This window comes from Ensifer sp. LC11 (assembly GCF_001695835.1).
In the GTDB taxonomy this organism is placed as follows: Bacteria; Pseudomonadota; Alphaproteobacteria; order Rhizobiales; family Rhizobiaceae; genus Ensifer.
In genome coordinates, this window is record NZ_MBSO01000073.1 from 1 (window position 1) to 112,789 (window position 112,789).

The 112,789-nt window shown below is 62.6% G+C and carries 100 protein-coding genes, 1 tRNA gene, 1 other RNA gene and 3 pseudogenes (1 of these 105 cut by a window edge); 50 read left to right on the forward strand and 55 right to left on the reverse strand.

Features of this window, described 5'->3' with window-relative positions:
* Positions 1 to 275: 275 nt before the first annotated feature.
* The 9 genes from glmM to tolQ form a co-directional block, all read right to left on the reverse strand.
* On the reverse strand, positions 276 to 1,628 hold the full coding sequence (gene glmM / locus BBX50_RS28210; protein WP_065778605.1) for a phosphoglucosamine mutase: 1,353 nt from the start codon (positions 1,626 to 1,628) through the stop codon (positions 276 to 278).
* Between the two features lie 314 nt (positions 1,629 to 1,942).
* The gene (gene ftsH, locus BBX50_RS28215) at positions 1,943 to 3,886 is read right to left on the reverse strand and encodes an ATP-dependent zinc metalloprotease FtsH (RefSeq protein WP_065778606.1); all 1,944 of its coding nucleotides are present in this window, start codon (positions 3,884 to 3,886) and stop codon (positions 1,943 to 1,945) included.
* 100 nt (positions 3,887 to 3,986) lie between these two features.
* A complete protein-coding gene (gene tilS / locus BBX50_RS28220; RefSeq protein ID WP_065778607.1) occupies positions 3,987 to 5,303 on the reverse strand; it encodes a tRNA lysidine(34) synthetase TilS in 1,317 nt (438 codons plus the stop codon).
* Positions 5,304 to 5,316: 13 nt separating this feature from the next.
* Positions 5,317 to 6,348, reverse strand: a complete 1,032-nt coding sequence (ybgF, locus tag BBX50_RS28225) for a tol-pal system protein YbgF (RefSeq protein WP_065778608.1) — start codon at positions 6,346 to 6,348, stop codon at positions 5,317 to 5,319.
* A gap of 257 nt (positions 6,349 to 6,605) precedes the next feature.
* Positions 6,606 to 7,139 carry a peptidoglycan-associated lipoprotein Pal gene (gene pal, locus BBX50_RS28230; protein ID WP_065778609.1) on the reverse strand — a complete coding sequence of 178 codons (534 nt, stop codon included), beginning with the start codon at positions 7,137 to 7,139 and terminating at the stop codon, positions 6,606 to 6,608.
* A 244-nt stretch (positions 7,140 to 7,383) separates the two neighbouring features.
* Positions 7,384 to 8,694, reverse strand: coding sequence for a Tol-Pal system beta propeller repeat protein TolB (gene tolB, locus BBX50_RS28235; protein ID WP_065778610.1), 1,311 nt, complete (start codon positions 8,692 to 8,694; stop codon positions 7,384 to 7,386).
* 81 nt (positions 8,695 to 8,775) lie between these two features.
* On the reverse strand, positions 8,776 to 9,855 hold the full coding sequence (locus BBX50_RS28240; protein WP_065778611.1) for a hypothetical protein: 1,080 nt from the start codon (positions 9,853 to 9,855) through the stop codon (positions 8,776 to 8,778).
* Between the two features lie 9 nt (positions 9,856 to 9,864).
* The gene (gene tolR, locus BBX50_RS28245) at positions 9,865 to 10,317 is read right to left on the reverse strand and encodes a protein TolR (protein ID WP_065778612.1); all 453 of its coding nucleotides are present in this window, start codon (positions 10,315 to 10,317) and stop codon (positions 9,865 to 9,867) included.
* Positions 10,318 to 10,344: 27 nt separating this feature from the next.
* Entirely contained in the window at positions 10,345 to 11,067 is a 723-nt protein-coding gene (gene tolQ, locus BBX50_RS28250; RefSeq protein ID WP_065778613.1) for a protein TolQ, read from the reverse strand.
* Between the two features lie 546 nt (positions 11,068 to 11,613).
* On the opposite strand from tolQ, the pseudogene ligD reads away from it, so the two are divergent.
* Positions 11,614 to 12,507, forward strand: a pseudogene (ligD, locus tag BBX50_RS28255) (non-homologous end-joining DNA ligase); the annotation flags it as partial.
* On the opposite strand, the gene BBX50_RS28260 reads toward ligD, so the two are convergent.
* From BBX50_RS28260 to ybgC, 3 genes are all read right to left on the reverse strand, one after another.
* Positions 12,504 to 13,397, reverse strand: coding sequence for a haloalkane dehalogenase (locus tag BBX50_RS28260; protein ID WP_065778766.1), 894 nt, complete (start codon positions 13,395 to 13,397; stop codon positions 12,504 to 12,506). The pseudogene ligD and the gene BBX50_RS28260 sit on opposite strands and share 4 nt — an antisense overlap.
* On the reverse strand, positions 13,390 to 13,986 hold the full coding sequence (locus BBX50_RS28265; protein WP_065778614.1) for a TetR/AcrR family transcriptional regulator: 597 nt from the start codon (positions 13,984 to 13,986) through the stop codon (positions 13,390 to 13,392). The genes BBX50_RS28260 and BBX50_RS28265 overlap by 8 nt, the downstream gene beginning before the upstream one ends.
* A 130-nt stretch (positions 13,987 to 14,116) precedes the next feature.
* Positions 14,117 to 14,572 (reverse strand): tol-pal system-associated acyl-CoA thioesterase, encoded by a 456-nt coding sequence (gene ybgC, locus BBX50_RS28270; protein WP_065778767.1) that lies wholly within the window; start codon positions 14,570 to 14,572, stop codon positions 14,117 to 14,119.
* 126 nt (positions 14,573 to 14,698) lie between these two features.
* Here ybgC and BBX50_RS28275 point away from each other — a divergent pair, with 126 nt between their 5' ends.
* Genes BBX50_RS28275 through BBX50_RS28285 form a run of 3 tightly spaced genes read left to right on the forward strand, consistent with a single transcriptional unit; the run spans position 14,699 to position 17,675 of the window.
* On the forward strand, positions 14,699 to 15,919 hold the full coding sequence (locus BBX50_RS28275) for an NAD-dependent epimerase/dehydratase family protein (protein ID WP_065778615.1): 1,221 nt from the start codon (positions 14,699 to 14,701) through the stop codon (positions 15,917 to 15,919).
* On the forward strand, positions 15,916 to 16,776 hold the full coding sequence (locus BBX50_RS28280; RefSeq protein ID WP_065778616.1) for a glycosyltransferase: 861 nt from the start codon (positions 15,916 to 15,918) through the stop codon (positions 16,774 to 16,776). Before BBX50_RS28275 ends, BBX50_RS28280 begins: the two co-directional genes overlap by 4 nt.
* Positions 16,773 to 17,675 carry an NAD(P)-dependent oxidoreductase gene (locus BBX50_RS28285; protein WP_065778617.1) on the forward strand — a complete coding sequence of 301 codons (903 nt, stop codon included), beginning with the start codon at positions 16,773 to 16,775 and terminating at the stop codon, positions 17,673 to 17,675. The genes BBX50_RS28280 and BBX50_RS28285 overlap by 4 nt, the downstream gene beginning before the upstream one ends.
* A gap of 56 nt (positions 17,676 to 17,731) precedes the next feature.
* Here BBX50_RS28285 and BBX50_RS28290 read toward each other — a convergent pair whose 3' ends face one another.
* From BBX50_RS28290 to ruvC, 5 genes are all read right to left on the reverse strand, one after another.
* Entirely contained in the window at positions 17,732 to 18,091 is a 360-nt protein-coding gene (locus tag BBX50_RS28290) for a cupin domain-containing protein (RefSeq protein WP_065778618.1), read from the reverse strand.
* Between the two features lie 11 nt (positions 18,092 to 18,102).
* The gene (locus BBX50_RS28295; protein WP_065778619.1) at positions 18,103 to 19,005 is read right to left on the reverse strand and encodes a metallophosphoesterase; all 903 of its coding nucleotides are present in this window, start codon (positions 19,003 to 19,005) and stop codon (positions 18,103 to 18,105) included.
* The gene (gene ruvB / locus BBX50_RS28300; protein WP_065778620.1) at positions 19,006 to 20,046 is read right to left on the reverse strand and encodes a Holliday junction branch migration DNA helicase RuvB; all 1,041 of its coding nucleotides are present in this window, start codon (positions 20,044 to 20,046) and stop codon (positions 19,006 to 19,008) included.
* A 97-nt stretch (positions 20,047 to 20,143) separates the two neighbouring features.
* Positions 20,144 to 20,761 (reverse strand): Holliday junction branch migration protein RuvA, encoded by a 618-nt coding sequence (gene ruvA, locus BBX50_RS28305; RefSeq protein ID WP_065778621.1) that lies wholly within the window; start codon positions 20,759 to 20,761, stop codon positions 20,144 to 20,146.
* Positions 20,762 to 20,828: 67 nt separating this feature from the next.
* Positions 20,829 to 21,341 carry a crossover junction endodeoxyribonuclease RuvC gene (ruvC, locus tag BBX50_RS28310; RefSeq protein WP_065778622.1) on the reverse strand — a complete coding sequence of 171 codons (513 nt, stop codon included), beginning with the start codon at positions 21,339 to 21,341 and terminating at the stop codon, positions 20,829 to 20,831.
* A gap of 170 nt (positions 21,342 to 21,511) precedes the next feature.
* Between ruvC and BBX50_RS28315 the strand changes: the two genes are divergently transcribed.
* A complete protein-coding gene (locus BBX50_RS28315; protein WP_065778623.1) occupies positions 21,512 to 22,513 on the forward strand; it encodes an LLM class flavin-dependent oxidoreductase in 1,002 nt (333 codons plus the stop codon).
* Positions 22,514 to 22,517: 4 nt separating this feature from the next.
* Here the strand turns inward: BBX50_RS28315 and BBX50_RS28320 are convergent, their stop codons facing one another.
* The 8 genes from BBX50_RS28320 to BBX50_RS28355 form a co-directional block, all read right to left on the reverse strand.
* Complete coding sequence (locus tag BBX50_RS28320; protein WP_065778624.1) at positions 22,518 to 23,153, reverse strand: HAD hydrolase-like protein; 636 nt, start codon at positions 23,151 to 23,153, stop codon at positions 22,518 to 22,520.
* Between the two features lie 75 nt (positions 23,154 to 23,228).
* Positions 23,229 to 23,975 carry a YebC/PmpR family DNA-binding transcriptional regulator gene (locus BBX50_RS28325; RefSeq protein ID WP_065778768.1) on the reverse strand — a complete coding sequence of 249 codons (747 nt, stop codon included), beginning with the start codon at positions 23,973 to 23,975 and terminating at the stop codon, positions 23,229 to 23,231.
* Positions 23,976 to 24,059: 84 nt separating this feature from the next.
* On the reverse strand, positions 24,060 to 24,542 hold the full coding sequence (locus tag BBX50_RS28330) for a hypothetical protein (protein ID WP_065778625.1): 483 nt from the start codon (positions 24,540 to 24,542) through the stop codon (positions 24,060 to 24,062).
* A gap of 16 nt (positions 24,543 to 24,558) precedes the next feature.
* Positions 24,559 to 25,392 (reverse strand): MBL fold metallo-hydrolase, encoded by an 834-nt coding sequence (locus BBX50_RS28335; RefSeq protein WP_065778626.1) that lies wholly within the window; start codon positions 25,390 to 25,392, stop codon positions 24,559 to 24,561.
* A 281-nt stretch (positions 25,393 to 25,673) separates the two neighbouring features.
* The gene (locus tag BBX50_RS28340) at positions 25,674 to 28,853 is read right to left on the reverse strand and encodes a multidrug efflux RND transporter permease subunit (RefSeq protein WP_065778627.1); all 3,180 of its coding nucleotides are present in this window, start codon (positions 28,851 to 28,853) and stop codon (positions 25,674 to 25,676) included.
* Complete coding sequence (locus BBX50_RS28345) at positions 28,850 to 30,004, reverse strand: efflux RND transporter periplasmic adaptor subunit (protein WP_065778628.1); 1,155 nt, start codon at positions 30,002 to 30,004, stop codon at positions 28,850 to 28,852. The genes BBX50_RS28340 and BBX50_RS28345 overlap by 4 nt, the downstream gene beginning before the upstream one ends.
* Positions 30,005 to 30,499: 495 nt before the next feature.
* A complete protein-coding gene (locus BBX50_RS28350) occupies positions 30,500 to 31,324 on the reverse strand; it encodes a YmdB family metallophosphoesterase (RefSeq protein WP_065778629.1) in 825 nt (274 codons plus the stop codon).
* Positions 31,325 to 31,535: 211 nt separating this feature from the next.
* Positions 31,536 to 32,108, reverse strand: coding sequence for a 5-formyltetrahydrofolate cyclo-ligase (locus tag BBX50_RS28355; RefSeq protein WP_065778630.1), 573 nt, complete (start codon positions 32,106 to 32,108; stop codon positions 31,536 to 31,538).
* A gap of 384 nt (positions 32,109 to 32,492) precedes the next feature.
* On the opposite strand from BBX50_RS28355, the gene BBX50_RS28360 reads away from it, so the two are divergent.
* On the forward strand, positions 32,493 to 32,702 hold the full coding sequence (locus BBX50_RS28360; protein ID WP_065778769.1) for a hypothetical protein: 210 nt from the start codon (positions 32,493 to 32,495) through the stop codon (positions 32,700 to 32,702).
* A 24-nt stretch (positions 32,703 to 32,726) separates the two neighbouring features.
* On the opposite strand, the gene BBX50_RS28365 is transcribed toward BBX50_RS28360, so the two are convergent.
* Complete coding sequence (locus BBX50_RS28365) at positions 32,727 to 32,951, reverse strand: hypothetical protein (protein ID WP_065778631.1); 225 nt, start codon at positions 32,949 to 32,951, stop codon at positions 32,727 to 32,729.
* 99 nt (positions 32,952 to 33,050) lie between these two features.
* On the opposite strand from BBX50_RS28365, the gene BBX50_RS28370 reads away from it, so the two are divergent.
* Positions 33,051 to 33,932, forward strand: coding sequence for a LysR family transcriptional regulator (locus BBX50_RS28370; RefSeq protein WP_065778632.1), 882 nt, complete (start codon positions 33,051 to 33,053; stop codon positions 33,930 to 33,932).
* 25 nt (positions 33,933 to 33,957) lie between these two features.
* Here the strand turns inward: BBX50_RS28370 and ssrS are convergent.
* The 3 genes from ssrS to BBX50_RS28385 form a co-directional block, all read right to left on the reverse strand.
* A non-coding RNA gene (gene ssrS / locus BBX50_RS28375) (6S RNA) lies at positions 33,958 to 34,115 on the reverse strand.
* Positions 34,116 to 34,171: 56 nt separating this feature from the next.
* Complete coding sequence (locus tag BBX50_RS28380; protein ID WP_065778633.1) at positions 34,172 to 34,549, reverse strand: cell division protein ZapA; 378 nt, start codon at positions 34,547 to 34,549, stop codon at positions 34,172 to 34,174.
* An 11-nt stretch (positions 34,550 to 34,560) separates the two neighbouring features.
* Positions 34,561 to 34,830: a DUF4164 domain-containing protein gene (locus tag BBX50_RS28385; RefSeq protein ID WP_034806184.1), complete on the reverse strand. Its 270-nt coding sequence runs from the start codon at positions 34,828 to 34,830 to the stop codon at positions 34,561 to 34,563.
* A gap of 349 nt (positions 34,831 to 35,179) precedes the next feature.
* Between BBX50_RS28385 and tkt the strand changes: the two genes are divergently transcribed.
* From tkt to BBX50_RS28415, 6 genes are all read left to right on the forward strand, one after another.
* Positions 35,180 to 37,162: a transketolase gene (gene tkt / locus BBX50_RS28390; protein WP_065778634.1), complete on the forward strand. Its 1,983-nt coding sequence runs from the start codon at positions 35,180 to 35,182 to the stop codon at positions 37,160 to 37,162.
* 75 nt (positions 37,163 to 37,237) lie between these two features.
* Complete coding sequence (gene gap / locus BBX50_RS28395; protein ID WP_065778635.1) at positions 37,238 to 38,248, forward strand: type I glyceraldehyde-3-phosphate dehydrogenase; 1,011 nt, start codon at positions 37,238 to 37,240, stop codon at positions 38,246 to 38,248.
* Between the two features lie 5 nt (positions 38,249 to 38,253).
* Complete coding sequence (locus BBX50_RS28400) at positions 38,254 to 38,844, forward strand: putative glycolipid-binding domain-containing protein (protein WP_065778636.1); 591 nt, start codon at positions 38,254 to 38,256, stop codon at positions 38,842 to 38,844.
* The gene (locus tag BBX50_RS28405; RefSeq protein ID WP_065778637.1) at positions 38,844 to 40,040 is read left to right on the forward strand and encodes a phosphoglycerate kinase; all 1,197 of its coding nucleotides are present in this window, start codon (positions 38,844 to 38,846) and stop codon (positions 40,038 to 40,040) included. The genes BBX50_RS28400 and BBX50_RS28405 overlap by 1 nt, the downstream gene beginning before the upstream one ends.
* A gap of 248 nt (positions 40,041 to 40,288) precedes the next feature.
* Entirely contained in the window at positions 40,289 to 41,314 is a 1,026-nt protein-coding gene (locus BBX50_RS28410; RefSeq protein WP_065778638.1) for a class I fructose-bisphosphate aldolase, read from the forward strand.
* Positions 41,315 to 41,485: 171 nt separating this feature from the next.
* On the forward strand, positions 41,486 to 42,415 hold the full coding sequence (locus tag BBX50_RS28415; protein WP_065778639.1) for a PhzF family phenazine biosynthesis protein: 930 nt from the start codon (positions 41,486 to 41,488) through the stop codon (positions 42,413 to 42,415).
* Between the two features lie 61 nt (positions 42,416 to 42,476).
* Here the strand turns inward: BBX50_RS28415 and BBX50_RS28420 are convergent, their stop codons facing one another.
* Positions 42,477 to 43,031 carry a TetR/AcrR family transcriptional regulator gene (locus BBX50_RS28420; RefSeq protein WP_065778640.1) on the reverse strand — a complete coding sequence of 185 codons (555 nt, stop codon included), beginning with the start codon at positions 43,029 to 43,031 and terminating at the stop codon, positions 42,477 to 42,479.
* 108 nt (positions 43,032 to 43,139) lie between these two features.
* Between BBX50_RS28420 and BBX50_RS28425 the strand changes: the two genes are divergently transcribed.
* On the forward strand, positions 43,140 to 44,654 hold the full coding sequence (locus tag BBX50_RS28425; RefSeq protein WP_065778641.1) for an MFS transporter: 1,515 nt from the start codon (positions 43,140 to 43,142) through the stop codon (positions 44,652 to 44,654).
* A gap of 36 nt (positions 44,655 to 44,690) precedes the next feature.
* Here the strand turns inward: BBX50_RS28425 and BBX50_RS28430 are convergent, their stop codons facing one another.
* Positions 44,691 to 46,628 carry a tetratricopeptide repeat protein gene (locus BBX50_RS28430; RefSeq protein ID WP_139108345.1) on the reverse strand — a complete coding sequence of 646 codons (1,938 nt, stop codon included), beginning with the start codon at positions 46,626 to 46,628 and terminating at the stop codon, positions 44,691 to 44,693.
* Between the two features lie 111 nt (positions 46,629 to 46,739).
* The gene (locus BBX50_RS30640; protein WP_139108346.1) at positions 46,740 to 46,895 is read right to left on the reverse strand and encodes a hypothetical protein; all 156 of its coding nucleotides are present in this window, start codon (positions 46,893 to 46,895) and stop codon (positions 46,740 to 46,742) included.
* A 293-nt stretch (positions 46,896 to 47,188) separates the two neighbouring features.
* Here BBX50_RS30640 and BBX50_RS28435 point away from each other — a divergent pair, with 293 nt between their 5' ends.
* The 3 genes from BBX50_RS28435 (at position 47,189) to BBX50_RS28445 (ending at position 49,539) form a co-directional block, all read left to right on the forward strand.
* Entirely contained in the window at positions 47,189 to 48,490 is a 1,302-nt protein-coding gene (locus BBX50_RS28435; protein ID WP_065778770.1) for an MFS transporter, read from the forward strand.
* Complete coding sequence (locus tag BBX50_RS28440; protein ID WP_065778643.1) at positions 48,477 to 48,665, forward strand: DUF1192 domain-containing protein; 189 nt, start codon at positions 48,477 to 48,479, stop codon at positions 48,663 to 48,665. Before BBX50_RS28435 ends, BBX50_RS28440 begins: the two co-directional genes overlap by 14 nt.
* Before the next feature lie 355 nt (positions 48,666 to 49,020).
* Positions 49,021 to 49,539, forward strand: a complete 519-nt coding sequence (locus BBX50_RS28445) for a DUF1465 family protein (RefSeq protein ID WP_065778644.1) — start codon at positions 49,021 to 49,023, stop codon at positions 49,537 to 49,539.
* A gap of 176 nt (positions 49,540 to 49,715) precedes the next feature.
* Here the strand turns inward: BBX50_RS28445 and rpmE are convergent, their stop codons facing one another.
* Entirely contained in the window at positions 49,716 to 49,937 is a 222-nt protein-coding gene (rpmE, locus tag BBX50_RS28450) for a 50S ribosomal protein L31 (RefSeq protein ID WP_065778645.1), read from the reverse strand.
* A gap of 207 nt (positions 49,938 to 50,144) precedes the next feature.
* On the opposite strand from rpmE, the gene BBX50_RS28455 reads away from it, so the two are divergent.
* Together BBX50_RS28455 and BBX50_RS28460 are read left to right on the forward strand one after the other, a co-directional pair.
* Positions 50,145 to 51,947, forward strand: coding sequence for an ABC transporter transmembrane domain-containing protein (locus tag BBX50_RS28455; protein ID WP_139108347.1), 1,803 nt, complete (start codon positions 50,145 to 50,147; stop codon positions 51,945 to 51,947).
* Between the two features lie 140 nt (positions 51,948 to 52,087).
* Complete coding sequence (locus tag BBX50_RS28460) at positions 52,088 to 53,080, forward strand: tripartite tricarboxylate transporter substrate binding protein (protein ID WP_065778647.1); 993 nt, start codon at positions 52,088 to 52,090, stop codon at positions 53,078 to 53,080.
* Between the two features lie 246 nt (positions 53,081 to 53,326).
* Here the strand turns inward: BBX50_RS28460 and BBX50_RS28465 are convergent, their stop codons facing one another.
* From BBX50_RS28465 to BBX50_RS28490, 6 genes are all read right to left on the reverse strand, one after another.
* Complete coding sequence (locus BBX50_RS28465) at positions 53,327 to 54,973, reverse strand: FAD-binding dehydrogenase (protein WP_065778648.1); 1,647 nt, start codon at positions 54,971 to 54,973, stop codon at positions 53,327 to 53,329.
* Positions 54,974 to 55,136: 163 nt separating this feature from the next.
* Positions 55,137 to 56,168: a peptidoglycan -binding protein gene (locus BBX50_RS28470; protein ID WP_065778649.1), complete on the reverse strand. Its 1,032-nt coding sequence runs from the start codon at positions 56,166 to 56,168 to the stop codon at positions 55,137 to 55,139.
* A gap of 3 nt (positions 56,169 to 56,171) precedes the next feature.
* Positions 56,172 to 57,275 carry a MotA/TolQ/ExbB proton channel family protein gene (locus BBX50_RS28475; RefSeq protein ID WP_065778650.1) on the reverse strand — a complete coding sequence of 368 codons (1,104 nt, stop codon included), beginning with the start codon at positions 57,273 to 57,275 and terminating at the stop codon, positions 56,172 to 56,174.
* A 306-nt stretch (positions 57,276 to 57,581) separates the two neighbouring features.
* Complete coding sequence (locus tag BBX50_RS28480) at positions 57,582 to 58,382, reverse strand: inositol monophosphatase family protein (RefSeq protein WP_065778651.1); 801 nt, start codon at positions 58,380 to 58,382, stop codon at positions 57,582 to 57,584.
* Positions 58,383 to 58,699: 317 nt separating this feature from the next.
* On the reverse strand, positions 58,700 to 59,848 hold the full coding sequence (locus BBX50_RS28485; protein WP_065778652.1) for a tetratricopeptide repeat protein: 1,149 nt from the start codon (positions 59,846 to 59,848) through the stop codon (positions 58,700 to 58,702).
* 9 nt (positions 59,849 to 59,857) lie between these two features.
* On the reverse strand, positions 59,858 to 60,505 hold the full coding sequence (locus BBX50_RS28490) for a thiamine phosphate synthase (RefSeq protein ID WP_065778653.1): 648 nt from the start codon (positions 60,503 to 60,505) through the stop codon (positions 59,858 to 59,860).
* A gap of 106 nt (positions 60,506 to 60,611) precedes the next feature.
* Here BBX50_RS28490 and BBX50_RS28495 point away from each other — a divergent pair, with 106 nt between their 5' ends.
* Together BBX50_RS28495 and BBX50_RS28500 are read left to right on the forward strand one after the other, a co-directional pair.
* Positions 60,612 to 61,391, forward strand: a complete 780-nt coding sequence (locus tag BBX50_RS28495) for a sulfite exporter TauE/SafE family protein (protein ID WP_065778654.1) — start codon at positions 60,612 to 60,614, stop codon at positions 61,389 to 61,391.
* Positions 61,392 to 61,490: 99 nt separating this feature from the next.
* Positions 61,491 to 61,751: a metalloregulator ArsR/SmtB family transcription factor gene (locus BBX50_RS28500; RefSeq protein WP_034806124.1), complete on the forward strand. Its 261-nt coding sequence runs from the start codon at positions 61,491 to 61,493 to the stop codon at positions 61,749 to 61,751.
* A gap of 205 nt (positions 61,752 to 61,956) precedes the next feature.
* On the opposite strand, the gene BBX50_RS28505 is transcribed toward BBX50_RS28500, so the two are convergent.
* On the reverse strand, positions 61,957 to 62,130 hold the full coding sequence (locus tag BBX50_RS28505) for a DUF465 domain-containing protein (RefSeq protein WP_065375242.1): 174 nt from the start codon (positions 62,128 to 62,130) through the stop codon (positions 61,957 to 61,959).
* 213 nt (positions 62,131 to 62,343) lie between these two features.
* On the opposite strand from BBX50_RS28505, the gene BBX50_RS28510 reads away from it, so the two are divergent.
* From BBX50_RS28510 to BBX50_RS28540, 7 genes are all read left to right on the forward strand, one after another.
* The gene (locus BBX50_RS28510; RefSeq protein WP_057254651.1) at positions 62,344 to 62,547 is read left to right on the forward strand and encodes a DUF465 domain-containing protein; all 204 of its coding nucleotides are present in this window, start codon (positions 62,344 to 62,346) and stop codon (positions 62,545 to 62,547) included.
* Between the two features lie 54 nt (positions 62,548 to 62,601).
* A complete protein-coding gene (gene purE, locus BBX50_RS28515) occupies positions 62,602 to 63,066 on the forward strand; it encodes a 5-(carboxyamino)imidazole ribonucleotide mutase (RefSeq protein WP_065778771.1) in 465 nt (154 codons plus the stop codon).
* Positions 63,063 to 64,118, forward strand: a complete 1,056-nt coding sequence (locus tag BBX50_RS28520; RefSeq protein ID WP_065778655.1) for a 5-(carboxyamino)imidazole ribonucleotide synthase — start codon at positions 63,063 to 63,065, stop codon at positions 64,116 to 64,118. The genes purE and BBX50_RS28520 overlap by 4 nt, the downstream gene beginning before the upstream one ends.
* A gap of 172 nt (positions 64,119 to 64,290) precedes the next feature.
* Positions 64,291 to 64,416, forward strand: coding sequence for a type B 50S ribosomal protein L36 (ykgO, locus tag BBX50_RS28525; protein WP_025424787.1), 126 nt, complete (start codon positions 64,291 to 64,293; stop codon positions 64,414 to 64,416).
* A gap of 76 nt (positions 64,417 to 64,492) precedes the next feature.
* Positions 64,493 to 65,107 (forward strand): hypothetical protein, encoded by a 615-nt coding sequence (locus BBX50_RS28530; RefSeq protein WP_065778656.1) that lies wholly within the window; start codon positions 64,493 to 64,495, stop codon positions 65,105 to 65,107.
* Positions 65,108 to 65,138: 31 nt separating this feature from the next.
* A complete protein-coding gene (locus tag BBX50_RS28535; protein WP_065778657.1) occupies positions 65,139 to 66,146 on the forward strand; it encodes an alpha/beta hydrolase in 1,008 nt (335 codons plus the stop codon).
* A 79-nt stretch (positions 66,147 to 66,225) separates the two neighbouring features.
* Positions 66,226 to 66,408 carry a hypothetical protein gene (locus tag BBX50_RS28540; protein WP_065778658.1) on the forward strand — a complete coding sequence of 61 codons (183 nt, stop codon included), beginning with the start codon at positions 66,226 to 66,228 and terminating at the stop codon, positions 66,406 to 66,408.
* Positions 66,409 to 66,479: 71 nt separating this feature from the next.
* On the opposite strand, the gene pyk is transcribed toward BBX50_RS28540, so the two are convergent.
* Together pyk and BBX50_RS28550 are read right to left on the reverse strand one after the other, a co-directional pair.
* Complete coding sequence (gene pyk, locus BBX50_RS28545) at positions 66,480 to 67,919, reverse strand: pyruvate kinase (RefSeq protein WP_065778659.1); 1,440 nt, start codon at positions 67,917 to 67,919, stop codon at positions 66,480 to 66,482.
* Positions 67,919 to 68,290 (reverse strand): annotated as a pseudogene (locus BBX50_RS28550) (DUF1036 domain-containing protein); the annotation flags it as partial. The pseudogene BBX50_RS28550 and the gene pyk, both read right to left, overlap by 1 nt.
* A 297-nt stretch (positions 68,291 to 68,587) precedes the next feature.
* On the opposite strand from BBX50_RS28550, the gene BBX50_RS28555 reads away from it, so the two are divergent.
* The 3 genes from BBX50_RS28555 (at position 68,588) to BBX50_RS28565 (ending at position 70,144) form a co-directional block, all read left to right on the forward strand.
* Positions 68,588 to 69,376 (forward strand): N-formylglutamate amidohydrolase, encoded by a 789-nt coding sequence (locus tag BBX50_RS28555; protein WP_065778661.1) that lies wholly within the window; start codon positions 68,588 to 68,590, stop codon positions 69,374 to 69,376.
* 71 nt (positions 69,377 to 69,447) lie between these two features.
* Entirely contained in the window at positions 69,448 to 69,753 is a 306-nt protein-coding gene (locus BBX50_RS28560) for a DUF1244 domain-containing protein (protein WP_065778662.1), read from the forward strand.
* 127 nt (positions 69,754 to 69,880) lie between these two features.
* Entirely contained in the window at positions 69,881 to 70,144 is a 264-nt protein-coding gene (locus tag BBX50_RS28565; protein ID WP_065778663.1) for a DUF2312 domain-containing protein, read from the forward strand.
* A 173-nt stretch (positions 70,145 to 70,317) separates the two neighbouring features.
* Here BBX50_RS28565 and BBX50_RS28570 read toward each other — a convergent pair whose 3' ends face one another.
* Both BBX50_RS28570 and BBX50_RS28575 read right to left on the reverse strand, forming a co-directional pair.
* Positions 70,318 to 72,183 (reverse strand): DUF882 domain-containing protein, encoded by a 1,866-nt coding sequence (locus tag BBX50_RS28570; RefSeq protein ID WP_065778664.1) that lies wholly within the window; start codon positions 72,181 to 72,183, stop codon positions 70,318 to 70,320.
* A gap of 180 nt (positions 72,184 to 72,363) precedes the next feature.
* The gene (locus BBX50_RS28575) at positions 72,364 to 73,905 is read right to left on the reverse strand and encodes a sigma-54 dependent transcriptional regulator (protein WP_065778665.1); all 1,542 of its coding nucleotides are present in this window, start codon (positions 73,903 to 73,905) and stop codon (positions 72,364 to 72,366) included.
* Positions 73,906 to 74,093: 188 nt separating this feature from the next.
* Here BBX50_RS28575 and BBX50_RS28580 point away from each other — a divergent pair, with 188 nt between their 5' ends.
* The 3 genes and pseudogenes from BBX50_RS28580 (at position 74,094) to BBX50_RS28590 (ending at position 77,904) form a co-directional block, all read left to right on the forward strand.
* Positions 74,094 to 75,953, forward strand: coding sequence for a M3 family oligoendopeptidase (locus tag BBX50_RS28580; RefSeq protein ID WP_065778666.1), 1,860 nt, complete (start codon positions 74,094 to 74,096; stop codon positions 75,951 to 75,953).
* Positions 75,954 to 76,006: 53 nt separating this feature from the next.
* A pseudogene (locus BBX50_RS28585) lies at positions 76,007 to 77,158 on the forward strand (aminodeoxychorismate synthase component I); the annotation flags it as partial.
* A gap of 107 nt (positions 77,159 to 77,265) precedes the next feature.
* On the forward strand, positions 77,266 to 77,904 hold the full coding sequence (locus tag BBX50_RS28590) for an aminotransferase class IV family protein (protein ID WP_065778667.1): 639 nt from the start codon (positions 77,266 to 77,268) through the stop codon (positions 77,902 to 77,904).
* On the opposite strand, the gene BBX50_RS28595 is transcribed toward BBX50_RS28590, so the two are convergent.
* On the reverse strand, positions 77,869 to 78,819 hold the full coding sequence (locus BBX50_RS28595) for a GGDEF domain-containing protein (RefSeq protein WP_065778668.1): 951 nt from the start codon (positions 78,817 to 78,819) through the stop codon (positions 77,869 to 77,871). The genes BBX50_RS28590 and BBX50_RS28595 overlap by 36 nt on opposite strands.
* 148 nt (positions 78,820 to 78,967) lie before the next feature.
* On the opposite strand from BBX50_RS28595, the gene BBX50_RS28600 reads away from it, so the two are divergent.
* The 8 genes from BBX50_RS28600 to BBX50_RS28635 all read left to right on the forward strand — a co-directional run bounded on the left by BBX50_RS28600 (position 78,968) and on the right by BBX50_RS28635 (position 88,637).
* Positions 78,968 to 79,846 (forward strand): DUF3445 domain-containing protein, encoded by an 879-nt coding sequence (locus tag BBX50_RS28600; protein WP_065778772.1) that lies wholly within the window; start codon positions 78,968 to 78,970, stop codon positions 79,844 to 79,846.
* 195 nt (positions 79,847 to 80,041) lie between these two features.
* Complete coding sequence (locus BBX50_RS28605) at positions 80,042 to 81,493, forward strand: homospermidine synthase (RefSeq protein WP_065778669.1); 1,452 nt, start codon at positions 80,042 to 80,044, stop codon at positions 81,491 to 81,493.
* Positions 81,494 to 81,768: 275 nt separating this feature from the next.
* A complete protein-coding gene (gene omp10 / locus BBX50_RS28610; protein ID WP_065778670.1) occupies positions 81,769 to 82,140 on the forward strand; it encodes an outer membrane lipoprotein Omp10 in 372 nt (123 codons plus the stop codon).
* Between the two features lie 229 nt (positions 82,141 to 82,369).
* Positions 82,370 to 84,247: a 5'-nucleotidase C-terminal domain-containing protein gene (locus BBX50_RS28615; RefSeq protein WP_065778671.1), complete on the forward strand. Its 1,878-nt coding sequence runs from the start codon at positions 82,370 to 82,372 to the stop codon at positions 84,245 to 84,247.
* A gap of 128 nt (positions 84,248 to 84,375) precedes the next feature.
* Positions 84,376 to 85,413: a ferrochelatase gene (gene hemH, locus BBX50_RS28620; RefSeq protein WP_065778672.1), complete on the forward strand. Its 1,038-nt coding sequence runs from the start codon at positions 84,376 to 84,378 to the stop codon at positions 85,411 to 85,413.
* A gap of 199 nt (positions 85,414 to 85,612) precedes the next feature.
* On the forward strand, positions 85,613 to 86,611 hold the full coding sequence (locus BBX50_RS28625; RefSeq protein ID WP_139108350.1) for an SPFH domain-containing protein: 999 nt from the start codon (positions 85,613 to 85,615) through the stop codon (positions 86,609 to 86,611).
* A 3-nt stretch (positions 86,612 to 86,614) separates the two neighbouring features.
* Positions 86,615 to 87,073, forward strand: a complete 459-nt coding sequence (locus tag BBX50_RS28630) for an NfeD family protein (RefSeq protein WP_065778674.1) — start codon at positions 86,615 to 86,617, stop codon at positions 87,071 to 87,073.
* A gap of 124 nt (positions 87,074 to 87,197) precedes the next feature.
* Positions 87,198 to 88,637, forward strand: a complete 1,440-nt coding sequence (locus tag BBX50_RS28635; protein WP_065778675.1) for an outer membrane beta-barrel protein — start codon at positions 87,198 to 87,200, stop codon at positions 88,635 to 88,637.
* Between the two features lie 78 nt (positions 88,638 to 88,715).
* Here the strand turns inward: BBX50_RS28635 and galU are convergent, their stop codons facing one another.
* Complete coding sequence (gene galU, locus BBX50_RS28640) at positions 88,716 to 89,603, reverse strand: UTP--glucose-1-phosphate uridylyltransferase GalU (protein ID WP_065778676.1); 888 nt, start codon at positions 89,601 to 89,603, stop codon at positions 88,716 to 88,718.
* A gap of 397 nt (positions 89,604 to 90,000) precedes the next feature.
* Between galU and BBX50_RS28645 the strand changes: the two genes are divergently transcribed.
* Positions 90,001 to 91,221, forward strand: a complete 1,221-nt coding sequence (locus tag BBX50_RS28645) for a lytic murein transglycosylase (RefSeq protein ID WP_065778677.1) — start codon at positions 90,001 to 90,003, stop codon at positions 91,219 to 91,221.
* Between the two features lie 140 nt (positions 91,222 to 91,361).
* Positions 91,362 to 92,612 carry a DUF459 domain-containing protein gene (locus BBX50_RS28650; protein ID WP_083213860.1) on the forward strand — a complete coding sequence of 417 codons (1,251 nt, stop codon included), beginning with the start codon at positions 91,362 to 91,364 and terminating at the stop codon, positions 92,610 to 92,612.
* Between the two features lie 104 nt (positions 92,613 to 92,716).
* Here BBX50_RS28650 and BBX50_RS28655 read toward each other — a convergent pair whose 3' ends face one another.
* Entirely contained in the window at positions 92,717 to 94,174 is a 1,458-nt protein-coding gene (locus BBX50_RS28655) for a glutamate synthase subunit beta (protein ID WP_065778679.1), read from the reverse strand.
* Positions 94,175 to 94,282: 108 nt separating this feature from the next.
* Positions 94,283 to 99,007 carry a glutamate synthase large subunit gene (gltB, locus tag BBX50_RS28660; RefSeq protein WP_065778680.1) on the reverse strand — a complete coding sequence of 1,575 codons (4,725 nt, stop codon included), beginning with the start codon at positions 99,005 to 99,007 and terminating at the stop codon, positions 94,283 to 94,285.
* 554 nt (positions 99,008 to 99,561) lie between these two features.
* Between gltB and BBX50_RS28665 the strand changes: the two genes are divergently transcribed.
* Positions 99,562 to 100,608, forward strand: a complete 1,047-nt coding sequence (locus tag BBX50_RS28665; RefSeq protein WP_065778681.1) for a low specificity L-threonine aldolase — start codon at positions 99,562 to 99,564, stop codon at positions 100,606 to 100,608.
* Positions 100,609 to 100,740: 132 nt separating this feature from the next.
* Here BBX50_RS28665 and BBX50_RS28670 read toward each other — a convergent pair whose 3' ends face one another.
* Positions 100,741 to 101,598: a LysR substrate-binding domain-containing protein gene (locus tag BBX50_RS28670; protein ID WP_065778682.1), complete on the reverse strand. Its 858-nt coding sequence runs from the start codon at positions 101,596 to 101,598 to the stop codon at positions 100,741 to 100,743.
* A gap of 95 nt (positions 101,599 to 101,693) precedes the next feature.
* Here BBX50_RS28670 and BBX50_RS28675 point away from each other — a divergent pair, with 95 nt between their 5' ends.
* A complete protein-coding gene (locus BBX50_RS28675) occupies positions 101,694 to 102,683 on the forward strand; it encodes a bile acid:sodium symporter family protein (RefSeq protein ID WP_065778683.1) in 990 nt (329 codons plus the stop codon).
* Positions 102,684 to 102,766: 83 nt separating this feature from the next.
* On the opposite strand, the gene BBX50_RS28680 is transcribed toward BBX50_RS28675, so the two are convergent.
* A complete protein-coding gene (locus BBX50_RS28680) occupies positions 102,767 to 103,228 on the reverse strand; it encodes an Hsp20 family protein (protein ID WP_065778684.1) in 462 nt (153 codons plus the stop codon).
* Positions 103,229 to 103,617: 389 nt separating this feature from the next.
* Here BBX50_RS28680 and BBX50_RS28685 point away from each other — a divergent pair, with 389 nt between their 5' ends.
* A complete protein-coding gene (locus BBX50_RS28685; protein ID WP_065778773.1) occupies positions 103,618 to 104,583 on the forward strand; it encodes an alpha/beta hydrolase in 966 nt (321 codons plus the stop codon).
* A gap of 74 nt (positions 104,584 to 104,657) precedes the next feature.
* On the opposite strand, the gene hisN is transcribed toward BBX50_RS28685, so the two are convergent.
* Together hisN and BBX50_RS28695 are read right to left on the reverse strand one after the other, a co-directional pair.
* The gene (hisN, locus tag BBX50_RS28690) at positions 104,658 to 105,431 is read right to left on the reverse strand and encodes a histidinol-phosphatase (RefSeq protein WP_065778685.1); all 774 of its coding nucleotides are present in this window, start codon (positions 105,429 to 105,431) and stop codon (positions 104,658 to 104,660) included.
* A gap of 476 nt (positions 105,432 to 105,907) precedes the next feature.
* Entirely contained in the window at positions 105,908 to 106,789 is an 882-nt protein-coding gene (locus BBX50_RS28695) for an N-formylglutamate amidohydrolase (protein WP_065778686.1), read from the reverse strand.
* 200 nt (positions 106,790 to 106,989) lie between these two features.
* Between BBX50_RS28695 and cpdR1 the strand changes: the two genes are divergently transcribed.
* Entirely contained in the window at positions 106,990 to 107,355 is a 366-nt protein-coding gene (cpdR1, locus tag BBX50_RS28700; RefSeq protein ID WP_034786813.1) for a response regulator CpdR1, read from the forward strand.
* A gap of 263 nt (positions 107,356 to 107,618) precedes the next feature.
* Positions 107,619 to 107,693, forward strand: a tRNA-Val gene (locus tag BBX50_RS28705).
* Between the two features lie 420 nt (positions 107,694 to 108,113).
* On the opposite strand, the gene BBX50_RS31010 is transcribed toward BBX50_RS28705, so the two are convergent.
* The gene (locus BBX50_RS31010) at positions 108,114 to 108,242 is read right to left on the reverse strand and encodes a hypothetical protein (RefSeq protein WP_274534045.1); all 129 of its coding nucleotides are present in this window, start codon (positions 108,240 to 108,242) and stop codon (positions 108,114 to 108,116) included.
* A 74-nt stretch (positions 108,243 to 108,316) separates the two neighbouring features.
* On the opposite strand from BBX50_RS31010, the gene BBX50_RS28710 reads away from it, so the two are divergent.
* A complete protein-coding gene (locus BBX50_RS28710; protein WP_065778687.1) occupies positions 108,317 to 109,009 on the forward strand; it encodes an alpha/beta hydrolase in 693 nt (230 codons plus the stop codon).
* A gap of 153 nt (positions 109,010 to 109,162) precedes the next feature.
* Here BBX50_RS28710 and BBX50_RS28715 read toward each other — a convergent pair whose 3' ends face one another.
* Together BBX50_RS28715 and BBX50_RS28720 are read right to left on the reverse strand one after the other, a co-directional pair.
* Positions 109,163 to 109,843, reverse strand: a complete 681-nt coding sequence (locus BBX50_RS28715; RefSeq protein WP_065778688.1) for a peroxiredoxin-like family protein — start codon at positions 109,841 to 109,843, stop codon at positions 109,163 to 109,165.
* Between the two features lie 132 nt (positions 109,844 to 109,975).
* Positions 109,976 to 112,789, reverse strand: the 3' portion of a protein-coding gene (locus tag BBX50_RS28720) for an adenylate/guanylate cyclase domain-containing protein (protein WP_065778689.1). 468 nt of this gene lie beyond the right edge of the window; the window shows 2,814 of its 3,282 coding nt (coding positions 469-3,282); its start codon lies off the right edge, out of view; its stop codon occupies positions 109,976 to 109,978.

The following is a 112,789-nucleotide window of genomic DNA, read 5'->3' on the forward strand; positions in this document are numbered from 1 at the left end:
ATGAAGCACTTCCGACGCTTCGCCACCCGATACGACCGCAGAACAATCCACTTCGAAGGCTTCGTCTATCTCCTCGCCGCAATGATCTGGCTGCGATGAATGTCGATTCGTCCTAGAGCTGCTTCGGCCCGAAAGCACAAAGGCGTCCGGGTCGGATGGCGGCGCATTGAATGCAGGAGAAATCCTCAGCGCATGGCATTCCCGACGCGCCACCAGGATAAAAAAGAGGCCGGTGCGTCACACCGGCCCTGGAGGGAAATCGATCGTTTCAGGCCTCAGGCGGCATTGCGCACGCTGCCGATGACGTTGACCAGCTCATCGACGATACGCTCGACCTGGCCGCGATCATCGCCTTCCGCCATGACGCGGATGAGCGGCTCGGTGCCTGAGGGGCGGATGAGCAGACGGCCGGACTTGGCAAGTTCGGATTCCGCATCGGCAATCGCCTGGCGCACCGTTGCATCTTCGAGCGGCTTGCCGGCGGAAACACGAACGTTCTTCAAGATCTGCGGTACAGGTTCGAAACGGTGGCACACCTCGCTCACCGCCCTGCCCTGACGCTTGACGACCGCAAGGATCTGCAGCGCCGCCACGAGGCCATCGCCTGTCGTACCGAAATCCGAGAGCACGATGTGGCCCGATTGCTCGCCGCCGACATTCAAGCCGTCCTGGCGCATCTGCTCAACCACGTAACGGTCGCCGACCTTGGTGCGACGCAGGTCGATGCCGCGGCCCTTCAGATAGCGTTCGAGGCCGAGATTGGACATGACGGTGGCGGCAACGGCACCGCCGCGCAGCATCCCGTCTTCCGCCCAGCTATCGGCGATAACGGCCATGAGCTGGTCACCGTCGATGACGGTACCGTTCTCGTCGACGATCAGCACACGATCGGCGTCACCATCGAGCGCGATACCGATGTCGGCCCGCACCTCATGGACCTTCTTCGACAGCGCTGCCGGATGAGTAGAGCCGCAATCGAGATTGATATTTTGCCCGTTCGGTTCCGTTCCGATGGTCACGACTTCCGCGCCCAGTTCCCAAAGCGCGGTCGGCGCCACCTTGTAGGCAGCACCGTTCGCGCAATCGATGGCAATCCGGAGGCCCTGAAGGGTAACATCGCGTGGCAGCGTGCGCTTTGCGTGCTCCAGGTAGCGGTAGATGTCGCCATCCACGCGCTTCGCCCGGCCGATGTCTTCGGATTTTGCCAACTGCCCCGAGAGATCCTGGTCGAGCAGCGCCTCGATCTTCTCTTCGATGTCGTCGGAAAGCTTGTAGCCGTCAGGTCCGAAAAGCTTGATGCCGTTGTCCTGGAAGGGGTTGTGCGAGGCCGAGATCATCACGCCGATATCGGCGCGCAGCGACCGGGTGAGCATGGCAACGCCCGGCGTCGGGATCGGCCCGAGCAGGAAGACGTCGAGGCCAGCCGCGGTAAAGCCCGCCACCATGGCATTTTCGAGCATGTAACCGGAAAGACGCGTGTCCTTGCCGATCACCACGCGGTGACGGTGGGCACCGTTACGAAAGATCGTCCCGACGGCGATACCGACGCGCATCGCCAGATCCGGCGTCATCGGAAACATGTTGGACTGGCCGCGGATACCGTCGGTGCCGAAATACTTACGCTTCATAAGAGCTCCATCGTTCTGCCGGGTCAGCGCTGGCTTTGCCAGCTTCGCCTGTCTGCGTGGTGCGCGACTGGGTTTCATTGACCGGACCTCATTTCATGTCGGCGGTTGCCGTTCGCCTTGGACCCTCGGGCCAACCTTTGGCCTGCGATCGCAAACACATTTGTCTTCTTTGACACAAAAGCGCAGCAAACGGCAGCAAGCCTAGCATCAGAAATCATTACATCCCGTTACCAAATGCCAGCCGCCAATTCACCAACGAAAAGCCGCCGCTCCCGTTAAGGAACGGCGGCTCTTACACATCGCCAAAATGTCGCTTATTGCGGCTGCGGCTCGAACCCGCCTTCGGATTCTTCACCCTTGCTGCCGGGTGCGCCTTCCTTCTTGGCGCCGGCCGAAGGAACAGCCGAGCCACGATGCGGAGGCGTGTCGTCACCAAGGTCGCGCGCCGGCTTCTCGCCGCGGATCAGCGCCTTGATTTCTTCGCCGGTCAGCGTCTCATATTCGAGCAGACCTTCGGCAAGCGCCACGAATTCGTGGTTCTTGTCGGTCAGGATCTTGCGCGCGGTCTCGTAGGCCTCATCGATCAGACGACGGATTTCGTTGTCGATCTTCTGAGCGGTCGCTTCCGACACGTTCTTCTGCTGCGCCACCGAGTGGCCGAGGAAGACTTCCTGCTGGTTCTCGCCGTAGGAAACCTGACCGAGCTGATCGGAGAAGCCCCACTGCGTCACCATCGCACGGGCAAGCTTGGTCGCCTGCTCGATGTCGGAGGATGCGCCTGACGTGATGTTCTCCTTGCCGAAGGTCAGCTCTTCGGCAACCCGGCCGCCCATCATGATAGCGAGCCGCGAGACCATCCACTTATAGCTCATCGAATAGCGGTCGCCTTCCGGCAGCTGCATGACCATTCCGAGTGCGCGACCGCGCGGGATGATCGTCGCCTTGTGCAGCGGATCGGCCGAAGGGACGTTCAGCGCCAGGATGGCGTGACCGGCTTCGTGATAGGCGGTCAGCTTCTTCTCGGCCTCGGTCATCGCCGACGAACGACGCTCAGCACCCATCATGATCTTGTCCTTGGCATCCTCGAATTCGAGCATGGTGACAAGACGCTTGTTGCGACGGGCGGCCATCAGGGCAGCTTCGTTGACAAGGTTCATGAGGTCGGCACCGGAGAAGCCGGGCGTGCCGCGTGCGAGCACCTTGAGGTCAACATTCGGCGCCAGCGGCACGTTGCGTACATGCACCTTGAGGATGCGTTCGCGGCCGTTGATATCCGGGTTCGGCACGACGACCTGGCGGTCGAAGCGGCCCGGACGCAGAAGCGCCGGATCGAGAACGTCAGGACGGTTGGTCGCCGCGATCAGGATGATGCCCTCGTTGGCTTCGAAGCCGTCCATCTCGACCAGCAACTGGTTCAACGTCTGTTCGCGCTCGTCGTTGCCGCCGCCGAGACCGGCGCCACGATGGCGGCCGACGGCGTCGATTTCGTCGATGAAGATGATGCAGGGCGCATTTTTCTTGGCCTGCTCGAACATGTCGCGCACGCGGCTGGCGCCGACGCCGACGAACATTTCGACGAAGTCCGAACCGGAAATGGTGAAGAACGGCACATTGGCTTCGCCGGCAACCGAGCGGGCGAGCAGCGTCTTGCCGGTACCCGGAGGACCGACGAGCAGCACGCCGCGCGGAATGCGTCCGCCCAGGCGCTGGAACTTCTGCGGATCGCGCAGGAATTCGACGATTTCTTCCAGGTCCTGCTTGGCTTCGTCGACACCGGCGACGTCGTCAAAGGTCACGCGGCCATGCGCCTCGGTCAGAAGCTTGGCCTTGGACTTGCCGAAACCCATGGCGCCGCGCGAGCCGCCTTGCATCTGGCGCATGAAGAACAGCCAGACGCCGAGGATCAGAAGCATCGGCAGAAGGGTGCCGATATAGCTGAGGAAGCCGGACGAACCGTCGGTTTCCGGGCGAACCGTGACCGTCACGTCCTTGGCTTCGAGGCGCTCTGTCAGCGCCGTATCAACGGATGGCGCGTAGGTCTGGAACGTTGCGCCGCTTTCGGAATAGCTGCCGATCACTTTCGAGCCGGTGATCACGACTTCCTTGACGCGGCTCGCATCCACGTCCTTGAGGAACTGCGAGAACGGAATCTCGCGCGAGCCGGTGCGCTCCGTCGGCTGCTGGAACATGCTGAACAGCGCGATCAGCAGAAGCGCTATGATTGCCCAAAGGGCAAGATTACGAAAATTAGGGTTCATCGAACTCCCCGGAACCTGTCACGACCCGCGCATTTCGCGGGCCGCTGTCTTGCTCCCTAACATAGGGTTCTGGTGGCGTATTGCCAAGGCAAACCGCCGGCTACCGTTCCATTTCTGTCAATAGATCGTGAACCGGCGGCGGAAGATAACGCTGTCGTCCGAACAATCCGGCGATCCCATCGGCCATGATCCTGTCGAAACCCGGCAAAAAGGTGTCGTAGAGCCCGATCCGCGGCTCCATTGTGGCAGATGCGACATTTTTGCCGTCTTCGGACAGGATTTGCGGAGCCGCGAGCGATGCGCGGCCGGCAACGCCCGGTGGAACGCCTGCGGCAATAAGTCTCTGCTGTTGTGGTCCATGGCCGCCCTCCGCACGCACGAACAGAGGGCTGTTCCCGGTGTTGCGCACCAGGAACCGGCCGTCCCATATCCCGCTCTCGTCGGCCGCCAGTGTCAGCTCCGTCAGCCCCCGCGCCTCGCGATAGAGATAGAGCCCGCTCGCGCGGCGGTCGAAGACGGTTCGCCCGGCCGTCAGCCGTCCGGGTATCGTCCCTTCCAGGAAGCGCGCCAGCCGATCCACAGTCTCTGCCGCAGGCAGATGTGCACGGCCGCCGATCACGCTCGCAAGCGCGAGCAGTGCCCGTTGCTCATCGGCGTCCCGGCATCGGTCCGCCATGACAGGCGAGATCTCCGCCACCAGCCCCGCATGCACCCGCACATGACGGTGAAGCAGCGCGGCAGCGGCCGCCGAGGAACGCGCCCGGGAGCGGGCATCCCAGACACCGGTCCTCACCTCCGGCGCCGACGCCAGCCAGGCCCGTGCGCGTACCCGCTCGAAACGAAGGTTGGCATTGCTCGGATCGTCGAACCAAACCATGCCTTGTTCTGTGAGAAAGGTGCGAATGGATGCGCGATCAACCGTCAGGAAGGGACGCAGCACCCAGAAGCGACGGTCATAAAGGGTGGCTGCCGCCATGCCGGCGATACCGGGCCCCGCACCGCGCTGCGAGCGCATCAGCACCGTCTCGCGCTGATCATCGCGCGTGTGGCCGGTGACGATGCAGCAAGCCTTGAACTGCTCCGCAGCATCCGCCAGCAAGCGATACCGCGCCTCGCGTGCCGCCGCCTGAATGCCGGTTTTGGGCTTCGGCCCATCCCATGTCGCGATGATATGCGGTACGCTCAGGCTCTCGCAGAATGCCGCGACACCACGCGCCTCTTCGGCCGATTCCGACCGCAGTGCATGATCAACGGTACAGGCAGTGAGAGAGAATTCGTTTGGCCTGCTTGCCTCGATCGCCTCGTTGAGGGCGAGAAGCAATCCCTTCGAGTCGCTTCCGCCGGAGACGGCGACAAGAATGCGAGCTGGCCTGTCGAAGGATGAAAGAAATCGTTTTGCCGTTTCGACAACGGCCATCGGCGCTTGAGCCTCAGCAGCCAAAGCGGCTCTGCTCGCTCGTCACCTTTGCCTTTACCGCGGGCGAGGCCTTGGGATAGCGCTTGTTGACCTCGCGCAGCGTCGCGCAGGCCGTTTCCTTGTTGTCGAGCGCACCCAGCGACATGCCGAGCTTCAACAGCATTTCCGGTGCCTTCGGTGATTTGCCGTGGGCCTGATGGGCGTTGAGGAAGGTCTTGGCAGCGTCGCTGTACTTGCCCTGCGAATATTGCGCTTCGCCCAGCCAGAAGCTGGCATCTGCCGCCTTGTCGCCCTTCGGGAACGCCGCCAGATAGTCGCCGAATTCCTGCTCGGCGGTGCTGTAGTCGCCCGAGAGAACATGACCGTAGGCCGACTGGTAGAGATCGCCCGGATTGTCGAGCGACGCGGTCTGCTGGCTGCCAGGGTTGCTGTTCAAGCCGCCGTCGTTGGGCGAACCTGCGCCGGTTTCAACGCCCGGAACAGTGGCATTGGCGCCCGGCTGTGCGTCCGTCGTGGCTGCAACCGGATTGCCGTTCTCGTCGAAAACGATCTGGCCGAGCGTCGTCGGCGCTGCAGAGCCGTTGGCGCCCTGGCTCACGCCCGGCGAAACGCCCGTGGACGCCGTGTCGCCACCTGCCGGCGCCATGGTCTGGCTATCCGTCACCCCCGGGGTGACGGACGCCTGGTCGTTGGTTCTCGGCGTCTGCAGAGCGCCACTCTTCTTCGGGGAGGCCTTGCCGCTTTCCAGATCCTGGAAGCGGAACTCGTTGTCCTCCTGGAACTTCCGGATCTGTTCCTGCATCTGCAGGAGCTGGAAGCTCATTTCTTCGATACGCCCGTTGAGCGAGCGGATCTGTTCTTCAAGCTGGCCAATCCGTGCGGTTTCGACCGACTGCACCTTCACCACAGGCAGGTTCTGCTGTGCCCCGGCGTTGGTTTCGGTCGTTCGGGCCAGCAGCCCTGAAAGCGGCATGGCGTTCGCCGTCTGGCCAAGACCCGCAAGGGTCGCAAGACCGATCAGCCCCGCCACGACAAATTTCTTCATTTCATTTGTCCTGTTCGAATACCGGTTGTCCCACCCTTGATCCGGGGCCCGCAATACATCTCGCCGAGTCAACTGGGTGAATGCCGCACAGTTTTCCAATTACCCTGAAAAAGCAACGGAGTTCGGCCAAAGTGTGGTAAAAAAGCAAAGGGCGGCTGAGAGCCGCCCTTATATTTTAGCAGTCTGTGATTTCAGGAACACTATGCGCCCCCTCGGACCACGTCATGCTTCGGGGCCGAGCAGGCTCGGCCGCGAAGTTACATGCCGGCGCCACCGAGAACGGTAACGGCGCGGCGGTTCTGTGACCAGCACGAGATGTCGTCGCAGACGGCGACCGGCTTTTCCTTGCCGTAGGAGATCGTCTTCATACGGTTCGACGGAACGCCCTGGCTGATGAGGTAATCGCGGGTGGAGGCCGCACGGCGGGCGCCGAGCGCCAGGTTGTATTCGCGCGTGCCGCGTTCGTCGGCGTGGCCTTCGATCGTGATCGCGTAGTTCGGATACTTGGCGAGCCACTGAGCCTGACGGGCAAGCGTCTGCTGCGCGTCGGCACGGATCGAGGTGGAGTCGGTGTCGAAGAAGATGCGGTCGCCGACATTGACGGTGAAGTCCTGCTGCGAGCCCGGCGTTGCAGCACCGGCGCCGCCGAGACCGAGCTCGTTGGCATTGTTCGGCAGGTTCTTCTTCGATGCACAGCCAGCGATGGCAAGTGTCATGACCAGGGCGATCATGACCGGGTTGCGAGCGATGGTCTGCATGCGGCCTACGGCCGGGGTGTCAATTCGGCTCATGCGCCGGTCTCCTTGAGAAGTGTCTGAATTCACGGTTGCCAGACTGTAACCGGAAGCGGTTAATCGCTTTTCAACAGTTATGGTTAACAAATCGATAATTTCGTCTCGGCGCCTGCTAGACCAGCACTTTGCGGCGAGAAAGCGGCATCTCCGCCACATTCCCCGCCGCAAATTGGGTCAGGTTAGAGCGGGATGAGGAAAAGTGTATGCGGTTTTCCGCCCGCATCCCGCTCGTCGTCGTCAACTACTCCAGCAGCGGCGACCAGGCCGGGTCGGATGCAAAGCCCTTCGTCGGGATCGGCTGTTCGTTGTAACCGGAGATATCGATCGAATAGAGCTGCGGTCCGCCGGCACCGGCGTTCTGGCGGAAGAACATCAAGACGCGGCCGTTCGGCGCCCAGGTCGGGCCTTCGTTGTGGAAGCCCGTGGTCAGGATGCGTTCAGCCGAACCGTCGGGCTTCATCACGCCGATCGAGAACTTGCCGCCCGACTGCTTGGTGAAGGCGATGAGGTCGCCGCGCGGAGACCAGACGGGCGTCGAATAGCGACCGTCGCCGAAGGAGATGCGGCGCTGACCGGAGCCGTCAGCACCCATGACGTAGATCTGCTGGCCGCCGCCGCGATCGCTTTCAAAGGCGATCTGGCTGCCGTCGGGCGAATAGGACGGCGCCGTGTCGATCGCTGCCGTGTTGGTGAGGCGCGTCGTGGTCCGCGAGCGCAGGTCCATCGTGTAGATGTTGGCGTTGCCATCCTGCTGCAGGCTCATGATCACGCGCTGGCCGTCCGGGGAGAAGCGCGGCGAGAAGGTCATCCCGGGGAAGTTGCCGACGACTTCGCGCTGTCCGGTTTCGAGCTGCAGCAGATAGACGCGCGGCTGCTGGTTTTCGAACGACATGTAGGTGACTTCCTGGCGGTTCGGCGAGAAACGCGGCGTCAGAACGATGTCGTTGGAATTGGTGAGCGCGCGGGCATTGAAGCCGTCCTGGTCCATGATCGCGAGCTCGCGCTTGCGGGCCGTCTTCGGGCCGCTTTCGGCGACATAGACGACACGGGTGTCGAAGTATCCCTTCTCACCGGTAACGCTTTCATAGATCGCGTCGGCGATGATATGGGCGACACGGCGCCAGTTTTCCGGCTGCGTGAAGAACTGCTGCCCGGTGATCTGCTTCGCGCCGAAGGTATCCCAGAGTCGGAACTCGGCCTTCAGCCTGCCGTCGCCTTCCTGTGTCACGCGACCAGTGACGATCGCCTGCGCGTTGATGACCTTCCAGTCCTCGAACCGCGGCGTCGCATCCGGGTTGCTGATCTTCTCGATGAAAGCACCCTTGTTGATCGGTGCGAACAGGCCCGAACGCTTCAGGTCCGCTGCGACCACGTCGGAGATCTTCTGACCGAGCTCACCCTGCAGGAAGTCGGTAACCGCGATCGGCAAGGGCTCGACCTTGCCCTTGTTGAGCTCGATGACGACTTCTGCGTGCGCCGGTGCCACCGCCACGACGGCGGCTAATATGCCCGCGGCCACCATCAGGGCACGGAAAAGGGAGACCTTGATCATAGAGACAAGCCTTTCAGCTTAAATACGAAGGGTTTGTACGGTTGTCGTTGGCTGTCCGGCATGGTTCCAATCCGGGCAGCTCTAGAGTGCGAATTCCGAGGGGTCGAAGTTCAGCACGAGGGTATTCCATCCTTTTTCGCCATCATATTTTTCAGGTGGCAGGTTTTGCAGGGGAACCGAGCGACGGAGCGCGCGCATGGTGCTGCTTTCGACAGCGCGGCGCGTTCCTTCCGGTCCACCGGTTGCGGTGACCTCAGGTTCGCCGACGATGTTGCCGGTCGGATCGAGCTGCACGCGGATCGTGACGCGAACCTCCGCGACGCCAGTCAAACCGGCGGTCAGTGCCCAATTGCTCTGGATCTGGCCCTTGACGCCATCGATCTCGTTGGCGCTGAGGCCGACGCCGACGGTCTTCTTGCCGCCGAGTGCCGCCTCTTGCTTAGAGCTCTTGGCACCACCGGCCGACGGATCCTGCCGGTTGAGCAGCGCGGCAATCTCATCGGCGTTGAACTTGCTTTCCTCGGTGGACGCCGCCTTCTTCTGTTCCTTCGGCGTCTGCTCGTTCTTGCGATCCGGCGTCTTGGCGCTCTGGGCCGGCTTTTCGACCTTGGGCTTTGCAGCCGGCGTCGGCACCTTTTCGGGCAGCGCTTCGGCTTGCGGGTTCTCCGCCGGCTTTTCTTCGGCTGGCGCCGGATCCGGCTTCGTCTCCGGCTTCACTTCCTGCTTCGGTTCCGGCAGGGCCGCGACTTCGGTCGCAGGCTCGGAAGCGGGTTTGGTCTCCTCGACCTTCTTGATCTCCTGCTCGACCGGATCAGGCGTCGGTTCGGGCTTTTCGTTCTTTTCCGGCGATGCCGTGGCTTCGCTCTTCGACGGCTTGGCGTTCGGCGTCGGCGGTGTCTTCAGGTCGGTGTCGTTGTCGCCGACGTTTTCGGCCGGCTGGTTCGTTTCCGGACGCTTGGTCGGGACCGGCGACGAATGCTCCTTCTTCGGTGCCTTCTTGTCGCCCTGCTGTACCTGCGTCATTTCCGAATAGGGAACGATGTCGACAGGCAAAGCCTCGACGTCGGCGACCTGAAAGTCAGCCGGGCTGCCAAGCGACACCAGCGCCCAGGTCAAGACCATGGCGTGGAGGACAGCAGATGTAGCGAGACTGCCCTTCATCGTGGACGATCACTTTTCCTGTTCTTGCAGCGTGACGAGGCCGAGGTTCTTGAAACCGGCGGCCGAGATGCGGGCCATGACCTTCATGACCGTGCCATAGTCGGCGTTGGTGTCGCCGCGCACATAGATGCGCTCGTTGTAGCCGGTCGTGGCGATCGCCTCGAGCTTCGGCACGACCTCATCGATCGCGATCGGCGTTTCCTGCAGGTAGATCTCGCCGGCCGGATTGACCGAGACAGTGATCGGCTGCGTGTCGGAATTCAGCGCCTTTGCCTGCGTTTCCGGCAGGTCGATTGGCACGCCGACCGTCATCATCGGTGCTGCCACCATGAAAATGATCAGGAGCACGAGCATGACGTCGACGAACGGCGTGACGTTGATCTCGCTCATCACGGCTTTCTTGCCGCCGCGGCGACGACGACCGCCGCCCGAACCCTTGGCTCCGCCAACCGACATACCCATCAGCGTGGTCTCCGTATTCTGTGGCGATTATTGCGCGGCCTGGCGCGGGCTCTGGAGCTTCTCGTCGATCTGACGCGACAGGATCGCGGAGAACTCGTCGGCGAAGGCTTCCATGCGCGCCGAGATCTTGCCGGCATCGGCCGAGAACTTGTTGTAGGCGATAACCGCCGGAATAGCGGCGAGAAGGCCGATCGCGGTGGCGAGCAGCGCTTCGGCGATACCCGGTGCCACGACCGCAAGGTTGGTCGACTTCGAACCGGCGATCGCCTGGAACGAGGTCATGATACCGACGACGGTGCCGAAGAGGCCGATGAACGGGGCGGCCGAGCCGATGGTCGCGAGCGAACCGAGGCGGGCCTCCAGCGATTCCGATTCCCGGGCGAGCGTCACGTCCATGGCGCGGTCGATACGCATCTGCAGGCCGATCGGCGAGCGGGCACCACGCTCGAAGCTCTTCTTCCATTCCCGCATGGCGGAAACGAAGATCGCTCCCATACCGGCCGTCTGCCGGTCGGCAAGCGTGCGGTAGAGCTCTTCGAGCGACTGGCCGGACCAGAACACCTGCTCGAAGCTGTCGAGCTGGCGGCGAACGCGGCCATAGTTCAGCGTCTTGTCGACGACGATCGCCCAGGTCCAGACGGAGGCTGCGACCAGCCCCAGCATGACCAGCTTCACGACGAAGCCCGCTTGCATGAATAGCGACCAGAGGCTCACATCGTGCGTCGCCGCGGCCAATCCAACCTGTTCCATCGTCTTCAGTCCCCGAATCCAAACACCCGGCAAGAGCGGTTCATGCTCGTGACCGGGTAGCCCAAACGTCCTGTTTGCAAGAATGCCCGGCACCGCCGCAGATCGCACCATCGCGACCTTTATTAGCTTTAGGTTGCCTTCTTGCCGTCAATTTTGGTCAAAGGATGACGTGCACTGCACAAATCCTGATGCGGTGATTAAGACACCATTATGGTTAAGAGACCGTTACTGCGGTGTGTCTTTGCAGTATCACCTGGCAAGCGGAACTTACCCGAGCCCGACACGTTTCTTTAGCCACGGCCCGATCCACGACCAAACGTTGCGGCAAGGCGTCGTTCTCGCGGTATCGTGCCCTTGAAGCCACGGCCGTGCCGATCTCCGAGCCGACCAGAAGGCCGTGGTTGTGAAAACGCGTTGCGGGTGATTAGGATGACCGAATCCGGAAATGCTTCCACCAACCGTGGCAACGGCAAGCGAGCCGCCAAGACGGCCGAGGCCCCGGGCGCAACACGCGCGAAGACGCGTCCAGCCGCTTCCGAAGAGATCGTTTCCGGCATCAAGATCACACATCCCGAGCGGATCCTGTTCGAGGAACCGGGCATCAGCAAACTGGATCTTGCCCGCTATTATGCGGCGGTCGCCGATCACATGCTGCCCTATGCGGCCGGGCACCTCCTGTCGCTCGTCCGCGCGCCCCAAGGGCTGAAAGGCCCACGTTTCTACCAGAAGCACGCCGGTGATGGCTTTCCCGAGGAGATCCGGGAAGTCCCCGTCAAAGAGGGCTCTGGCGAAACCGAAAACTACATGTACCTGCACGATGCCAAGGGATTGGTCGCCGCGGTGCAGATGGGCGCGCTGGAGTTCCACATCTGGGGTTCGCGGCTCGATGCGCTTGAAACGCCCGACCGGCTCGTCTTTGACCTCGACCCCGACGAGGGGCTTGATTTCGCGATCGTCAAGACGGCGGCGACGGCCTTGAGGGACGCGCTCTCGGCCCTCGGGCTGAAGTCGGTGCCGATGGTCACCGGTGGCAAGGGCGTCCATGTGATCGTGCCGCTCGCTGCCCGTGCGACCTGGCCGCAAGCCAAGACATTCGCAAAAGCCTTTGCGCAGGGTTTCGCCGAACGCGAGCCGGACAGGTTCGTCGCCACCATGGCGAAGGAGAAGCGCAAGGGGCTCATCTTCATCGACTGGCTGAGAAACGAACGCGGCGCCACCGCGATCGCCCCCTACTCGACCCGCGCCCGATCAGGCGGACCAGTCGCCACGCCTGTCAGCTGGGACGAGCTTTCGGACCTTGAAGCCGCAAACAGCTTCCATATACCCGGCATTCTCGAACGCATCGGGCCCGGCGAGGACCCCTGGCAGGATATGGCCGGAACCAGACAATCGCTGACCGCGGCGATGCTGGACAAGCTCGGGGTGAAAGAGGCCGGCTAGGCCGCCTCCACGCGCTGCAGATCCTCGATCCAGGCGCGCACGGAAATCCCGATTGCGTCAGGGTGATCCTCCTGCAGATAGTGCGCTCCGGCTCCGAGTTTCACCAAACGGCAGTGCGTCAGCGCGCCAGCATAGGCTTCCGCTTCGGCCGGCGAGATCAAGGCACCGGGATCGCCAGAAAACAACAGCTTCGGATAGCGTGAGGCACGAAGGACCGCGTGGTCGGCGGTGCTGATCGCATGGAGCCCGCTTGGCGCACCCTCGATCGGCAGCTCGCGCGGCAGGCGGAGCACCGGGCGACGCGAGGGCGGATCTGGAAACGGCGCTCGATAGGCGGCCATTTCCTCATCGGTCAGCCCGCGCAGGATCGCATTCGGCACCACCCGCTCGATGAACACGTTCTCCTCCAGGATCAGCCGCTCGCCAACGCCAGGGGTCCGGAACGCCTTAAACAGTTCGCGCGCCTGCGGTTTTTGGTGGAATCTCTCATAGGTTTCGGCCGGCCGGATGTATTCCATGAAGGCGAGCCCCAGCACCTGCTCCGGGTGCCGTGCTGCAAGGTGGAACGCGAGCGCCGTTCCCCAGTCCTGCGCGACCAGGAAGAGAGGGCCAGGCGCGACCTTTTCGATAAAGGCTTCGAGATAGCGGAACTGGTCGAGGAAGGAATAGTCGATATCGGGCTTGGCCGAATGGCCATAACCGATCAGATCCGGCGCCACACAGCGCCCGACCGAGGCCACATGGGGCAGGATGTTGCGCCAGATATAGGACGACGTCGGATTGCCGTGCAGGAACAGAACCGTCGGGCCCGCGCCTTGATCGACATAGGCCATCGACGATCCGAGCACGTCGACGAATGACTTGCCCGCTGCAAATGCCTCTTCACGCATGCCTTCCTCCATCAAATACGGTTGAAAAAACGATCCTTCTGAATGTCGAAAGCGGCGCCGGACTACGGTCGACCTTCATGCGCAGCATCGCACCCTGCCAGGCGCTGAGCAGGAAATCGGCAAGCTCGGCCGCCGAACCGACTGCCGCGATCTCACCCTTCTCCAGCCCTTCGGCGATGCAAGCCTCGAACGGGCCGCGCCAGATCTCAAACAGCCGCGACAGGTGCGCGCGCAGTCGTTCATTGTCGAACGAGGCTTCGAGGCTGAGATTGCCGATCATGCAGCCGCGGCTGTAGTCGGCCTCGGCAAGCTTGCCGGTGATGAGATCGATATAGCGACGCAGGCGATCGACCGGCCGCACGCTTCTGTCGCCAAGCGCCTCTTCGACGAGACCCGAGACATAGGCGAAATAGCGGTCGAGCACCTCGATGACGAAGTCTTCCTTCGAGGCGAAATGGTTGGTGAAGGACCCCGGCCGAGCGCCCGCAGCCTCAACGATGTCGCGCACGCCGGTGCCGGCGTAGCCTGTGTTCCATACGAGCTGATCGCCCGCCTTGAGAAGATTTTCGCGTATCGATTTTCTGGACATGGCGAAATAATACGTACGTACGTATTATTGTCAATTGACAAACCGACACGCGGGCCGGAAGCGGTCCGGGCAAAGAAAAACGCCCCGCAAAGGGGCGTTCGGGACAGATGACCGCGGTGTGGCGATGCGCCTAGCCGGCGCTTTCTTTCGCATGCTGGAACTTGTAGGCCAACGCCTCCGGCAGCCTGCGCGGCCGGCCCTGGCCGTTGATCACGGCGATGATCACCTTCGCAGCGATCAGCAATTGCTCTCCGCGGCGGATCTCCTGCTGCAGCACCATCTTGGCGCCGCCGGCTTTTTCCGTGACCGTGGTGATCGTCAGGACATCGTCCATGCGCGCCGGCGCCTTGAAGTCGATCTCCATGCGATGCACGACGAAGACGAGGCCTTCGCTGTCCCCTTCGATCGCCAGCGTCGCCTGTTCGACGCCGAGCAGGCGGAGAAAATCGGTTCGGGCACGTTCCATGAAGTGCAGGTAGCGGGCGTGATAGACAACGCCGGAAAAGTCGGTGTCTTCGTAATAGACGCGCTGGATCAGTCGGTGGCCGTTTTCGGTCAGTTCGCCTGCGAGCGAAATCTGGGACATGCTTTTCTCCGCAAGAATATCCCGTTTCCTGTGCAGGAACAAAAAGCCATTTGCAAGCATTGCAGCGTTGTCACAATCCTATCCTATCACGTGACGGACTTCCTTCCCTCGATCAGGAGAACGTGCATGAAGATTGCAATTCTCGGCGGCGACGGTTTCGTCGGCTGGCCCACGGCCCTTCACCTGTCCGATGCCGGCCACGACGTTCACATCCTCGACAATCTCTCCCGCCGGTGGATCGATACGGAGCTCGGCGTGCAATCGCTGACGCCGATGGACTCGATCCAGGAACGCACCCGCATCTGGCATGCCGAAACCGGTCGCCGCATCCATTTCAACCTGATCGATCTTGCCCGCGATTACGAGCTCCTGAAGAACTGGCTGGCGGAGCATCGCCCGGATGCCATCGTGCATTTCGCCGAACAGCGCGCCGCGCCCTATTCGATGAAGAGCGACCGTCACAAGAACTACACGGTCAACAACAACGTCAACGCCACGCACAATCTGTTGAATGCGCTGGTCGAACTCGGGCTCGATGCGCATCTCGTGCATCTCGGCACCATGGGCGTCTACGGCTATTCGACCATCGGCGCCGCGATCCCCGAGGGCTATCTGCCTGTTGGTATCGAGACGATGGACGGCGAAACCGTCAGCCAGGAGATCCTCTATCCGTCCAATCCCGGCTCGATCTACCACATGACCAAGTGCCTGGATCAGCTGCTCTTCCAGTTCTATGCGAAGAACGATGGGCTCCGGATCACCGACCTGCACCAGGGCATAGTCTGGGGCACCCACACCGAGCAGACGCGGCGCCACCCTCAGCTGATCAACCGCTTCGACTATGACGGCGACTATGGCACGGTCTTGAACCGCTTCCTCATCCAGGCGGCGATCGGCTACCCGCTGACCGTGCACGGCACCGGCGGCCAGACGCGCGCCTTCATCCACATCCAGGATTCGGTCCGCTGCATCGAGCTTGCACTCGAGAACCCGCCGGCCCGCGGCAGCCGCGTCGAGATCTTCAACCAGATGACCGAGACCCATCGGGTACGCGACCTCGCCGAGATGATCGCCGCGATTTCCGGCTCGCAGATCGCCTGGCTGCCAAACCCCCGCAAGGAAGCGGCAGAGAACGATCTCGTGGTACACAACGAGAAATTCTTGGGCCTCGGCCTCAACCCGACGCGTCTGCAAGACGGACTGCTGTCGGAAATCGTCGATGTCGCGAAGAAATTCGCCTATCGTGTCGATCGTACGCGCGTGCCTGCGGTCTCCGCCTGGACCAAGGATATCGCGCCGCTCATCAACCACGATCCCGAGGGCAAGCGGCTGAAATCCGTTTCATGACATCGAACGATCCTTCGGAGGGGCTCAGCCCCTCCTCGCCTCCGTCTGCCGACCATGCCTTCGTGACACTCGTCACCAATGCCGACTATGCGCTCGGCGCCCGTGCGCTCGCGCGCTCCGTTCGTCTCACCGGCACCGAGGCCGATATCGTCGTGCTGCATACCGGCGGCGTTTCGCTCGAAGCTCTGGCACCGCTGGCCGAATTCGGCTGCCGCCTGGCCGAGACCGACCTCTTGCCGCTCTCCGATGCCTTCAACGCGCGCCATCAACGCCGGAACGTGCATGAGAAGGCGCCCTTCACCAAGGGCCGCAAGCCGGACTTTCACTCACCGCTCGATAACTTCTGCAAGCTCAGGCTCTGGCAACTGACCGAGTACCGGCGCTGCGTCTTCATCGACGCCGACGCGATCGTGCTCAGGAACATCGACCGGCTGTTTGCCTATCCGGAATTCTCGGCAGCCCCCAACGTTTATGAAAGCCTCGCGGACTTTCACCGGCTGAATTCCGGCGTCTTCGTCGCCCGGCCGTCGTTGGAGACGTTTGGGCGCATGCTCGAGCAGCTCGACGCGCCGGACGCCTTCTGGCCGCGCACCGACCAGACCTTCCTGCAGACCTTCTTCCCCGACTGGCACGGCCTGCCGGTGACCATGAACATGCTGCAATACGTCTGGTTCAACCTGCCCGAGCTCTGGGACTGGCGCGCGATCGGCGTGCTGCACTATCAGTACGAAAAGCCCTGGGAGAAGGATCACCCACGCGCTAGAGCCCTGCGGCCGCTGATCGACCTCTGGTTCGCCTATCTCACCGGAGAGAACATCCCAGACATCGCGTCGCTGGCCAATCCGGTGCGGCCATGAGCCGTGTGCTGGTTGCCGGCGGCGCCGGCTTTGTCGGCCGCTTCATCGTCGAGCATCTGATCGAGCATGGCTACGATGTCATCATCGGCGGCCGCCGCCCTCCTGACCCCGGATTCTTCACAGTCGATCTCCCCTTCGTACCGCTGCTTCTCGATCCGGACCGCGACCAGACCGCCGCATTCGATGGTATTGATCGCTTCGTCCATGCCGCATTCGAGCATGTCGAAGGCAAGTACCGCGGCGGTGAAGGCGACGATCCGGAGGGCTTTAATCGCGCCAACGTCGAAGGATCCATACGCCTGTTCGAAATGGCACGCAGTGCAGGCGTCAGGCGCTGTGTGTTTCTATCGAGCCGCGCCGTCTACGGCAGCCGGCTCTCCGGAAGCATCGACGAGACGTCACCGCCCGATCCCGACACGCTTTACGGTGAGGTGAAGGTCGCGGCCGAAGATCGGCTGCACGCGCTTGCGACCGCAGAATTCGTGACCGCGAGCCTGCGCGTCACCGGCGTTTACGGCGCAGCCGGCCCCGGGAGGCGGCACAAATGGGCCGAGCTTTTTTCGACCTACCTCGATGGAAGACCAATCCAGCCCCGGCTCGGAACGGAGGTCCATGGCGACGATGTTGGCGCCGCCGTACGGCTTATGCTCGAAGCGGATGCGGACACGGTAAGCGGCGCGGACTTCAACGTCTCCGACCTGCTGCTCGATACGAGACAAATCCTGGCGCTCGTACAGGCGCTGACGGGATGTCCGCATCGACTGCCGGAGGTCGCCTCGACGGAGGGCTATCTGGTCATGTCAACTGACAGGCTGCGCGCCCTCGGCTGGCAACCGGGCGGCACGGCACGGCTGAAGACAACGATTCGGGATTTGCTGGCAGACATCGGCCCTGTCTGAAGCGGAGGGTAGTTTGCCGGACCTCAGCGCTCAATGACGCTACCCTCCAGTGCGCTTCATCCGAGGTGACCAATGGCATCCATCACGAGCAACGTGACACGGCCTCGGCAGCGCGCGCGATGCTCCGTGTTCGGGTGCACTGCGATCATGTCCCCTGATTGAAGGGTGTAACGTGTGACGATGCCTTCCGAACCACCCTCGCGAACATCGATTTCGAGTTCGCCGGAAAGGACGATGAAGAACTCGTCGCTTCCGTCATGGACATGCCATCCGGCCTCCGCATCCTGCATGATCCTGTAGCGAACTTTGTTGCCGTTGAATTCCAGGAGATCATGGCTCTGCCATCGCCCCTCTATCGGCTGATCGAACTGAACCGTGCTCGCGTGCGTTACCCACGCCTCATTATCGTGGGGCACTTTTTCTCCATCTAGCCGAGATCAATGACCACGATTTCGGGCGGCACGCCGAAACGAACTGGCGCGAGCGAGCAGCCAAGGCCGCCCGACACGATCAGATTGCAATCGTTCTCGACCATATGGCCATAGGCGTAGCGGTCGCCGAAGCGCGAGGGCACCACCGGCGCATAACCGAGAAACCGCACCTGGCCGCCGTGAGTGTGGCCCGATAACGTCAATGCCACCCGCGACGGAACGCGCGGAAAAACGTCCGGTTCGTGCGCCAGCAGGATCACCGGATCGGTATCGCTGACCTGCGCCAGCGTACCCTCGAGATCGTCGAGACCGCTCATGCGCTTGCGCTGCCACTTCTTGCCGGGCACCAGGGCGAGCTGATCTTCAAGACCGGCAATCCAGAAGCCTTGACCTTCCTTCTCGAGTCGCACCGCCCGGTTGCTGTAGACGTTGATTCCGACGTCCTGGAGCGCCTTATGCCCGAAGGTCGGGCCGCCGCCATTCTTCTGCGCGGTCCTGTCTTCCCACCAGTCGTGATTGCCCATGACCGCATGTACGCCGAGCGGCGCCGTCAGTGTCGCCAGCGCCTGCGACCATTCACTGGAATGCACGTAGCGGGTGACCAGGTTCATGCCGGCCACATAGTCGCCGAGCAGCAGCGTGATGTCACCGCCAAGACTGTTGGCCTGCCGGCAGATCGAAGCGATGCGGCTCGCCGGCATCCAGGGCTCGCAGGCATGGATGTCCGTCAGGACGACGGCACGAAGCTTCAGCCCCGGCGTCCAATTGGGCGGCGTCAGCTTGTAACGGGTCACGTTCAGCCGTGCCAGCGGCTCGACAGCGAAGGCGTAGCCGCCGAGTGCCGCCATGCTGGCGATGCCGCCGCCGATCATCTTCAACAATCCGCGGCGTGTGATCATCTATTCGTCCTCGAGCGTCAGACGGAACTGCGCCGCCTCGACTTCCTTGGGTGGATTGAGACCGATATGTTTCCAGGCATTGGCGGTCAAAATGCGGCCGCGCGGCGTGCGCTGGATGAAGCCCTGCTGGATCAGATAGGGCTCGATGATGTCTTCGATCGCGTCGCGCGGCTCGGAAAGCCCGGCGGCGATGGTCTCGATACCAACCGGTCCACCGCCAAAATTCTGCGCGATCATGAAGAGGTAGCGGCGGTCGAGCTGGTCGAGCCCCATATTGTCGACGAGCAGCCGCGTCAGCGCCTCGTCGGCGATCTCTCGGGTCACGGCTTCGGCGCGTGCCACTTCGGCGAAGTCGCGCACCCGGCGCAGAAGTCGGCCGGCGATGCGCGGCGTCCCGCGGGCGCGGCGCGCAATCTCGCGCGCACCGTCATCGGTCATGCCGAGGCCCATCAGTCGAGCACCACGCCGCACGATCGATTCCAGCTCATCGACCGTGTAGAAATTGAGCCGCACCGGAATGCCGAAGCGGTCGCGAAGTGGTGTCGTCAGCAGGCCGAGACGGGTCGTCGCCGCCACCAGCGTGAACTTGGAGAGATCGATCTTGACCGAACGGGCCGCCGGCCCCTCGCCGATGATCAGGTCGAGCTGGAAATCTTCCATCGCCGGATAGAGGATTTCTTCGACCGCCGGATTGAGCCGGTGGATTTCGTCGATGAAGAGCACGTCGCGCTCTTCGAGATTGGTGAGAAGAGCGGCGAGATCGCCGGCCTTGGCAATGACCGGGCCGGAGGTCGAGCGGAAATTGACGCCGAGTTCCTTGGCCATGATCTGCGCGAGCGTCGTCTTGCCGAGGCCCGGCGGACCGACGAACAGCACGTGGTCGAGCGCCTCGCCGCGGTTCTTGGCCGCTTCGATGAAGATCTTGAGGTTGGCGCGTGCTTCCGCCTGGCCGGTGAAGTCGTCCAGCGTCTGCGGCCGCATGGTCGCGTCGAGGTCTTCACCACGCTTTTCCGGCGCTATCAGGCGTGCGGCGTCAGTCATGCATTCGTTTCCAATCGATCGGGCAGCTGCTCGCTGCAGCCCGTCATCATGCCGGGCACTTTGCGTTCTGCCCTGCAGGCCCGATCAACGCAAGCCGTCATCGCGCCAGTTCCTTCAGGCCAAGTCGAATGAGCTTGGCGCTGTCGCCGCCTTCACCGCCATTCTTCAGCGCAGCCGCAACGGCGTTTGCCGCCTGGTCACGCGAGTAGCCAAGGTTGGTGAGCGCCGAAACCGCATCGGAGACCGGTGCGGAGGCCACACCTTCGCCAAGTTCCTGCTTGAGGCCGATCGTGGCCGACATCTCACCGGCAAAGGACGGCGCCTTGTTCTTCAGTTCGGTGACGATGCGCACCGCCACCTTGGGCCCGACACCCGGGGCGCGCGAGACCGAGGTCTTGTCCTGCAGCGCGATGGCATTTGCGAGTTCGCCCGGTGTCAGGGTCGAAAGCACGCCAAGCGCCACCTTCGAGCCGACCCCTTGCACGCTCTGCAGCAGCCGGAACCATTCCCGTTCCAGTGCCGAGAGAAAGCCAAACAGCTTCAGCTGGTCCTCGCGCACATAGGTCTCGATGAAGAGTATCGCCGCCTCGCCTGCCGAACCGAGCCTGGACAGGGTGCGTGCCGAGCAGAAGGCAACGTAGCCGACGCCATGTACATCAAGCACGACGTGATCCTCGCCAATCTCGTCGATGGTACCCTTCAGTTTGCCGATCATATGGCGTCTCTCGCGGTGGGTTCGGGATGGTCGATCAGACCATCGGAAAAAATGTGGTCGGGCGCAACTACGCCATCAAAGCGGCAAGCCGGCTCGTCACCGATTGCCGGTTGTGGGCATGGCAGATGGCGATCGCCAACGCGTCCGCCGCATCGTTGCCCTTGAACTCGACTTTCGGCATCAGGACCTTCAGCATCATGTGAATCTGCTGCTTCTCGCCATGCCCGACGCCGATCACTGCCTTCTTGACGGCGTTCGGCGCGTATTCGGCAACCCTCAGGCCGGCACGTGCCGGCACCAGCATGGCGATGCCGCGTGCCTGGCCGAGCTTGAGTGTCGCCGTAGCATCCTTGTTGACGAAGGTCTGCTCGACCGCCGCCTCGTGTGGCTGGTAGCTGTGCACGACCTCGGCAAGGCCGTCATGCAGCTGGCAGAGCCGCGAGGCGAGATCCATCTCGCCGTCGGAGGTCACCGTGCCGGAGGCAACGAAGCGCAGTGAATTGCCGAGCGTCTCGATGATGCCCCAACCGGTACGGCGCAGGCCCGGATCGATGCCGATGATGCGAATCGTGTTCTGCATGGATTTCACCCTATGTCTCCAGCCCGGACGCTGCCAGCAAAAAGTGAACAAAACAAAAACATACGCACAGTTCCGAAGACCCTGCAGGAAATCCTCGCCCGGGCCCTTGGATTGAGGAAAATTGAGCTTACATAGCCTTTCATCAATTTCTCTCAATGAAGGCATGTGCCATGGCGACTTTCTCCGTCCTCGATCTCTCGCCGATCACCGAAGGCGGCAGCGTCGCCCAATCGCTCGAAAACTCCCGCCGCCTGGCCCAGGCCGCGGAAGAAAACGGCTACAAGCGGTTCTGGCTTGCCGAACATCATGGCATGAAGGGCATCGCCAGCGCTGCGACCTCGATCGTGATTTCCCATGTGGCGGCAGCGACAAAGACAATCCGCGTCGGCTCCGGCGGCATCATGCTGCCCAACCATTCGCCGCTGGTGATCGCCGAACAGTTCGGCACGCTTGCCGCACTCTATCCGGGCCGGATCGACCTCGGCCTCGGCCGGGCGCCCGGCACCGACATGCGCACCGCCCAGGCGCTTCGCCGCAACATGGAGGCGAGCGGCAACAATTTCCCGAACGACGTCGTCGAACTGCAGGCGCTGCTCGGCCCTGTCGGCGAGGATCAGAAGATCATTGCCGTGCCGGGCGCCGATACCAATGTGCCGATCTGGCTGTTGGGCTCCAGTCATTTCAGCGCCCACCTCGCCGGCATGCTCGGCCTGCCCTTCGCCTTCGCCTCGCATTTCGCGCCGGACATGCTGCTCTCGGCGCTCGAGATCTACCGCGAGCGCTTCACCCCGTCCGAGACCCTCGACAAGCCGCATGCCATGGTCGGTGTCATGGGCGTTGCCGCCGACACCGACGAAGAGGCGAATTATCTCTTCACCTCGATGCAACAGTCTTTCGTGGCCCTTCGCCGCAATGCGCGCGGACGATTCCCGCCGCCCGTGCAATCCATGGACGGGCTCTGGAGCTACGACGAGAAGATCTTCGTCGATCATTCGATGATGTACGCCGTCGTCGGTGGACCGGAGACGATCCGCCGGAAGATCGCGACCTTCCTCGAACAGACGAAAGCCGACGAACTGATCATCTCCATGCCGATTTTCGACATGGAGGCGCGACTGCATTCGCTTCGCCTTTTCGCCGAGGCGCAGCAGGCGCTCGCCAAGGCGGCCTGAGGGGTCAGCCGCCTTCGGCGCCGAAGGCCGACGCGATGTCCTCCATTCGGCCGAAGAACCGGTCCGGCCCGAGCCCTTGCAGGAAGCTCGGGTCGGCATAGCCCCATCCGACTGCGCCAGCCGCCACACCTGCCTTGCGCGCCGCCTCGATATCACGTGCCTCGTCACCGATCGCCAGGACGCGCGTCGGATCAAGCCCTGAATGGCGGATCGCCCGCTTGAAATGCTGCGCCTTGCCGAAAAGCGCCGCGCCGCACGCATAGAGATCGACGGTCGCCGCCACGTCGCCGAGTGCGAGGCGAATGCCCTCCTCCGCATTCGAACTGACAATGGCAATGCCGATGTCTGCCGCCTTCAACCGCAGAAGCAGATCGGCCGCCCCCGGAAAGAGCCGTACCGACGAAACGTCGGCAGCCATGGTGCGGCGCATGAAGGTGGCAATCTGCGGCAGCTTCCACATGGGCACCCCGAGATGCGCGATAATCTCGCGATTGCCCATCGTCCGCAGGGACTGGAACTCGTCGACGGAAAGCTCCCGGAACCCGTAGCGCCGTGCGGCAAGGTTGCACGCCGTCATGAAGCTCACCGCCGTGTCCGCGAGCGTGCCGTCAAAATCGAAGATCGCAAAATCGTAAGTCACCGATCGCACCCAAAGAAAAACCCGTGCCCTTGCGGGCACGGGTGAACCAAATGCTGGTCGTAGCGAGCCGGAAAATCAGGCCGACAGCTTCGCCAGGATCTCGTCCGACACTTCGAAGTTCGAATAGACGTTCTGGACGTCATCATCATCGTCGAGCGTGTCGATGAGCTTCATCAGCGACTGCGCCTTTTCCTCGTCGACCGGCACGGTGTTCTGTGCCTTCCAGATCGCCTTGACGGTTTCGGCTTCGCCGAGCGTGTCTTCGAGCGCCTTGGAGACTTCACCGATCGCTTCGAAGCCGCAGATGATCGTGTGGCCGTCCTCATCGGTGGTCACATCGTCGGCGCCAGCTTCGATCGCCGCTTCCATCACCTTGTCGGCGTCACCGGCGGACAGCTTGTAGGTAATTTCGCCGACGCGGTCGAAGGAGAAGGAAACCGAGCCAGTTTCGCCGAGCGCGCCGCCGGCCTTGGTGAAGGTCGAGCGCACGTTGGAGGCAGTGCGGTTGCGGTTGTCGGTCAGCGCCTCGACGATGACGGCGACGCCGCCCGGGCCATAGCCCTCGTAGCGGACTTCTTCGTAGTTCTCCGCGTCGCCGCCGGCAGCCTTCTTGATCGCCCGTTCGATGTTGTCCTTCGGCATCGACTGTGCCTTGGCGTTCTGGATCGCCAGACGCAGGCGCGGGTTCATCGCCGGATCGGCCATGCCCGCCTTGGCGGCAACCGTGATTTCGCGCGCGAGCTTGGAAAACATTTTCGAGCGCACCGCATCCTGACGGCCCTTGCGGTGCATGATGTTCTTGAACTGTGAATGGCCAGCCATGGCACCCTCTGCATGCATGATTTTATAGGAATGGGGCGCCTTATAGTTTTATTGCCGCTTTCCGTCCAGCCGGGGCGCGGTTTTTCAATCGGCCGACACTTGCGCGCGGCTGAGCACGAAGCCGTGTCCGTCATCCCGACGACAGGAAAGGCCGGTTCTTTCGGAGCGGCAGGAGAACGGTCCCTGCGACCAGGTTTGCCCATAATCAAGCACTTGCCCGGCCGAGCAGCAGCTCGGATCGCCAATGGCGTGGTTGAGCATGGCGGCGCCTGCACGGCCGAGTGTGGCGCGGACATAGCGCGGCGAGACGATATCGCAGGCAAGCTCGGGCCCGCCATCCTGTGGCTGATAGACGGCGGTGCCGCCCGCCGGCGTGTAGACGCAACCGATATTGCCCGAGGGCATGATGAAGCTCTCCTGCTCGCCCGCCGGCCGGACCGGCGTTTCGAAGAGGTTTTGCTGCTGTTGTCCCTCCGGTGCGGGCATGCGCGGCGCCGGCGCCCCGCCGGCGACAGCAAAAGTTGACAGAGAAAGGAAGAACGATACGCCAGCCACAAGCAACTTCATCGGGCGATCCTAATGGTCAGACGCCCTGGAGAATATAAATCAGCGGTTTGCTTGGCAAGGAACGCAACGAGACCTTGATGCTGGCACTGTCGGCGAAGCGTTTGTCGTAGTCGTCGCCAAACATGTCGAGAAAGGCATCAATCGGCGGGCCGCGGCGATGCATCGGCAGGATCAGCGAAGCGCGCAGCCGGCTGACCACCCGGCTCATGCTTTCCGCACACATGGTCAGGCCACCGTCGACGGGCACCATCAGCACGTCGAGCCTGCCGATCTGGCGGTAGTGGCTGTCGTCGAGCTCGTGATGCAGATGGCCGAGATGGCCGATGCAGAGATCCGCCACCTCGAAGATGAAGATCGAGTTGCTGTCGTGCTCCATCGCCCCGCCGGCACGGATATCGGTGGTGACGTTGCGGATATAGGTATCGCCCACAACGAGATCATGGCGCGCGGGTCCGCCGCTGTCGCCCCAGCCGTGCAGCACGTTTCTGATCGCCGGGTCCGGGGTCAGCGTGTAGTGGCTCGAATGCGCCTTGTTCATCGTCACGACCGTCGGCGGGCTCGACGGCGCGAACCAGCCATTGTAGTCGGTCGCGATCGAGACCCCACCAGGCGTCTCGATCAGAAAGGTGGAGTGGCCGAGATAACTGATCGTCACCTCGCCGGCCGCTGCTTGTGACTTGGCGGCGGCAGCGGGCGTAAAGCTGGCGAAGGTCGCCCGAGGCAGGGCCTCGGCGATTGCCTGGCACTGGCTGACGTGACGGGGCTGCTCTTGTGCATGCGCAACCGACGGCCAGAACGCATGGATCAGCCAGATGGCGGCGAAGGTGTAGACAAGGTAGCGGAGCATCAGCCTTCACCTCTCTCGCTTTGCTTGCTTCGCCACGAACCCGAAAGTCGCGCGGCAGGCAGCCGTTGAACAGCAAATGGAAGCCCTTGCCTTCGCTCGGCCGAACCATGGGCGTCACGGGCCGGGAGAGGATTGTTCAACCGCCTGGCCGCGTCCAGTTACAAACGGCCGGATTTGCTCACGTTTGCGTCACCGCCCCTGGAGAGAACAAGGAAACTTGTCCCGTCCAACGGCAACGCCCCGGCATTGCTGCCGGGGCGCCGCATCCTTGCGATTGGTTCCCGCTACTCCGCCGGGTGGGGCGCCGGCTCGGTCATCGTCGCCGGCTTGCGCCGCCGGAACGACCGTAGCGCCACATAAAAGACCGGTGTCAGGAACAGGCCGAGGAAGGTGACCCCCAGCATGCCCGAGAACACGGCCGTGCCCAGCGACTGGCGCATTTCCGCACCCGGTCCGGTCGCGATCATCAGCGGCACGACGCCGAGGATGAAGGCGAAGGCGGTCATCAGGATCGGCCGCAAGCGCAGTTGGCTCGCCTCCACCGCCGCCTCGATCGGCGTCTTGCCCTCGTCCTCGCCTTGGCGTGCGAACTCGACAATCAGGATCGCGTTCTTGGCCGCAAGGCCGATCAGGACGATGAGCCCGATCTGCGTCAGCACGTTGTTGTCGAGACCGCGGATAGACACGCCGACCAGCGCTGAAAGCACACCGAGCGGCACGATCAGGATGATCGCGAGCGGCAGCACCCAGCTTTCATACTGGGCCGAAAGCGCCAGGAACACGAAGATCACCGACAGTGCGAAGATGAACACCGCCGTATTGCCCGTCTGGCGTTCCTGGAAGGCAAGCTCCGTCCACTCGAAGGTCGTGCCCTGCGGCAGGATCTGGGCGGCAAGCGCCTCCATCTTGTCGAGGGCCGTGCCGGTCGAGACGCCGATCGCGGGATTGCCCTGGATCGGCACCGATACATACATGTTGTACCGCTGGACCAGCGTCGGCCCGGCCGTATCGCGGATCTCGACGAGCGTGCCCATCGGCACCAGCGCCCCGGTCGCCGAACGCACCTTCAGAGCCAGGATATTGTCACGCTCGACGCGGTACTGCTGGTCGGCCTGCGCCCGCACCTGATAGACGCGGCCAAAAGCGTTGAAGTCGTTGACATAGGAGGTACCGAGGTTGATCGACAGCGCCTCGAAGATGTTGGGGATCGGCACGTTGAGGGTGCGCGCCTTGTCGCGGTCGATCGCAAGGAAGTATTGCGGGCTGGAGGCCGAGAAGGTGGTGAACACCCCGGTCAGCCCTTCCGTCTGGTTGGCAGCACCCATCATCTGGTAGGTGAGCCCCAGGGCACGGCGCATGTCGGCACTCTGCCGGTCCATGATCTGCATCTTGAAGCCGCCGGAGTTGCCGATACCGCGCACCGACGGCGGCGGCACGGCGATGATGAAGGCTTCCTGGATGCTCTGCAGGCTGCCGTAGAGCTGGCCGATGATCTGGTTGGCCCCCTGCCCGTGCTTCAGCCGCTCTTCAAAACTCTCGAAGGAAGCGAAGACCACGCCCGAGTTGGACGCATTGGTGAAGGTCGCACCGTTGAAGCCGGCAAAGGCAACCGCGCTCTTCACCCCGGGAACGTCCTCGATGATCTTCGAGGCCCGCTTGACCACCGCGTCGGTACGGTCGAGCGAGGCGCCGTCGGGAAGCTGGATCACGACGATCGCATAGCCCTGGTCCATGGTCGGCACGAAGCCGCGCGGCACCACCTGCGCCATGTACCAGGTGGCCCCGAGCAGGCCGACGAAGACCAGCAAGGCCGCAACGATTGCCGTCTTGGTCGAAACCAGCTTGCGCACGATAAAGGCATAGCCTTCCGCCATGCGGTCGAAGCCGTTGTTGAAGCCGTTGGCCAGAGCTTTGCCGAAGCGCGTCAACGGGTTTCGGCTCTCGTGATGACCGTTCTCGTGTGGCTTCAACAAAATCGCGGCGAGCGCCGGCGATAGCGTCAGCGAGTTGAAGGCCGAAATGACGGTCGCCACCGAGATCGTCACCGCAAACTGCAGATAGAACTGGCCGGCGATGCCGGGGATGAAGGCCGTCGGCACGAAGACCGCGGTCAACACCAGCGAGATTGCGATGACCGCCGCCCCCACCTCGTCCATGGTCACATGTGACGCTTCGCGCGGGGTCATGCCACGCGCGAGATTTCGCTCGACGTTTTCCACGACGACGATGGCATCGTCGACGACGATACCGATCGCCAGCACGAGACCGAACAGCGTCAGCATGTTCAGCGAGAAACCAAAGGCATAGAGGAAGGCGAAAGTGCCGACGAGCGACACGGGAATCGCGACGATCGGGATGATCGCCGTGCGCCAGGACTGCAGGAAGACGAGAACGACGATCGCAACGAGCACGGCCGCCTCGGCGATCGTCTTGTAGACCTCGTTGATCGATTCCGAGATGAACTCGGTCGGATTATAGACGATCCGGTATTCGAGCCCTTCGGGGAAATCGCGCGAGACGTCGGTCATCACCTTCTGGATCTGCTCGGCGGCGTCGAGCGCATTGGTACCCGGCCGAGAGAAGATGCCGAGCGCCACTGCCGGGCTGCCGTCGAGATAACTGTTGTTGACGTATTCGCGGGCGCCGAGCTCGACGCGCGCGACGTCCTGCAGCTGCACGAGGCGGCCGGTTTCCGTCGCCTTAACGATGACGTAGCGGAACTGCCGCGCATCACTGAAGCGACCGTCTGTCGTGACGGTATATTGGAACTTACTGTCACCCGGCGCCGGCGGACCGCCGATCGAGCCGCCGGACACCTGCACGTTCTGCTCGCGCAGCGCCTGCACGACGTCTCCCGCGGTCATGCTGTAGGCCGACAGCTTTTCCGGATCGAGCCAGACGCGCAACGCATATTCGCGCTCGCCGAACAGGATGACGTCGCCCACACCGTCGAGCCGGACAAGCAGGTCGCGGATGCGCGTGCGCGCATAGTTCGAGACGTAGAGCTGGTCGTAGCGCTCGCTCGGCGACAGTAGATGCACGACCATCATCAGGTCGGGCGAGCTCTTGGCCGTGGTGATGCCAATGCGCCGGACTTCCTCCGGCAACCGCGGTTCAGCGATCGACACGCGGTTCTGCACCAGAACCTGCGCCTGATCGAGGTCGGTGCCGAGCTTGAAGGTGATCGTCAGCGCCATAGCGCCGTCGGCGGTCGAATAGGAGGACATGTAGAGCATGTTCTCTACGCCGTTGATCTCCTGCTCGAGCGGGGTTGCCACGGTGTTGGCGACGGTTTCGGCGTCAGCACCCGGATAGGCCGCCCGGACGACGATCGTCGGCGGTGCGATTTCCGGGTACTGCGCCACCGGAAGCTGGAAATAGGCGATGCTGCCGACGATCAGAAGCACGATCGAAAGCACCGATGCGAAGATCGGCCGGTCGACGAAAAAGTGTGCGAACCTCATTGCGCCACTCCCGTGACCTGCCCTTCGGGCGGCAACTGGATCGTCTCAGGCTTGACCTTGGTGCCAGGACGCGCCCGCATCAGGCCATTGACGACGATCGTCTCCTCGCCCGTCATGCCTGAGCGGATGACGCGGTAGCCGTGAACCTTCGGGCCGAGCCGCACCGGCTTGGTCACAACGGTTCCGTCGGCGGTCACTTCGTAGACGATGCGCTCGTTCTGGTCGGCGCCGATCGCCTCATCCGGAATGAGCACGGCCTTATAGGTGTTCGAGCCCTCGATCTGCACGCGACCGAAGAGGCCGGGCTGCAGCACCAGGCTCGGGTTCTCGAGGCGCGCGCGCACGCGCATGGTGCCGCTCTGCGGGTCCACGCGATTTTCGGCGAAGTCGAGCTTGCCCTTGAACGGCTCTTCGTTGGAATCGGCAATGGTGACGAGCACCTCGAGCGAACCGCCGCCCTCCTGAAGCGCGCTACCGCGCTCGCGCGCGACCCGTGCATAGGAAAGCAGCCGCCGTTCGTCGACGTCGAAATAGAAGTCGATCGGGTCGAGCGAGACGATCGTCGTCAAGACGGTCTGGTCGGCCTGCACGAGATTGCCCTGCGAGAGAAGGCGCCGGTCCACACGGCCACTGAGCGGTGCGGTGATCGTCGTATAGTCGAGGTCGAGCTTGGCGCGTTCGACCGCCGCTTCCGAACCGCGCACCAGCGCCTGCGCCGAAAGCAGTTCCCGGCGATGGTCGTCCAGCGTCGAGACCGAAAGCGTGCCTGTGCCTGTCAGCGATTGCGTCCGCTTGAATTGGGACTCGGCGAATTCCAGCGTCGAGCGTGCCGATTCCAGCGTCGATTCGGCCTGGGAGAGAGCCGTCCGATAGGGGCGCTGGTCGATGACGAAGAGCTTGTCGCCCTTCTTCACCAGGGCGCCGTCGGTGAAATTGATCTCGTCGAGATAGCCACCGATGCGGGCGCGAACCTGCACCTCGTCGACCGGCTCGAAGCGACCGATGAACTCGTCGCTGTCGATCACGTCGCGCACCACCGGCTTGGCGACGGTCACGGCAGGCAATTGCGCGTCCTGCGCCTTGGCGCCAACGACGGAAAGCAGGGAAAGAGAAGCGCCGACGATGATCGGCAAATGCCACTGAGACAACATGCATGCCCTCCGAATGCACTTTGGATCACGATGAGCAGCCGTCCGGCGGAAGCATCGCAATCGCCTTGAATACTTCGGAGCCGGACATCAGCGGAAAATGCCCGCGTTATCGTCCCGCCCCGCTCAACGCCTCGGATCAAGAGCGATCCAAGAGGCAAAATCACACAACCAATTAAATGATAAGGCGCTTCCGCCCTTTCGGCCGGCGAACGTTGCTGGATCAAAATCGCTGGCGGCGAGCAACTGCGCCCGTTGCCCAGCGACAAAAGCACATGCCCGCAATCCAGGACTGCGGACACTGTTCATACTGCAAAACTCACGAGTGCATCACGCCCCGGCCCGGCGTGACTGGGCGTTAACCTGCCATCATTTGATGGGGTTGTCACCTTGAAAAAAATCAATTCCGAGAAGGCGATACGTGACGGCCGAAGGTGCTCGCCTGTAGCTCCAGCAATAGAGCTTCAGCAATACGACCGGAACCCGTTTGCTTCGCGCCTAGGACCAGAAATCCGGAATTGTCTCGGCCAGTCTCGGTCCGAGACGCAGCGGCGCGATCTTCTCGGCAAGCCCCGTGCGGTCGGAAATCTCGACACCAAGGCCGCAGATGGTCGCCGGGCCCGAAGCCGCCTCGAAGCGTCCTTTCGGCATCTTGGAGATGAAGCGGTTGAGCGGCTCTTCCTTGTCCATGCCGAGCGAGGAATCGTAGTCGCCGCACATGCCGGCGTCGCTCATATAGCCGGTGCCACCGTTGAGGATCTGGTGGTCAGCCGTCGGCACATGGGTGTGTGTACCGACGACAAGGCTAGCCCGTCCGTCGACGAAATGGCCGAAACACTGCTTCTCGCTGGTCGCCTCCGCGTGGAAGTCGAACACGATCGCATCCGCCTGTTCGCCGAGCGGGCAGGCATCGAGGATCGCCTCGGCCGACTTGAAGGGATCGTCGAGTTCCGGATGCATGAAGACGCGGCCCATGACATTGGCAACCAGCACGCGGGCGCCGTTGCGGGCGAAGTAGAGGTTGGACCCGCGGCCCGGCGTGCCGGCGGGATAATTGGCGGGGCGCAGAAACTGGTCGTGCCGCTCGCAGAAGACGACCGCCTCCTTCTGGTCCCAGACGTGATTGCCCGTCGTCACCACGTCGGCGCCGGCATTGATCGTCTCGAGGAAGATGTCTTCGGTAATGCCGAAGCCGCCGGCGGCGTTCTCGCCGTTGACGATCACGAAGTCGAGCTTGAGATCGCCCACCAGTCCCGGAAGACGCTCCCAGACCGCCGTCCGGCCCGTCTTGCCCACCATATCACCCAGAAACAGAAGCCTCATGCTCGCTCAATCCCACCAGGGCAGTTCCGGCGGAAGCGCGTCAGCGGTTTTGGCGTCCGGTACTGCATAATCAAAAGAAGTAGAGCGTCTACACGATCCAGGCTCCGCAGGGAACGCTCAAGCGCAATCCAGAAGGGCCGGTCAGCGAATTCCCGGTCGCGATCGCGGAATCTTAAGGCGTTCGGTCATTTCACCGCCCTCGCAAAACAACCTAGAAATGCCGAAATCCGCTCTCCGTAAGCACAGCGTCCAGCGCCACGTCGTGCGGTTCGGCCGGAACGGACGTCACCTCCTGGCAGTCGAAGGCGATGCCGATCAGCTTCGGCAGGTGGCCCTTGTTGCGCAGCCGGTCGATCGCCCGGTCGTAATAGCCGGCGCCATAGCCGATCCTGTGCCCCGCCGCGTCGAAGGCCGAAAGCGGCACGAGCATGATATCCGGATCGAGCACCGGCGCATCCGGCCCCGGCCCCGTCGTTCCGAAGCCGGTGGAGATAATGTCGATGCCGTCGAGCAGTTCGCGAAAGACGATCGTCTGCTTGTCCATGATGACAGGAAGGCAGAGCCGCGCGCCGCGCTGCTGCAGCCGCGCCATCAGCGGCCGGATGTCGACCTCGGATCGGATCGGCCAGAAGCCGGAAACAATATGCCCCGGATCGAGCGCGATGACGTCGCCGGCATGGTCGGCCATCGTCAGACTTGCCTCGATACGCACCTCCGCCGACATCGCATCGCGCAACGCCAGCCGCTCCTTGCGCAGTGCCGCTTTCAAATCTCTCGGTGACATCTGTCCTCCCCTGCCAGCCCGCCGCTCGCCGCGGTTACATGCCCAGTCGTCTACGACGTCGGCGAAGAAAATTCCCTTCCCGAAATGGCACAGCTCTACGCTTTTTCGCCGATTCCCGCGCCGGCCACCAGACTGTTTACGCGACGGCCCGCTCGCCACGCCCCTCGGCGTCGCCGCTTTTGCAGCAGTTTGCGACAGTTGAGAGGCGTGCCTCCCAGAACGAAACAGCTTTAGCGTTCCGTTCATCATGGGCAAGGGTTCCGCTTTCGCGAGTGACGGACCACGTGCAAATAAAGACGCGATTTCAAATAATTAGCAGGAACTAATGCCCGTGTTCGATGTATGGACGCGCTCCTGCAGGCAGCGGTGGAAAAGCCAACGTCCATGAAGGACCAGATGAACGAACTCGACCCATTGGAATTGCGTTGCCTGACGCTCGCCGCTCGCGGCCGAACGCGCCAGGACATGATGCGCGAAACCGATATACCGCTTGATCGGATCGATCGGGCACTCGAAGACGCCATGCGCAAGCTGCAGGCAGGCAATCTCGCCGAAGCCGTTTTCCGCGCCGCCAGACTCGATCTCATCTCTTAAGGTCGGGCCGGCTGGCGCAAACGGTCACAGCAGCCAATGGGACCGGTAGACCAATTCCAGCATCGATCTTTGCTCGCGCGCCAGTTCGGCCGCCTCCCGCTCAATCCCCGCATCACGCAGGAGCACCGGCCTGTCTGTCGGCACTTCGACGGGCATCTCGGCAAGCAACAGTTCGCCAACCCATCGCGCCGCCCTGCGCCGGGCGGCGATGGATGCTTCGGAAAAGGCGAAGACGGCAAGTACGCTCATGGGAATGGCCCTGCACAGGATGATGTGACCGGCCGATCTTCGTCCGCGCGTTGACATCTGACAAACGAATTGCAAGCATAGCTGCCATCAGAAATTCTGATGGACTATGCCATGTCGCTCCCCCTCGACAGCGATCTGCTTCGAACCTTTCTCGCGGTTGTCGATACCGGCAACGTCACGCGTGCGGCAGACATCGTCGGCCGCACGCAATCCGCCGTCAGCATGCAGATCAGGAAGCTTGAAGACATGCTCGGAGACGCGCTGTTCGAACGCCACTCGCGCGGCGTCGTTCTGACGCCACAGGGGTTGCGGCTTGTCGACAATGCGCGACGCATCGTCACCCTGCTCGACGACACGGCCGCCGCCATGCGCCAGCCCGCTCTCGACGGCGCAGTCCGCATCGGCATACCCGAGGAATACATCAACTCCACCCTGCCGAAGGCGCTCGGCAGTTTTGCCGCCATCCATCCCGGCGTCGAGGTGACCGTGCAGCAGGGCGCATCGATGACCAATGTGGCGGCACTGGAGTCGGGCGAACTCGATCTCGCCGTCGTCTTCGAGCCCGGCGGGCGGACGAAGAACGAAGTACTGATGATGGACCCGACCGTCTGGGCTACCTCGGAACAGCACCGCACCGACGAACGCCGCCCGGTGCCGATTGCCACCTATACCTATCTGGAGGGCGGGTGGTGCGACGACCTCGCCCAGCGCAATCTCAGGAAATGTCGCATCGACAACCGCGTCGCCTATGTCAGCCGCACCAGCGGCGGCCTGATGGCGGCGGTCGTTTCGGGTCTGGCGATTGCACCGCTCGCCCGCAGCAGCATCCCGACCGGATGCCGCGAGCTGACCGCCGATGACGGCTACGAGGTGATCGACCACTCGAACGTGGTCCTGCGCATATCAAAAGCAGGAAACGGCAAGGACCGGATCGTCGAGGCCATGGCCGACGCCATTCGCCGGGCCTTCGCCGGAGATTGAGCGGCCATCTTTAAAGGAAGAGAGAGTGCGATCCACACAACCGATGGAGAGTTTACGATCCCGGGTGCCTACAAAGTAGGTGGGCGCCATGTGTCCAGACCCACAGGCCCGGACAGGGACAGCTCCCTTGAGATCGAGTATGGCCCCGGGGATTGTGGTTCCTGTCGGGAGGCGCAGACCGCATCCGACATATAAAGCGTCTCGGTGCTTTGCGCCAGAGGCCCGCCGCCGAAACCTTGTCAGCTTGACGGTGTTGTGGTGCGGCCGTTCAGCTTGGCGGCAATGCCGTGGATCTGGGCGGTGACTTCGCTGAGCGCCGAAGCCAGTGCCTCTTCGCTCTTCATCTGATCGGACATGGCGGCATCGCGTCCATCAGTCAGGTTGCCCACTTCGGCCTCGAGGTTCTTCAGCCGGCGGTTGACCTCGCTCAACTCGTCCATGACCATGATACCGGCCATGACCGTGAGGCGAAGATCACCGATCTCGCCGAACTGGCTCTTGAGATGCCCGACATATTGATCGAACTTGGTGGCAAGCTCGGTCAGGTGACCTTCCTGCCCCTCTTCGCAGGCCATCCGGTAGGCCTTGCCATCGATCGAAACTGTCACCTGCGCCATGTCGATTAATCCTAGCGGTCGAGCACCGCCCGAATGGTTTCCATCGCCGTCACGAGGCGCCGGGAAACCTCGCGATTGACCTCCTCGAGCCGGTTGGCCCGGAACTGCGACTGATCGAGTTCCTGTGCCAGCCGCGACCGATCGGTGTTGACGCGCCTGACCTCGCCCTCGAACTCACTGAAATCCCGCTCCCTGTCAAACCGACCGTCGATCGCATTCTCCAGGGATTGCACCGCGTTGCGCAGTTCATCGATCGCCGCTTTGACAGTCTTTGCCGGCATGTGTTCCGAATACCTCGCCCATGAGGCCGAATCGCCCGAATCCCGTCCGCCGCTTCGGCTCGATCTTTTTTAAACCTATTACGTAAGTCTCAACAATGCCAAGCATCGCAAACAACAGCGGAAGCTGTGGATGGATTGCGTAGCCGGCTTTCTTCAACGGCGGTGCGAAAGCTTTGTTGCATTGCGGGACATGGCCAAGACATCCCCTTGAACAACCTGCCGTCAAATGGCCGCGGAAGGCCCGTATTTGTTGACTCGCACGGCGCACCTGCTATGTGTCAGCCGCTTCTTGCGCGGTCTTTGGAGGATAGAGACCGTTCCCTGACCACCGAACGCAAACGGAACAGTCATGATCTCTCGCGAAAAACACGACCGGATGGCAAATGCGATCCGTTTCCTCTCCATGGATGCCGTCGAGAAGGCAAATTCCGGCCACCCCGGCCTGCCCATGGGTGCAGCCGACATAGCGACAGTCCTCTTTACGCGCTATCTGAGCTTCGACCCCAAGAACCCCTCCTGGCCGAACCGCGACCGCTTCGTGCTGTCGGCCGGCCATGGCTCGATGCTGCTCTACTCGCTGCTCTATTTGACGGGCTACGACGACATCACCATCGACGAGATCAAGAACTTCCGCCAGCTGGGCGCCCGCACCGCCGGCCACCCGGAATACGGCCATGCCGCCGGCATCGAGACGACCACCGGTCCGCTCGGCCAGGGCATTGCCAACGCCGTCGGCATGGCGATCGCCGAGCGCAAGCTGCGTAACGAATTCGGTTCCGACCTGATGGAGCACTATACCTACGTGCTCGCCGGTGACGGCTGCCTCATGGAAGGCATCAGCCAGGAAGCGATTTCGCTCGCCGGCCACCTGAAGCTCAACAAGCTGATCGTCTTCTGGGACGACAACAACATTTCGATCGACGGCCCGATCTCGATCGCCGACTCGACCGACCAGCACGCCCGCTTCCGCGCCAGCAACTGGAACACCATTGCCGTCGACGGCCATGACCCGGACGCGATCGCCGCCGCGATCGACCAGGCACAGAAGTCCGACAAGCCGACGATGATCGCGGCTAAGACGACCATCGGCTTCGGCGCGCCGAACAAGGCCGGCACCCACAAGGTTCACGGCTCGCCGCTCGGCGCCGAGGAAATTGCCGCCACCCGCGAGGCGCTCGGCTGGGAAGCTGAAGCCTTCGTCGTTCCTTCCGATGTGCTCGACGCCTGGCGTCTGGCCGGCCTGCGCTCGACCAAGTCGCGCAAGGAATGGGAAGAGCGTCTCGAAAAGAGCAATGCCGAGAAGAAGGCTCAGTTCGTTCGCCGCTTCTCCGGCGAGCTCGAAGGCCGTCTTTCGTCCGCGATCGACGATTACAAGAAGAAGCTGGCCGAGACCAAGCCGTCGCCGGCAACCCGCAAGGCTTCCGAAGACGCACTTGAAGTCATCAACGGCGTTCTGGCCGAAACCATCGGCGGCTCGGCTGACCTCACCGGCTCCAACAACACCAAGACCAGCCAGACCAAGTCGATCACCCCTGACGACTTCTCCGGCCGCTATATCCATTGGGGCGTGCGCGAGCACGGCATGGCCGCTGCCATGAACGGCATGGCGCTGCATGGCGGCGTCATCCCCTATTCCGGCGGCTTCCTGATCTTCTCGGACTATTGCCGTCCGTCGATCCGCCTTGCCGCGCTGATGGGGATCCGCGTCATCCACGTGCTGACGCATGATTCCATCGGCCTTGGCGAAGACGGCCCGACGCACCAGCCGGTCGAGCACATGGCTGCGCTCCGCGCCATCCCGAACCTCCTGATGTTCCGCCCGGCCGACGCCACGGAAACGGCCGAGTGCTGGCAGCTGGCGCTCGAGAGCCACAACCGTCCGTCCGGCATCGCGCTGACGCGCCAGAACCTGATGGCGGTTCGCACCGAGTATGAGGAAGAGAACCTCTGCGCCCACGGCGCCTATGACCTGATCTCGGCCGCCGACGCCAAGGTCACGATCTTCGCCACCGGCTCGGAAGTCGAGATCGCCGTCAAGGCCTGCCAGGCGCTGACCGCCAAGGGCATCTCGACCCGCGTCGTCTCCGTTCCCTGCTTCGAGCTCTTCGCCGAACAGAGCGAAGACTACCAGCAGGCGATCATCGGCAACTCGCCGGTCAAGATCGCCGTCGAGGCCGGTATCCGCCAGGGCTGGGATCACTTCATCGGCAGCGACGGCACCTTCATCGGCATGTCGTCCTTCGGTGCCTCCGGTCCCTACAAGGAACTCTACAAGCACTTCGGCATCACGCCCGAGGCGGTGGTCGCCGCTGCGGAAACGAAGCTCGCCTGATCAAGTTGCGGGGCGCGCCGAAGGGCGCGCCCCGCTTTTTTCGTACCACGTCATCCAGACAGGGAGAGACCCGACATGACAGTAAAAGTCGCCATCAACGGTTTTGGCCGCATCGGTCGCAACGTGCTTCGCGCCATCGTCGAATCCGGCCGCACCGACATCGAAGTTGTTGCGATCAACGACCTCGGCCCCGTTGAGACCAACGCTCACCTGCTGCGCTATGACTCGATCCACGGTCGTTTCCCGGCCGAGGTCAAGGTCGAAGGCGACACGATTACCGTTGGCGGCGGCAAGCCGATCAAGGTCACGGCGATCAAGGATCCGGCAACGCTGCCGCACAAGGAACTCGGCGTCGACATCGCGATGGAATGCACCGGCATCTTCACCGCCCGCGACAAGGCTGCAGCCCACCTGACGGCCGGCGCCAAGCGCGTCATCGTCTCGGCTCCGGCCGATGGCGCTGACCTGACGGTCGTCTACGGCGTCAACCACGACCAGCTGACCAAGGACCACCTGGTCATCTCCAACGCATCCTGCACGACGAACTGCCTGGTCCCGGTCGTCAAGGTCCTGAACGATGTCATCGGCATCAACCATGGCTTCATGACCACGATCCACTCCTACACGAACGACCAGCCGTCGCTCGACCAGATGCACAAGGACCTCTACCGCGCCCGCGCTGCCGCTCTGTCGATGATCCCGACCTCGACCGGTGCTGCCAAGGCCGTTGGTCTCGTTCTGCCGGAACTGAAGGGCAAGCTCGACGGCACGTCGATCCGCGTTCCGACCCCGAACGTCTCGGTTGTCGACTTCAAGTTCGTCGCCAAGCGCAACACTTCGGTCGAGGAAATCACCAGCGCCATCAAGGCTGCCGCCAACGGCGCGCTGAAGGGCGTTCTCGGTTACACGGAAGAGCCGCTTGTCTCGCGCGACTTCAACCACGACAGCCACTCCTCGATCTTCGCGATCGACCAGACCAAGGTCGTCGAAGGCAACTTCGTTCGTATCCTCACCTGGTACGACAACGAGTGGGGCTTCTCGAACCGCATGGCCGACACGGCGGTTGCCCTGGCCAAGCTCATCTAAACCAGATGTTTCGCGCCCTTTCTCCAAAGACGGTCCGCTGGCGTCCGCTGGAAGGGGAAGGGCTCGAACATCTGACGTTGACGCAATCCGAAACAACCGACGGCGCGGTCATCCGCGCCGTTGGCGTTCTGATCGGCAGCCGCGGCGGCACGCCCTATGGCGTCCGCTACCGGATCGATTGCGATGGCGGCTGGCTGGTTCGCAAGTTCATGGTCGACACGACCGATGGTCGCAGCCTGCATTTGCGCTGCGATGTTCCCGGCCAATGGCAGACGGCGCGAGGCGCTGTCTTGCCCGAATTCGACGGCTGCATCGACATCGACCTTGCCGGAACGCCCTTCACCAATACGCTGCCAATCCGCCGCCTTGGCCTCACCCGCAGGTCCGGCACCGCCAGGCTGAAGATGCTCTACGTGCCGTTCGACACGTTCGAGCCTGTCGTGGACGGCCAGTACTACACCTGCCTCGATGACTTCAGGCTTTATCGCTACGAGGCCGAGGACCGCAGCTTTGCCGCGGACCTGCCCGTGGACGAGGATGGCCTCGTCATCGACTACCCCACCCTTTTCCAAAGACTATCACCGGAGACTATCTGATGACTTTCAAGACCCTCGACGATCTGACCGACATCGCCGGCAAGCGCGTGCTGGTGCGCGTCGATCTCAACGTGCCGGTCAAGGACGGCGTGGTCACGGATGCGACCCGCATCGAACGCGTCGCTCCGACCATCCGCGAGCTGTCCGAGAAGGGCGCCAAGGTCATCCTGCTCGCCCATTTCGGTCGCCCGAAGGGTGAGCCGGTCGCCGACATGTCGCTGAAGACGATCGCACCCGCGGTCGAAGACGTGCTCGACCAGCGCGTGCACTTCGGCGCCGACTGCATCGGCGACAAGGCCAAGAACGCCATTGCCGAGATGAGCGACGGCGACGTGCTGCTGCTTGAAAACACCCGCTTCCACAAGGGCGAGGAAAAGAACGAAGCCGAGTTCGTCAAGGCGCTTGCCGCCAATGGTGACATCTACGTCAACGACGCCTTCTCCGCCGCCCACCGTGCCCATGCCTCGACCGAAGGCCTTGCCCATCATCTGCCGGCCTTTGCCGGCCGCACGATGCAGGCCGAACTCGAAGCGCTGGAAAAAGGTCTCGGCCAGCCGAAGCGGCCGGTCGTCGCGATCGTCGGTGGCGCCAAGGTCTCGACCAAGATCGACCTCCTGCAGAACCTCGTGACCAAGGTCGACGCGCTCGTCATCGGCGGCGGCATGGCCAACACCTTCATCGCCGCCAAGGGCGTCAATGTCGGCAAGTCGCTCTGCGAGCATGATCTCGCCGACACGGCCAAGGCGATCATTGCCGCTGCCGACAAGGCCGGCTGCGCCATCGTGCTGCCGGAAGACGGCGTCATTGCCCGCGAGTTCAAGGCCGGCGCCGACAACGAAGTGGTGGACATCAACACCATCCCCGCCGATGCCATGGTTCTCGACGTCGGCCCGAAGTCGATCGCAGCCGTCAACGACTGGATCTCCAAGGCCGAAACGCTGGTCTGGAACGGCCCGCTCGGCGCCTTCGAAATCGCCCCCTTCGACAAGGCGACCGTCGCTGTTGCCAAGCATGCGGCTGGCCGCACCCGCCAGGGTTCGCTGGTCTCGGTTGCCGGCGGTGGCGACACGGTTGCTGCGCTGAACCACGCCGAAGTCGCCGACGATTTCAGCTACGTCTCGACTGCCGGCGGCGCGTTCCTGGAGTGGATGGAAGGCAAGCCGCTTCCGGGCGTCGACATCCTCAAGCAGAAGTAAGCCATGCGACTGGCGCGCGGACACAACCGCCGCGCGCCAGTCTTTCAAGAAAAAATCGTTACTGTTCAATCGATTAAAAAATTTTAAATCGTTTCAGTCGCTTTTCTTGCCATTTTCCTGGACAATTTCACCTGTTACTCGCGCCCTCGTTTGGAGCGTGGCGGCAGCCTTGTGCGCCGTCGGTCCGAAACTGCTTGTTTCAGTACTTGCCTGGTCCCCGGTGATCAGCGCTGTCTAGGGAGAAAAACATGAGCGAAAGACTGGAAGACATCGCAATTGCCATGGTCGCCAACGGCCGGGGCCTGCTCGCTGCCGATGAGTCGACGGCGACGATCAAGAAGCGTTTCGATACGATCGGCCTCGAATCCACCGAGACCTCCAGGCGTGATTACCGCGAGATGCTGCTGCGCGCCGACAAGGCGATGCGCAAGTACATCTCCGGCGTCATCCTCTATGAGGAAACCCTGTTCCAGCACGCCGTCGACGGCACGCCGCTCGTCGATATCATCCGGGCGGCCGGCTCGATCCCCGGCATCAAGGTCGACGCCGGCGCCAAGCCGATGACCAACTTCCCGGCCGAAACCATCACCGAGGGCCTCGACGGCCTCGCCCAGCGGTTGGCGAGATATTACGAGGCTGGCGCGCGCTTTGCCAAATGGCGCGGCGTGATCGCCGTCTCCGACACGTTGCCGAGCCCGGGCGCGGTTCGCGCCAACGCCCATGCGCTGGCCCGCTACGCCGCCCTTTGCCAGGAGGCCGGCATCGTGCCGATCGTCGAGCCGGAAGTGCTGATGGATGGAGCGCCGGGCGACCATTCGATCGACCGTTCGGAAGAGGTGACGGAGTGGACGCTGCGTATCACCTTCGAGGAACTGGCGGCCATGCGCGTCAAGCTCGAAGGCATGATCCTGAAACCGAGCATGGTGATCGACGGCAAGAAGGCCCGCAAGGCTTCCGTCACTGAGGTGGCCGAGCGCACGATCAAGGTGCTGAAGCGCACCGTGCCTTCCGCCGTTCCGGGCATCGCTTTCCTCTCGGGTGGCCAATCGACTGAAGAGGCAACCGCCCATCTCTCGGCGATGAACACCCATCACGACCTGCCGTGGAAGCTCACCTTTTCCTATGGCCGCGCCCTGCAGCAGGAAGCTCTCAACGCCTGGCATGGCAAGGCCGACAACATCGGTGCGGGCCAGCGCGCCTTCTCGCATCGCGCCGAGATGTGCAGCCTCGCTGCCAAGGGTACCTGGAAGAAGGATCTCGAAAAAGCCGCGTGATCCACGGGCAACCAAGGCAAAGTGGAGGGGCTGCGTGGCGGCCCCTTTTTGCATCGTGGACTGGAACGCTGCCCGCCTGGAACTTGTCACCGGAACAAGTTGCCGTCTTTGCCGGGCGTAATCGCTGGCTTAAGCCTTGTCACGCAACGAAGCCCAGCGAAAGCCGATGCCATGACAGCAGCCTCGACAACCATCGCCTACGTCACCGTCGACGTCTTCACGTCAGAGCGTTTTGCCGGCAACCAGCTCGCCGTCATCCCCGATGCCCGGGGCTTGAGCGACCGCCAGATGCAGGCAATCGCGACCGAATTCGGCTATTCGGAAGTGACGTTCGTGCTGCCGGCCCGCGACCCCGCCAACACCGCCGAGGTCCGGATTTTCACGCCGACAATGGAAATCCCCTTCGCCGGCCATCCGAATGTCGGCACCGCCTTCGTGCTCGGCCGACGACAGGAGATCTTCGGCCGGGTGCCGGGTGACGTCCTGCGCTTCGAGGAAAAGGCAGGCCTGGTCGAGGCAACGCTGCTGCGCCAGAAGGGCGAGGTCACCGGCGCCCGCATCGTCGTGCCGCGCAGCCTGATCGTCGGCCCAGAAATCGACGCCGAGACCATCGCCGCCTGCGCATCGCTCCCACCGGAGGCCATCAGCACGCGCGTCCACGCGCCCGCCCGCCTTTCAGTTGGCCTGCCCTTCGCGGTCGCAGAGATCAGCGATGTCGCGACGCTTTCGACAGCCCGGCCGAACGTCACCGCCTTTCAGGCGGCCAATGTGCGCTACAAGCCGGAGGAAGACAGCTTCAGTCTGTTCCTTTACAGCCGATCCGCGCAACAGCCCTGGCAGATCCGCGCGCGCATGTTCGCGCCGCTCGACAACGTCAATGAGGATCCCGCCACCGGCAGCGCTTCGGCGGCCCTTTCCGCTCACCTCGTAGCTCTGCTGCCGGATCCGGATATCGATGTCGACATTGCCATCGAGCAGGGCGTGGAGATGGGACGCCGCAGCCTTATCGGCGCCTCTGTCCGCAAGCGGGACGGTGTCGTTCGTCAGGTCAGCCTCTCCGGCGAATGCGTAGACGCCATGCGCGGCGTCATCGACCTCTAGCATGGCCCTTACCGCCAGGCCCGGCGCGCCGCGCCGCCGATCGAATCCCTAGCGCTTTTCGCTACGCTTGGGGTTCCGGTTTCGACTGCAGCCTCAGAATGTCGGCAAACATATCCTGCCACTCGGCGTCATCCATTTCGAGGAAGCCGAAACCGCGCAGCAGGAAGACGCCTTCCGTTGCCAGAAACATCAGCCGCGCCCGGCGCCCCCCTTCCGTCGACAGGTCCAAGCCATCAAGACGGGCGCGATACCAGGCGCGGTTCTTCGCCATATGCTCTTCACGCTGCAACAGGGCCGCCATCATGCCGGACGTACGGGCGTTCTCGGCGGTGTTCATCCGGGCGGTCACCGCCGCATGAGCGCGCATCGCCTTCAGCGGGTCAGCATCGTCACCGCCCTCCGCCGCAACCGCGCCGTCGAATTCGGAAAACCAACGCTCCATCATCGCGTCGATCAGGCCGTCCTTGTTGCCGAAACAGTATTGCACGCCGCCCTTGGTGATACCGGAAGCCTTGGCGACGGCATCGATCGTCAGGCCGGCGGCGCCGACGGTGTTCACGATCGCCTCCGCCGCATCCAGAACCTTGTCACGATCGATTGTTCGTCGCCGTCCCATCTTGACTTCCTATTTCAAATCCATACGTACGTATTCAAATAAACAATGACCCTGACGTAAACAAGGCCCAGCCTCCATTTCCCCGTGGGCGGCCACCTGAGGTGTAACATGCTTCCGCAAAATCGCTGGCTCATTCTGGCCATCGTGTCGAGCGCTCTCTTTCTGATCGTCGTCGATATGACGGTGCTCTATACTGCCCTGCCCCGGCTGACCCACGACCTCGGCGCAACCGCGTCCGAAAAGCTCTGGATCGTCAATGCCTATGCCCTCGTCGTTGCCGGCCTCCTGCCCGGCCTCGGAACGCTTGGCGACAGGCTTGGGCACAAGAAGCCCTTCATCGTCGGCCTCGCCGTCTTCGGCGTCGCCTCTCTGATCGCCGCCTACGCGCCCAATCCGGAAGTCCTCATCGGCGGCCGCGTGCTGCTTGCCGTCGGCGCTGCGCTGATGATGCCGGCAACGCTGTCGATCATCCGGCTGACCTTCACCGACGAGCGCGAGCGGGCGCTGGCGATCGGCGTCTGGGCCGCGATCGCCTCCGGAGGTGCGGCCATCGGCCCGGTACTTGGCGGCTTCCTGCTCGAATATTTCTGGTGGGGCTCGGTCTTCCTGATCAACGTGCCGATCGTCGCAATCGCCCTGCTGCTCGGCCTTGTCGTGCTGCCCAACACAGCAGGCAATCCCAAGCATCCGTGGGACGCGCTCGGCTCGCTGCAGATCATGGTCGGTCTCATTGGCCTTGCCTATGCCGTCAAGGAAACCAGCAAGCGCGAGCCTTCGCTGGAAGCCGGTCTTGCCGCCGCCGTGATCGGCGCGATCGCGCTTGTCCTTTTCGTACGCCGGCAGCGGCGGAGCAGCCATCCGCTGATCGATTTCAGCCTCTTCCGCAACGGAGCCTTTTCCTCTGGCGTCGCGGCGGCATTGGTCGCATCGGCTTCCATCGTCGGTATCGAGCTGGTCCTCAGCCAGCAACTGCAGTTGGTTGAAGGCTTCTCGCCGCTTCAGGCGGGCCTCTTCATCCTGCCGATCCCGCTCGCCGCCTTCGTCGCCGGCCCTCTGACCGGCGTGCTCCTGCCGCGGCTCGGTGCGGAGGTGGTGCTGCGCTCAGGCCTCATCCTTTCGGGCCTGGGCCTTGGTGGATATCTGCTGGTTCACGAAGCCGGCGCCTTTGCCCAGATCGCCAGTCTCGTCGTTCTCGGCCTCGGCATCGGCGCATCGATGACCGCAGCCTCCAGTGCCATCATGTTCAACGCCCCGCCGGAGCGGGCAGGCATGGCGGCCTCCGTCGAAGAAGTCTCGTTCGAGCTTGGCGGCGCGATCGGCATTGCCGTGCTCGGCAGTGTGATGTCGCTCGTCTACACCGCCTTTCTCGTCCTGCCGGAGGGTGCCGCCATCTCGCCGATGGCGCGCGACAGCCTGGACGAGGCCTTGCTGCTTGCCGAGAAACTGCCGGCTGATGTGGCCGGCGAACTCGTGACCCGTGCCCGCTTTGCCTTTGAACAGGCCTTCACCGCAGTGGTGATCGTTGCGACGGCCATGCTGTTCGTCACCGGCCTCGCCATCTGGTGGCTGACGGGTGGCCGCAGCAGCGTCCCGGTCGACGGCCGCCAGGCGAGCCATCATTAAGCACGACCGCCGGACGGAAATCCGCGTCCGGCGGGTTCAGCGCAGGCCCGCCTCGCATTTGGCGATCGCCTCGACCATCGCCTGGAAGCGCACGTGGTGGCGGACCGTATCCAGATCGGAATCCTGCTTGAACCAGAGCAGCTGATAGCAGGAGCTCTGCGGCAGCAAGGTTTCCAGCAGATCGAGTGCTGCGTCGATGTCGCCGAGAATGGAATAGACGCACGCCGTGTTGTATCGGGCAACCACGTCGTCGGGGTCGATCGCCAGCGCACGTGCGGCCCATTCCCGCGCCCGATCGGCCTCGCCCATATGGGCCAGCGCCAGCGCGCCGCGATGCGCGGGACCGGAGTTTTCCGGATTGAGTTCCAGCGCGCGCTCCGCGCGCGATATCCCGACCCTTGCCCATTGCGCACGCTCGGCGTTGCGCCCGAGCGACTTGTACGCGCTCATCAGGTGGATCGGCGACAGATAGTCGTCGGGCCTGATATCGGCAGCACGCTTGAAGAACTGGATCGCGGTCTCAAAGGAGCCTTGCATGAACAGGAAGCGGCCATAGTGGAAGTTCGCTTCGTAAAGCCCGGCATCAAGCGTCAATGCCTGCTCGAACTCGGCAACCGCCTCGTCGCACTGGCCGTCCTGATGCAGGACCAGGCCGCGGGACGCGTGCGCCTCAGCCAGGTTCGGATCGAGCGCCAGGGCTTTGTCGGTGGTGGACAGGATGCTTTGCAGCGGGAACTCGTCTTCGTGCCAGTCGCGCAGGGCCGACTCGCAATCGGCAATGCCGGCATAGGCGCGGGCAAAATCCGGGTCGAGCTCCACCGCCTTCAGAAACATGCGCCGGGCCAGAAGCAGGTAGGATCGGGTCCAGGCGTGGGAGAACTGCCGGCCACGCAGATAGTAGGTATAGGCCTCCACGCTCGTCGTCGGATCGCTTTCGATCGCCCGCTTTTCCGCCGGCAGCAGCTTGATCCTCAGTTGATCGACGATCGCATGGGTGATCTCGTCCTGAATGGCGAAGATGTCCGTCAGCTCCCGGTCGTAGCGGTCGGCCCAGAGATGCGTCCCGGTCAAGGCGTCGATGAGCTGGCCGGTAATGCGCACCCGCGCGCCGGCCTTGCGCACGCTGCCTTCGAGGATGTAGCGGACGCCAAGTTCCTGGGCCACCTGCTTCACCTTCACCGACCGCCCCTTGAAGGTGAACACGGTGTTGCGGGCGACCACATGCAGCTTCGAGATCTTCGAGAGATCGGTGATGATGTCTTCCGTGATGCCGTCCGAGAAATACTCCTGCTCCGGATCGTGGCTCATGTTGGTGAAGGGAAGTACGCCGACGGAGAGCCCGTAGCCATCGTCGAGCACAACAGGACACGAGCCGTTCGGCGCCGAAGCGACTTTTGTCGGCGCACCGAGCGCGATCGAATAGACGTGCACCCCGGCGGCGATGTTCTTCAGCGTATGCTCGCCCTTGTCGATGAAACCGACATCCAGGCGCGAGCCGACATGGTCGCGCACCGAGGCCGAAACGGCAATGCCGGAGGGCTCCGCCAGCCCCTCAATGCGGGCTGCGACATTGACGCCGTCGCCGAAGATGTCCCCATCCTCGACGATGATGTCGCCGAGATGCACGCCGATCCTGAGTTCGATGCGTTTCAGCGGCGGCACGCCTTCGTTGCGGATCAGCATGCCGCGCTGGATGTCGACGGCGCAGGCAACCGCATGCACGACGCTTGCGAACTCGACAAGGATGCCGTCGCCGGTGAGCTTGACGATCCGTCCCTTGTGGCGATTGATTTTCGGATCGACGAGTTCACTCTTGTGGCGCTTCATCGCGGCAAGCGTGCCCGTCTCATCAGCGCCGATCAGGCGGCTGTAGCCCACGACATCGGCAGCGAGAATTGCAGCGAGCCGGCGTTCCAAGAAACCCCCGAAATCATCTCCCGAATGAAGTGCGCACTTTAGCGCTTTCTTTCCCATCTGTCCTGCGCCCTTTTCTGGTTGAAACGTCAGGTTTCTCAACCAAACTAGCGGCAGGCCGGAGGTGATGGAGTTCCAAAGGTAACGGCGAGTTGCGTTACGGGCGACGCACTACGGCCGTATCAGCACGGTCACCATCATCATGACAATGGCAAAGACCGCGATCTTCCAGAAGTCGCGACGATGTCGCAATCCCGGCAGGCCGAGTGGCCACAGCAACTGGATGACCATTGCCAGAAGCAGAATAAGGGCGAGCGCCTTCTGCATGTTGCCCTCATGAACCAAAGGTCACCTAACCGGCAGCGTGTTCGCAGGGCCGGCATCGTTCGTCGCATGGAGCACCGCCTCCTCCCAAGGACTGGCGATACGCTGCGCTTGGCAAAAAGGGCTAGTGTTTCCGGAGCCGATTTGCAATGACCGGCAGCCGCGTGTTGCTTCGATCATCGCCGATTGGGGGACAAAAGCATGCGGCAAACCAAAGTGCTGTAAAGAGAAACCGGCTGGCAATTCGCTAGGCATCGCCCTAACTTGCTGACGGCAGAACGAATTTCGGATGGATGATGAGAAAGAACCTGCTCCCGGTCGCCGCCCTCCTGCTCGGCACGCTGTTTCTCTTTCTGGGCAATGGTCTTCAGGGGCTTCTTCTTCCCGTGCGCGGCACCGCTGAAGGTTATCCGACCACCATCCTCGGCCTGATCGGCACATCCTGGGCGGCGGGCTTCGTTCTCGGCTGCTTCTTTGCCCCCAACGTCGTCAAGCGCATCGGCCATGTGCGGGCCTTCAGCGTTTTCGCTGCGCTCATCGCCATCGTCGCGCTGACGACCGGTATCCTGATCGATTCCACCTGGTGGCTGATCCTGCGGGCGCTGACCGGCTTTGCCACCGCCGGCACCTCGATGATCATCGAAAGCTGGCTGAACGAGCGCGCCACCAATGAAAGCCGCGGGGTGATCTTCTCGCTCTATATCGCCATCACCCTCTTTGGCGTCGTCGGCGGCCAGATGATGATCCCCTTCGGCGATACGTCGACCAGCTTCTTCTTCATGATCTGCGGCATCCTCTATTGTGTCGCGATGCTGCCGACCTTGATGTCGAAGGCCGCCTCGCCGCAGCCGTTGAAGAAGGTCAGTCTCGATTTGCGCGGCCTCTACCGGAACTCGCCGGTTTCCTTCCTCGGCATCCTGCTGGTCGGTATCGCCAACGGCGCCTTCGGCACGCTCGGCGCGGTCTTCGGCCGGCAGGCCGGGCTTTCCGACAGCACCGTTGCGGCAATGATGAGCGTGGCGATCTTCGCCGGCGCGGTCATGCAGCTCCCCGCCGGCCGCCTCTCCGACCGTATCGACCGACGTTACGTACTGGCAGCCCTTGCCGGCATTGGCGCCTTGGCCGGGCTGCTGATCTTCCTCATCGAGCCGAGCCAGGTCTGGATCGTGCTGACGCTGATCGCAATCTACGGCGCTGCCGCCAACGCGCTCTATCCGATCGCCGTTTCGCACGCCAACGACTTCGCGACCGCCGAGGACTTCGTCAAAGTCTCCGGTGGCCTGCTGCTGCTCTACGGCATCGGCACCATTATCGGCCCGACCATCGGCGGCCCGGTCATGACCGCGGCCGGCCCCTACGGTCTGTTCATGATCACCGCCTGCGCCCATATTCTGATCACGGCCTATGCCATCATCCGCAGCCGGGTGCGCGCGCCTGTGCCGGTTTCCGACCGCGATGCCTTCTCGCCCGTCAACGCCGGCACGCCGACGACGCCGGAAAGCCTGCAGCTTTCGCCACGCGCGGCCCCATTTGAAGAGGCCCGCAACGAGCCGGACAAGCGTCCGGAATGGGAGGATCAGTCCGATGAGCCTATTTGACGACGATCGGCCACAGAAGAAGGTGGCCCACGAAATCGGCAGTGACCTCGCGCTCCTGTCAGTCGACGAGTTGACACAACGCATCGCCCTTCTGACGGACGAAATCGCCCGGCTGGAAGCCGAACGGACACGCAAGTCCGCAAGCCGCTCGGCTGCGGAAAACCTGTTTCGCTAAGGCGCCTCAGGCAGCGGTCCGCGCGGAGCAAGACAGGGCGCGCTTAACGGCACATTAAGCATTATCTGCGATTGTCAGGGCATCCGGAGCTTTCCGGGCTCAGACAATTTCTCCGACTGGCGAATGGGTCTGATTTTTCTCCCTGTTTTACCTTGAGAGCCGCTTTTCGCGGCTCTTTTTTTGTTTTGGCATAGGTTTCTCTAAAGAACTGTGGAGATTAACCCTTTCTTAAGAATGCCCTTGCGCGAAATGCGCTATCGGATCATTCTTCAAGCATAGAGACGGCAAGGATTTATTTCCCATAACCGTCCGCTACCTGACTGTCGTGATGCGTTTGAACCAGGGAAAACAGGTCATGTCCGAGAGAGGATTGAATACGGTCAGTTTCGCAGGACACGCAGCGTCCTCGGCACAATTCAAGACACTCTATTCGGAAGGCATGGGTCTGGTCGAGGAAACGGCGACCTATCTCGATGGCGCCGGCCGCGCTGCTTCGAAGGTTCTTCCGCGCATGGCATCTGTTCTTTATGCTGCCGAATCCATGCGGCTCACCACCCGCCTGATGCAGATGGCCTCGTGGCTGCTGCTGCAGCGCGCCGTCAACAACGGCGAGATGAGTCGCGACCAGGTGATGTCGGAAAAGAGCAAGGTGCGCCTCGACAGCTTCAACGTCGACAAGGCCGCTCCCGGCTGGGCCGAGCTGCCGGAATCCTTCCGCGATCTGATCGAGCGCTCACTGCGCCTGCAGAACCGCGTCGCCCTGCTCGACCGCGAAATCTATCGCCCGCACGAAGCCGCCGCGATCGTTCCGGACAACCAGAACGGCGTCAAGGCGCAGATCAAGCTGCTGCAGACGGCCTTCGGGACGAATTGATCGGGCACCTGCCCGCTGACTAAGACAAGAAACCCGGCCATCGCCGGGTTTTTTGTTGTCCGTTTCTTTCATGCTTTTGTCGCAGCCGCCCCCCCCTACCCCGAGACATCCGCGACCGCACGGCAACAAAAAAGCCCGGCAGAGCCGGGCTTCGAGTATTCTGAAGAAGCAGTCGATTAGAGGCCGAGGCCTTCGAAGCGCTTCTTGAACTTGGAGACGCGGCCGCCGCGGTCCATGAGCTGCTGGTTGCCGCCGGTCCAGGCTGGGTGCGACTTGGGGTCGATTTCCAGGTTCATGGTTGCGCCTTCCGAACCCCAGGTCGAGCGGGTTTCGTATTCGGTGCCGTCAGTCATGACCACCTTGATGATGTGGTAGTCGGGATGGATGTCTGCCTTCATAACGATCTTCCTAGAGTTCCAGGGTCCAATTGTCGCAAGGCATTGCGACTTCGAGACCGAACACGTAAATGAAGCCGCGGACCGGCTGAAGGGCCACGGCTTCCCAATTGGATGCCGTGCCTATACATCAAGGTCTGCGGGATAACAAGTGCCGCGCGGAAGACTCATGGGCAAACCCTTTCCTCCGTGGTTGGCGAAAGGGGTCAAGTGTCGACAAGAGAAATCCAGGCGCCAGCGCGCAAGTCCATTCGCCCTCTCGCCACGTTGGTGCCCTATCTCACCCGCTATCGCCATCTGGTGATCGGCGCAGGCGTCTCCCTGGTTATTGCGGCGGTGACCACATTGACGCTGCCGCTGGCCGTCAGGCGGATGGTCGACAATGGCTTCTCCAGTTCCGATAGCGGCTTCATCAACACCTACTTCTCGATGCTGATGCTGCTCGCCATCGTGCTCGCGCTCGCCAGTGCCGCCCGCTATTACTTCGTCATCTCACTCGGGGAGCGCATCGTTGCGGACATCAGGCGCAATGTCTTCGATCGCGTTACCCGCCTCTCGGCTTCCTTCTTCGATGTCAACCAATCCGGCGAGATCGTCTCACGGTTGACGGCTGATACGACCCAGGTCAAATCCGCGGTCGGTGCCACAGCCTCGGTCGCACTGCGCAACCTGATCCTGTGTCTCGGCGCCATCGGCATGATGGTCTATACCAGCCCGAAGCTCTCAAGCCTGGTGCTGATCGCCATCCCGATCATCGTCTTTCCGCTTGTCGGCTTCGGCCGCTCCGTCCGCCGCCGTTCGCGCCAGGCGCAGGACACGCTCGCCACGGCCTCCGCCTATGCCGGCGAAGCGATTGCCGCCTCGCGCACCGTGCAGGCCTTCAACGGCGAGGAACTTGCCAACCGGCACTTCGCAAGCTCGGTGGAAGATGCCTATGCCGCGGCGCGAGCAGCGATCAAGGCGCGCTCCGTGCTCACCGCATTCGCCATCACCATGGTATTCGGCAGTGTCGTCGCGGTGCTGTGGTTCGGAGCCCATGACGTGCTGGCGGGCAACCTTTCGGCCGGCACACTCAGCCAGTTCCTGCTCTATTCGGTCTTTGCGGCCGGCAGCCTTGGCTCGCTCTCCGAGGTCTGGGGCGAGCTTTCGCAAGCCGCCGGCGCTGCCGAGCGGCTCAATGAACTGCTGACGGAGATCCCCGAGATCCAGGCACCTGAAAATCCGGTCGCCATGCCGGTGCCGGCGGCGGGCGCCATAACCTTCGACGACGTGTACTTCGCCTATCCGGCGCGTCCCGACTTCAAGAGCCTGAACGGCCTCGCCTTCGCGATCAGGCCCGGCGAGACCGTCGCCATCGTCGGGCCGTCCGGTGCGGGTAAGAGCACCGTCTTTTCCATGCTGCTTCGCTTCTACGACCCCTCCAAGGGCACGGTTGCCGTCGATGGCGTCGACATTCGCACGGTCGATCCGAAGGACCTGCGCGAGCGGATTGCGATCGTGCCGCAGGATGTCACCATCTTCGCCTCCTCGGTCCATGACAACATCGCCTTCGGCGTGCCCGGCGCCAGCCGCGAGGCGGTGCGCGCCGCCGCCACCGCCGCCCAGGCGGACGAATTCATCAACCGGCTCGACAAGGGTTATGACACCTTCGTCGGCGAACGCGGCGTCACGCTGTCGGGCGGCCAGCGCCAACGCATTGCCATAGCCCGCGCCATTCTCAAGAATGCACCCATCCTGCTTCTCGACGAGGCAACGTCGGCGCTCGACGCCGAGAGCGAAACCTTGGTCCAGAAGGCACTTGACGGCCTGCTCCATGAGCGCACGACGATTGTCATCGCCCATCGGCTCGCAACCGTGCTGAAGGCCGACCGCATTCTGGTCATGGATCATGGCCGTATCGTCGAGGAAGGCACACACGCCTCCCTCATTCGCCACGGCGGGCTCTACGCAAAGCTCGCACGTCTGCAGTTCAACCACGGCGCCGAGGCCCTGTTCGTCGGCACCCAAAGCTGAGCTGCAAGGCCAGACACGTAACACCCTCTTCGATTTTTCATTCAACGGTTGCCGTCGTGAGGCCAGGCCCTATTGTTAAGGAGCCCGGTCGACGACAGGCCGGCATCGCTGTTGGCAGAATTGATCGGGAGGAATATCGCATGGCATTTTCGCAACTGGTTCGGCGCGCAACCCTGACATTGGGCCTGGTGGCGCTATCGGCGCTGCCTTTTGGCTCGACGGCGCTTGCTCAGGGCTTTCCCGACCGGCCGGTTACCCTGGTCGTTCCCTTCGCCGCCGGCGGTTCCACCGATGTGGTTGCGAGAATAGTGGCGCAGAAGATGTCCGAGGACCTTGGCGAACAGGTGATCGTCCAGAACGTCGCCGGCGCCGGCGGCAACCTTGGCGCCGCCAATGTCGCGCGTGCAGACCCGGACGGTTACACGATCCTGATGGGGACCGTCGCCACCCACGCCCTCAATCCACTGATCCTCAAGACCAAGCCCTATGATCCGGAGAAGGACTTCGCGCCGATCTCGCTGCTCGTCGTCGTGCCCAATGTGCTTGTCGTCAATCCGGAGCTCCCCGCAAAGAACGTCGAGGAACTGCTGGCGCTGCTCAAGGCCAAGCCCGACGAATACAGCTACGCTTCGTCCGGCAACGGCACGCCGTTGCATCTCTCCGGCGAGCTGTTCAAGAAGATGGCCGGCGTCAGCATGCAGCATATCCCTTACAAGGGCGCCGGCCCGGCGCTGAACGACGTCATCGGCAATCAGGTGCCGATCATGTTCGACAACCTCCCTTCCTCCTCCGGCCACATCAAGGCAGGGACGCTCCGGGCGCTTGCGGTAACGACCGCGGAACGCGCACCTTCCTTCCCCGACGTGCCGACAGTCGCGGAGTCAGGCATTCCGGGCTACGAGACCTACACCTGGAACGCGCTCTTCGCGCCGGCCACTACGCCACAACCGGTGGTCGCTCGCCTCAATGAGGCTGCAAACAAGGCCCTGAAGGATCCGGCCGTCGTCGAACGCATGAAGGAATTCAGCGCCAAAATCGTTGGCTCAACCCCGGAAGAGCTCGGCGCGCATGTGACGGCGGAACTGGCGAAGTGGACGCCGGTCGTTCGGGACGCCAACGTGCAGATGGATTGATCTCGATCAGCTGGCCTGGCTCGGCGACGTTCGCCCTTGCCTGCCAGCTACCTTCTCCCCGCCAAGCGGGGAGAAGGACACCAGTGGCGCGCTGCGTGCACGCGGTCTCAGCCGACGTGCCGGGAAACAGGAAGCTTCGGTCAGGCTTCGCCGCAACGTCAGCACGCAGCACTTGGGGCGAGAGGAATGTAGCCGAGGGCTCGACCATGCCCCTTTCCGCCTGCGGCGAGAGGGCCAGGGCAGCAATCACGCCCCGGCAGCACCCCGCCCCGCTACCCGGCCGGAAAAGATGCAGCCGCCGAGGAAGGTGCCTTCAAGCGCGTTGTAGCCATGCATGCCGCCGCCACCGAAGCCGGCCACTTCGCCGGCCGCATAGAGACCAGGCACCGGTTCGCCCGATTGCTCCAGCACCTGGCCGGTAAGATTGGTCTGCAGGCCGCCAAGCGTCTTGCGCGTCAGGATGTGCAGCCGAACGGCAATCAGCGGCCCGGCTTTCGGATCGAGCAGCCGATGCGGTTTGGCGGTGCGCAGCAGCCGGTCACCGCGATAGCTGCGAGCGCCGCGGATCGCCGTCACCTGAGCGTCCTTGGAGAAAGGGTTGGTGATCTCACGGTCACGCGCCTCGATCTGCTGGCGCAAGTGCTCGAGCGACAGCCGGTTCTCGCCCGTCAGCACATTCATCGCCGGCACGAGATCTTCGAGGCGGTCGCGAACAATGAAGTCCTCGCCTCTGTCCATGAAGGCCTGTACCGGTCCCGGCGGGTTCTTGCCGAGCCGCTTCAAAAGCAGCGATATGCTCTTGCCGGTCAGATCCGGGTTCTGCTCGGAACCGGAAAGGGCAAACTCCTTCTTGATGATCGCCCTCGTCAGGATGAACCAGCTGTAGTCGTGGCCGGTGTCGCGGATCGCCTGCAATGTGCCGAGCGTGTCGAAGCCCGGCATGGCCGGCGCCGAAAAACGGTTGCCATCCGCGTCACACCAGAACGACGAGGGGCCGGGCAGGATGCGGATGCCGTGGTCCGGCCAGATTGGATCGAAGTTCTTCAGCCCTTCCGTATAATGCCACATACGGTCGGAATTGATCACCGAGCCGCGCGCACGGCTGGCGATCTCCAGCATGCGCCCGTCGACATGGTGCGGGACGCCTGCAACCATCGTCGCCGGCGGCTGGCCGAGCCGCTTGCGCGGCCAGTTGCGACGGACCAGCTCGTGGTTGCCGCCAATCCCGCCCGAGGTGACGAGGACCGCGCCGGCCGAAATCTCGAAGTCGCCGACGATGTCGCGTGAGCTGCGCTGGCCGCGCCCGACCGGATCATCCTTCAAGAGCGCGCCGCGCGCACCCGTCACCCGCCCATCCGCGATTGTTAGCTCATCCACCCGGTGGCGGAACCGGAACCGGACGAGACCGCGGCTTTCGGCTTCCCGCGTCAGGCGGACGAACGGTTCGAGCACCGCCGGCCCCGTGCCCCAGGTGACGTGAAACCGCGGCACCGAATTGCCGTGACCGTGGGCAAGGCCACCACCACGCTCGGCCCAGCCGACGACCGGGAACCAGCGCATGCCGAGCGAATGCAGCCAGCGGCGCTTCTCCCCGGCTGCAAATTCGAGATAGGCCTCTGCCCAGAGTTGTGGCCAATGGTCCTCGGCGCGGTCGAATTGCGATGAGCCCATCCAGTCTTGCCGCGCGAGTTCGCGCGTATCGCGGATACCCATGCGTCGCTGCTCGGGGCTGTCGACGAAGAACAGTCCGCCCAGCGACCAGAACGCCTGTCCGCCGAGGTTTTGTTCCCCCTCCTGGTCGACAACGATGACCTTGCGGCCAAGTGCTGCCGCCTCCGAGGCGGCGACAAGGCCGGCGAGCCCCGCGCCGATAACCAATACGTCGCAATCCATGAAATGCTCTCCCCTCGCATCCCATTCAGCACCAGGTGTTCTCCCGGACGCACAAACGTTGCCGCAGCCACTGGGATGGCTGCAGCAACTGTTACGCGTACGTCAAGGTCAATTCAAGAGTCGGGCTTCGGCCTTAGGCTGCAATGTGCCGAGGATCCGCGGCTCACTTCTCGGTCAGTTTGAGCTCGATGCGGCGGTTCTGCGCCCGGGCTTCCGGGCTCTCGCCTGGCGCGATCGGCTGAAACTCGCCGAAACCTGCCGCGACCAGCCGGTCCGCCGGCACACCCTTCGAGATCAGGAACTTCACCACCGAGGTTGCGCGCGCCGACGACAGCTCCCAGTTATCGGCAAAGCGGCCGCTGCCGGAGAGCTGCACATTGTCGGTGTGACCATCGACACGCAGAACCCAGTTGATCTCCGCCGGGATCTCCTTGGCGAGATCGAGCAGCGCCGCGGCGAGCTTGGCCATCTCGACCTGCCCCTCGGGATTGAGGTCGCTGCCACCGGAGGGGAAAAGCACCTCGGACTGAAAGACGAAGCGGTCGCCGACGATGCGGATGTTTTCGCGGTCGGAAAGGATCTCCCTCAGGCGACCGAAGAAATCGGAACGATAACGGTTGAGCTCCTGCACCCGCTGGGCAAGTGCCACGTTCAGGCGGCGGCCGAGGTCGGCGATCTTGGTCTGCGACGCCTGGTCCTTGGCCTCCGACGCCTGAAGCGCGACCTCAATGGCGGCGATCTGGCTGCGCAGCGCAGCGATCTGCTGGTTCAGCAGTTCGATCTGGCTCATGGCCCGGGCGCTGATCTCGCGCTCGCTCTCAAGTTCGGAGCCGAGACGACCGATCTTCTGGTTGGCGGCGTCGGTGCTGCCGGCGCCCTGATCGAGCAGGGCCTGGAGCCGCGACCGTTCGCCTTCGGACGTGGCAAGCGACGCTTGGAGATTGGCCAGCGAATCCTCAAGATCCTGCTTGCCGCTCTTCTCGAGCGCCAGAAGCTGCGTGAGTTCGTTGATCTGGCTGTTCAGCCGGGTCAGCACCTCGTCCTTGCCGCTGATTTCGCGGCTCAAGAGAAACTGTCCGAGAACGAAGACGGTGAGCAGAAACATGATCGAAAGCAGAAGCGTCGACAGGGCGTCGACGAAGCCCGGCCAGTAGTCGATCGTGCGCTGCGAGCGGCCTTTACGGGCGAGCGCCATGGATCACTCCCCTCCGGTCTCGTCCATGCGGCTCACCTTGGCGGGCACCGGCGACTTGTCGCCGTGCACCGCGAGGCGATCGCCGCTGCCGATGCGCGAGGCCAGTTTGTCCAGGGTCTTGCGCATCGCCTTGGCCTCGTCCTGCTGCGCTTCGATCCAGTCCCGGAGCATCTGCTGCTCACCACGCATGTTCTTGACCAGACCCTGAATGCCTTCGGCGAGTGTTGCCATCGCCGCAGTCGTGCGCTGGTTCGCGCCCCCCTCCTGGTTGAGGCGAACCAGCTGGTCGGTGAGTTTCTTCAGTTCCTCCACCGGGGCGCCTGCCGGCAGGTCGAGTGACGACGACAGCTCGGAACCGACATCGGTGACCGAGGAGAGCCAGTTTTCGAGCTCGGTGTAAAAGCGGTTCTGGGCACGTCCCGCCTGCAGGTCGAGGAAGCCGAGGATCAGCGAACCCGAAAGGCCGAAAAGCGACGTCGAGAAGGCCGTACCCATACCGGTGAGCGGTGCCGACAGTCCGCTCTTCAGCGCTGCCAGAATGTCCTCGGTCGTTCCCGATCCTGCATCCAGCGACTGGATCACCGTGTTGATCGAGCCGATTGTTCCCAGAAGCCCCCAGAAGGTCCCGAGCAGGCCGAGAAACACCAGCAGCCCGGTCATATAGCGCGAGATGTCGCGCGATTCATCAAGCCGGGTCGCAATGGAATCGAGGATCGAACGCAGCGCCGTTGTCGAGATCGCCGTCTGGCGACCGCCGATCAAGGCGCGCATGGGCGCGAGCAGGACCGGGTCGCGACCGACCTTGTCGGCGCTGCCGGCGGCGCGGAACGAGTTGAACCAGCGCACCTCGGGGCGCAGCCCAAGCACATGGTTGAACACGAGCAGGATGCCGATCAGCAGCACCCCGAGGATCAACCCGTTGAGGCCCGGATTGGCGAGAAAAGCATTGTGGGCCTGGCGGAAGAGGATCGCCCCCACGAAACCGACGATGATCAGGAAGACCACCATCGTCCAGAAATAGTGCATGGGGCTCGAGAGCTTGTGCGGGTTGTAGCCGTCTTCCATGCTTTCCCGACCATTCCACCCGGACAGATGCAGTTTCGTCATCGGTGTAAGTATCTCCCGGTTTACTTGACGGAACGGCGCATCGCCGGCCCGGAGCCTACCGCATAATTCCCGAAACCGAAATCGATTCAAGGGCGAAATTATGCATTGAACCAGGACCAAGCAGCAGCCTTGCCCTCCCTGGAGCATCCCGTCCCGAACTGGATTCACCGGACCATAGGATCACGCGGCGTTCTAGATAGGCACGGGCCTGTGGCGCTGTCGTGTTCCATCGCTTAGGTCCGACCCAAAAAAACAAGCCTCCGACACGGGCACGCATCGGAGGCTCTAAGACGAACAGGTTGCCGTTTACTTCGTCGGCACCGGGCGATGAACGACGTCGTTCAGCGCCTTGACGATGTATTCGTTGCCGCAGACGACCGAGCCGTCCTCAACCGGCTTGGCGCCGCCGTTGATATCGTGCGCCCAGCCACCGGCCTCCCGGATGAGAAGCACGCCGGCGGCAATGTCCCAGGCAGCGAGGTCACGTTCCCAGTAGCCGTCGAAACGGCCGGCTGCCACGTAGGCAAGGTCGAGCGAAGCCGAGCCCATGCGGCGGATGCCCGCCACTTCGCCCATCACATGGCGCAGTTCAATCAGGTACTTGCCATGGTTGCCGCGTCCGAGATGCGGGGTGCCGGTGGCAATCACGGCGTCGGAAAGGTGCTTGCGCGAAGCGACGCGAAGGCGGCGATCGTTCAGGAACGCGCCACCACCGCGCTCGGCGGTGTAGAGTTCATCGGTCGCCGGGTTGAAGACGACGGCGCCGACGATTTCGCCCTGGCGTTCCAGTGCGATCGAGACCGCGAAATGCGGGATACCGTGCAGGAAGTTGGTGGTGCCATCGAGCGGGTCGACGATCCAGCGATGCGCACCGTCGGTGCCGATGATCTCCTCGCCTTCCTCACCGAGGAAGCCGTAGGTCGGCCGGGCTTTCAGCAGTTCTTCGCGGATGAGCTTTTCGGCCTTGCGATCAGCCTGCGAGACATAGTCGGCCGGTCCCTTGAGCGAGACCTGCAGGTTCTGGACTTCGCCGAAATCGCGGGCCAACGACTTGCCGGCCTTGAAGGCGGCCTGAACCATGACATTGAGAAGAGCTGAACGGGCCATCTGGCGATCCTTTGAAAACGAAGCCGGTCGAGGATGCTCGATCGGGTGTTGAACCTGCTTGCCGGAATCTTACCGCGATGCCCTCCACGCCAGCGGCGCGCGTCCGGTCAGACGCGCAAAGGTCGCTGTCGCACTTGAATGCAGCATATTCCGACGTCAAAAAACCGAGTGAAATATCACTCCGCACGCGGCCGCCGACAATTGCCAGGCGCCACGAGCAAAACCGCGGCTTGAGAACCACAAATGGCCCGCAAGTTCAAGCGAAATAGCATTCCCATCAACTCAGCCGCAGAGGAATCCGCTGCAATCGGAGCCATTCAGCTCCGGCGATACTTGTTCGCCGCACTGAGCGCCTGCTTCTGCTGCTCTTCGTTGAGGCCGAGATAAAAGTCTTCGAGCGCGTCGTCCTTAAGCCCGGCGCGGCGCGAAAGCACATACCATTTCGCCGCCTCGACCGGATTGGGCCTGGTGCCGATGGCATTGACGTACAGATGCGAAAGCCGGTTCTGCGCAACGACATTGCCACCTTCGGCCGCCCGCCGCATCCAGCCGAAACCGTCCTCAAGATTCCGGTCGCCGGCTATGCCTTCGATCATCCAGATGGCAATGTCGAGTTGTGCGGTGTCAAAACCCGCCCGTGCCGCACGGACGAGCCATTCGCGGGCGCGCACCCGCTTGCTCTCCTCGATGCCATCGACATTGACGAGGATCTGCGACAGCGCATACTGCGCGTCCGCGATGCCCTGCTCGGCCGATTTTTCATAATAGGGCATCGCCAGCTTCAATCCCTTCGGTCCGGGATTGTCGGCGACGAGGGTCTGTCCGTAGTTGAATTGGGCCGATCCGTTGCCGAGATCAGCCGCCCTCTTCATCAACTCTTCGGATTTCTTCCGGTCGCGCTTGACGTAGCGCCCCTCCATCAGGATCAGCGCATATTTGAACATCGCCGCCGGGTCGCCTTTTTCCGCCGCCTGGCCATACCAGAAGGCAGCCTGCTGGGGGTTGCGCACCACGCCCAGCCCCTGCTGCAGGATTTCGGCGATCAGCGTCTGTGCCGCCGCGTCCCCGAGCTGCGCCCGCGGCAGTGCGAGATCCATCGCGGTCAGGTAATAGCCGCGCTGGAAGGCGCCATAGGCATCATCGACCTTGCCAGCGAAGGGCTTCTCGGCCGGCAACGCTGGCAGTTCGGCGCCCATGCGGTCGAAGACGCCGACGCCGCCGGACGGCTCGTTTCCGTCGGCCGGCTTCTTTCCGGGAGACGCGGCCGACTTGTCATCGGCCTTGTTCGGTGCCGTCCCTTCCGGCAGGGCAGCCCCATTGAACGGCGTGATCCGACCGCGCTTTTCGACGCCAGCATCCTCGCCCCCGCCCTGCAGCTCTTGCGCATGCGCCGGCAGCGCCAGCGCGACCGCCACGGCGAAAAGGGAGAGACCTCGGCTCAATCTGGAAGACAGTCGGCTCAACATCGACACGTCTTAATCTTCAAACCGTGGCGCTTTTTCGTCAAGCAGAGCATTGACGGCAGCAACGACGGAAGGTGCCTGTCCCGGCTCGCCGAAGACCGCAAGGCGAAGGGCAACGAACTCGGCACCGGTCTCGGCGACGGCAAGTGCCGACTGCGGATCCGTGCCGCCCATGACGATGCAGGGGATTTCGATCATCGAGGCCCACCATTCGGCGAGTGCCAGGTTTTTCGGATGCGCCTCCGGTTTGATGTCGCCATCGGTCTTGCCGAAGAACACGTAGTCCGGGCGCACTTCGCCGATCTCGAGCGCATGGTGGCGATCGGCCGCATTGCCGCCGCCGACGATGAGCTTCGGCGTATGCTTTTCGACAGCTTCGCCAAGCGCTTCGGCATTGCCGGCAACATGCAGCCCATCGGCCTTGGTCCGTCCCGCCACGCGCGAATCGCCCGCAATCAGAGCTGCGGCACCAGCGTCCTGGATGATGGGCACGAGGCGCTCGGCGTGTTTCTGGAACTCGGTGTCGTCGAGGCCGTATTGCGGCACGATGACGGAAGCGACATCGCCGCCCTTGAGGGCGTCGGCGAGCACCGTGGCGCGTTCCGCCGGATCGGGCATGTCGGGCGCGATCAGCACCAGGCGGCAGCGTTCTGTTGTCATGCTCAGATATCCATTTCCGGCTGTACCCGCCTTAAGGCGAAACCAGCGCTCGATTTCATTTTCGAAAACCGATAGACGGAGACGGCAAAAGGATCAACCGCCACTCATGCTTCCGGATCTCGACTTCTATCTTATCGCCATTCCGGCGGTTCTGCTCGTCGGCCTCAGCAAAGGCGGCATGGGGGAAGCGCTCTCGCTGATGGGCGTGCCGATCCTGTCGATGGCGGTATCCCCAGTCCAGGCGGCCGCCCTCCTTCTCCCGATCCTGATCGCGATGGACATTGTCTCCTTGTGGATGTGGCGCAAGCACGGCGATCGCACCACACTCTTCATGCTGCTGCCCGGCGCCATTGCCGGCATATTGATCGGCTGGGCGACCTCGGCCTACGTGTCGCGCGACCTGCTGCGACTGATCATCGGCCTGATCACCGTGCTCTTCGTGCTCAGATACGTCTACAATGTCTGGCGCGCTCGCAAAGGCATCGCGATCGCGCCGAAGAAACAGCGCGCCGGTCCGGCAGCACTTTGGGGTTCTTTTGCCGGTTACGGCAGCTTCGTCGCCCATGCCGGCGGCCCGCCTTTCCAGATCTATGCGCTGCCGCTGCAGCTGGATCCACGGCAATATACCGGCACGATCGTGCGCTTCTTTGCGATCCTCAACGCCGTCAAGCTCATCCCCTATTTCGCCCTTGGACAACTGGATCTGAGCAACCTGAAAATCTCGGCGACGCTCTTTCCGCTGGCGATCGTTGCGACCATGTGCGGCGCCTTTATCGTTCGGCGGATGAAGCCGCAGATCTTCTACCCCTTCATGTACACAATGGCCTTCATCGCCGGCTCGAAGCTTCTTTGGGATGGCTTTGACAGCTTGCTCGCCACCGGCTGAGCCAGCGTCAAGTATTGCGGAAATATTGCAAAGCAAAATTAGCGTTTCGCACCGCACAAAATTCTTGCTGCCTCGCAAGATTTCGCCTAACGTCCACCCATGACGATCGCGGACCCTTTCGATGCCATCGCAGACCCCAACCGGCGCCATTTGCTGGAGGAGTTGCGGCGCGCGCCAAAGACCGTAAACGAACTGGCGGAAGGCCTGCCGATCAGCCGGCCTGCTGTGTCGCAGCACCTGAAGGCCTTGCTGGATTGCAATCTGGTCTCGGTATCGGCAAGCGGCACGCGCCGGATCTATGCGATCAACCGACCGGGATTTGACCGGCTTAACCTGTGGCTCGACCAGTTCTGGTCTTGAGCCCGGCAGCCGCCTGCAGCGCCGCGCATCCTGTCAGGCGCGCAAAGGTCGCGGCAGCAGGCAGCGCCCTGAGACAAACAGACCGGGCCTCAAGCCCGGTCCAAAATTCCGTATATTCCACTGTGGGGGATTGGTTCTAAACCTTGTTGCGCCTACTCAGAGGGGAGATGGCGCCTCCCGAAGTTCTGGGAAATACCGTTGATAATCAGTGAGTCGAGGAACGAAGCCTTTCGATTTCGTCCTTGATGCGCAGCTTCCTCCGCTTGATGTCAGTGATCAGTTCGTCTTCCACCGACGGCTGATTCAATGCCGCATGGAGCTCCTGCTCCAGGACGCCATGTTTTTTCTCAAGCGTTGCAAGATGAGCCTCAACAGTCATTTGGCAGTCCCTTCCTTTTGCTTGCATCCGGCATGCAAATGCCGGATGTTCCATGGTTGTAACCTTACTACTGTGCCATGCCATTTTTCATTTGTCGAAGGCGAAATGATGACGACGGATAACTTCCCGTTACCGCCCAAGATGTGATAGAGCGGCGCATGAAATTCCGGTTCGAGGAGGACTTCGCAACCGGGCTGATGGGGATCGCTTTGCATGCCGGACCAGGACCAGGCCGAACTCAGACTGACCGCCGCGCGGCTGAGGCAGGAACATGAAGACTACGACGCTGCCATCAACGCCATGATCGAGACCGGCTGTGACGCGCTGAGAATTCAGCGCATGAAGAAGAAAAAGCTGGCGATCAAGGACAAGATCAGCAAGATCGAAGACCAGATCATCCCCGACATCATCGCCTGAACGCGGAACAGGACAAACGTGATCGACACCACGACCCCACCCGTCGCCATTATCATGGGAAGCCAGTCGGACTGGGAAACGATGAAGAACGCCGCCGATACGCTCGACGCGCTCGACATTGCCTATGAGGCACGCATCGTATCGGCGCATCGCACACCCGATCGGCTTGTCAATTTCGCCAAGGGCGCCCGCGACGAGGGCTTCAAGGTGATCATCGCCGGTGCCGGGGGTGCAGCACACCTGCCCGGCATGTGCGCTTCGATGACGCCGCTGCCGGTCTTTGGCGTCCCGGTTCAATCACGGGCACTGTCGGGTCAGGACAGCCTGCTGTCGATCGTCCAGATGCCCGCCGGCATCCCCGTCGGAACGCTCGCGATCGGCCGCGCCGGCGCCGTCAATGCCGCGCTTCTCGCCGCCGCCGTGCTGGCGCTCAGCGACGAGGATCTAGCCGACCGGCTCGACGACTGGCGCGAACAGCAGACGATTTCCGTTGCCGAGTATCCGGTGGACGAGCAATGACCACCATCGGCATTATCGGCGGCGGCCAGCTCGGCCGTATGCTGGCGATGGCAGCAGCCCGACTGAACTTTCGCACCGTCATCCTGGAGCCGCAGATCGACTGTCCGGCCGCCCAGGTCGCCAACGAGCAGATCATTGCTGCCTATGACGACGAAGACGCACTCGGAAGGCTCGCTGACGTCAGCGACATCATCACCTACGAATTCGAGAACGTTCCGGTCGCAGCTGCCGAACGCCTTGCCGCACGACGTCCCGTCTTCCCGCCGCCAAAGGCGCTGGAAGTCGCGCAGGACCGTCTTGTCGAGAAGCGCTTCATCAATGGCTGCGGCATTGCCACGGCTGGCTTTCATGCGATCGACAGCCAGGCTGACCTTGAAACGGCGCTCGCCGATTTCGACGGAGCCGGCGTACTCAAGACCCGCCGCCTCGGTTATGACGGCAAGGGTCAGCGCGTCTTCCGCTCTGCGGCCGACAGTCCGGCCGGCGCTTTTGCAGCGCTCGGCGGCGTGCCCCTGATCCTTGAGAGCTTCGTGCCATTCGAACGGGAAGTCTCGATCATCGCCGCACGCTCGACCGACGGGACGGTCGCCTGTTTCGATCCGGCAGAAAACGTCCATCGCAACGGCATTCTCCATACCTCGACCGTCCCTGCAGCCGTGAGTGCCGCGACGGCCGAGGCAGCGCGCAAGGCCGCCAAGGCAATCCTCGATGCGCTCGGCTATGTCGGCGTCATCGGCGTCGAATTCTTCGTGCTGGCCGACGGCAGCCTGATCGCCAATGAGATGGCGCCCCGCGTGCACAATTCCGGCCACTGGACGGAAGCCGCGTGCGTTGTCTCCCAGTTCGAGCAGCATATCCGTGCCGTCTCGGGATTGCCGCTCGGCAACCCCCGCCGCCATTCGGACTGCGTCATGCGGAACCTGATCGGCAACGACCTCAACGATGTCCCCGCCTTGCTTGCCGAGGACGACGTTCTGGTGCACCTCTACGGCAAGACCGAAGCGCGCCCCGGCCGCAAGATGGGCCACGTCACGCGGCTCGTGCGCAGCTGAAGGCCACAGAAATGCAGGGCAAGGCGCCAAAATGGAGCGTCTTGTGGTTGACACGTCAGGGGTGACACGGTATTTGCCATCCCACCTTAAAAGGAGCGCGCTCAGTGGCGCGCTTTTGATTGTTAGAGATACCGGGCGAATTTTGTTTCCCCGAAACCTGCGGATCAGGAAAATGAAGATCAAGAATTCGCTCAAGTCGCTGAAGACCCGCCACCGCGAAAACCGTCTGGTTCGTCGCAAGGGCCGCATCTACATCATCAACAAGCAGAACCCGCGCTTCAAGGCTCGCCAGGGCTGAGCCCGGCAGGGTGCTGTGGACTGCGCTCCGGCAATGTCCTAGAATTGATTTTGAAGTTGTTCCATGGCGAGCTAACATGCTCGCCATGCGAGTTTTTGTACCCCTGATTTTGGCGTCTTCCGCCTTGCTCGCCACCTCCCTTGGAGCTGGCAGTTTCACTTTCGCGGCGGAAGCATCGAGCCAAACGGAATCAGCCAGCCTCACGACCCCCAAGCAGCGCCTCGACGGGCTGTTCGCCGACCTCAAGAAGGCACGCGATGCGGACAAGGCGCGTGAGCTCGCCAACCAGATCCGCATGGAATGGCAGGATTCCGGCAGCGCCACGGTCAACCTGTTGATGCAGTGGGTCGACAAGGCCATCACCGACAACAAACAGGCCGCAGCCCTCGATATCCTCGACCAGGTCATCACGCTTGCGCCCAACTATGTTGAAGGCTGGAACCGGCGCGCGACGCTGCACTATACGATGGGCAACTACCGGAAATCGATGTCGGACATCAACCGCGTGCTGACGATCGAGCCCCGTCATTTCGGCGCGCTTGCCGGCATGGCGGCAATTCTCGGCGCCTCGGGCAAGGACGAGCTCGCCATGCGGGCCTGGGAGCAGTTCCTGGACATCTATCCGGCCGACCGCAAGGCGCAGGAGCAACTGGGCGAGCTCGCCGAGAAGCTCGCCGGCAGCAAGACCTGATGTTGCTCATGGTTCCCAGTCGATCGAGACCATGCTTAAAATCGCACTCCTCCTTCTCATCCTCCCGACACTTGCCGCGGTCTTCTACAGCCGCTGGCACGCCCGGGCCTTCGCCCGGCGGTTTCCCAATGTCGGCGACCTGATCGACATCGGCGGCTACCGGATGAACAGCGTGCACCTGCCGGCGGCCGAAACGGCCGACCTGCCGCCTGTCGTCTTCATCCATGGTGCGAGCGGCAACCTGCTCGACCAGTTGCATGCCTTCGCACCGGCCCTTGCTGGCCGCGCGGAGATGCTGTTCGTCGACCGGCCGGGTCACGGCTATTCGGAACGCGGCGGACCGGCCAATGACCGACCGGACGGTCAGGCCGACGCGATCGCGAAGCTGATGGACAAACGGGGCATCCACCGCGCAGTCATCGTCGGCCACTCCTTCGGCGGCGCGATTGCCGCGAGTTTCGCCCTTCATCATCCGCAAATGACCGCCGGCCTCATCCTGCTCGCGCCCGCGACGCATCCCTGGCCCGGCGGCATCGATTGGTACTACCGCCTGACGGCGTTGCCCTTCGTCGGCTGGCTCTTTGCCCATACGCTCGTGATGCCATTGGGGCAGCGCCGCATCGATGGCGGCACACGCTCGATCTTTTCACCCAATCCGCGGCCCGATGACTATGTTGAAAAGACCGGCCCCCATCTGGTGCTCAGACCCACGACCTTCCGCAACAATGCACGCGACGTCGCCAATCTCCATGCCTATGTCACCGAGGTCGCGCCGCGATACGCGCAAATCACCGCTCGGACCATTATCGTCAGCGGCGACAGCGACGACATCGTTCTCGCCGACGTTCATTCGCGCGGCCTGGCGCGCGACATTGCAGGGGCGGAATTGCTGTGGATCGGCAATCTCGGGCACAAGCCGGACTACATCGTCACCGACGTCGTTGTTGCCGCGGTGGAAAAACTGGTGGGCAAACCCGGGGATCTGGACGCGACGGTCAAGCTCGCCGAGGAGAGGCTAACCGATCGCAAGGGGTCCTGAAAGGGACGGGCAACACGATGATGCCGCCATTGACCGGCTCATAGGTGGTGTTTCCGAGAAACGGCGCTGTTGCGTAGTGATGGAAGGCACGTTCTCCAAGCCGATGCCCATCGGTGGGGGCAAGACGATCGAGCCGACAGGAAAGGCATTCAAGATCCAGATGGCAACACTTGGCCACTGGACCAAGGACGGCGTGATGGATGAGGAATACCTCTTCTGGGACAATCAAGGCTTCATGAAGCAAATCGGCCTTGCCCAATAGAAAGAATGAAGCCCCAGGAGCGGGATCAGCGGTCCTGGGGCTTCGCCATATTCAGAAAGAACGATGGGGTGTCAGACGCCGCTCATGCCGTCCGAGCCGATATAGGCGATGCGCAGCATGTTGGTGGCGCCAGGCGTGCCGAGCGGAACGCCGGCGGAGATGATCACGCGTTCGCCGGGCTTGCCGAAGCCTTCCGAGGCAACGATGCGGCAGGCGCGGTTGACCATGTCGTCGAGATCGGTCGCGTCCTCGGTTACCACGCAATGCAGTCCCCAGACGACCGACAGACGACGAGCGGTCTGCACGATCGGCGACAGAGCGATGATCGGCACCTGCGGCCGTTCACGGGCGGCGCGCAAGCCGGTCGTGCCCGACGAGGTGTAGCAGACGATCGCGGAAAGACGGAGCGTCTCGGCGATCTGGTGGGCCGCCAGCGAAATCGCGTCCGCACCGGTTGCCTCCGGCGGCGTGCGCTGCGCGTAGATGATGCTGGAGTAATGCGGGTCGCGTTCGACGTTGCTGGCGATCGACGCCATGGTCGAGACCGCCTCGACCGGATACTCGCCCGAGGCGGATTCTGCCGAAAGCATGACAGCGTCGGCACCTTCGAACACGGCGGTTGCGACGTCAGAGACTTCGGCGCGTGTCGGGACAGGCGCTGAGATCATCGATTCCAGCATCTGCGTGGCAACGACCACCGGCTTACCGGCGCGCCGACACGCGCGCGTCAGCTGCTTCTGCAGGCCTGGCACCGATTCCAGCGGCATTTCGACGCCGAGGTCGCCGCGGGCGACCATCAGCGCGTCCGAGAGCTCGATGATCTCGTCGATGCGGTCAAGTGCCTGCGGCTTCTCGATCTTCGACATCAGGCCGACGCGGCCGCGGGCGATCTTGCGAACCTCGGCCAGGTCTTCCGGGCGCTGCACGAAGGACAGCGCCACCCAGTCGAATTCGCCGGTCGCCAGAATGGCGTCGAGGTCGGCACGGTCCTTGTCGGTCAGCACGCCAACGGCAAGCAGCGTATCGGGCAGGCTCACGCCCTTGCGGTCCGAAATTCTCGTGCCGGCGACAACGGTCGCGACGATGCTCTTGCCGTCGGTCTTCTCGGCCTTGAGGTGCAGCTTGCCGTCATCGATCAGCAGCCGATGGCCTGGCTTCACCGCTTCGAGAATTTCTGGATGAGGCAGGTAGACGCGGGTGTTGTCCCCAGGCTCGTCCCTGTTGTCGAGCGTGAAGGTCTGGCCGACCTTGAGATCGACCTTGCCTTCCGCGAACTTGCCGACGCGCAGCTTCGGTCCCTGCAGGTCGCCGAGAATGCCGATCGGCCGGCCGCAGCGGCTTTCCACCGTACGGATGCGCTGAACCAGCGTGCGCATCACGTCGTGGCTCGCATGGCTCATGTTGATACGGAACAGATCAGCCCCGGCCTCGTGTAGCTTCTGAATCATCTGCTCGTCCGAAGACGCCGGTCCGAGCGTGGCGAGGATTTTGACTTTTCTGTTCCGCTTCATCAATTCTGGCTTTCTTGCGTGCCGGACGGGTCGGAGAGCTGAACCATCCAGCTTCCTTGCCGCCCCGTGTCGTATTCTTTGAATCCCATCCGCTGGAAGCCGCGGGCAAAGCAGTCCTGGACGCCCGCGATCTTGAATTCATTTTCGGCGACGCACATGTTGACGTCACCGGTCCAGCGGCCGCCACGGGCCGCATCTTCCGCGTAGAGATAATAGTATCGAGACTGGAGCTCGCCTTCGATGAGGGTCGCGCAGGTGGTGGCTGGAACCTGCCACCAGCCTTCGGTCACCCAACCATCCTTGGCTCGGTAGCCGATGGCCACACCGACCAGGGTCTGTGTGCCGTTGCAGACGCGAAAGTCGGCGCGGGCATCGCTGGCGAAAAGAAATGAGCTTGAGATTGCCAGGAAAAACAGGAGGATAGCTCCCAGTGTCGTCCGCCCCGGCTTCGCTTTGGAGAAAGGATATCTGGACACGGTTTCCGATGGAACTCCGTTTTGGTTTGCGTGGCACTTTCTTGCGACGGTCAGCCCGGAAAGTCAACGCAACTCTAATCGATTACAATCGGTATATTGCTTTCAGTTTCCGCTAAACAGTTGCGTTTTTCTTGCGATTGACGCCCACGCGTGCGATCAGCGAGACGAGGCGCGCAAACGGACTGGACAGGCATGCAACACTTTTCTCCCTATGAGATTATCGAGGCCAAACCGTCAACCGGACTGGTTCTGCTTGCCGATCACGCCATGAACCGACTGCCTGCGGAGTATGGCAGCCTCGGCCTTCCGGCCGCGGCCTTTGAGCGGCACATCGCCTACGACATCGGCGTCGAGGCGCTGACGCGACGCCTCTCCGCAGCGCTCGCAGCGCCTGCCGTACTCGGTTGCTTCTCGCGCTTGCTGATTGATCCCAATCGCGGAGAGGACGACCCGACGCTGATCATGAAGATCTCCGACGGGGCAATCATTCCCGGCAACCATCCGATCACCGGGCAGGAGTGGGAAAATCGGCTGAACCGGTTTCACCGGCCCTATCATCGCGCAATCACCGAGACCCTTGGCCGAAGCGCCGAAGCCCATGGCGCAGCACCCCTCGTCGTTTCGATCCACTCCTTCACACCCGCCTGGAAAGGCGTCGCCCGCCCCTGGCATGCCGCCGTGCTCTGGGACAATGATCCGCGTGCCGCCCTGCCGCTGATCGAGAAACTCGAGGCGCCCGGCGATATCGTCGTCGGCAACAATGAACCCTATGACGGCGCCTTGCGTGGCGATACGATGTTCCGGCATTGCATGGTACCGGGCATTGCGCACGCATTGATCGAGGTGCGGCAGGATCTGATCGCTGACGACGCGGGCGTTGCCGCCTGGACCGAACGGTTGGCGCCGATCTTCGCAGAGCTCAACGCCATGCCGGCATTGCATCGCTACGAGCGCCACCTCTCCCGCACCGGCGCCTATTAGGGCATTTCCAGCAAAGGTGCGTAGCGGTTTTGCGTCCGGAGATGCGTAACGACGAAAGAGGATGACCGCCCATGACCGAACTCACTCCCGATCAGCAGATCGCCTTCGAGGCAGCAGCCTTTCGCCGGCTCGTCAGCCATCTGCGCGAGCGCAGCGATGTCCAGAACATCGACCTGATGAATCTCGCCGGCTTCTGCCGCAATTGCCTCTCCAACTGGTACCGTGAAGCCGCGGAAGCAGCGGGTGTTCCCCTCGACAAGGAAGAATCGCGCGAGATCGTCTATGGCATGCCCTATGAGGAATGGCGCGATCGCTTTCAGCGGCAGGCAACGGCCGAGCAACAGGCCGCCTTCGAGGTCAATCGCCCGAAAGAATAGGGCCGTTTCGCCCGCCTCTGCCACGGAAATGACGGCGTTGTTGCGCAATCACCCTTGACCTTGGCGGCCGTTTTCGGCACGTCACGGCACCCACCAAATTCATTTTCCCCGTATCAAGGAGAAGACCATGTCGGATGCTCACGGCGTCGCACGCGATCAGCTTCGCGCTTTCATCGAACGGATCGAACGCCTGGAAGAAGAAAAGAAGACCATCGCCGACGATATCAAGGACGTCTATGGCGAAGCCAAGTCGATGGGCTTCGATACCAAGATCCTGCGCAAGGTCATCTCGATCCGCAAGCAGGACCACGATGAACGGATGGAGCAGGAAGCAATCCTCGACACCTACCTCCAGGCCCTCGGCATGGTTCCAGCCGCCGACGAGGAATAAGCATTCCGGCAGGCGGCCGACCGCCGTCGTGCGTTGGAGGCGAGACAGCGGGCGCAAGCCCACCAATGCCTAGCCGCATCCAGCCTGAGCGACGACAGTCGAAAACGCGATGCAGAAACAAAAAAGCCCGGCACGATGGCCGGGCTTTTTCGTGTCTGTTGTTTGCTCGAAACTCAGTTCGTGCTGAACTTCTTCACTTCCATGAAGTTGACCGCACTGCCGCTGAAGCGGGCCGTGTCGACGCTAGGCCCTGCGCTGCTCGAGAAGCCGGCGGCATAGACCGTCGTCGGTGCAGCGCGCAGCGTCTTGCTGACAAAGCGCGGCGCCTTGACGGGCTTGGAAAGGGTTGCCACACGTCCCGTCGAAAGCGCCCATTCAGAGATGATCTTCTGGGTCAGTTTCGGTTCGGTGCGAACCGAAGCGCGCGTCGCGGCATCGGCGTCATGTTTCTTCGGCCGGCCGCCCTTGGCCGGAGCCTCGGCCTGCGTGTCGAAGGCGCTGTCGAAAATCGCTGCGCGTGCATTGGTGCCGGACTGCGGCGCATAGGCCGCCATCTCGATCGGCTGCTGCGATACCGGCTGACGTTCGGCCGGCGTCGGCTGCGCGAGCGCGACACGGGTCTGGGCCTCAGCTGCCACATCGCGCGGCGGTTCGGCGGAGGCCAGCACCGGACGCTCCGCAAAGGACGGAACCACGACCTGGGCATCGGCGACTGCGGCAAGAGCTGCATCACCCGCGGGCCGCCCGGCCGGAACCGGCACGAAACCGAGTGCCTGCATGTCTGGCGACGCGTCGGCGGAAGCGACGAGCGTGTTCATGTCACGACGGTCAAGCATCTGCGGGACCGGCACCTTCATCGATCCGAGGTCAGCAAACTCGCTCGGCATTTCCGAGGTTTGCGGCAGGGCAGCGGCAAGCGCCTCCTGGGCCGGATTCGTCTGCGGCGCCACCAGTGCCACGGCTACGCCGCCATCGACAGGTGTTTCCTTGAAGGCAGGACGAACAGCCGGAACCGGTGCATTGATGTTCTGTTCGGCGACGTTCTGTTCGGCCACAGCAGCCGTCGGCTCAGCGGCGACAGAGCCGGCGACGCCGGGCAGCGCTTCCTGAGCGGCAGGCGCAGACGCCGTCTGCACCTTGGCCGGCGCAGCACCACCTTCATCATCGGAGCCCGGACCGGCCGCGATCGCCGAGGGTTCTTCATCCTCGTCGCCGCCGCCAAAGAGCATTGCGAACAGGTTGCCACGGCGCTTGCCGCTGGCCGTATCGCCCGAGCCCTTGGCACCGCCACCGGCGACCTCGATCGCGGACGCACCGACGCGACGCTTGTAGTCGGCGACCGCCTGGTCATAGCCCGGAAGCGGCTTGCCGTCGGAGGGAAGGTGCATGGTCTTGCCGTCGGGGAAGAGGCGCGCGAGCTCGTTGCGGCTCAAGCGCGGCCAGGCGCGAACGCCACCGACGTCCATGTGAACGAATGGCGAGCCGGAGGTCGGATAGTAACCGACACCGCCCACCTGGAACTTCACGCCGATTTCACGCAGCGTCTTCAGCTTCACGTCGGGCAGATAGAAGTCCATCGCCTTGCCGAGCATATGCTGGCTCTTCTTGGCGACGCCTTTCGAGCGCGAACGCAGCATGCCGTTGGTCGCCGGCGAGCGATAGGCGGAGACGACGTGGATGTAATCGCGCGAGCCGCTCTTCTGGTAGACTTCCCAGACGAGGTCGAGCAGGCGCGGGTCCATCTTCGTCGGCTCGTTGCGCCGCCAGTCACGCAGGAAACGGTTGATTTCCTGCAGGCCCTTGGAGTCGTAGCGGCCGTTGCGCTTGAAGGTGATCTGCGCCTTTTCCTGGGTATGAATGAAATACAGTTTCAGCGTTCGGGTCTGGCCGGCGGCCTCAACGGGAGGCGCGAAACCAGGCGTCACGAGAGAAGCCGCAAGAGCAACGGATGTCAGAATCTGCGGCACCCTACGGGTGATCGCCGCGCAGACTCTAGCTAAGGAGCCGAGCGGCTTCTTAAAACCGAACAAATTTGGCATTCAATCCCCGTCCGACGGACAACCGTGCTTCGCTGTCTCAGATGACTGTCAAATAAGGTGACAGCATGGCAAATATGCCACAGTCGTCACCGCCCCTTATAATATAGTGAACACTTCACTAACAAGGTCTAAACGGCGGTGACGGATTAGCACGGCTAATGAATAGTGAATGCGCCGATTTTATGCCGCCTCTCTCAATGGGTTATCGGGATCGATGCCATAATCCTTGAGTTTGCGGTAGAGGGTCGACCGACCGATGCCAAGCTTGCGTGCCACCTGGCTCATCTGGCCGCGGTAGAATTTCAGCGCAAAACGAATCAGTTCCTCCTCCACTTCGGCAAGCTTGCGCACATCCCCGCCCTCATCGACGCTGGCGATTGCGTTCTCCATCCGGGGGTCGTGCGAAGCCTCGCCTTCCATCGATTTCGCCGCACTCGCGAAGTCGGGATAAACGTTCGGCACCTGCTCGCCCGCTGCCATCCGCTCCGGACCCGCCTCGCCCCAGGAGAAGCCGGAACGGTCGGAAACCACATAGCCGGGGATCTGGGTGGCGATCTGCGGGAAATCCTTGACCGTCAGCTCGTTGCCCTCGGCAAGCACGACGGCACGGAAGATCGCATTTTCGAGCTGGCGGATGTTGCCCGGCCAGTCATAGGCGGTCAGAAGTGCCATCGCACCGCTGGAGACCACAAGCGGCTGGTTCAACCGCTGCTCGGCGGCAAAGCGCTCGACAAAGGAGCGCACCAGCACCGGTATGTCTTCCTTGCGCCGGCGCAGTGCCGGAATGGTGATCGGGAAAACGTTGAGGCGATAATAGAGGTCCTCGCGGAACCGCCCCTCGCGCACTTCGTTGATCAGATCCTTGTTGGTGGCGGAGATCAGCCGGACATTGACCTTATGCGGATGACGGGCGCCGATCGTTTCGATCTCGCCCTGCTGCACGGCGCGCAGCAGCTTCACCTGGACTTCCAGCGGCAGGTCGCCGATCTCGTCGAGGAACAGGGTTCCTCCGTCCGCATCCACGAACTTGCCCGTGTGCTTCTCGGTCGCACCGGTAAAGGCGCCCTTTTCGTGGCCGAAAAGGATGCTCTCGACGAGATTGTGCGGGATGGCGCCACAGTTGACGGTGATGAAGGGCTTGCCGGCCCGGTCGCTTGCCGACTGGATGGCACGGGCCACCATTTCCTTGCCGACGCCGGATTCACCTTCGAGCACAATCGGGATGTTGGATTGCGCCGCGCGGCGCGCAAGGTCGATCACCCGGATCATCGCCGGGCTGGCCGAGACGATGTCCTCGAAGCCGACGGCACCGCCGCGCGGGCGGCGCGAGGTTTTGACCTTGCCGTCTCGGCTCGCCATCTTCAGCGCATTGCCGATCGCTACCGACAGCCGCTCGGGAGAGACCGGCTTTACCAGGAAGTCGAAGGCACCGGCCTGCATCGCGTGCACCACGGTTTCGATGCCGCCCTGTCCGGTCTGGACGATGACTGGGGTGTCGACACCGCGCTCGGCCAGCGCCTCGAGGAAACCATGGCCGTTCATTTCCGGCATGAGGAGATCGAGCAGGATGACGTTGATCATCCCGCCCTTTCGCTCCAAGAGCTCCAAACCACTGCGGCCGTTGTCGGCGAGATGCGCCACATGGCCTAGGCGCTCGATCATGTTCGTCAACAACCGGCGCTGCACCGGATCGTCATCAATGACCAGAATATGTGATGTCACGGAAGCCTCCTGCTCTGGACACGCGGTACTCTTTGGCCAACCTCATGTGCCAAATCACGTCAGGCATCTGTGCCATAAAGGGCTGAACATCATGTTTTGAGAAATGCTTGCATTTTATCCATTGCCGGCGATAGCAATGGATCCCATACCGCTTGCCTCTTCCCGTCACGAACGAGAGAAATCCGACGATGACCTTCCGCCCATTCGCCCCCGAGCAACTCGTTGTCCGCGCCGCCGCTGGCCAAAGCCATGGCGCCGCTGTGGATCTCGGCGACCTGCCGTCCTGGCGGCTTGAGGACCTCTATCCCTCCGCCAGCTCGGACGCATTTCGCAACGACCTGAAGACGGCCGAAACCGAGGCGCTCGCCTTCGAGAGCAAATGGAAAGGCAAGTTGGCCGAAGCGGCGACAAAGAGCGGCGACGAGGGTATCGGCGCCGCTGTCCGGGAGTTTGAAACGCTCGAGGACATCATGGGCCGCATCGCCTCCTTTGCCGGCCTCACCTATTTCTCCGATACGTCGAAGCCCGAAAACGGCAAACTCTACGGCGATGTGCAGTCAAAGCTCACCGACATGTCGGCGCATCTTCTGTTCTTCTCGCTGGAGCTTAACCGGATCGACGATGCGGTCCTCGACAAGGCGCTGGAGAACGATGCGCTCGCAGCCCACTACAAGCCCTGGCTGACCGATCTGCGCAAGGACAAGCCCTACCAGCTCGACGACAAGCTGGAGCAGCTTTTCCTCGAAAAATCGATGACGGGCGCCGCCGCTTTCAACCGTCTCTTCGATGAGACGATGGCAAGCCTCACCTTCAACATCGACGGCGAGGCACTGCCGCTCGAAGTGGCTTTGAACCTCTTGCAGGACCCGTCCAGCGACGTTCGCAAGAAGGCGGCGATGGCGCTCGCCGAAACGTTCAAGGCCAATATCCGCACGTTCACGCTGATCACCAATACGCTTGCCAAGGACAAGGACATCTCCGACCGCTGGCGCGGTTTTCAGGATATCGCCGACAGCCGCCACTTGGCCAACCGCGTCGAGCGCGAGGTCGTCGATGCGCTGGCCGAAGCGGTCAAATCCGCCTATCCGCGCCTGTCGCATCGCTACTACACGATGAAAGCGAAATGGCTCGGCATGGAGCAGATGGATTTCTGGGACCGCAACGCGCCGCTGCCGGAAACGCCAAACGCGCTCATCTCCTGGAACGAGGCCAGGGATACGGTGCTTTCGGCCTATCATGCCTTTGACCCGGAAATGGCAGCGATCGCCCGCCGCTTCTTTGACGAACGCTGGATCGACGCGCCGGTGCGCCCCGGCAAGGCGCCGGGCGCTTTCGCCCATCCGACGGTTCCGTCCGCACACCCCTACGTGCTCGTCAACTACATGGGCAAACCGCGCGACGTGATGACGCTCGCCCACGAGCTCGGCCATGGCGTCCACCAGGTGCTGGCCGGTGGCCAGGGCGCGCTGATGGCGTCGACGCCGCTGACGCTTGCCGAAACCGCCTCCGTCTTCGGCGAGATGCTGACCTTCCGTGCGTTGCTCGACCAGACGAAGGACAAGCGCGAGCGCAAAGCCATGCTTTCCCAGAAGGTCGAGGACATGATCAACACGGTCGTTCGCCAGATCGCCTTCTACGAGTTCGAACGCAAGGTGCACACCGCCCGCAAGGAGGGCGAACTGACGGCTGACGATATCGGCAAACTGTGGCTGTCGGTACAGAATGAGAGCCTCGGCCCGGCGATCCGCGTTTCCGAGGGCTACGAGACCTACTGGGCCTATATCCCGCACTTCATCCACTCGCCTTTCTATGTCTACGCCTATGCCTTCGGAGACTGCCTGGTGAACTCGCTCTATGCGGTCTACCAGAAGGCCGAAAAGGGCTTCCAGGAGAAGTATTTCGAGCTCTTGAAGGCCGGCGGCACCAAGCATCATTCCGAGCTGCTCGCCCCGTTCGGCCTCGACGCCACCGACCCGTCGTTCTGGGCACAGGGACTGTCGATGATCGAAGGGCTCATCGACGAACTCGAAGCGCTTGATAAGGCCTGATCCGATCCGGGCGTAACGCGCCCGGATCGCAGAGCGATCGGCAAGACAACTTTATGAGCGACACCGCACCCTACGTGCTGTTCCGGGACGACAGCGAAAACCGCACCACGGTTTTTGCCGAGCCTTCCCGCGTGGTTACAGCGCGCACCAAGACGGAGTTCATCCGCGGCCTCGGCGAACTCGAGCGTGCGCACAAATCGGGCAAGTGGATCGCCGGCTTCATGGCCTACGAGGCCGGCCATCTCTTCGAGGAGAAACTCTCGAACTTTGCCGAAGAGGGGCGCGAAACGCCGCTGATGTCCTTCGGCATCTTCGATGCGCCGCTCGAAGACCACCCCCTTGCCGAGCCGCAGCGGCGGACCGAGAACGAACCCTTCCTCAGTGAGCCGCGCGCCGACTGGAATTTCCACACCTATCAGGAGCGCTTTGACCGGCTGCATCAACATCTGCGAAAGGGCGATTGCTACCAGGCCAACCTGACGATGCCGATTCGGGCGCGCTGGTCCGGCGATCCGCGGGCCGCCTTCTGGTCGCTGATCGACCGCCAGCCGGTAAAATACGGGGCGCTCGTCGCCCTCGATGGGCCGATCCTTCTGTCGCGCTCACCGGAGCTCTTTTTCCGCGTCGATGCGGACGGCTGGATCGAGACCCATCCGATGAAGGGCACGGCCAAACGCGGCGCATCGGCGGCGGAGGACGCCGCGATCATCGCGGCCATGCGCGCCGACGAAAAGACCCAGGCCGAAAACCGGATGATCGTCGATCTCCTGCGCAACGACATCTCGCGCATCACCGAGGTCGGCACGCTGAGCGTCCCGAGACTTTTCGAGATCGAGACCTATCCGACCGTGCATCAGATGGTCAGTCATGTCCGGGCAAAGCTCCTGCCCGAGATCGGCCTCAGCGACATCTTCGCTGCCCTTTTCCCCTGCGGGTCGATCACCGGCGCTCCGAAGATGCGGGCCATGGAAATCCTGCACGATCTGGAAGACGGGCCGCGCGACGCCTATTGCGGCGCCATCGGCTTCATCGCCCCGAGCGGCGTCATGCGTTTCAGCGTTGCGATCCGGACGATCTCACTGTTTGCGAACGGCCAGGCCGTCTTCAATGTCGGCGGCGGCATTGTCTTCGACAGCGGCGCCCAATCCGAATTCGACGAATGCCTGCTCAAAGCTCGTTTCGCCGTTGGCGACGACAAGATCGCGCTCGGCGACGACAAGATCGCGCTCGGCGACGACGAGATCGCGCTCGGCGACGACGAGATCGCGCTCGGTGACGATGGGATCGCCCTCGGCGACGGCGAGATCGCACAATGACGGATTTTTCGCTGATCGAAACCCTGCGCTACGAGGGCGAGACCGGCTTCATCCGATTGCGTCTGCATCTGGCGCGGCTCAAACGTTCGGCCCGGCGGCTCGCAATACCGGGGGCTGAGGGCGCCGAGGCCGCCTTGCTGGCGGCAGTGGAAAGGACGCTTGGCGATGACACAGTTCGACTGCGTACGCGCCTCGAGCTTTTCCCCGACGGCCGGATCGAGGTGAAGACGGCGCCCTTCGTGCCATTGCCCGCCGATACCATCTGGCAGGTGCGGCTTGCCGTCAGCCGGCTTAGCTCGAAAGATCCGCTGCTGCGCTACAAGACCAGCCGGCGGGCGATCTACGAAGCAGCGCGGGCCGAATTCACCCCCAGCGACGCCGACGAGGTTCTTCTGCTCAACGAGAAGGGCGAGGTTTGTGAAGGCACGATCACCTCGGTTTTCCTCGATGACGGCAGCGGCGTCCTGAAGACGCCACCGATCGCCTGTGGGTTGCTTGCAGGCGTGCTGCGCACCGAACTGATTTGCCAACGGCGCGCGCGGGTCGCACGGCTCTCGTCCGCCGACCTTGCACGCGGCACCCTTTATGTCGGCAATTCGCTACGGGGCCTGATCCGGGTGAACCTCGGGGTCTGACCCGGGAAGTGTGTAACGCCTGACCTGATCCCGCCCATCGCGTTTGGCGAGATAGAGCGCCTGATCGGCGCGCGCATAGAGATCGGTGACCGAATCGCCGTCGCGGTATTCCGCGAGCCCCACCGAGCAGGTGTAGAAGAATTCCGGGATGTTTTCGAGCGGACGGGAGCTCCGCACCCGTTCAAGCAGGCGGTCGAGAATGCGATTGCCTTCACTGATGGTGGTGTCCGGCAGGATGAGCATGAACTCCTCGCCGCCGATGCGACCAAAGCAGTCCGAGCGGCGCACGAACTCCTGCATCTGACGCGCGAAGTCGAGCAGCACTTCGTCGCCGCGCTGATGTCCGTGGCGGTCGTTGATCGCTTTGAAATAATCGATGTCGATGATCGCGACGCAGCCCCACATATGTGGGTTTTCGGCGCAATTGGCGATGAACTCGGTCAGCCGCCCCATCGTGTAGCGACGGTTGGGCACGCTGGTCAGCTCGTCGACCTGGGCCGCGCGCAGCGCGAAGTCGCGGTCCTGCCGAAGCTCGCGCTCGCCCGCATGGATCGTCGTCACGTCAACCGCAATGCAGAGCATCCAGCCGTCCTGGTCCACCGTCTCCGTCATCCACAGCCAGCGACCGTCATGCAGATCCGTCTCCATGGCGCGAAACGGAACCTTGCCGCGCCGATGCGTGGTCGAGGCGATCCAGGCATCAATGTCTTCGGTCTTCAGAACCGTCCCCTGCCCAACGACATGGTTGCGGCGCATGATTTCTTCCCAGGTCGGACTCTCCTCCGGGCCGACATGGTAGGCTGCGCGAAATGCCGGGTTGGCAAAGCGCAATCGATCATGCTGGTCGTAGAGCGCGATCAGCACGGGTGTTTTACTCTGTAAGGCCGCAAGGGCCTTGAGATGACTACCGGTCACGGTCTGTCACGCCTCCGGGAACTATCAATCATGGCGCGAAGCGGATGCTTCAAACGAAGCTATAGCACGAAGCGCTTGTGACAAGCGGCCCGTCGTGCGAAACGATAGGGAATATGGTTAAATCACAGCCTTGGTCCGGCCGCGCAGTATGAAGCATACGCCCTACGACGGTTCCTCCAAACCCTTCACCATCGGCCTTGCGCAGCTTGATCCCGATCGCTGGATCGAGCCTGACGAACGACTGCAGCACTATCTGGACGAAAAAAGGCGTCTCCTTTCGCAAGCCCGCGGCGCGGTCTTTGCCGCGGCGGACGGCACGGAAGACGCCCAGCGCGAACTGCTCGCCGTGCTCGCCGATCATCTTCCGGCCAGATATCCTGAGATCTACCGGCGAGACGGCGACACGATGATCGTCGGCGAGGAGCGCGTCGCGCTTAAGGGCGACGCCCCGCTGGTCGTCGCCGGATCGCTCGTCCAGGACGATCTCGTCCTCATGCAAAGGACCGACGACGGGTGGCGGCTCAGGGCCGGCTATGTCGCCTTTCCCTCCTCCTGGGCGCTCGGCGAGAAATACGGCCGCACGATGGACGAGATCCACGCGCCGGTTCCAGGCTTCGAGCACGGAACCCGCAATGCCGAACTGATTGCCCGCATGTTCGACAATCTTCCGCCCGGCCGTTTCGTCGAGCGCTTCAACTGGGCGGTCAACGTCGATGGCGCGCTGCACCTGCCGAAATCAAAGTCGGAAGGCGTTGCAGCCAGTGCGATCGAGATGACCGAGGAGCGAACCTTCATCCGCATCGAGCGGCAGACGCTGCGCAAACTGCCGATGACGGGGGCGATCGTCTTCACGATCCGGATTTACTCCGACCCGCTCGCGATGCTGCGAAGCCGCCCGGATGCCAGAGCGCTGGCCCTCTCTTTCGTCGAGCAACTGCACGCCCTGACGTTGCCGCAGGCCGCCTACAAGGGGCTTGTCAGCAAGCGCGACGGGCTCGTCGCGGCTCTGCTGAAGATCGCCGGTTAAGCACCATCTCAAATAGCGGTTGACCTGCCCGCTCTTTATTGTGACAGCAATCTATGCTCTACAGCGCCCGCGTGCCGCACCCGGCACCGAAGGCCGCTGCGGCACACCCATCAAGCTGGAACAGCGGCGCCAGCCGCTTCCTCATGCTTAGTCACCCACCGTCACAGGGAAAGTTTTCTCAGGAGTAAGACAAAAATGGCAGATACCACCTACCCGGTTTACGGCGAGATCACCGGTCCGGTCGTCATGATCGGTTTCGGTTCGATCGGTCGCGGCACCCTGCCGCTGATCGAGCGCCACTTCAAATACGACAAGAACCGGTTGATCGTGGTCGAACCCCGTGAGGATGCCGGCGACAACGAGATTTTCGAGCGTCATGGCGTGCGTCACGTTCGCGCTCATGTGACGAAGGACAACTACAAGGAACTGCTGAAGCCGCTGCTCACCGAAGGTGAAGGCCAGGGCTTCTGCGTCAACCTGTCGGTCGACACCGGCTCGCTCGACCTGATCAAGCTGTGCCGCAAGCTCGACGTTCTCTACATCGACACGGTCGTTGAGCCGTGGCTCGGCTTCTACTTCGACGCCGAGATGGACAATGCCGACCGCACCAACTACGCGCTGCGCGAAACTGTCCGCAAGGAAAAGGAAAAGAACCCGGGCGGCACCACGGCCGTTTCCACCTGCGGCGCCAACCCGGGCATGGTCTCCTGGTTCGTCAAGCAGGGCCTGCTCAACCTCGCCAACGACCTCGGCGTGAAGTACGACGAACCGCATCAGGACGACCGCGAAGGCTGGGCGAAACTGATGAAGAAGGTCGGCGTCAAAGGCGTTCACATCGCCGAGCGCGACACCCAGCGCACCAAGAACCCGAAGCCTTTCAACACCTTCTGGAACACCTGGTCGGTCGAAGGCTTCATCTCGGAAGGTTTGCAGCCGGCCGAACTGGGCTGGGGCACCCACGAGAACTGGATGCCGAAGAACGCCAAGAAGCACAAGAAGGGCTGCAAGGCGGCTATCTACCTGGAGCAGCCAGGCGCCAACACCCGCGTGCGCACCTGGTGCCCGACGCCCGGCCCGCAGTACGGCTTCCTCGTCACCCACAATGAGGCAATCTCAATCTCGGACTTCTTCACCGTTCGCGACAAGGACGGCGAAGTAACCTACCGCCCGACCTGCCACTACGCCTATCACCCGGCCAACGACGCCGTTTTGTCGCTGCACGAGATGTTCGGCAACGGCGGCAACGCCCAGCCGGTACACCACGTCCTTGACGAAAAGGAACTGGTCGACGGCGTCGACGAGCTCGGCGTGCTGCTCTACGGCCATGACAAGAACGCCTACTGGTTCGGTTCGCGCCTGTCGCTGGACGAAACCCGCCGCATCGCTCCGTACCAGAACGCGACCGGCCTGCAGGTAACCTCGGCGGTTCTGGCTGGCATGGTCTGGGCCATCGAAAACCCGAAGTCCGGCATCGTCGAAGCCGACGAGATGGACTACAAGCGGTGCCTCGAAGTGCAGCTGCCCTATCTCGGTCCGGTTGAAGGCCACTACACCGACTGGACCCCGCTCGACGGCCGTCCGGGCCTCTTCCCGGAAGAGATCGACACCAAGGATCCGTGGCAGTTCAAGAACATCCTCGTTCGCTAAGCCTTTGACGCGCTAGCGCATCCGGCCCTGGGGCATAGCTGTGCCCCGGGGCTTTTTACCCCCTGCCTGGTTCCTTTGATCGCAGCCGATCAAAGGACAAAAACATGCAGCAATTCAAAATGCTACAGCGGCGTTTGCTCGTCTGATAAGACACGCGGCGCTGCAAATGGGAAAAGCCTGAGGCAGCACCCTGTCACTCTTGCTTTCAACTCATGATCGCGGCATGGTCAGCCGGACTGAAACAACCGCTCGGCCCAACGCGGGGGAAATCGCCTATGAAGCCATTCGCAGTTCTGACCCTACTCGCAACCGCAGCGGCCCTGGCCTCCTGCCAGTCGTCGCCCAGGGTCTACGATGGGGGCGGTCCGCCGGCACAACAGGCGAGCGGCGTCGAAGGCTCCTGGGTCGATCCGAACGGCATTGTCTCGACCTTTGCAGGTGGCACCTTCTCGACCCGCACGACCGATACCAATCAGCTGCTTGCCTCCGGCAACTACGTCAAGACGAGCCCGACGCTTGTCGAGATCAACATGACCTCGCTGGTGCGCAACACCCAGTCCAAGGTCGCCTGCGCTCTGGTCACCCAGAACCAGCTGAACTGCACCACCGATGCGGGCGCGCAGTTCTCGCTCGCACGGCGCGGCTAATTGAGAAAACCGGCAAGTACCAAGGGCCCCTCGGGGCCCTTTTTTTCGTTGCAGGGCCGCGGTTTAACCTCGTTGCAAATCTGACAACCGGAGCACGGTTTTAGCGCTTGAAGTCGCCTTCAAGTGATGAAAACATCCGCCCCGGCAAAGCCACCCCGATCGTGGGGACCGGATCCCGTTGGCGGCTTCGGATACGGTCGGATGACAACAGGCAAAACAGGAGAACATCATGATCAGACATGTGCGGACCGGCCTGATGACCGCGTCCATTCTTGCCCTTTCTTCGGGCGCAGCCTTCGCCGATTATGACTTGAACATCCTGCATATCAACGACCTCCATTCGCGTATCGAATCGATCAACAAGTTCGATTCGACCTGCTCGGCGGAAGAGGAAGGCAAGAACGAGTGCTTCGGCGGCGTCGCCCGCCTGAAAGCCCTGATCGACCAGAAGCGCCAGGAACTCTCCGGCAAGAACGTGCTGCTCCTCAACGCCGGCGACAACTTCCAGGGCTCGCTGTTCTTCACCACCTACAAGGGCCTGGCCGAAGCCGAATTCCTCAACCTGATGAAGTTCGACGCGATGACCGTCGGCAACCATGAATTCGACGAGAGCGAAGATGGCCTCGCCGGCTTCCTCGACAAGATCGCCTTCCCGGTCGTCACCGCCAACGTGCTGCCAAGCCACAAGTCGAAGATCGGTGACCGCATCAAGCCGTCGATCGTGCTCGAGGTTGGCGGCCAGAAGGTCGGTATCGTCGGCGCCGTTGCGAACGACACCCCGGAACTCTCCTCCCCCGGCCCGGACATCCTGATCGGCGACGACGTCGCCACCACCACCGCAGCGGTCGAGGAACTGAAGAAGCAGGGCGTCGACAAGATCATCGCGCTCACCCATGTCGGCTATCCGCGCGATCTCGCAGCCATCGCCAAGATCCCCGACGTTGACGTTGTCGTCGGCGGCCATTCGCACAGCCTGCTGTCAAACACCGATGCAAAGGCGGAAGGCCCCTACCCGACGATGGTTGACAACCCCGGCGGCTACAAGGTTCCGGTGGTCCAGGCCGCCTCCTACACCAAGTATCTCGGCGATCTCGTCGTCACCTTCGACGACAAGGGCGTCGTCAAGGCGGCCAAGGGCGATCCGATCCTGGTCGATTCTTCGGTCAAGCCGGATGAGGCCGTACTGGCGCGCGTTGCCGAACTCGGCAAGCCGATCGAGGAGCTGCGCAACAAGATCATCGCCAAGACCGAAGCGCCGATCGACGGCAAGCGCGAGAATTGCCGCGCCAAGGAATGCGAGATGGGCAGCCTCGTCGCTGACGCCATGCTCGACCGCGTCAAGGGCCAGGGTGTCACCATCGCGATCACCAATGGCGGGGGCCTGCGCGCCTCCATCGACGGTGGCGACGTTTCGATGGGCGAAGTCATCACCGTGCTGCCGTTCCAGAACACGGTGGCGACTTTCCAGATCAAGGGTGACGGCATCCGCGCCGCGCTGGAAAACGGTCTTAGCAAGCTCGAAGAGCCCGGCGGCCGCTTCCCGCAGGTGGCCGGCATGAAGTATTCCTTCGACAAGTCGAAGCCGGTCGGCAGCCGCGTCGTCTCGGTCGAGGTGAAGGAAGGCGAAGGCTACGTCGCGCTCGATCCGGCAAAGACCTATTCGCTCGTCACCAACAACTACATGCGCAATGGCGGTGACGGCTACGCCGTCTTCAAGGAAAAGGGTGAGAACGCCTACGACTACGGTCCGGGCCTCGAAACCGTACTTGCCGACTACCTCGCAGCCCACCAGCCGTTCAAGCCCTATACCGACGGCCGCATCACCGAGGTCGCGTCTGCCGCAGGTGCGGCAACGGCGGAACCGGTTGCCGAAGCAAAGCCTGCTGCCGACGCTACGGCAACGCAGCCGGCAGCGACTTCCGGTGCTACAACGGCTGCAGCCAGCGGTCCGCAGAAGCATGTGATTGCCAAGGGCGATACGCTTTGGGATCTCGCCAAGTCGTTCTATGGCGATGGTGCGCTCTGGGCAAAGATCTCCGATGCCAACGGCAAGCCGGCTCCACGCCACCTGCATGTCGGCACCGAACTGGAGATTCCGGCGAAGTAAGACAATTTGCCTCTGCCTAGAAAGCCGGCGCGGGCTTCCCCGCGCCGGCTTTTCTTTTTAGAAGGACTGGAAACTGAAGGCTCCAAACGGAAGCGGTGTCCCAATGTGGGGACCCGACGGGGATCAAGATGACCGAACAGCTTGCCATGACCACTCCTGCCAGCCACCCGCCCGTGCAATCTGGAAAGGTCGGCGTTCTCCTGGTCAATCTCGGCACGCCCGACGGCACCGACTACACCTCGATGCGTCGTTACCTGAAGGAGTTCCTGACGGACCGCCGGGTCATCGAATGGTCGCGGCTGTTCTGGTACCCGATCCTGTTCGGTATCGTGCTCAACACCCGCCCTGGCAAGGTCGGCAAGGCCTATGAGACGATCTGGAACAAGGATCTGAACGAGAGCTACCTTAGGACCTACACGCGCAATCAGGCGAAACTGATGGCCGAGACTTTCGCTGACCAGCCCAACGTGATCGTCGACTGGGGCATGCGCTACGGCCAGCCGTCGATCGCCTCGCGCATGGAAGCCCTGCAGGAGGCCGGTTGCGAACGCATCCTCGTCTTCCCGCTCTATCCGCAATATGCGGCCGCCACGACCGCCACCGTCAACGATAAGGCCTTCGAGGCGCTTCTGAAGATGCGCTGGCAACCGGCGCTGCGCACGGTTCCGCCCTATCACGACGACCCCGTCTATATCGACGCGCTGGCGACCTCGATCGAGCGCCATATGGCGACACTCGACTGGGAGCCGGAAGTGGTGCTCACCTCCTTCCACGGCATCCCGAAGAGCTATTTCGACAAGGGCGACCCCTATTATTGCCAGTGCCAGAAAACGGCGCGGCTGCTGCGCGAAAAGCTCGGCTGGTCGAAGGACAAGCTGCAGGTCACCTTCCAGTCGCGTTTCGGCCCTGAGGAATGGCTGCAGCCCTACACCGACAAGACGGTCGAGAAGCTGGCCCAGGAAGGCGTCAAGCGCATCGCCGTCCTCAATCCCGGCTTCGTTTCCGACTGTCTGGAAACGCTGGAAGAGATCGCCGAGCAGGCAGCGGAAAGCTTCCACCACAATGGCGGCGAGAAGTTCACGCATATCCCCTGTCTCAACGACAGCGCCGAAGGCATGGCCGTGCTCGAACACGTCGTGCGCCGGGAACTCGCCGGCTGGCTCTGATTGCGATCTTTGCGGCACCGCTTGAAAACGGACACGCGATCACCACCTCTGGATGAAGGAGAGGCGTCGACGTCAACTCACGTCTGCGCCATTCTAACATTTTGAATCTACGCGCAATCCGCGGAAACCGATTCCGGATGCAACGGGAATGCGCTAGAGTGCAGGCCCAGATCCGGATTGCAATTTAGGGGGGTATGTCTTGGGCGGAATGGATATCGTCGTCATCGGTTTCGTGGTTCTCATCATCCTGGTCCTTTTCATGGGGATCAAGACGGTGCCACAGGGCTACCGCTACACGATCGAACGCTTCGGTCGCTATACGAGAACACTCGAGCCGGGCCTGAACCTGATCGTCCCGTTCATCGACCGGATCGGCGCGAAGCTGAACGTGATGGAGCAGGTGCTCGACGTTCCGACGCAGGAGGTCATCACCAAGGACAATGCCAGCGTTTCGGCCGACGCAGTCGCCTTCTACCAGATATTGAACGCGGCGCAGGCAGCCTACCAGGTGGCCCATCTCGAAAACGCCATCCTCAACCTGACGATGACCAACATCCGTTCGGTCATGGGTTCGATGGACCTCGACGAACTGCTCTCCAATCGTGACGTGATCAACGAGAAATTGCTGCGCGTCGTTGACGACGCCGCCAATCCCTGGGGCATCAAGATCACCCGCGTCGAGATCAAGGATATCGCGCCACCGAAGGATCTGGTCGACGCCATGGCCCGCCAGATGAAGGCCGAGCGCGAGAAGCGCGCCCAGGTTCTCGAAGCTGAAGGCGCCCGAAACGCACAGATCCTCAGGGCCGAAGGCGCCAAGCAGTCAGCGATCCTGGAGGCCGAAGGCCAGCGCGAAGCAGCGTTCCGCGACGCAGAAGCCCGGGAACGTCTGGCTGAGGCCGAAGCCAAGGCGACGAAGATGGTCTCCGATGCCATCGCCTCCGGCGACGTACAGGCGATCAACTACTTCGTCGCACAGAAATACACCGAGGCGCTCGCCTCGATCGGCACTGCCAACAACCAGAAGATCGTGCTGATGCCGATGGAGGCCTCCGCGCTGATCGGCTCGCTCGGCGGGATCGGCGCGATCGCCAGGGAAGTCTTTGGCGACAGCCAGACGGCTTCGCCAGCACGGCAGCGCCAATCGACGCCCCGCACCACCCCCGCCTTTCCGGCCGATCCGTCCCAAGGAAAATAGGCGATGATCGAACGCGCCATTCAAGAACTCGGACCCTGGAGCTGGTGGGTTCTCGGCTTCCTGCTTCTCGCAGCCGAACTCGTCGCTCCCGGCGTCTTCCTGATCTGGATCGGCATCGCCGCATTGATAACAGGCGCCTTGTCCCTGCTGCTTTGGGAGCTTGGTTTCTGGACCTGGCAAATACAGTTCGTCCTTTTCGCCATCCTCTCGGTGGTCGCAGTTCTGCTCGGCCGCCGCTTCGTCCTTTCTTCGTCTCATACCACCGACGAACCGCTGCTGAACCAGCGGACGGAAAGCCTCGTCGGCCGAACTGCGGTCCTGGAGAAACCAATCGCTGAGGGCCGCGGCCGCATCCGGCTCGACGACACGATCTGGATCGTCGAGGGACCGGACCTGCCGGCCGGCACACGGGTGCGCGTCGTTTCCACCCATGGCCGAAACCTGACCGTGGAAAGCGCCTGACCGATAGGCACGTCACCAACAAGCGGCTGATGCCACGACGTTTTTTCCAGTTGGAAACGATTGCTTAACCACGTCGCTTTACGATTGCGAAAGGATTGCAATCAGGCTCGTGGACAAACGGCATATGGTGCCAGGCTCATCTCGCTCGACCAAAGGAGACGCGCGGCGTTCGACGTCGCTGGCGCTGCTATTGGCGGGCACGGCGCTGTTCGCCCCCTCGCCGCTGAGCGCCCAGACGGCCCCGGCAACGACCTATGGCGTCGGGACCACTTCGGCAAGCGTCCCGGCCACGACCCCCGCGATCGCCGATCCGCAGACCACCGGCGCCGTCAGCGGCGACGATCTGCCGCCGGCCCAAAATGAGGACTTCGTCCGCCTCAACCAGCGGGAGCCGACGATCGACGGTCTGCGGCTGCGGACCTATAATCCCGAATACGATCGCGCGCCGGGCATCCGCATCGGCACCTTCACGCTGCGCCCGAGCGTCAGCGAGACCATCAATCACGAATGGCGCAAGGACGGCGACGTCAAGACGAACCGTGGCTATCTCGAAACCGGGATACGCGGCACACTGACTTCGGACTGGTCGCGCCACCAGTTGACGGTTACCGGCGAAGGCATCCTGCAGAACAACATCTCCGGTGAGGGCGAGGAAGAACCGCGCGCCAATATCGACGCGGAACTGCGCCTCGATCTCTGGGACGAGACGATTGCCCGCCTGCGGGCTGGCTACAGCTTCGAGCGCGAAGACGCCGACGATCCGAACGCGATTTCCAACGCCAAGAACCAGTCCGCGGTCAACACCTATCGCCTTGGCGCCGCCGTTGAGCGCGACTTCGGCCTGATCCGCGGTTCGGTCGGCGTCGACTTCGACCGGCGCACCTATGGCGATGTCGAGCTGGAAAACGGCACGAATCTCTCGGTCAAGTATCGCAACCGCAACACCGGCACGCTGACGGCCCGCGTCGGCTACGAAGTCTCGCCGGCACTGATCCCGTTCCTCGAAGCCTCCGTCGGCAAATCGCTCTACGACCTGCGCGAGGATCCGCTCGGTTTCGAGCGCTCCTACCAGACCTATGCCGGTCGCGGCGGCGTCGAGATCGACCTCGGCGAGAAGTTCTACGGCGAACTCGGCCTCGGCTACGAGACCTACAATTTCGAGGATGACCGGCTCGGTGATCTCAGCGGCCTGTCGGTCGATGGTCGCCTCAATTGGTCGCCGCAGCGCGGCACCGATGTGCTCTTTGCGGTCTCGACCGACCTCAATCCGTCGACGACGCCGGGCGATGCCGGTTCGATCGATTACAACCTCACCAACATCATCACCCATCAGATGCGCTCGGATCTGGTGGCACGACTGACGAACAGCCTGACGCTGCGAAACTACCCCTCGGATGCCAGCTCGTCGGACGAAACCACCTGGCGCACCGGCGCCGGCCTGACCTATGACATCAATCGTTATCTCGCGCTGACAGGCGACGTCAGTTACGAGCGCACCACCCGTGACCGCGGCGACACGACGGATATCACCCGTGTCGGCGTGGGGCTGACCCTCCGTCGCTAAGCGAATTGCCTCTGCATTCACGCACGAAAAAGGCCGCGCCTTGTCGACGCGGCCTTTCGCTCGTTCGATCTGAACTGATTATTTCAGGCCGCTGAGCAGGTTCTTCAGCGGACCTTCGACGGTCGGGCGAATGTCGCCGCGCTCGAGCGCGAAGGCGACGTTCGCCAGGATGAAGCCGTCCTTGGCGCCACAGTCATAGGTTTCGCCACGGAAGTGATAGGCGGCGAACTGCTGACTGTCAGAGAGCTTGAGCATGCCGTCGGTCAACTGGATCTCGTTGCCGGCGCCGCGTTCCTGCTTTTCGAGGATCGGGAAGATCTCAGGCTGGAGAATGTAACGGCCGTTGATGAAGAAATTGGAAGGTGCTGTGCCCGGTGCCGGCTTCTCGACCATCTTGGTAATCTTGAAACCATCGCCCACCTTGTCGCCGACGCCGACGATACCGTACTTGTGGGCCTGGTCCGGAGCGCATTCCTCAACGGCGATAACGTTGCCGCCGCTCTGCTCATAGAGCTCGACCATGCCCTTAAGGCAGCCCTTCTCTCCCTTCATGATCATGTCGGGCAGCAGCAGCGCGAAAGGCTCGTTGCCGACGAGATCACGGGCACACCAGACGGCGTGACCCAGACCGAGCGGTGCCTGCTGGCGGGTGAAGCTGGTCGTGCCGGCCTTCGGCAGAATGCGGTCGAGCAGCTCGATCTCGATCTTCTTGTTGCGCTCGCGCAGCGTCTGGTCGAGCTCGACCTGAATGTCGAAGTAATCCTCGATGACGGCCTTGCTGCGGCCGGTCACGAAGATCAGATGCTCGATACCGGCTTCCAGCGCCTCGTCGACCACATATTGAATGACCGGCTTGTCCACCACCGTCAGCATTTCCTTCGGCACAGCCTTGGTGGCTGGCAGGAAACGTGTGCCCAGTCCTGCGACCGGGAACACGGCTTTGCGGACTTTACGCTTGTCGGTCATCGATACCTCCTTGAAAGGATTTCACTCATGAGTCTTGCCAAATGATCCGAGACGTCACTCCGTCCCGAACCATACAGCGGTCCGTAATGGAGCTGCAATCTCTATGCCGCCAGCTGAACACAGCCTGAACCGACGGAACAAATGCATAAGCGAACTCCACGACCAAGGCTTGACATTTTCCACAGCGGAAGACGCCACCACAATTTCATGGTAAAGGGTTTGTTGACCACGTTTCTGTAGATTCGTTGCAATCCGGCAATGCAACAAGCGCGGCCGGATCCGAAACAGGAGCCGCCGACGACTGCCCTCTCCGTCGACGCTGGCCCCAGACTGCCACCTTGCGGAATGATTCGGGCCATGACGGCCGAAGCCCGCAGAGAAACGGAACCGACAGCTGATGATCAGAAACCGCAGGACGTTTTTCCGTCATATCGCAGCCGCTCTCGTCCTATCCGCTGCCGCGCTCAGCACTTCACCAGCGCGCGCCGATGCTGGATTCCAGAACTGGATCAACGAATTCTATGCGACGGCCGCCAAGGCCGGGATCTCCAAGTCGACCTATCGCCAGGCCTTTGCCGGCGTGAAGTCACCCGACGAGACGGTGATCGAAAAGGCCAACTACCAGCCGGAATTCAAGCACAAGATCTGGGAATACATCGATTCCCGCGTGAACCCCTACACCAAGCGCGTCGGCCAGGAGATGGCAACCAAGCATGCCCGCACGCTGAAGGCGCTCGAAAAGCACTTCGGGGTCGACAAGACCATCCTTTTGGCGATCTGGTCGATGGAGTCCAACTACGGGGCCGTGCTCGAAAAGGATGACCGTCTGCACTATGTGCCGCGTGCGCTCGCAACCCTTGCCTATGCCGATCCGAAGAGATCGAACTATGCCAAGAAGCAGCTGATCGCGGCACTCAAGATCCTGCAGAAGGGCGACATCACGCCGCGCGAGCTGACCGGCTCCTGGGCAGGCGCCATGGGCCACACCCAGTTCATCCCGACAAGCTATCTGCTCTATGCGGTCGATGCCGATGGCAACGGCCACCGCGACATCTGGAATTCGGTCCCGGACGCCTTGGCGACCGCCGCCAACCTTCTGAAGAAGAACGGCTGGCAGCCGGGCGAGACCTGGGGCTACGAAGTCGCACCGCCGGCCACCGCGGCAAAATACTCCGGCCAGACGAAGACGCTGGCCGAATGGGCTTCGCTCGGTTTCGTCAGGCCGAACGGCAAGGGCTTCCGCAATGGCAGCACCCGCGCTGAACTGAAGCTGCCGAGCGGCGGCGAAGGTCCCGGCTTCCTGATGACCAAGAACTTCTTTGTCATCAAGCGCTACAACGCGTCGGACAGTTACGCGCTCGGCGTCGGCCTTCTTGCCGACCAGATCGCCGGCTATCAGGGCATGCAACAGCGCTGGCCGCGTCCGGACGGATCGCTCGACATCAGCGAAAAGTTCGAGCTGCAGAATCGCCTGAAGGAGCTTGGGTACTACAATGGCGAAGTGGACGGCAATTTCGGCTCCGGCTCGAAGGCCGCCATCCAGGCGTTCCAGTCACAGAACGGCCTGACGCCGGACGGGCAGCCGACCCAAATGCTGCTGCGGGCGTTGCGCAACTGACGAAGTCCTATGCGTCCATAGGGTTTCGCGAGCGTCACATCCGTGAGACCATGTGCCGATAAGCGCGCTGCACCTTCCCGTGCGGCGCGCCGAAACGTGACGGCGGCGCGTTGCCGCGCGAAAAACGAGCAATGAACAAGATGACGAGCAAGCGCCGCACAGAACCGCGCCGGACGACCCTCGGGCTCGTGACGATCGGCATCGCCGCCATGGCGATGGTTGTCGTCGGCCTTTATGCCGGTTTTGCCGAGGCACAGGAGCGTGTCCAGCGTCGCAATCTGTTCCAGATGCTCTTTGGCGGGCTCAGCCGAGAACGGCCGGTTTACGAAGACCGCACCTACTTTCCTGAGCAGCCGCGCCCGAAACGCCAGCGCCAGCAGCAGCAGCGCCAGAAGGGCCAGGGGCAGCAAAAACAGAAGCCGAAGCTCGCCGATACGCCCGCAGTCGTGCCGCAGGTGGTGGAGAAGGCGGCGGACGCCAAGAAGGTGCTGGTCGTCGGCGACTTCATGGCCGGCAGCCTCGGCGATGGCTTGAAGACCGCTTTCGAGATGACGCCCGGCATCGCCGTCGAGACGCGGGCGAACGGTTCATCCGGTCTGGTGCGCGAAGACTACTTCAACTGGCCCGGCACCCTTCCCGGCTATGTCGGCGAAGTGAAGCCGTCGGTGATCATCGTCAGCCTCGGCGCCAACGATCGCCAGCAGATGCAGATCGGCGACGTCAAGGAAAAGTTCCGGACCGACGCCTGGACCGAAGAATACCGAAAGCGCGTCAATGCGCTGGCGGCCCTTGCGCGCAAGGAGAAGTTGCCGGTGCTCTGGGTCGGCATGCCACCGTTCCAGTCGGCCGCGATGACCGCCGACATGGTGACCTTCAACGGCATCTATCGCGAGGAAATCGAAAAGGTCGGCGGCCAGTTCGTCGACATCTGGGACGGCTTCGTCGACGAAGGTGGAAAGTTCGTTCTGACCGGTTCCGACATCAACGGCCAGCAGGTGCGTCTGCGCGGGGCGGATGGCGTCAATCTCACCAAGGCCGGCAAACGCAAGCTCGCCTTCTATGTCGAAAAGGACATCCGCCGGCTGCTCGGCGATGCCGCCGCGACGGACAAGAATGTGCCCGGTGCGGATGAGCTCAAAGACCTCGTCGTGACTGCGCCGCTCGGCAACGAGGATATCGTCAAGACCCAGCCAATCGGTCTCACCGATCCGGAGCTGGATGGTGCAGGCTCCCTGCTCGGCAACACCGCACCGGACAAGGGCAATGGCAAGAGCCCGCGCGACCTCTTGGTGGACAAGGGCGACATCGCTGCAGCTCCCGCCGGCCGGATTGACGATTTCCGCCTGTCGAAGCCAAGTACGGTGATCAGCAATCCTGTGATCCGCAACTGAAACGCCGGCGAGCATCACGCGCCTGATCGACCCGTGAATCGACCCGTGACCGGCAAAAAAGCCCCGCATCGCTGCGGGGCTTTTTCATGCTTGGGAGTAACTGATTACCGCGGGAGGGTTGTAGACCCCATCAGCGCCTCGTCAATCGCGCGGGCGGCCTGCCGGCCTTCGCGGATCGCCCAGACGACCAGCGACTGGCCGCGGCGCACGTCGCCCGCCGTCCAGAGCTTCTCGACCGAGGTCTTGTAGTCGCGCTCGTTGGCAACGACGTTGGTCGAGCCACGGCGGTCGGTATTGAGCGTCAGCTTGTCGCCAAGGTCCTTCACAACGCTGTTGGTGAAGGGACCACTGAAGCCGATGGCGATGAAGGCAAGGTCGGCCTTGATGATGAATTCGGTACCCGCGATCGGCTTGCGGCGATCATCGACCTGGCAGCACTTGACGCCGGTGAGGTTGCCGTCCTCATCGCCGATGAATTCGAGCGTCGCCACCTGGAACTCGCGGATAGCGCCTTCGGCCTGGCTGGAGGAGGTGCGCATCTTCGTCGCCCAGAACGGCCAGACGGCAAGCTTGTCTTCCTTTTCCGGCGGCTGCGGACGGATGTCGAGCTGGGTCACCTTGACGGCGCCCTGGCGGAAAGCCGTGCCGACGCAGTCCGAAGCCGTATCTCCGCCGCCGACGACGACAATGTGCTTGCCGCCGGCAAGGATCGGCTGCGACGGCCAGCCGACGCTGTCGATATTCTCACGGCCGACGCGGCGGTTCTGCTGTACGAGGTAGGGCATCGCGTCATGCACGCCGGCGAAGTCGACGCCGGGAATGCCGGCGTCGCGCGGCGTTTCCGAGCCGCCGCAATAGAGCACGGCATCATGCTCATCGAGCAGCCGCTGCATCGGCACGTCGACGCCGACATTGATGCCGCAATGGAAGGTGACGCCTTCGCCCCTCATCTGATCGACGCGGCGATCGATGAAGTTCTTCTCCATCTTGAAGTCCGGGATGCCGTAGCGCAGCAGGCCGCCGGGCTTGCTCTCGCGCTCGTAGACGTGGACCTCGTGGCCGGCGCGGGCAAGCTGCTGGGCCGCCGCCATGCCGGCGGGACCGGAACCGATGACCGCGACCTTCTTGCCGGTCTTGGTGACGGCCGGCTGCGGCACGATGTAGCCCATCTCATAGGCCTTGTCGGCGATCGCCTGCTCGACCGTCTTGATCGCCACCGGCGTATCCTCGAGGTTCAGCGTGCAGGCTTCCTCGCACGGCGCCGGGCAGACGCGGCCGGTGAATTCCGGGAAGTTGTTGGTCGAATGCAGGTTGCGGATCGCCTCGTCCCAGTTGCCGTTGTAGACGAGATCGTTCCAGTCCGGGATCTGGTTGTGCACCGGGCAGCCGGTCGGGCCGTGGCAATAGGGGATGCCACAGTCCATGCAGCGCGCGGCCTGCTTCTGCACTTCCGGTTCTGACATCGGAATGGTGAATTCGCGAAAATGGCGGATGCGGTCGGAGGCCGGCTGGTACTTTGCCACTTGCCGGTCGATCTCGAGAAATCCAGTTACCTTACCCATCGTACTATCCTGAAAGCTTTGCGTCTGAACAGGCGCTTTTGCCAAGCGCGCGTGAGAGGCCCCCGAACCAGTCTGTGATGAACCGGGAGCCTTGGTCACCGGGGCCTCCTATTCGGCCGCCTCTGCCATTTTCATGCGTTCCATATCCTCGAGCGCACGGCGGTATTCGACCGGCATGACCTTGCGGAACTTCGGCCGGTAATCCGCCCAGTGATCGAGGATCTCCTTCGCCCGGGGCGAACCCGTGTGGTGAAGGTGGTTGGATATCAGCTGGTAGAGCCGCTCCTCGTCGTGGCGCGTCATGTCGCCGGACACGTCGACCATGCCCTTGTGCATGATGTCGCCGCCGTGGTGGTGCAGCTTCTCCAGCATGTCGTCCTCTTCCGGAACCGGCTGCAACTCGACCATCGCCATGTTGCAGCGACGGGCGAAGTCGCCTTCCTCGTCGAGCACATAGGCCACGCCGCCGGACATGCCGGCCGCGAAGTTGCGGCCGGTGCCGCCAAGCACGACGACCACGCCGCCGGTCATGTATTCGCAGCCGTGGTCGCCCACGCCCTCGACAACCGCGACCGCGCCGGAGTTGCGCACCGCGAAGCGTTCGCCGGCGACGCCGTTGAAGTAGCACTCGCCCGAGATTGCGCCGTAGAGCACCGTGTTGCCGACAATGATCGATTCCTGCGGAACGATCGTCGCGTTTTCCGGCGGCCGGACGATGATGCGACCGCCCGAGAGCCCCTTGCCGACATAATCGTTGCCGTCGCCGACGAGGTCGAAGGTAATGCCGCGCGCGAGGAACGCACCGAAGGACTGGCCAGCCGTGCCCTTGAGGGTCACGTGGATGGTATCGTCCTTCAGGCCCTTGTGGCCCCAGCGCTTGGCAAGCGCACCCGCAAGCATCGCACCGGCCGAGCGGTCGACGTTCTTGATCTCCGCTTCGATCTTGACCGGGGACTTGGTTTCAAGAGCGGTCTTGGCTTCCTCAATCAGCTTGCGATCGAGAATGTCGTCGATCGGATGCTTTTGGCGCGTGGTCCAGTAGGTCTCTTCCTTCGCGGCCTCCACCTTGTGGAAGATCTTCGAGAAGTCGAGGCCGTTGGCCTTCCAGTGGGCAAGTGCGCCGTCCTTTTCGAGCAATTCGGACGCGCCGATAATCTCGTCAAGCTTCTTGACACCAAGCGAGGCGAGGATCTCGCGCACTTCCTCGGCCACGAAGAAGAAGTAGTTGATGACGTGCTCGGCCGTGCCCTTGAAGCGCTTGCGCAGCACCGGATCCTGGGTGGCGACACCGACGGGACAGGTGTTGAGGTGGCACTTGCGCATCATAATGCAGCCGGCGGCGATCAGCGGCGCGGTGGCGAAGCCGAACTCGTCGGCGCCGAGCAGCGCCCCGATGATGACGTCGCGACCGGTCTTCAGACCACCGTCGACCTGAAGGGCGACGCGCGAACGCAGGCCGTTCAGCACCAGTGTCTGCTGGGTCTCGGCGAGGCCGATTTCCCACGGGCTGCCGGCGTGCTTCAACGAGGTCAGCGGCGAAGCGCCGGTGCCGCCGTCGAAGCCGGCAACGGTGATGTGGTCGGCGCGCGCCTTGGCGACGCCGGCGGCAACCGTGCCGACGCCGACTTCCGAGACGAGCTTGACCGAGACGTCCGCTTCCGGATTGACGTTCTTCAGATCGTAGATCAGCTGCGCCAGATCTTCGATCGAGTAGATATCATGGTGCGGCGGCGGCGAGATCAGGCCGACGCCCGGGGTCGAGTGGCGGGTCTTGGCAACCGTCGCGTCGACCTTGTGGCCGGGCAACTGGCCGCCTTCGCCGGGCTTCGCCCCCTGCGCCACCTTGATCTGCAGCATGTCGGCATTGACCAGATACTCGGTGGTGACGCCGAAGCGGCCGGAGGCGATCTGCTTGATCGCCGAACGCTCGGGGTTGGTCGAACCGTCGGGCAGCGGCAGATAACGGTCGCTTTCCTCGCCGCCTTCGCCGGTGTTCGACTTGCCGCCGATCCGGTTCATGGCGATCGCCAGCGTCGTATGCGCCTCGCGGCTGATCGAGCCGAAGGACATGGCGCCGGTCGAGAAGCGCTTGACGATATCGGTAGCCGGCTCGACCTCGTCGACCGAGATCGGCTTGCGGCCGGCAGCCTCGGCGCTCTTGACGGTGAAGAGGCCGCGGATCGTGTTCATGCGCAGCGCCGAATTGTTCACCATCTCGGCGAACTCACGATAGCGGTCCTGAGCATTGCCGCGCACGGCATGCTGCAACGAGGCGATCGCGTCCGGCGTCCAGGCGTGGCTTTCGCCGCGCATGCGGTAGGCATATTCGCCGCCGATGTCGAGCGTGTTGGCGAGAACCGGGTCGGCGCCGAAGGCCGCCTTGTGGCGGGCAACGGTCTCGGCCGCGATCTCTTCGAGACCAATGCCTTCGATCGTCGTCGCCGTGCCGAAGAAGAATTGGTCGACAAGCTTCGACGACAGGCCGACGGCGTCGAAGATCTGCGCGCCGCAATAGGACTGGTAGGTCGAGATGCCCATCTTGGACATGACCTTGAGGATGCCCTTACCGACGGCCTTGATGTAGCGGTAGACCACTTCGCTGCCGTCGACTTCCTTGGGGAAGTCGCCACGCTTGTGCATGTCGGTCAGCGTATCGAAGGCGAGATAGGGGTTGATTGCCTCGGCGCCGTAACCGGCGAGCAGGCAGAAGTGATGCACTTCGCGCGGCTCACCGGATTCAAGCACGATGCCGACGGAGGTGCGCAGGCCCTTGCGGATCAGGTGGTGGTGCACCGCGGCAGTTGCGAGCAGCGCCGGGATCGCCACGCGGTCGGGACCGACCTGACGGTCGGACAGCACGATGATGTTATAGCCGCCCTTCACCGCCGCTTCCGCACGCTCGCAAAGACGGTCGAGCATTTCCGGCATGCCTTCGGCACCGCGCGAAATGTCATAGGTGAAGTCGAGCGTCTTGGTGTCGAAACGATCCTCGGTATGACCGATCGAGCGGATCTTTTCGAGATCGCCGTTCGTCAGGATCGGCTGGCGCACCTCGAGCCGCTTGGCATGCGCCATGCCCTCGTGATCGAGGATGTTCGGGCGCGGACCGATGAAGGAGACGAGGCTCATCACCAGCTCTTCGCGGATCGGATCGATCGGCGGGTTGGTGACCTGCGCGAAGTTCTGCTTGAAATAGGTATAAAGCAGCTTGCGCTTGTCCGACATCGCCGAGATCGGCGTATCGGTGCCCATCGAGCCGATCGCTTCCTGACCGGTCGTTGCCATCGGCGACATCAGGATCTTGGTGTCTTCGAGCGTGTAGCCGAAGGCCTGCTGGCGATCGATCAGCGAGACGTCGCGGCGCAGCGCCCGCGGCTCCACCGGCTTCAGCTCCTCGAGGATCAGCTGGGTGTCTTCAAGCCACTTGCTGTAGGGGTGCTTCTGGGCAAGCGAAGACTTCACCTCCTCGTCGGAGATGATGCGGCCCTGCTCCATGTCGATCAGCAGCATCTTGCCCGGCTGCAGGCGCCACTTCTTGACGATCTTGTCCTCGTCGACCGGCAGCACGCCGGCTTCCGAAGCGAGGATGACGCGGTCGTCGGAGGTGACGATGTAGCGGGCCGGACGCAGGCCGTTGCGGTCGAGCGTGGCACCGATCTGTCGACCGTCGGTAAAGGCGACGGCGGCCGGGCCGTCCCACGGTTCCATCAGTGCGGCGTGGTATTCGTAGAAGGCTTTCCGCTCCGGCGACATCAGCTGGTTGCCGGCCCATGCCTCGGGGATCAGCATCATGACGGCATGCGACAGCGAATAGCCGCCCTGCACCAGGAATTCGAGCGCGTTGTCGAAGCAGGCGGTGTCCGACTGGCCCTCGTAGGAGATCGGCCAGAGCTTGGAGATGTCGTCACCGAAGAGCGGTGAGGAGACCGACGCTTGGCGCGCCGCCATCCAGTTGACGTTGCCGCGCAGCGTGTTGATTTCACCGTTATGGGCGACCATGCGATAGGGGTGCGCGAGCTTCCACGACGGGAAGGTGTTGGTCGAAAAGCGCTGGTGGACGAGGGCCACGGCACTCTCGAACCGCGGATCGGCCAAGTCCTTATAGTAGGCGCCAACCTGATAGGCGAGGAACATGCCCTTGTAGACGATCGTCGAGGACGACAGCGAGACGGGATAGAAGTTGCTCTCCTCGCCCTTGTATTCGTCATAGATGCGGTTGGAGATCACCTTGCGCAGCGTGAAGAGGCGGCGCTCAAACTCTGCATTGGTCGCAGCATCGCGGCCGGCGCCAACGAAGACCTGGACGTGGCGGGGCTCGGTCGCGGCGATTTCGGTCGCCTTCGACAGCGACGCGTTGTCAACAGGCACGTCGCGGTAACCGATGAGCACCTGGCCTTCCTCGGCGACGACGTCCTTGATCACCTGCTTGAAATGCGCGACCAGCGCATCGTCCTGCGGCATGAAGATGTGACCGACGGCATACTCGCCCGCCTTCGGCAGGGTGATGCCTTGCTTGGCCATTTCCTCACGGAAGAAGCGGTCAGGAATCTGCACGAGAATGCCAGCGCCGTCGCCCATCAGCGGGTCGGCGCCGACGGCACCACGGTGCGTCAGGTTTTCGAGCATGAAGAGGCCGTCGCGCACGATCTGGTGCGACTTCTGACCCTTCATATGTGCGACGAAGCCGACGCCGCAGGCGTCATGTTCATTGCGCGGATCGTAGAGACCCTGTTTTCGCGGCAGGCCAGTCGGGAATGCGGGCGTTTTTTCAGCCGTCGCAACGCTGTGTGCGAGGTTGAGCCCAGATTGCTGTGATGGCGAATGATCCGTCATCGTTTTCCCTCCTGTTGAACCCGGCAATGGCCGGGCATGGCACCGCCCGCGCATGGCTCTTCGTTGCGTGCGAAGGCACGCCAAAAAAGCCGGGGCACTCATCGTCTCATGATCCTGATCAGGTCGCAAATAAGCACGGCATCATCAGGCATTGATGTCTGCGACCATCCTGACGGCAGGCGTTAACAGCCGGATGAAACCGGCCAATCCCCCTGCTCCACACGCCGGATGCCATTTTTTTAGGCACTCACGGCGATTGTTCCGGTCCCTAGACCGAAATAGGACAGCAAACCTGTCCTATTTCATGTGCTCTATGCCAGAAACCACCCCCCTCCGCAAGGGGCATATCAGCAAATAATAGAGAAGATTTTGCCGAACATTGCCGGAGATTTCCGGCTTTTATAATTTAATTACGACACTCAAGCGTTTTCTTCCATTTGGTTTCAAACTGGTCTCCTGTTGGCCTTTCGGCCTCAAACCGCGATTGATCCGGTAGAGAACTCGGCTAAGGTCGACGAAACCCGTCAAAATGACGGTGAACAGAGTGAGAAGTGATGATTTTTTCGTCTGACAACTGGGCCGGCGCCCATCCAGCGATCGCGGAAAGCCTGATGGCGCATGCCGGCGGTTATGCGTCGGCCTATGGTACGAGCGAGCTTGACCGCAAGGTGGAAAAGAAGTTCGCGGAGATTTTCGAGAGAGACGTCGCCGTCTTCTTCGTCGGCACTGGAACGGCTGCCAACTCGCTGGCGCTTGCGAGCGCCAATCGCGCCGGCGGTGTCGCCTTCTGTCATCGTGAGGCGCATGTCATTGCCGACGAATGCGGCGCCCCGGAATTCTTTTCGCACGGCGCCAGGCTGAAGCCCATCGACGGACCACGCGGCAAGATGGAAGTGGAGCGACTGGAGGCGGAGATCCGGCGCTTCCCACTCGACAATGTCCATGGCGGCCAGCCGACAGCAGTGTCGCTGACGCAGGCAACGGAAAGCGGCACGGTCTATTCGTTCGCTGAGATCGAAGCGATCGCTGCTGTGGCCAAGGCGCACAAGCTGCCGCTGCATATGGATGGCGCCCGCTTCGCCAACGCGCTCGTCAGCCTTGGCGCGACGCCGGCCGAAATGACCTGGAAGCGCGGCGTCGACCTCGTCTCCTTCGGCGGCACCAAGAACGGCTGCTGGTGCGCCGAAGCGCTGGTGCTCTTCGATCTTTCCAAGGCGCATGAAATGCACTTCCTCAGGAAGCGTTCGGCACAGCTCTTCTCGAAGTCGCGTTTCGTCGCGGCTCAGTTCGATGCCTATCTCGCCGGCGATCTCTGGCTGAACCTTGCACGTCATGCCAATGCCATGGCCGCACGCCTTGCCGACGGCATCGCCGCATCGAAGACAAGCCGGCTCGCCTGGCAGGCGGATGCCAACGAGGTCTTTGCGATCCTCGGCAAGGACGTTGCGGCGAAGCTCCGCCAGCAGGGCGCGGTCTTCTACGACTGGCCGGTACCGCACGACCTCGACGGCAGGCTCGCGGAGAACGAAGGCCTCTATCGCCTCGTCACCAGCTTCGCGACGAAGGCCGACGACGTCGACCGGTTCGTTTCGGCCTGCTAGAGCATCCCGCTCTCAAGTGGATTCACGTGAGGCGGAAAGATGCTCTAGAATCAAAGCGCTAGAGCGTCCTTGGTGCGTTCATATGAACGCACGGCGCTCTAGGACCGGCTCTCACGACGCTGCATGGACCGCTCAGACCTGCCCCTGCAGCGTCCTCACATTGGAGAGGATCTCGACCGAAAGCGCCGCACTCAGCTTTCGGTCGACGCCCTTGCTCGGCACCAGCACGAATTCCACGTCTTCGAGCGGCGGCAGGACGCCGGCGGATATTTCCTTTAGCCCTGAAGGCACCATGCTGCGCGGCTGCACGAGCACGCCCATGCCGGCGCGGGCGGCCGCCGTCAGGCCGCTGAGGCTGCCGCAGGTGCACACGATCCGCCACGGCAGCCGGTGCCGGTCGAGCACTTCGAGCGCGACGCTGCGGGTGATGCTCGGCGGCGGAAAGGCGATCAGCGGCAGCACCTTGTCACGCCTCACTCTCTCCGGGTCCCGCGCCAGCCAGACGAGCGGCTCGCGGTAGACGAGTTCGCCCCTGAGATCACCGAGCCGTCGCTTGGCGAGCACCAGATCGATCTCGCCATTGTCCTGCATCTGGTAGAGCACGCCGCTGAGCGCCACCGTGAGTTCAAGATCGACCGAGGGATGGGCACGGACGAAATCTTCGAGCACCGCCGGCAGCCGGCTCATGACGAAATCCTCGGAAACGCCGAGGCGCAGGTGACCTCGCAGGCTGCTTTCGGCAAAAAGCGCCCGCACTTCGCCGTCGATCGACAGCATTGAGCGGGCGTGGGCAAGCAGCGCCTGCCCATCGGCGGTCAGCGACACGCGGTGCGTATCGCGGGCAACGAGCGTCCGGCCGAGCGAGGCCTCAAGCCTTTGAATGTGCTGGCTGACAGTTGATTGCCCGAGCGACAGTTTCTCCGCCGCGAGCGTGAAGCTGCCCATCTGTTCCAGGGCGACGAAGCTACGCAATTGCACCAGGTCGAGCACGGCTCATCTCAAATCGTGATAACTGTTATTCCTTGCATCCTGCTTCATAATGCGTGATCCCGGCAAGACGTTTCATAACGAGCAAGTGAGCAGACATGCGCCGCTACCTTCCCGATACATTCACGATCCTGCTTCTGGCCACGGTGCTGCTTGCATCTGTCCTGCCGATCCACGGAGAAGCGACCGTCTGGTTCGGATTGGCGACGAAGGTGGCCGTCGGCATGGTCTTCTTCCTGCACGGCGCGCGCCTGTCGCGCGACGTGGTGATATCAGGCATCCTGCACTGGCGGCTGCATCTGACAATTCTGGCCTCGACCTTCGTACTCTTTCCGCTGATCGGCCTTGCGATCGGCTTCGTGCCCGACTCGATCCTGCCGCAGTCGCTCTATACCGGCCTTCTGTTTCTCTGCGTGCTGCCGTCCACGGTGCAGTCGTCGATCGCCTTCACCTCGATGGCTGGCGGCAACGTTCCGGCGGCGATCTGTTCGGCATCTGCGTCGAACATCTTCGGCATGTTCCTGACACCGCTTTTGGTCGGCCTTTTGTTTTCCGCCGGCGGACACGGGACCGTCACGCTCGATGCGGTCAAGCAGATCCTGTTGCAATTGCTTGCCCCCTTCGTCGTCGGCCAGATGCTGCAGCCCTTGATCGGCAACTGGATCCGCGCGCGCAAAGGGCTCTTGGCACCTGTCGACCGCGGCTCGATACTGATGGTGGTCTATCTCGCTTTCAGCCAGGCAGTCACTTCAGGCCTCTGGCATACCTTCTCGCTGACCGCTCTCGGTGTGCTGGTCGCGATCGAAATCGTCATGCTGGCGCTCGTGCTTGCCGTTACCATGTTCGGCAGCCGCCTGCTCGGCTTCGACAAGCCCGACGAAATTGCCATCACCTTCTGCGGCTCGAAGAAGAGCCTTGCCAGCGGCGTTCCGATGGCAAGCGCCATCTTTGCCGGCCAGAACATCGGCGCGATCGTGCTGCCGGTCATGCTGTTCCATCAGATCCAGCTGATGGCCTGCGCCGTCATCGCCCAGCGCTATGCAGCCAAGAAGCAGGCGTCTGCCATGCTCGAGCCGGCACGTTCCTGAGAGAAAAAAAGCGGCGCCCCTGGGGGACGCCGCCTGTCTTGGGAGATTTATCTTCCCGCCCGCAAGCGCGAGCGCGTTTCGCGTTAGAGGCTCTGGGCCTCGATCTGCTTCGGCTGCGACGCAACGGAGGCAATCTCGATCCGGCGCGGCTTGGCGGCTTCCGGGATCTCGCGGGTAAGGTCGATGTGCAGCAGACCGTTCTTCAGCGAAGCGGACTTGATCTCCACGTGATCGGCGAGCTGGAAGCGGCGCTCGAAGGCGCGCTTGGCAATGCCGCGATGGAGAAACTGGCCTTCTTCGCCCTTTTCCTCGGCCTTTTCGCCCTTGATCGTCAGCGTATGCTCACGGGCCTCGATCGAGAGCTCACTCTCATCAAAGCCGGCAACGGCCATGGTGATGCGGTAGGCGTTCTCGCCGGTGCGTTCGATGTTATAGGGCGGGTAGGTCTGAGCCTCACCCGGCTGGCCCAGGCTGTCGAGCATGGTGAACAGGCGATCGAAGCCGACGGTGGAACGGTAAAGGGGGGAGAAATCAAAATGACGCATGGTGTCCTCCTGGGAGCAACTGTTTGCGATATCTGGTCGGCCACCCCATTCTGGCAGCGGCAAGACCGGTGAACGGACCCGACTTCGGCGTCCGTGACCCTGATTTGGGGAGGCGATTTCGCCAGTTCAAGACGCAAGCGCTGACGATTTTTTCCGTGAACCCGACATGAATGGCTGCTTCGGCTTTCGTTCAGCCCGCGGAGACTAAAAGGGAATCCTGGGCCGCAACGCCCAGGCTGAAGTGACATGTCCCTTCCTCTTCAGCGGCCGGAAACGGTGATCGTCCGGATTTCACCCACCGTTTCCGGCTTTTTTCTTTGACGACGAAGAGCCCGCCGCCTATCCCTGATGACATCGATCAACGCGCTTTCATGGCCGGCCACGACCTCATGACCTCGATCCTCCACGCAACACCGGACAATCCGATCCCGGACAATCACGTGGCGGGTTTCTTCGACGGTGTCGGCGGCCGCAAGATCCGTTATGCGATCTTCAAGACGAAGCAGCCGATGGCGCGCGGCACGGTCGTGCTCTTGCAGGGCCGCAACGAATCGATCGAGAAATATTTCGAGACGATCGCCGATCTCACCGCCGCAGGCCTCTGGGTTGCGACTTTTGACTGGCGCGGCCAGGCGGGCTCCGAGCGGCTTTTGCCACACCCCGGCCGCGGCTATGTCGATCATTTTTCGGACTATGAGCGCGATCTCAGCACCTTCCTCGAGCAGATCGTGCTGCCCGATACCCGCCTGCCCTTCTCGATCGTCGCCCATTCAATGGGTGCGCTCGTTGCGCTGTCGCTGGCGCCGATGCTCACAAGCCGCATCGATCGGCTGGTGGTGCTGGCGCCTTTCGTCGGCCTTGGCGGCCAGGCGCTCGGCGAGCGCAGCATCGCGACGGTTGCAGCGCTCATGCGCTGCGTCGGCCTCGGCGCCTTGCCGGCACATCCCGACAAGGGCAATCGCCCGTTCGAGAAGAACGTGCTGACAGCGGACCGCCGCCGCTACCTGCGCAACGTCGCGCTGACCGACGCGCACCCGGACTTGAGGCTTGGCCCGCCGACGGCCCGCTGGCTGAGCGAGGCCTTTCGCGCCATGCGCCGGGTCATCCGCCGCGAGCATCTGACACGCATCACCCTGCCGACGATCATTCTGGCGCCGACGGCAGACCGCCTGGTACCGCATTTCGCCGTCGAATGGCTGGCGCGCAACTTCCGCGCCGCCCAGATGATTCCGATCGATGGCGCACGCCACGAACTGCTGCACGAAGCCGATCGCTACCGCGCCCAGGCCATGGCCGCCATCCTTGCCTTCGTCATCCCCGAGGAGAACGACGAGCGCGAAAGCCCGGCCGCCTGAACCTTCCGGGCGACGTCGAATCTCCGTTTTTCGATTGATGTTACGGCCACACGCCCGCATTGGGCGCAACGTATTCAGCCGTTCAGGATTTCCAGCGCCTGCGCGTGCAATTCGCGACTGCCGGCAGCGATGATTTCACCGCCCATTTCCGCCGGCCCGCCCTGCCAATTGGTGACGATGCCGCCGGCCTGCTCGATCAACGGAATGAGGCCGCCGACGTCATAGGGCTTCAATCCGCACTCGATCACCAAGTCGATATGGCCAGCGGCGAGAAGGGCGAAGGCGTAGCAGTCGCAGCCATAGCGGAAAAGCCGCACCTTGCTCTGCACCGCCTCGTACTTGGTCTTGAAATCACCGGTGTAGAGATGCGGCGACGTCGTGAACAGCACCGCATCCGAAAGCGAATTGCAGGCGCGCGTCGAAAGCACCTTTTCGCCATCCGGTCCGCGGTAGATCGTCTTCACACCGTCGGCGAGATAGCGCTCGCCGGTAAAGGGCTGGTCCATCAGGCCCATGACCGCCTCACCGTTGCGGTAAAGGCCAACCAGCGTGCCCCAGACCGGCAGGCCGGAAATGAAGGCGCGGGTGCCATCGATCGGATCGATGACCCAGACATATTCGCGGTCGAGCCCGACATTGCCATGCTCTTCACCGAGGATACCATGCTCCGGGAAATGCGTCTCGATCAGCGCCCGGATTGCCGCTTCCGCCGATCGGTCGGCTTCGGTCACCGGGTCGAAGCCGCCTTCCAGCTTGTTGACCACACTCGTGCCGATCCGGAAACGCGGCAGTGTTTCTGCCTTGGCAGCTTCGGCAAGGCGATCGAAGAAGGCACGGTCGGGCAGCATGGCTCTCTCTCAGGGATGAACGGAGGAAGTTTTTCCTGCATAGACCAAAATCCGCCAAACGCAAACGACCTGCTGAAGGGCACCTGGCGGCCCCGCCGTCCGCCCGAATGCGTTGAAGTTGCCGCTGACCTGGGATTGCTGCGGGCGCTCGCTGCTCCTGTTGGCACTTCCGGCCGTTTCAATCGGTTCAGACCACGGTTCCGAGTGAAATTCTTTTGATGCAGCGCAAAAGTTTTCAGCATCTCAACTTGACATTTGTGCAGTGCAATATTATGGTTTCAATACAGTCACCTGTGACTGTAAATACCCTCCTTGGGTGTTTCCTCCCTAGACTTGACCGCGCCGTTGGCGCGGTTTTTTTTGAAGCTCCCCGACAAAGTATCCGCCCGCGCCACGCGTCTTGCGAGACACGTGAGGCAAGGCATGCGATGCACGCCTCGCGTGCGAGCTATTTCGACCGGACTAGAGGGAAGAGACTATTCAGCCGCAAGCGGCAGGTAAGCACCGTAGTCCTCGACGTGGCGGGCAAGCGACGCGATGAAGGTGGTGAGATCCGCGACCAGCGCGCCGAAGCCTGGCTTGCGCACCAGCGTCGCCTCGTCGACATAGAGTGCCCGGTTGATCTCGATCTGCAGCGCATGCAGCCCGCGCGTCGGCCGGCCGTAGTGCTCGGTGATGAAGCCGCCGGCATAGGGCTTGTTGCGCACGACGCTATAGCCGAGCTGCTGCAACAGATCGACCGCGGCGCGCGAAAGCTCTCCCGCAGCGCTGGTGCCGTAGCGGTCGCCGATGATGAAATCCGGGCGCTGGCCGCTGCCGGGCAGATGCACATTGCCCGGCATCGAATGGCAATCGATCAGCACCGACAGGCCGAACTGCACATGGGTGCGCGCAATCAGCTTGCGCAGCGTCGCGTGGTAAGGCTTGTAGATCGTCTCGATCCGCGTGAGCGCGTCCTCCACGGGAAAACGCCCGCGATAAATCTCCATGTTCTCGGCAACCAGCCGCGGTATCGTTCCGAGCCCGCCGGCGACACGCATCGAACTGATGTTGGCATGCGCCGGCAGCGGGCCGTCGAACATGCGCGGATCGAGTTCGTAGGGCTCGCGGTTGACGTCGAGGAAGGCGCGCGGGAAATGCGCCAGAAGCATCGGCGCGCCCAGGAAGGTCGCATTCTGAAACAGCTCGTCGACATAGTGGTCTTCCGACCGGCGAATCGAAAGTGCGTCGAGGCGGGACTGATCGAGAAAACTCTGGGGATAGGACCGACCGCTATGCGGCGAATTGAACACAAAGGGAACGCGCTGGATTGGAGGTTCCAGGACCTCGAACAGTTCCCTCTCCGCAATTTCCCCCATCTGAACCCTTTTTTACCATATGCGGTACTTGCAATTGTCATCATGTTGCCAGTTGGCCCGCTCTGTGTCCATAGTGGCCCTCCACAGCATCCTGGGGAATTGACGTCCCGCGTTCACGAGATATTTACCGCGTTGCGGTTTGGTTAAAACGCCGCAATCCACGCGCAATGAACTGAATAAAGAGAAGCACGGCCGAATTCATGACTGCGAAAATCCTTCTTGCCGAAGACGACAACGACATGCGCCGATTCCTGGTCAAGGCGCTCGAAAAGGCCGGCTACAAGGTCATGTCCTACGACAACGGCGCCAGCGCCTATGACCGGCTTCGCGAGGAGCCTTTCTCGCTTCTCCTGACCGACATCGTCATGCCGGAGATGGACGGTATCGAGCTGGCCCGCCGGGCAACCGAGCTCGACCCGGACCTCAAGGTGATGTTCATCACCGGCTTTGCGGCCGTCGCGCTGAACCCGGACTCCAAGGCGCCGAAGGATGCCAAGGTGCTCTCCAAGCCCTTCCATCTCCGCGACCTCGTCGACGAGGTCAACAAGATGCTGGCCGCTGCCTGAGCGACGACAGTTTTCCACAGGCGCGACCTCTCGCGACTGTACGGAATGCGTACTTGGAACCGACCGCCGCGATCCACAAGGGATCTCCGGCGGTCTTTTCGTTTCAATGCCTTAGCGGAAATCCTGGAAATCCAGGGCATTGTCGTTGGTTCATCAACGCCGTTCCAATGGGGAGAAACACCGCGATGAAACTTCTGTCAAAAAACCTTCGAAAACCCTATTGACGCGGCAACGGCTTTTGTGGTCTATGCGCCCCATCGGATGGGCGTGTAGCTCAGCGGGAGAGCACTACGTTGACATCGTAGGGGTCACAAGTTCGATCCTTGTCACGCCCACCATTCGAATTCAAAGGCCTTTCGAGAAATCGAAAGGCCTTTTTCGTATCGAGACGGCTGCAAGCTGCGCCAGTGTGCAGGCATGCGCCGCCGCCCCCCTATCACATCAATTTCGTACTTTCCCACTCGGCGCGATCAAGTACGTTTTCCACACCGCGCTGCCCGCAACAGCCGGTAATCGATAGGACTTTGGTCCGACATGGGCCGGCATAGGTCCGGGGCGCATTGCCGAATCTAAGTCACGATGCATTGATGTTGACAGCGCCCCGGAGCACAGCCCGCAACCGGAGCGCAATCGGTCCCGGAGCGGCGCCCCGAAGCCCCAATACCGCTCGCTCTGGGACCCCGCCCGTTCCTCATCCTTCGCCATCGCTTGCTGTCCCGGTCACGCGGCCTCTACGGGCGCGAGAGTTTGCCTTCCTGTCACAGATATTTGTGGCTTTCGTCATGGAAGGCACGCCTTTCCGCCCTAATTTGTGTCTGCAATCCCAACGCCTTGCCACGCGTCAAGCGCAAAGCAAAGGAAACCACCAAACAGACGACGGGCAGCATGCCTCGCCTCCTTCACTACGAGCGAGTGCGATGCCGAACCGAGCACCTCTCCATTCAAGCGAAAGGAACGGACCATGCCGGCAGTCAAAAACATCGTGCTTGTACACGGCGCCTGGGGTGATGCCTCCCACTGGCGCCACGTGATCCCGCCGCTGCACGCCAAGGGGTACAGGATCGCCGCGGTACAGAACCCGCTGACCTCGCTTGCCGATGACGTCGAGCGCACGCGCAAGCTGGCCGAATCGCTCGATGGTCCGACCCTGCTCGTCGGCCACTCCTATGGTGGCGCAGTGATCAGCGGCGCCGGCCACGCCTCAAACGTCGTCGGCCTCGTCTATGTCGCAGCCTTCGCGCCGGACGAGGGCGACAGCCTCGGCAGCATCTTTGCGCGGGGCGACCCACCCTCCGGCGCTGCCAGCATCCGCCCCGACAAGGATGGTTTTCTCTGGTTGGCGCAAGACACCTTCCGCCAGAGCTTCGGCCAGGATTTGAACGAGACCGATGCGCTCGTCATGGCGGTGACGCAGAAGCCGATCGCCGGGCGCTGCTTCGAGGATAAGGCCGGGCCGCCGGCCTGGAAAGAAAAGCCGAGCTGGTACCAGGTGTCGCGCCACGACAACATGATCCCGCCGGAAACCGAGCAGTGGATGGCCGAACGGATCAACGCGAAGAAGATCATCACGCTCGACGCCAGCCACGCCTCGCTTGCTTCCCATGCCAAGGAGATCGTGGCGCTGATCGACGAGGCGATTGCCGCGCTCGGCTAGGTTCCGATTCGCAATTGCATCGCCTCAAGGCTTCATCTGCCATTTTTAATTCAGAGACGAAAAACCCCGTCGATCACCGGATCGACGGGGTCTTGCTCGGGAACCGCCGCTGACACAACCGCCGTCGACGACCGAACATCCAAAGTCGACGCCTCAGTGCACCATCGCGGAGGCGACGGACATCAGTTCCTCGCGACGCGGGAGACCGAAAAGGTTCTGGCCGCCATCCGGCACTTCGGTGAAGCTCCAGCGCACGACGCCATCCCGATCGAGCAGGAACTCGCCGATGAGTTGACCGCTCCCGGTCGCCATCATGCGCTCGTCGGCCTCGGTAACCTCGTAGTTGTCGGCCTTGTCGAGATAGGTCGTGGCTGCCATCGGATCCATCGGCTCCGGCAGTTCGCCCGGCATGTTCACCTTCATCGCCATCATCGTCTTCATGGCCACCTTGTGCGGCCACTGGTCTTCGTCTTCGGTGAATTCGAGGTTGGGCAGCCCGAACGCCCGATGCGAGACCCGTTCCGGATCGGCGGCGGCCAGCAAGTTCGGCACAGGATGATAGCGGAAATAGAGGCGCGCTCGATCGATCGGCGTATTCACCACCGTCAGGCTCTCGATCCCCCTCTCCCGCAGGGCGCCGTCGAGTTGCGCCATGGCAGCGATCTGCCGCCTGCAGAACGGACAATGCAGGCCGCGGAACAGGCCGACCAGAACCGGTTTACGGCCACGAAAATCATCAAGGGCGATCTGACCTTCCTGGGTGATTGCGTCGAGCACCACGTTCGGCGCCCGGTCACCCGGCTGCAACGGCCGTCCACTCAGCGGCTCAACCATCTTTCGTCTCCTCATCCCGGCCGGAACGCTCCTGGTGCGCCGTGTGGCGAGGCAGGCGCTTTTCTCCGGCAAGCTGTGCGCAGCAATCAAAACCCAAACGCGGGCGCAGCGCCCCGGCAACGATCGGATATGTCAGTCGAGAAACGGCAAAATCATCAACGCCTCGGGATCGAGACCATGTTGCGCACATATGTCTCGCGCCAAGGCGAAGTACCTTTCCGCTGCATCGAGATCGCCGGCGTCCAGGCAAAGCGTCGCCAAGCCATCATAGCACGGAAACAGCAGCTGCGCCTCTTGCGTTTCTCCGCAAAGGTCGAGCGCCTCCTGATAAATGCCGCGGGCGACGTCTGGCCGGCCATGACACTGATGGATCTGGCCGAGCACCAGCAGCGATACCGGCAGATGGTCGCGCTGGTCGAGATCCCGGTCGATCGCGATCGCGCGTTCGGCCGCCGGCATTCCATCTGGCGTGCAGCGATCGGTGAAGGTGCAGTAGGCGACGGCGAGATTGGCAAGCAGACGGGCCTGAAAACCGAGATCGCCGATGCGCCGCGCCATGTCTAAACCGCAGCGGCAAACCTCGATTGCGCGCTTGGGATCGTTGATGGTGTAGAGTGCGGCCAGATTGGTGTAGCCGCGACAGGCGGCGTTCAGCAGATCGGCGCCTTCGGCCACGGCGACGCTTCGTTCGACGATAGCGATCGCTTCGACGCTGCGGCCAAGGCGGGCAAGGGCAACGCCTTTGGTATTGAGCGCCTCGGCTGTAACTCGCACCACCTCGCGCTGCATCTCCGGCTTTTCGGATGCAAGGGCCGCAACGCGATCCAGCGCCTCGTCTGCCGCTTTCAGGGCACCGGGATAGTCGCCCATACGGAAAGCGAGATGGCCACGTTCCTGGGAGAGATGCGCACTTTCGATCGGCGCCTGCAAGCCTTCGAGCAGCTGGGCGGCGGCGGTAAACGACGCCAGTGCCTCGTCGCGCCGTCCCGTCTCCCACAGGTGGTGGCCGAACTTGCGCTGGATTCTCGCCGAAGCGACCCTGTCGCCGGTGGCGCGATAGACCTCAAACAGTGCGTCATAGTGCTGGGCAGCGGCCTCCCGCTGACCGGCCGCCTCGAGAAGATCCGCAACCCGTTCGCGTGCGGCGAGCCATTCCGGTCCTTCCTCACCGGTGGCCGCCAGCGCCGCCATGGCCTGTTCATAGAGCCGGATGGCATCATCATTGGCATAGAGCGCCCGTGCCCGGTCTCCGGCCGCGATCAGGTAATGTGCGCCCTTGGCCTTCTGTTCGGAGAGGCCGAAATGGTGGCCGAGCAGCGCCATCTCCTCTAGCCGTTCGGTATCCTCGCCGAACCTGCGCTCCAGCACCTCGCCGATCAACGCATGCTCGTCCGTGCGCCGGCTGAGCAGCAGATTGTTATAGACCACCTCCTGCAACAGCGTCTGGGTAAACCGATAGGTCTGCGTGCCCAGCAACCCGCCGTCCCTGGTTTCTTCGATGATCTCCGCGTCGCAGAGCAGATCAAGAAGCGCATCCACCGGCCGCCGTCCCGAAACCGCTTGCAGCAGATCTGCATCGAAGCGTGGCCCGATCATCGCAGCGTGATGCAGCAATCGGCGGGCGTCCGGCAGCAGCCGATCGACGCGGCCGAGCAGCATCGCCTCGATGGTGACCGGAATGTCGGCGGCCGCTTCGCGCTCCACCACCCGCCAGACCGAGCCGACCTTCTGCACGGCGGAAACATCGATCAGGCCCCGCACGATTTCCTCGATGAACAGGGGATTGCCCCCGGCTCGCGCCAAAATGCGCTCGGCGAGCGCCTGAGGCAGCCCTTCCCCGCCGAAGAATGTCGCAAGCAGTCGTCGCCTGTCGGCTTCCGAAAGCGGAGCAAGGCGCAACGCCGTCAAGTTTGTGTGGCCGGGCTTCAGCCGATCGGCATCGGCGTCGGGTCTCTGGGTGGTCAGCAGCATCAACGGGCCGCCGTCCGTCCGCTCAAGGACAAAGGATATGGCCTCAAGCGAGGCAGCATCGGCCCAGTGTAAGTCCTCGATCACGAGCAGCAAGGGCGTGCGGGATAACCGCCGTTCAAAAATCACCCTCACCGCCGCGAAGAGCTGCCGGCGCATCTGTTCCGGCTCCACATGGCGCAACAGCTCATCCTGGGAATCCATACCCAGAATCCGTAGGAACAGCGGCACGAGCTGTTCGAGCCTGTCCTGCGCAAAACCGATCTCGGCCAGTCCCGCGGCGAGCAGCTCTGTCGTCCGCTGCAGACTGTCGCTGATCGAAATCCCGTAGGCACCGCGCAGCACCGCCGCGAGAACGCCATAGGACGGTTCTCCGAGCGAAGAACTGCTGGCGCGACGAACGACGACACGCGAAAAGCGCGGATCCGCTGCCACCCGCTCGAGGAATTCGTTGACCAACCGCGACTTTCCGAGCCCTGCCTCTCCCGTCAGACGCACCAGCTGCGCCGTCCCGCTGCAGGCAAGCTCGAGGCAATCAAGGAGGCGCTTCATTTCCGGCTCACGCCCGATCAGCGGCGCGCCAAGTCCCAGCGCTTCGAGACCACGTGCCGTGCGCGGTGCCTCCAGAGACTGCGTCAGCCTGTAGACCTCAACGCTTTCCGCTTTCCCGCGCAGCGTCATCGCGCCAAGCGCCTCGTAGGCAAACGCGTGGCAGGTCAACCGATATGTCACCGGCCCGACGAGGATCTCCCCAGGCCCCGCCAGCGATTGCAGCCGCTGCGCCGTGTTGACTGCGTCGCCGGTCACCGAATACGCCTTGCCGTCGCCGGCGCCCAAACGCCCTGCGACAACCGTTCCGGTGTTGAGCCCTATATGGAGATTGAGCGGCTCGCCAATCCGTCGCTGCCAGCGTTCGCCGACCCGCCTTGCCCGACCGGCCATGTCGAGTGCGGTACGAAGTGCCCTCTCGGAGTCGTC

What these genes read in the sequence shown, in the direction of transcription:
- ftsH (WP_065778606.1), bottom strand. Translation starts at nt 3,886, where the DNA reads ATGAACCCTAATTTTCGTAATCTTGCCCTTTGGGCAATCATAGCGCTT.
- BBX50_RS28355 (WP_065778630.1), bottom strand. Translation starts at nt 32,108, where the DNA reads ATGTCACCGAGAGATTTGAAAGCGGCACTGCGCAAGGAGCGGCTGGCG.
- BBX50_RS28475 (WP_065778650.1), bottom strand. Translation starts at nt 57,275, where the DNA reads ATGACGAAACTGCATCTGTCCGGGTGGAATGGTCGGGAAAGCATGGAA.
- ybgC (WP_065778767.1), bottom strand. Translation starts at nt 14,572, where the DNA reads ATGTCCCAGATTTCGCTCGCAGGCGAACTGACCGAAAACGGCCACCGA.
- BBX50_RS28580 (WP_065778666.1), top strand. Translation starts at nt 74,094, where the DNA reads ATGACCTTCCGCCCATTCGCCCCCGAGCAACTCGTTGTCCGCGCCGCC.
- BBX50_RS28260 (WP_065778766.1), bottom strand. Translation starts at nt 13,397, where the DNA reads ATGCGTGAAGAGGCATTTGCAGCGGGCAAGTCATTCGTCGACGTGCTC.
- BBX50_RS28535 (WP_065778657.1), top strand. Translation starts at nt 65,139, where the DNA reads ATGCTTAAAATCGCACTCCTCCTTCTCATCCTCCCGACACTTGCCGCG.
- BBX50_RS28275 (WP_065778615.1), top strand. Translation starts at nt 14,699, where the DNA reads ATGAAGATTGCAATTCTCGGCGGCGACGGTTTCGTCGGCTGGCCCACG.
- BBX50_RS28370 (WP_065778632.1), top strand. Translation starts at nt 33,051, where the DNA reads ATGGACTATGCCATGTCGCTCCCCCTCGACAGCGATCTGCTTCGAACC.
- BBX50_RS28555 (WP_065778661.1), top strand. Translation starts at nt 68,588, where the DNA reads ATGCAACACTTTTCTCCCTATGAGATTATCGAGGCCAAACCGTCAACC.
- BBX50_RS28655 (WP_065778679.1), bottom strand. Translation starts at nt 94,174, where the DNA reads ATGGGTAAGGTAACTGGATTTCTCGAGATCGACCGGCAAGTGGCAAAG.
- BBX50_RS28445 (WP_065778644.1), top strand. Translation starts at nt 49,021, where the DNA reads ATGTCCGAGAGAGGATTGAATACGGTCAGTTTCGCAGGACACGCAGCG.
- BBX50_RS28380 (WP_065778633.1), bottom strand. Translation starts at nt 34,549, where the DNA reads ATGGCGCAGGTGACAGTTTCGATCGATGGCAAGGCCTACCGGATGGCC.
- BBX50_RS28400 (WP_065778636.1), top strand. Translation starts at nt 38,254, where the DNA reads ATGTTTCGCGCCCTTTCTCCAAAGACGGTCCGCTGGCGTCCGCTGGAA.
- BBX50_RS28465 (WP_065778648.1), bottom strand. Translation starts at nt 54,973, where the DNA reads ATGGATTGCGACGTATTGGTTATCGGCGCGGGGCTCGCCGGCCTTGTC.
- BBX50_RS28695 (WP_065778686.1), bottom strand. Translation starts at nt 106,789, where the DNA reads ATGGGGGAAATTGCGGAGAGGGAACTGTTCGAGGTCCTGGAACCTCCA.
- ruvA (WP_065778621.1), bottom strand. Translation starts at nt 20,761, where the DNA reads ATGATCGGCAAACTGAAGGGTACCATCGACGAGATTGGCGAGGATCAC.
- BBX50_RS28415 (WP_065778639.1), top strand. Translation starts at nt 41,486, where the DNA reads ATGACAGCAGCCTCGACAACCATCGCCTACGTCACCGTCGACGTCTTC.
- BBX50_RS28540 (WP_065778658.1), top strand. Translation starts at nt 66,226, where the DNA reads ATGGAAGGCACGTTCTCCAAGCCGATGCCCATCGGTGGGGGCAAGACG.
- BBX50_RS28715 (WP_065778688.1), bottom strand. Translation starts at nt 109,843, where the DNA reads ATGGTTGAGCCGCTGAGTGGACGGCCGTTGCAGCCGGGTGACCGGGCG.
- hisN (WP_065778685.1), bottom strand. Translation starts at nt 105,431, where the DNA reads ATGCTGCCCGACCGTGCCTTCTTCGATCGCCTTGCCGAAGCTGCCAAG.
- tilS (WP_065778607.1), bottom strand. Translation starts at nt 5,303, where the DNA reads ATGGCCGTTGTCGAAACGGCAAAACGATTTCTTTCATCCTTCGACAGG.
- gap (WP_065778635.1), top strand. Translation starts at nt 37,238, where the DNA reads ATGACAGTAAAAGTCGCCATCAACGGTTTTGGCCGCATCGGTCGCAAC.
- BBX50_RS28430 (WP_139108345.1), bottom strand. Translation starts at nt 46,628, where the DNA reads ATGGGAAAGAAAGCGCTAAAGTGCGCACTTCATTCGGGAGATGATTTC.
- BBX50_RS28420 (WP_065778640.1), bottom strand. Translation starts at nt 43,031, where the DNA reads ATGGGACGGCGACGAACAATCGATCGTGACAAGGTTCTGGATGCGGCG.
- ruvC (WP_065778622.1), bottom strand. Translation starts at nt 21,341, where the DNA reads ATGCAGAACACGATTCGCATCATCGGCATCGATCCGGGCCTGCGCCGT.
- gltB (WP_065778680.1), bottom strand. Translation starts at nt 99,007, where the DNA reads ATGACGGATCATTCGCCATCACAGCAATCTGGGCTCAACCTCGCACAC.
- BBX50_RS28340 (WP_065778627.1), bottom strand. Translation starts at nt 28,853, where the DNA reads ATGAGGTTCGCACACTTTTTCGTCGACCGGCCGATCTTCGCATCGGTG.
- BBX50_RS30640 (WP_139108346.1), bottom strand. Translation starts at nt 46,895, where the DNA reads ATGCAGAAGGCGCTCGCCCTTATTCTGCTTCTGGCAATGGTCATCCAG.
- BBX50_RS28315 (WP_065778623.1), top strand. Translation starts at nt 21,512, where the DNA reads ATGGCGACTTTCTCCGTCCTCGATCTCTCGCCGATCACCGAAGGCGGC.
- BBX50_RS28425 (WP_065778641.1), top strand. Translation starts at nt 43,140, where the DNA reads ATGCTTCCGCAAAATCGCTGGCTCATTCTGGCCATCGTGTCGAGCGCT.
- omp10 (WP_065778670.1), top strand. Translation starts at nt 81,769, where the DNA reads ATGAAGCCATTCGCAGTTCTGACCCTACTCGCAACCGCAGCGGCCCTG.
- BBX50_RS28360 (WP_065778769.1), top strand. Translation starts at nt 32,493, where the DNA reads ATGAAGGACCAGATGAACGAACTCGACCCATTGGAATTGCGTTGCCTG.
- BBX50_RS28665 (WP_065778681.1), top strand. Translation starts at nt 99,562, where the DNA reads ATGATTTTTTCGTCTGACAACTGGGCCGGCGCCCATCCAGCGATCGCG.
- tolB (WP_065778610.1), bottom strand. Translation starts at nt 8,694, where the DNA reads ATGATCAAGGTCTCCCTTTTCCGTGCCCTGATGGTGGCCGCGGGCATA.
- BBX50_RS28710 (WP_065778687.1), top strand. Translation starts at nt 108,317, where the DNA reads ATGCCGGCAGTCAAAAACATCGTGCTTGTACACGGCGCCTGGGGTGAT.
- BBX50_RS28325 (WP_065778768.1), bottom strand. Translation starts at nt 23,975, where the DNA reads ATGGCTGGCCATTCACAGTTCAAGAACATCATGCACCGCAAGGGCCGT.
- ykgO (WP_025424787.1), top strand. Translation starts at nt 64,291, where the DNA reads ATGAAGATCAAGAATTCGCTCAAGTCGCTGAAGACCCGCCACCGCGAA.
- BBX50_RS28510 (WP_057254651.1), top strand. Translation starts at nt 62,344, where the DNA reads ATGCCGGACCAGGACCAGGCCGAACTCAGACTGACCGCCGCGCGGCTG.
- BBX50_RS28345 (WP_065778628.1), bottom strand. Translation starts at nt 30,004, where the DNA reads ATGTTGTCTCAGTGGCATTTGCCGATCATCGTCGGCGCTTCTCTTTCC.
- BBX50_RS28240 (WP_065778611.1), bottom strand. Translation starts at nt 9,855, where the DNA reads ATGAAGGGCAGTCTCGCTACATCTGCTGTCCTCCACGCCATGGTCTTG.
- BBX50_RS28635 (WP_065778675.1), top strand. Translation starts at nt 87,198, where the DNA reads ATGGTGCCAGGCTCATCTCGCTCGACCAAAGGAGACGCGCGGCGTTCG.
- BBX50_RS28520 (WP_065778655.1), top strand. Translation starts at nt 63,063, where the DNA reads ATGACCACCATCGGCATTATCGGCGGCGGCCAGCTCGGCCGTATGCTG.
- ybgF (WP_065778608.1), bottom strand. Translation starts at nt 6,348, where the DNA reads ATGAAGAAATTTGTCGTGGCGGGGCTGATCGGTCTTGCGACCCTTGCG.
- BBX50_RS28435 (WP_065778770.1), top strand. Translation starts at nt 47,189, where the DNA reads ATGAGAAAGAACCTGCTCCCGGTCGCCGCCCTCCTGCTCGGCACGCTG.
- BBX50_RS28590 (WP_065778667.1), top strand. Translation starts at nt 77,266, where the DNA reads ATGACGGATTTTTCGCTGATCGAAACCCTGCGCTACGAGGGCGAGACC.
- BBX50_RS28615 (WP_065778671.1), top strand. Translation starts at nt 82,370, where the DNA reads ATGATCAGACATGTGCGGACCGGCCTGATGACCGCGTCCATTCTTGCC.
- pyk (WP_065778659.1), bottom strand. Translation starts at nt 67,919, where the DNA reads ATGAAGCGGAACAGAAAAGTCAAAATCCTCGCCACGCTCGGACCGGCG.
- BBX50_RS28500 (WP_034806124.1), top strand. Translation starts at nt 61,491, where the DNA reads ATGACGATCGCGGACCCTTTCGATGCCATCGCAGACCCCAACCGGCGC.
- BBX50_RS28685 (WP_065778773.1), top strand. Translation starts at nt 103,618, where the DNA reads ATGACCTCGATCCTCCACGCAACACCGGACAATCCGATCCCGGACAAT.
- BBX50_RS28470 (WP_065778649.1), bottom strand. Translation starts at nt 56,168, where the DNA reads ATGGCGCTCGCCCGTAAAGGCCGCTCGCAGCGCACGATCGACTACTGG.
- BBX50_RS28295 (WP_065778619.1), bottom strand. Translation starts at nt 19,005, where the DNA reads ATGATCACACGCCGCGGATTGTTGAAGATGATCGGCGGCGGCATCGCC.
- BBX50_RS28650 (WP_083213860.1), top strand. Translation starts at nt 91,362, where the DNA reads ATGACGAGCAAGCGCCGCACAGAACCGCGCCGGACGACCCTCGGGCTC.
- BBX50_RS28350 (WP_065778629.1), bottom strand. Translation starts at nt 31,324, where the DNA reads ATGAGGCTTCTGTTTCTGGGTGATATGGTGGGCAAGACGGGCCGGACG.
- BBX50_RS28410 (WP_065778638.1), top strand. Translation starts at nt 40,289, where the DNA reads ATGAGCGAAAGACTGGAAGACATCGCAATTGCCATGGTCGCCAACGGC.
- BBX50_RS28530 (WP_065778656.1), top strand. Translation starts at nt 64,493, where the DNA reads ATGCTCGCCATGCGAGTTTTTGTACCCCTGATTTTGGCGTCTTCCGCC.
- hemH (WP_065778672.1), top strand. Translation starts at nt 84,376, where the DNA reads ATGACCGAACAGCTTGCCATGACCACTCCTGCCAGCCACCCGCCCGTG.
- rpmE (WP_065778645.1), bottom strand. Translation starts at nt 49,937, where the DNA reads ATGAAGGCAGACATCCATCCCGACTACCACATCATCAAGGTGGTCATG.
- BBX50_RS28280 (WP_065778616.1), top strand. Translation starts at nt 15,916, where the DNA reads ATGACATCGAACGATCCTTCGGAGGGGCTCAGCCCCTCCTCGCCTCCG.
- BBX50_RS28495 (WP_065778654.1), top strand. Translation starts at nt 60,612, where the DNA reads ATGCTTCCGGATCTCGACTTCTATCTTATCGCCATTCCGGCGGTTCTG.
- BBX50_RS28460 (WP_065778647.1), top strand. Translation starts at nt 52,088, where the DNA reads ATGGCATTTTCGCAACTGGTTCGGCGCGCAACCCTGACATTGGGCCTG.
- BBX50_RS28605 (WP_065778669.1), top strand. Translation starts at nt 80,042, where the DNA reads ATGGCAGATACCACCTACCCGGTTTACGGCGAGATCACCGGTCCGGTC.
- BBX50_RS28600 (WP_065778772.1), top strand. Translation starts at nt 78,968, where the DNA reads ATGAAGCATACGCCCTACGACGGTTCCTCCAAACCCTTCACCATCGGC.
- BBX50_RS28385 (WP_034806184.1), bottom strand. Translation starts at nt 34,830, where the DNA reads ATGCCGGCAAAGACTGTCAAAGCGGCGATCGATGAACTGCGCAACGCG.
- BBX50_RS28570 (WP_065778664.1), bottom strand. Translation starts at nt 72,183, where the DNA reads ATGCCAAATTTGTTCGGTTTTAAGAAGCCGCTCGGCTCCTTAGCTAGA.
- ruvB (WP_065778620.1), bottom strand. Translation starts at nt 20,046, where the DNA reads ATGACTGACGCCGCACGCCTGATAGCGCCGGAAAAGCGTGGTGAAGAC.
- galU (WP_065778676.1), bottom strand. Translation starts at nt 89,603, where the DNA reads ATGACCGACAAGCGTAAAGTCCGCAAAGCCGTGTTCCCGGTCGCAGGA.
- BBX50_RS28645 (WP_065778677.1), top strand. Translation starts at nt 90,001, where the DNA reads ATGATCAGAAACCGCAGGACGTTTTTCCGTCATATCGCAGCCGCTCTC.
- glmM (WP_065778605.1), bottom strand. Translation starts at nt 1,628, where the DNA reads ATGAAGCGTAAGTATTTCGGCACCGACGGTATCCGCGGCCAGTCCAAC.
- BBX50_RS28485 (WP_065778652.1), bottom strand. Translation starts at nt 59,848, where the DNA reads ATGTTGAGCCGACTGTCTTCCAGATTGAGCCGAGGTCTCTCCCTTTTC.
- BBX50_RS28285 (WP_065778617.1), top strand. Translation starts at nt 16,773, where the DNA reads ATGAGCCGTGTGCTGGTTGCCGGCGGCGCCGGCTTTGTCGGCCGCTTC.
- BBX50_RS31010 (WP_274534045.1), bottom strand. Translation starts at nt 108,242, where the DNA reads ATGCTGCCCGTCGTCTGTTTGGTGGTTTCCTTTGCTTTGCGCTTGACG.
- BBX50_RS28405 (WP_065778637.1), top strand. Translation starts at nt 38,844, where the DNA reads ATGACTTTCAAGACCCTCGACGATCTGACCGACATCGCCGGCAAGCGC.
- BBX50_RS28630 (WP_065778674.1), top strand. Translation starts at nt 86,615, where the DNA reads ATGATCGAACGCGCCATTCAAGAACTCGGACCCTGGAGCTGGTGGGTT.
- BBX50_RS28265 (WP_065778614.1), bottom strand. Translation starts at nt 13,986, where the DNA reads ATGTCCAGAAAATCGATACGCGAAAATCTTCTCAAGGCGGGCGATCAG.
- BBX50_RS28560 (WP_065778662.1), top strand. Translation starts at nt 69,448, where the DNA reads ATGACCGAACTCACTCCCGATCAGCAGATCGCCTTCGAGGCAGCAGCC.
- BBX50_RS28565 (WP_065778663.1), top strand. Translation starts at nt 69,881, where the DNA reads ATGTCGGATGCTCACGGCGTCGCACGCGATCAGCTTCGCGCTTTCATC.
- tolQ (WP_065778613.1), bottom strand. Translation starts at nt 11,067, where the DNA reads ATGGAACAGGTTGGATTGGCCGCGGCGACGCACGATGTGAGCCTCTGG.
- cpdR1 (WP_034786813.1), top strand. Translation starts at nt 106,990, where the DNA reads ATGACTGCGAAAATCCTTCTTGCCGAAGACGACAACGACATGCGCCGA.
- BBX50_RS28490 (WP_065778653.1), bottom strand. Translation starts at nt 60,505, where the DNA reads ATGACAACAGAACGCTGCCGCCTGGTGCTGATCGCGCCCGACATGCCC.
- BBX50_RS28480 (WP_065778651.1), bottom strand. Translation starts at nt 58,382, where the DNA reads ATGGCCCGTTCAGCTCTTCTCAATGTCATGGTTCAGGCCGCCTTCAAG.
- pal (WP_065778609.1), bottom strand. Translation starts at nt 7,139, where the DNA reads ATGAGCCGAATTGACACCCCGGCCGTAGGCCGCATGCAGACCATCGCT.
- BBX50_RS28505 (WP_065375242.1), bottom strand. Translation starts at nt 62,130, where the DNA reads ATGACTGTTGAGGCTCATCTTGCAACGCTTGAGAAAAAACATGGCGTC.
- BBX50_RS28365 (WP_065778631.1), bottom strand. Translation starts at nt 32,951, where the DNA reads ATGAGCGTACTTGCCGTCTTCGCCTTTTCCGAAGCATCCATCGCCGCC.
- BBX50_RS28680 (WP_065778684.1), bottom strand. Translation starts at nt 103,228, where the DNA reads ATGCGTCATTTTGATTTCTCCCCCCTTTACCGTTCCACCGTCGGCTTC.
- tkt (WP_065778634.1), top strand. Translation starts at nt 35,180, where the DNA reads ATGATCTCTCGCGAAAAACACGACCGGATGGCAAATGCGATCCGTTTC.
- tolR (WP_065778612.1), bottom strand. Translation starts at nt 10,317, where the DNA reads ATGGGTATGTCGGTTGGCGGAGCCAAGGGTTCGGGCGGCGGTCGTCGT.
- BBX50_RS28440 (WP_065778643.1), top strand. Translation starts at nt 48,477, where the DNA reads ATGAGCCTATTTGACGACGATCGGCCACAGAAGAAGGTGGCCCACGAA.
- BBX50_RS28330 (WP_065778625.1), bottom strand. Translation starts at nt 24,542, where the DNA reads ATGAAGTTGCTTGTGGCTGGCGTATCGTTCTTCCTTTCTCTGTCAACT.
- purE (WP_065778771.1), top strand. Translation starts at nt 62,602, where the DNA reads ATGGGAAGCCAGTCGGACTGGGAAACGATGAAGAACGCCGCCGATACG.
- BBX50_RS28675 (WP_065778683.1), top strand. Translation starts at nt 101,694, where the DNA reads ATGCGCCGCTACCTTCCCGATACATTCACGATCCTGCTTCTGGCCACG.